This window comes from Prevotella sp. PTAC (assembly GCF_013166535.1).
Classification (GTDB): Bacteria; Bacteroidota; Bacteroidia; order Bacteroidales; family Bacteroidaceae; genus Prevotella.
On the sequence record NZ_JABKKK010000006.1, the window covers coordinates 57,672 to 173,014 of the forward strand.

The 115,343-nt window shown below is 45.3% G+C and carries 95 protein-coding genes and 2 tRNA genes (2 of these 97 cut by a window edge); 44 read left to right on the forward strand and 53 right to left on the reverse strand.

Features of this window, described 5'->3' with window-relative positions; genetic code table 11:
- The 5 genes from ilvC to ilvD all read right to left on the reverse strand — a co-directional run.
- Window positions 1–114, reverse strand: the 5' portion of a protein-coding gene (gene ilvC / locus HPS53_RS05725) for a ketol-acid reductoisomerase (protein WP_104369403.1). It extends 936 nt beyond the left edge of the window; the window shows 114 of its 1,050 coding nt (coding positions 1–114); its start codon is at window positions 112–114; its stop codon lies off the left edge, out of view.
- A gap of 117 nt (window positions 115–231) precedes the next feature.
- Window positions 232–993, reverse strand: a complete 762-nt coding sequence (locus HPS53_RS05730; RefSeq protein ID WP_104369404.1) for an acyl-[acyl-carrier-protein] thioesterase — start codon at window positions 991–993, stop codon at window positions 232–234.
- Between the two features lie 9 nt (window positions 994–1,002).
- Complete coding sequence (ilvN, locus tag HPS53_RS05735) at window positions 1,003–1,545, reverse strand: acetolactate synthase small subunit (RefSeq protein ID WP_104369405.1); 543 nt, start codon at window positions 1,543–1,545, stop codon at window positions 1,003–1,005.
- 5 nt (window positions 1,546–1,550) lie between these two features.
- Window positions 1,551–3,266 (reverse strand): biosynthetic-type acetolactate synthase large subunit, encoded by a 1,716-nt coding sequence (ilvB, locus tag HPS53_RS05740; protein ID WP_104369406.1) that lies wholly within the window; start codon window positions 3,264–3,266, stop codon window positions 1,551–1,553.
- A gap of 280 nt (window positions 3,267–3,546) precedes the next feature.
- Window positions 3,547–5,346, reverse strand: a complete 1,800-nt coding sequence (gene ilvD, locus HPS53_RS05745; protein WP_104369408.1) for a dihydroxy-acid dehydratase — start codon at window positions 5,344–5,346, stop codon at window positions 3,547–3,549.
- 441 nt (window positions 5,347–5,787) lie between these two features.
- Here ilvD and HPS53_RS05750 point away from each other — a divergent pair, with 441 nt between their 5' ends.
- The 4 genes from HPS53_RS05750 to HPS53_RS05765 all read left to right on the forward strand — a co-directional run bounded on the left by HPS53_RS05750 (window position 5,788) and on the right by HPS53_RS05765 (window position 12,099).
- The gene (locus tag HPS53_RS05750) at window positions 5,788–6,285 is read left to right on the forward strand and encodes a sigma-70 family RNA polymerase sigma factor (protein ID WP_172204997.1); all 498 of its coding nucleotides are present in this window, start codon (window positions 5,788–5,790) and stop codon (window positions 6,283–6,285) included.
- Entirely contained in the window at window positions 6,282–7,007 is a 726-nt protein-coding gene (locus tag HPS53_RS05755; RefSeq protein WP_172204999.1) for a hypothetical protein, read from the forward strand. The genes HPS53_RS05750 and HPS53_RS05755 overlap by 4 nt, the downstream gene beginning before the upstream one ends.
- Before the next feature lie 75 nt (window positions 7,008–7,082).
- Window positions 7,083–9,059, forward strand: a complete 1,977-nt coding sequence (locus HPS53_RS05760; RefSeq protein WP_172205001.1) for a peroxiredoxin — start codon at window positions 7,083–7,085, stop codon at window positions 9,057–9,059.
- A gap of 232 nt (window positions 9,060–9,291) precedes the next feature.
- Window positions 9,292–12,099 (forward strand): hypothetical protein, encoded by a 2,808-nt coding sequence (locus HPS53_RS05765; RefSeq protein ID WP_172205003.1) that lies wholly within the window; start codon window positions 9,292–9,294, stop codon window positions 12,097–12,099.
- 166 nt (window positions 12,100–12,265) lie between these two features.
- On the opposite strand, the gene trmD is transcribed toward HPS53_RS05765, so the two are convergent.
- Both trmD and HPS53_RS05775 read right to left on the reverse strand, forming a co-directional pair.
- Window positions 12,266–12,952 carry a tRNA (guanosine(37)-N1)-methyltransferase TrmD gene (trmD, locus tag HPS53_RS05770; protein WP_172205005.1) on the reverse strand — a complete coding sequence of 229 codons (687 nt, stop codon included), beginning with the start codon at window positions 12,950–12,952 and terminating at the stop codon, window positions 12,266–12,268.
- 93 nt (window positions 12,953–13,045) lie between these two features.
- A complete protein-coding gene (locus HPS53_RS05775) occupies window positions 13,046–13,900 on the reverse strand; it encodes a patatin family protein (protein WP_172205201.1) in 855 nt (284 codons plus the stop codon).
- A 216-nt stretch (window positions 13,901–14,116) separates the two neighbouring features.
- Between HPS53_RS05775 and HPS53_RS05780 the strand changes: the two genes are divergently transcribed.
- Window positions 14,117–14,815, forward strand: a complete 699-nt coding sequence (locus HPS53_RS05780; RefSeq protein ID WP_104369416.1) for a DUF2461 domain-containing protein — start codon at window positions 14,117–14,119, stop codon at window positions 14,813–14,815.
- Window positions 14,812–15,861 (forward strand): esterase-like activity of phytase family protein, encoded by a 1,050-nt coding sequence (locus tag HPS53_RS05785; protein ID WP_253942828.1) that lies wholly within the window; start codon window positions 14,812–14,814, stop codon window positions 15,859–15,861. The genes HPS53_RS05780 and HPS53_RS05785 overlap by 4 nt, the downstream gene beginning before the upstream one ends.
- A 258-nt stretch (window positions 15,862–16,119) precedes the next feature.
- Here the strand turns inward: HPS53_RS05785 and rhaM are convergent, their stop codons facing one another.
- The gene (rhaM, locus tag HPS53_RS05790; RefSeq protein WP_104369417.1) at window positions 16,120–16,437 is read right to left on the reverse strand and encodes an L-rhamnose mutarotase; all 318 of its coding nucleotides are present in this window, start codon (window positions 16,435–16,437) and stop codon (window positions 16,120–16,122) included.
- Between the two features lie 132 nt (window positions 16,438–16,569).
- Complete coding sequence (locus HPS53_RS05795) at window positions 16,570–17,481, reverse strand: glycosyltransferase family 2 protein (RefSeq protein ID WP_172205007.1); 912 nt, start codon at window positions 17,479–17,481, stop codon at window positions 16,570–16,572.
- Between the two features lie 205 nt (window positions 17,482–17,686).
- Here HPS53_RS05795 and HPS53_RS05800 point away from each other — a divergent pair, with 205 nt between their 5' ends.
- Window positions 17,687–18,325 (forward strand): lipocalin-like domain-containing protein, encoded by a 639-nt coding sequence (locus HPS53_RS05800; RefSeq protein WP_172205009.1) that lies wholly within the window; start codon window positions 17,687–17,689, stop codon window positions 18,323–18,325.
- A gap of 118 nt (window positions 18,326–18,443) precedes the next feature.
- Complete coding sequence (locus HPS53_RS05805; protein ID WP_172205012.1) at window positions 18,444–19,001, forward strand: 30S ribosomal protein S16; 558 nt, start codon at window positions 18,444–18,446, stop codon at window positions 18,999–19,001.
- A 161-nt stretch (window positions 19,002–19,162) separates the two neighbouring features.
- On the opposite strand, the gene HPS53_RS05810 is transcribed toward HPS53_RS05805, so the two are convergent.
- From HPS53_RS05810 to HPS53_RS05820, 3 genes are all read right to left on the reverse strand, one after another.
- Complete coding sequence (locus tag HPS53_RS05810) at window positions 19,163–20,341, reverse strand: glycosyltransferase (RefSeq protein WP_104369433.1); 1,179 nt, start codon at window positions 20,339–20,341, stop codon at window positions 19,163–19,165.
- Between the two features lie 171 nt (window positions 20,342–20,512).
- Entirely contained in the window at window positions 20,513–21,547 is a 1,035-nt protein-coding gene (locus HPS53_RS05815) for a glycosyltransferase family 2 protein (RefSeq protein ID WP_172205015.1), read from the reverse strand.
- Window positions 21,502–22,428, reverse strand: coding sequence for a glycosyltransferase family 2 protein (locus tag HPS53_RS05820; protein ID WP_104369422.1), 927 nt, complete (start codon window positions 22,426–22,428; stop codon window positions 21,502–21,504). Before HPS53_RS05820 ends, HPS53_RS05815 begins: the two co-directional genes overlap by 46 nt.
- A 115-nt stretch (window positions 22,429–22,543) precedes the next feature.
- Here HPS53_RS05820 and HPS53_RS05825 point away from each other — a divergent pair, with 115 nt between their 5' ends.
- Together HPS53_RS05825 and HPS53_RS05830 are read left to right on the forward strand one after the other, a co-directional pair.
- Window positions 22,544–24,028: an oligosaccharide flippase family protein gene (locus HPS53_RS05825; protein WP_172205018.1), complete on the forward strand. Its 1,485-nt coding sequence runs from the start codon at window positions 22,544–22,546 to the stop codon at window positions 24,026–24,028.
- Window positions 24,025–25,005, forward strand: coding sequence for a glycosyltransferase family A protein (locus HPS53_RS05830; RefSeq protein ID WP_172205021.1), 981 nt, complete (start codon window positions 24,025–24,027; stop codon window positions 25,003–25,005). The genes HPS53_RS05825 and HPS53_RS05830 overlap by 4 nt, the downstream gene beginning before the upstream one ends.
- A gap of 539 nt (window positions 25,006–25,544) precedes the next feature.
- Here HPS53_RS05830 and HPS53_RS05835 read toward each other — a convergent pair.
- Together HPS53_RS05835 and rlmD are read right to left on the reverse strand one after the other, a co-directional pair.
- Entirely contained in the window at window positions 25,545–26,675 is a 1,131-nt protein-coding gene (locus HPS53_RS05835) for a porin (RefSeq protein ID WP_172205024.1), read from the reverse strand.
- On the reverse strand, window positions 26,675–28,270 hold the full coding sequence (gene rlmD / locus HPS53_RS12595) for a 23S rRNA (uracil(1939)-C(5))-methyltransferase RlmD (protein ID WP_253942829.1): 1,596 nt from the start codon (window positions 28,268–28,270) through the stop codon (window positions 26,675–26,677). Before rlmD ends, HPS53_RS05835 begins: the two co-directional genes overlap by 1 nt.
- Window positions 28,271–28,497: 227 nt before the next feature.
- Between rlmD and ppdK the strand changes: the two genes are divergently transcribed.
- Window positions 28,498–31,218 carry a pyruvate, phosphate dikinase gene (ppdK, locus tag HPS53_RS05850; RefSeq protein ID WP_172205025.1) on the forward strand — a complete coding sequence of 907 codons (2,721 nt, stop codon included), beginning with the start codon at window positions 28,498–28,500 and terminating at the stop codon, window positions 31,216–31,218.
- Between the two features lie 389 nt (window positions 31,219–31,607).
- Here ppdK and hisC read toward each other — a convergent pair whose 3' ends face one another.
- From hisC to hisG, 3 genes are all read right to left on the reverse strand, one after another.
- On the reverse strand, window positions 31,608–32,645 hold the full coding sequence (hisC, locus tag HPS53_RS05855; protein ID WP_172205027.1) for a histidinol-phosphate transaminase: 1,038 nt from the start codon (window positions 32,643–32,645) through the stop codon (window positions 31,608–31,610).
- Window positions 32,646–32,717: 72 nt separating this feature from the next.
- On the reverse strand, window positions 32,718–34,001 hold the full coding sequence (gene hisD, locus HPS53_RS05860) for a histidinol dehydrogenase (protein ID WP_172205029.1): 1,284 nt from the start codon (window positions 33,999–34,001) through the stop codon (window positions 32,718–32,720).
- 361 nt (window positions 34,002–34,362) lie between these two features.
- Window positions 34,363–35,214 carry an ATP phosphoribosyltransferase gene (gene hisG / locus HPS53_RS05865; protein ID WP_172205031.1) on the reverse strand — a complete coding sequence of 284 codons (852 nt, stop codon included), beginning with the start codon at window positions 35,212–35,214 and terminating at the stop codon, window positions 34,363–34,365.
- Between the two features lie 59 nt (window positions 35,215–35,273).
- On the opposite strand from hisG, the gene HPS53_RS05870 reads away from it, so the two are divergent.
- On the forward strand, window positions 35,274–36,536 hold the full coding sequence (locus HPS53_RS05870; RefSeq protein ID WP_172205207.1) for a transglycosylase SLT domain-containing protein: 1,263 nt from the start codon (window positions 35,274–35,276) through the stop codon (window positions 36,534–36,536).
- Between the two features lie 730 nt (window positions 36,537–37,266).
- Here HPS53_RS05870 and hisB read toward each other — a convergent pair.
- Together hisB and HPS53_RS05880 are read right to left on the reverse strand one after the other, a co-directional pair.
- Window positions 37,267–38,337, reverse strand: coding sequence for a bifunctional histidinol-phosphatase/imidazoleglycerol-phosphate dehydratase HisB (hisB, locus tag HPS53_RS05875; RefSeq protein WP_172205033.1), 1,071 nt, complete (start codon window positions 38,335–38,337; stop codon window positions 37,267–37,269).
- Window positions 38,334–39,305, reverse strand: a complete 972-nt coding sequence (locus tag HPS53_RS05880; protein ID WP_172205035.1) for a hypothetical protein — start codon at window positions 39,303–39,305, stop codon at window positions 38,334–38,336. The genes hisB and HPS53_RS05880 overlap by 4 nt, the downstream gene beginning before the upstream one ends.
- 80 nt (window positions 39,306–39,385) lie before the next feature.
- On the opposite strand from HPS53_RS05880, the gene HPS53_RS05885 reads away from it, so the two are divergent.
- Genes HPS53_RS05885 through HPS53_RS05900 form a run of 4 tightly spaced genes read left to right on the forward strand, consistent with a single transcriptional unit; the run spans window position 39,386 to window position 42,721 of the window.
- The gene (locus tag HPS53_RS05885; protein WP_172205037.1) at window positions 39,386–40,369 is read left to right on the forward strand and encodes a Gfo/Idh/MocA family protein; all 984 of its coding nucleotides are present in this window, start codon (window positions 39,386–39,388) and stop codon (window positions 40,367–40,369) included.
- Between the two features lie 9 nt (window positions 40,370–40,378).
- Window positions 40,379–41,455 (forward strand): DUF4421 domain-containing protein, encoded by a 1,077-nt coding sequence (locus HPS53_RS05890; protein WP_253942831.1) that lies wholly within the window; start codon window positions 40,379–40,381, stop codon window positions 41,453–41,455.
- Window positions 41,456–41,462: 7 nt separating this feature from the next.
- A complete protein-coding gene (locus HPS53_RS05895; protein ID WP_172205040.1) occupies window positions 41,463–42,326 on the forward strand; it encodes an N-acetylmuramoyl-L-alanine amidase-like domain-containing protein in 864 nt (287 codons plus the stop codon).
- 8 nt (window positions 42,327–42,334) lie between these two features.
- Window positions 42,335–42,721, forward strand: a complete 387-nt coding sequence (locus HPS53_RS05900) for a YkvA family protein (protein WP_104368684.1) — start codon at window positions 42,335–42,337, stop codon at window positions 42,719–42,721.
- A gap of 66 nt (window positions 42,722–42,787) precedes the next feature.
- On the opposite strand, the gene HPS53_RS05905 is transcribed toward HPS53_RS05900, so the two are convergent.
- Both HPS53_RS05905 and HPS53_RS05910 read right to left on the reverse strand, forming a co-directional pair.
- A tRNA-Cys gene (locus tag HPS53_RS05905) sits at window positions 42,788–42,858 on the reverse strand.
- 270 nt (window positions 42,859–43,128) lie between these two features.
- Complete coding sequence (locus HPS53_RS05910) at window positions 43,129–44,166, reverse strand: diacylglycerol kinase family protein (RefSeq protein ID WP_104368686.1); 1,038 nt, start codon at window positions 44,164–44,166, stop codon at window positions 43,129–43,131.
- Window positions 44,167–44,323: 157 nt separating this feature from the next.
- Between HPS53_RS05910 and HPS53_RS05915 the strand changes: the two genes are divergently transcribed.
- Window positions 44,324–45,511: an aminotransferase class I/II-fold pyridoxal phosphate-dependent enzyme gene (locus tag HPS53_RS05915; RefSeq protein WP_172205043.1), complete on the forward strand. Its 1,188-nt coding sequence runs from the start codon at window positions 44,324–44,326 to the stop codon at window positions 45,509–45,511.
- Window positions 45,512–45,594: 83 nt separating this feature from the next.
- Window positions 45,595–45,668, forward strand: a tRNA-Pro gene (locus HPS53_RS05920).
- A 192-nt stretch (window positions 45,669–45,860) separates the two neighbouring features.
- On the opposite strand, the gene HPS53_RS05925 is transcribed toward HPS53_RS05920, so the two are convergent.
- The 4 genes from HPS53_RS05925 to HPS53_RS05940 form a co-directional block, all read right to left on the reverse strand.
- Complete coding sequence (locus tag HPS53_RS05925) at window positions 45,861–47,096, reverse strand: DUF5103 domain-containing protein (protein WP_172205046.1); 1,236 nt, start codon at window positions 47,094–47,096, stop codon at window positions 45,861–45,863.
- Window positions 47,097–47,112: 16 nt separating this feature from the next.
- Entirely contained in the window at window positions 47,113–48,453 is a 1,341-nt protein-coding gene (locus tag HPS53_RS05930) for a retropepsin-like aspartic protease (protein ID WP_172205049.1), read from the reverse strand.
- Window positions 48,454–48,748: 295 nt separating this feature from the next.
- Window positions 48,749–49,762, reverse strand: a complete 1,014-nt coding sequence (locus tag HPS53_RS05935; protein WP_172205052.1) for a GGGtGRT protein — start codon at window positions 49,760–49,762, stop codon at window positions 48,749–48,751.
- Between the two features lie 14 nt (window positions 49,763–49,776).
- The gene (locus HPS53_RS05940; RefSeq protein ID WP_104368691.1) at window positions 49,777–50,478 is read right to left on the reverse strand and encodes an iron-sulfur cluster assembly scaffold protein; all 702 of its coding nucleotides are present in this window, start codon (window positions 50,476–50,478) and stop codon (window positions 49,777–49,779) included.
- A gap of 315 nt (window positions 50,479–50,793) precedes the next feature.
- On the opposite strand from HPS53_RS05940, the gene HPS53_RS05945 reads away from it, so the two are divergent.
- The 6 genes from HPS53_RS05945 (at window position 50,794) to HPS53_RS05970 (ending at window position 59,416) form a co-directional block, all read left to right on the forward strand.
- Window positions 50,794–52,668, forward strand: a complete 1,875-nt coding sequence (locus HPS53_RS05945; RefSeq protein ID WP_172205055.1) for a TonB-dependent receptor — start codon at window positions 50,794–50,796, stop codon at window positions 52,666–52,668.
- A gap of 835 nt (window positions 52,669–53,503) precedes the next feature.
- Entirely contained in the window at window positions 53,504–54,013 is a 510-nt protein-coding gene (locus HPS53_RS05950) for a DMP19 family protein (RefSeq protein ID WP_104368693.1), read from the forward strand.
- Window positions 54,006–54,485, forward strand: a complete 480-nt coding sequence (gene smpB / locus HPS53_RS05955) for an SsrA-binding protein SmpB (RefSeq protein ID WP_172205058.1) — start codon at window positions 54,006–54,008, stop codon at window positions 54,483–54,485. Before HPS53_RS05950 ends, smpB begins: the two co-directional genes overlap by 8 nt.
- A gap of 22 nt (window positions 54,486–54,507) precedes the next feature.
- Entirely contained in the window at window positions 54,508–57,273 is a 2,766-nt protein-coding gene (gene metH, locus HPS53_RS05960; protein WP_172205061.1) for a methionine synthase, read from the forward strand.
- Window positions 57,274–57,302: 29 nt separating this feature from the next.
- A complete protein-coding gene (locus HPS53_RS05965; RefSeq protein ID WP_104368695.1) occupies window positions 57,303–57,932 on the forward strand; it encodes an HAD family phosphatase in 630 nt (209 codons plus the stop codon).
- Window positions 57,929–59,416, forward strand: coding sequence for a glycoside hydrolase family 10 protein (locus HPS53_RS05970; RefSeq protein WP_172205064.1), 1,488 nt, complete (start codon window positions 57,929–57,931; stop codon window positions 59,414–59,416). The genes HPS53_RS05965 and HPS53_RS05970 overlap by 4 nt, the downstream gene beginning before the upstream one ends.
- Here HPS53_RS05970 and HPS53_RS05975 read toward each other — a convergent pair.
- The 3 genes from HPS53_RS05975 to HPS53_RS05985 all read right to left on the reverse strand — a co-directional run bounded on the left by HPS53_RS05975 (window position 59,308) and on the right by HPS53_RS05985 (window position 60,380).
- A complete protein-coding gene (locus HPS53_RS05975) occupies window positions 59,308–59,643 on the reverse strand; it encodes a transposase (RefSeq protein WP_253942832.1) in 336 nt (111 codons plus the stop codon). The genes HPS53_RS05970 and HPS53_RS05975 overlap by 109 nt on opposite strands.
- Before the next feature lie 222 nt (window positions 59,644–59,865).
- Complete coding sequence (locus tag HPS53_RS05980; protein ID WP_172205067.1) at window positions 59,866–60,135, reverse strand: hypothetical protein; 270 nt, start codon at window positions 60,133–60,135, stop codon at window positions 59,866–59,868.
- Window positions 60,132–60,380, reverse strand: a complete 249-nt coding sequence (locus HPS53_RS05985) for a hypothetical protein (RefSeq protein WP_172205070.1) — start codon at window positions 60,378–60,380, stop codon at window positions 60,132–60,134. The genes HPS53_RS05980 and HPS53_RS05985 overlap by 4 nt, the downstream gene beginning before the upstream one ends.
- A 240-nt stretch (window positions 60,381–60,620) precedes the next feature.
- Between HPS53_RS05985 and HPS53_RS12600 the strand changes: the two genes are divergently transcribed.
- The 3 genes from HPS53_RS12600 to HPS53_RS05995 are packed head-to-tail and all read left to right on the forward strand — an operon-like array spanning window position 60,621 to window position 62,828.
- Entirely contained in the window at window positions 60,621–61,139 is a 519-nt protein-coding gene (locus HPS53_RS12600) for a glycosyltransferase (protein WP_253942833.1), read from the forward strand.
- Window positions 61,140–61,149: 10 nt separating this feature from the next.
- On the forward strand, window positions 61,150–61,710 hold the full coding sequence (locus HPS53_RS12605; protein WP_253942834.1) for a glycosyltransferase: 561 nt from the start codon (window positions 61,150–61,152) through the stop codon (window positions 61,708–61,710).
- Window positions 61,711–61,727: 17 nt separating this feature from the next.
- Entirely contained in the window at window positions 61,728–62,828 is a 1,101-nt protein-coding gene (locus tag HPS53_RS05995) for a nucleotidyltransferase family protein (protein WP_172205073.1), read from the forward strand.
- Between the two features lie 112 nt (window positions 62,829–62,940).
- Here HPS53_RS05995 and HPS53_RS06000 read toward each other — a convergent pair whose 3' ends face one another.
- Window positions 62,941–63,384 (reverse strand): hypothetical protein, encoded by a 444-nt coding sequence (locus HPS53_RS06000; RefSeq protein WP_172205076.1) that lies wholly within the window; start codon window positions 63,382–63,384, stop codon window positions 62,941–62,943.
- 193 nt (window positions 63,385–63,577) lie between these two features.
- On the opposite strand from HPS53_RS06000, the gene HPS53_RS06005 reads away from it, so the two are divergent.
- The 10 genes from HPS53_RS06005 to HPS53_RS06050 all read left to right on the forward strand — a co-directional run bounded on the left by HPS53_RS06005 (window position 63,578) and on the right by HPS53_RS06050 (window position 72,187).
- Window positions 63,578–64,000, forward strand: a complete 423-nt coding sequence (locus HPS53_RS06005; RefSeq protein WP_104368710.1) for a SoxR reducing system RseC family protein — start codon at window positions 63,578–63,580, stop codon at window positions 63,998–64,000.
- 35 nt (window positions 64,001–64,035) lie between these two features.
- Window positions 64,036–64,935, forward strand: a complete 900-nt coding sequence (locus HPS53_RS06010; protein WP_104368711.1) for a Fe-S cluster domain-containing protein — start codon at window positions 64,036–64,038, stop codon at window positions 64,933–64,935.
- 4 nt (window positions 64,936–64,939) lie between these two features.
- A complete protein-coding gene (rsxC, locus tag HPS53_RS06015) occupies window positions 64,940–66,292 on the forward strand; it encodes an electron transport complex subunit RsxC (protein ID WP_172205078.1) in 1,353 nt (450 codons plus the stop codon).
- 6 nt (window positions 66,293–66,298) lie between these two features.
- Window positions 66,299–67,300 carry an RnfABCDGE type electron transport complex subunit D gene (locus tag HPS53_RS06020; protein ID WP_172205081.1) on the forward strand — a complete coding sequence of 334 codons (1,002 nt, stop codon included), beginning with the start codon at window positions 66,299–66,301 and terminating at the stop codon, window positions 67,298–67,300.
- The gene (locus HPS53_RS06025) at window positions 67,297–68,013 is read left to right on the forward strand and encodes an RnfABCDGE type electron transport complex subunit G (RefSeq protein WP_172205084.1); all 717 of its coding nucleotides are present in this window, start codon (window positions 67,297–67,299) and stop codon (window positions 68,011–68,013) included. The genes HPS53_RS06020 and HPS53_RS06025 overlap by 4 nt, the downstream gene beginning before the upstream one ends.
- 15 nt (window positions 68,014–68,028) lie before the next feature.
- Window positions 68,029–68,613 carry an electron transport complex subunit RsxE gene (rsxE, locus tag HPS53_RS06030; protein WP_104368715.1) on the forward strand — a complete coding sequence of 195 codons (585 nt, stop codon included), beginning with the start codon at window positions 68,029–68,031 and terminating at the stop codon, window positions 68,611–68,613.
- Between the two features lie 7 nt (window positions 68,614–68,620).
- On the forward strand, window positions 68,621–69,223 hold the full coding sequence (gene rsxA, locus HPS53_RS06035) for an electron transport complex subunit RsxA (protein WP_104368716.1): 603 nt from the start codon (window positions 68,621–68,623) through the stop codon (window positions 69,221–69,223).
- A 124-nt stretch (window positions 69,224–69,347) separates the two neighbouring features.
- Window positions 69,348–70,385, forward strand: a complete 1,038-nt coding sequence (galE, locus tag HPS53_RS06040) for a UDP-glucose 4-epimerase GalE (RefSeq protein ID WP_172205086.1) — start codon at window positions 69,348–69,350, stop codon at window positions 70,383–70,385.
- 179 nt (window positions 70,386–70,564) lie between these two features.
- Entirely contained in the window at window positions 70,565–71,140 is a 576-nt protein-coding gene (locus tag HPS53_RS06045) for a manganese efflux pump MntP family protein (protein WP_172205088.1), read from the forward strand.
- Between the two features lie 15 nt (window positions 71,141–71,155).
- The gene (locus HPS53_RS06050) at window positions 71,156–72,187 is read left to right on the forward strand and encodes a YeiH family protein (RefSeq protein WP_233210147.1); all 1,032 of its coding nucleotides are present in this window, start codon (window positions 71,156–71,158) and stop codon (window positions 72,185–72,187) included.
- Between the two features lie 731 nt (window positions 72,188–72,918).
- On the opposite strand, the gene ispE is transcribed toward HPS53_RS06050, so the two are convergent.
- The gene (gene ispE / locus HPS53_RS06055) at window positions 72,919–73,743 is read right to left on the reverse strand and encodes a 4-(cytidine 5'-diphospho)-2-C-methyl-D-erythritol kinase (RefSeq protein WP_104368720.1); all 825 of its coding nucleotides are present in this window, start codon (window positions 73,741–73,743) and stop codon (window positions 72,919–72,921) included.
- A 94-nt stretch (window positions 73,744–73,837) separates the two neighbouring features.
- On the opposite strand from ispE, the gene dnaB reads away from it, so the two are divergent.
- The gene (gene dnaB, locus HPS53_RS06060) at window positions 73,838–75,397 is read left to right on the forward strand and encodes a replicative DNA helicase (protein WP_104368721.1); all 1,560 of its coding nucleotides are present in this window, start codon (window positions 73,838–73,840) and stop codon (window positions 75,395–75,397) included.
- A gap of 60 nt (window positions 75,398–75,457) precedes the next feature.
- Here the strand turns inward: dnaB and HPS53_RS12765 are convergent, their stop codons facing one another.
- From HPS53_RS12765 to dnaN, 7 genes are all read right to left on the reverse strand, one after another.
- The gene (locus HPS53_RS12765) at window positions 75,458–76,300 is read right to left on the reverse strand and encodes an acyltransferase family protein (RefSeq protein WP_172205090.1); all 843 of its coding nucleotides are present in this window, start codon (window positions 76,298–76,300) and stop codon (window positions 75,458–75,460) included.
- Window positions 76,301–76,456: 156 nt separating this feature from the next.
- Window positions 76,457–78,139: a tetratricopeptide repeat protein gene (locus tag HPS53_RS06070; protein WP_172205092.1), complete on the reverse strand. Its 1,683-nt coding sequence runs from the start codon at window positions 78,137–78,139 to the stop codon at window positions 76,457–76,459.
- Complete coding sequence (recN, locus tag HPS53_RS06075) at window positions 78,136–79,794, reverse strand: DNA repair protein RecN (RefSeq protein ID WP_172205094.1); 1,659 nt, start codon at window positions 79,792–79,794, stop codon at window positions 78,136–78,138. Before recN ends, HPS53_RS06070 begins: the two co-directional genes overlap by 4 nt.
- Before the next feature lie 7 nt (window positions 79,795–79,801).
- Entirely contained in the window at window positions 79,802–80,710 is a 909-nt protein-coding gene (locus HPS53_RS06080) for a DUF4835 family protein (RefSeq protein WP_172205095.1), read from the reverse strand.
- A gap of 38 nt (window positions 80,711–80,748) precedes the next feature.
- Window positions 80,749–81,945, reverse strand: coding sequence for a bifunctional phosphopantothenoylcysteine decarboxylase/phosphopantothenate--cysteine ligase CoaBC (coaBC, locus tag HPS53_RS06085; protein WP_172205097.1), 1,197 nt, complete (start codon window positions 81,943–81,945; stop codon window positions 80,749–80,751).
- Window positions 81,946–81,951: 6 nt separating this feature from the next.
- Complete coding sequence (locus tag HPS53_RS06090) at window positions 81,952–82,806, reverse strand: 3'-5' exonuclease (protein WP_104368727.1); 855 nt, start codon at window positions 82,804–82,806, stop codon at window positions 81,952–81,954.
- 15 nt (window positions 82,807–82,821) lie between these two features.
- Window positions 82,822–83,946, reverse strand: coding sequence for a DNA polymerase III subunit beta (gene dnaN, locus HPS53_RS06095; protein WP_104368728.1), 1,125 nt, complete (start codon window positions 83,944–83,946; stop codon window positions 82,822–82,824).
- Between the two features lie 168 nt (window positions 83,947–84,114).
- On the opposite strand from dnaN, the gene HPS53_RS06100 reads away from it, so the two are divergent.
- Entirely contained in the window at window positions 84,115–84,531 is a 417-nt protein-coding gene (locus HPS53_RS06100; RefSeq protein ID WP_104368730.1) for a DUF3127 domain-containing protein, read from the forward strand.
- Window positions 84,532–84,966: 435 nt separating this feature from the next.
- On the opposite strand, the gene feoB is transcribed toward HPS53_RS06100, so the two are convergent.
- The 4 genes from feoB to HPS53_RS06120 all read right to left on the reverse strand — a co-directional run bounded on the left by feoB (window position 84,967) and on the right by HPS53_RS06120 (window position 93,994).
- Window positions 84,967–87,522, reverse strand: a complete 2,556-nt coding sequence (feoB, locus tag HPS53_RS06105; RefSeq protein WP_172205099.1) for a ferrous iron transport protein B — start codon at window positions 87,520–87,522, stop codon at window positions 84,967–84,969.
- Between the two features lie 242 nt (window positions 87,523–87,764).
- Window positions 87,765–91,109 (reverse strand): preprotein translocase subunit SecA, encoded by a 3,345-nt coding sequence (gene secA, locus HPS53_RS06110; protein WP_172205101.1) that lies wholly within the window; start codon window positions 91,107–91,109, stop codon window positions 87,765–87,767.
- A gap of 64 nt (window positions 91,110–91,173) precedes the next feature.
- The gene (locus HPS53_RS06115; RefSeq protein WP_172205103.1) at window positions 91,174–92,745 is read right to left on the reverse strand and encodes an alkaline phosphatase family protein; all 1,572 of its coding nucleotides are present in this window, start codon (window positions 92,743–92,745) and stop codon (window positions 91,174–91,176) included.
- Between the two features lie 4 nt (window positions 92,746–92,749).
- Window positions 92,750–93,994 carry a DUF4105 domain-containing protein gene (locus HPS53_RS06120; protein ID WP_172205106.1) on the reverse strand — a complete coding sequence of 415 codons (1,245 nt, stop codon included), beginning with the start codon at window positions 93,992–93,994 and terminating at the stop codon, window positions 92,750–92,752.
- Window positions 93,995–94,027: 33 nt separating this feature from the next.
- On the opposite strand from HPS53_RS06120, the gene HPS53_RS06125 reads away from it, so the two are divergent.
- The 5 genes from HPS53_RS06125 (at window position 94,028) to HPS53_RS06145 (ending at window position 100,313) form a co-directional block, all read left to right on the forward strand.
- Window positions 94,028–94,771 carry a type III pantothenate kinase gene (locus HPS53_RS06125; protein ID WP_172205109.1) on the forward strand — a complete coding sequence of 248 codons (744 nt, stop codon included), beginning with the start codon at window positions 94,028–94,030 and terminating at the stop codon, window positions 94,769–94,771.
- Window positions 94,768–96,069, forward strand: a complete 1,302-nt coding sequence (locus tag HPS53_RS06130) for a hypothetical protein (RefSeq protein ID WP_172205112.1) — start codon at window positions 94,768–94,770, stop codon at window positions 96,067–96,069. Before HPS53_RS06125 ends, HPS53_RS06130 begins: the two co-directional genes overlap by 4 nt.
- A 65-nt stretch (window positions 96,070–96,134) precedes the next feature.
- The gene (gene lptC / locus HPS53_RS06135; protein WP_172205115.1) at window positions 96,135–96,785 is read left to right on the forward strand and encodes an LPS export ABC transporter periplasmic protein LptC; all 651 of its coding nucleotides are present in this window, start codon (window positions 96,135–96,137) and stop codon (window positions 96,783–96,785) included.
- The gene (locus HPS53_RS06140; protein WP_233210148.1) at window positions 96,782–98,041 is read left to right on the forward strand and encodes a hemolysin family protein; all 1,260 of its coding nucleotides are present in this window, start codon (window positions 96,782–96,784) and stop codon (window positions 98,039–98,041) included. The genes lptC and HPS53_RS06140 overlap by 4 nt, the downstream gene beginning before the upstream one ends.
- 127 nt (window positions 98,042–98,168) lie before the next feature.
- Window positions 98,169–100,313: a peptidylprolyl isomerase gene (locus HPS53_RS06145; protein WP_172205118.1), complete on the forward strand. Its 2,145-nt coding sequence runs from the start codon at window positions 98,169–98,171 to the stop codon at window positions 100,311–100,313.
- A 794-nt stretch (window positions 100,314–101,107) separates the two neighbouring features.
- Here the strand turns inward: HPS53_RS06145 and HPS53_RS06150 are convergent.
- The 12 genes from HPS53_RS06150 to ubiE all read right to left on the reverse strand — a co-directional run.
- Window positions 101,108–102,829, reverse strand: coding sequence for an AAA family ATPase (locus tag HPS53_RS06150; protein WP_172205121.1), 1,722 nt, complete (start codon window positions 102,827–102,829; stop codon window positions 101,108–101,110).
- Window positions 102,830–102,844: 15 nt separating this feature from the next.
- Entirely contained in the window at window positions 102,845–105,367 is a 2,523-nt protein-coding gene (locus tag HPS53_RS06155) for a transglycosylase domain-containing protein (protein WP_172205213.1), read from the reverse strand.
- Window positions 105,357–106,271, reverse strand: coding sequence for a tRNA (adenosine(37)-N6)-dimethylallyltransferase MiaA (miaA, locus tag HPS53_RS06160; RefSeq protein ID WP_104370007.1), 915 nt, complete (start codon window positions 106,269–106,271; stop codon window positions 105,357–105,359). The genes HPS53_RS06155 and miaA overlap by 11 nt, the downstream gene beginning before the upstream one ends.
- On the reverse strand, window positions 106,271–107,041 hold the full coding sequence (gene lpxA, locus HPS53_RS06165) for an acyl-ACP--UDP-N-acetylglucosamine O-acyltransferase (RefSeq protein WP_104370006.1): 771 nt from the start codon (window positions 107,039–107,041) through the stop codon (window positions 106,271–106,273). The genes miaA and lpxA overlap by 1 nt, the downstream gene beginning before the upstream one ends.
- 11 nt (window positions 107,042–107,052) lie before the next feature.
- Entirely contained in the window at window positions 107,053–108,438 is a 1,386-nt protein-coding gene (locus HPS53_RS06170) for a bifunctional UDP-3-O-[3-hydroxymyristoyl] N-acetylglucosamine deacetylase/3-hydroxyacyl-ACP dehydratase (protein ID WP_104370005.1), read from the reverse strand.
- Window positions 108,439–108,447: 9 nt separating this feature from the next.
- Window positions 108,448–109,479, reverse strand: a complete 1,032-nt coding sequence (gene lpxD / locus HPS53_RS06175; RefSeq protein ID WP_104370004.1) for a UDP-3-O-(3-hydroxymyristoyl)glucosamine N-acyltransferase — start codon at window positions 109,477–109,479, stop codon at window positions 108,448–108,450.
- A gap of 48 nt (window positions 109,480–109,527) precedes the next feature.
- Window positions 109,528–110,748: an HD domain-containing protein gene (locus tag HPS53_RS06180; RefSeq protein WP_104370003.1), complete on the reverse strand. Its 1,221-nt coding sequence runs from the start codon at window positions 110,746–110,748 to the stop codon at window positions 109,528–109,530.
- Window positions 110,741–111,565: an orotidine-5'-phosphate decarboxylase gene (pyrF, locus tag HPS53_RS06185; protein WP_172205124.1), complete on the reverse strand. Its 825-nt coding sequence runs from the start codon at window positions 111,563–111,565 to the stop codon at window positions 110,741–110,743. Before pyrF ends, HPS53_RS06180 begins: the two co-directional genes overlap by 8 nt.
- Before the next feature lie 53 nt (window positions 111,566–111,618).
- Window positions 111,619–112,731, reverse strand: a complete 1,113-nt coding sequence (gene prfA / locus HPS53_RS06190) for a peptide chain release factor 1 (RefSeq protein ID WP_104370001.1) — start codon at window positions 112,729–112,731, stop codon at window positions 111,619–111,621.
- Window positions 112,732–112,821: 90 nt separating this feature from the next.
- Window positions 112,822–113,991 carry an AIR synthase-related protein gene (locus HPS53_RS06195; protein ID WP_172205127.1) on the reverse strand — a complete coding sequence of 390 codons (1,170 nt, stop codon included), beginning with the start codon at window positions 113,989–113,991 and terminating at the stop codon, window positions 112,822–112,824.
- A 38-nt stretch (window positions 113,992–114,029) separates the two neighbouring features.
- Window positions 114,030–114,776: a shikimate dehydrogenase gene (locus HPS53_RS06200; protein WP_104369999.1), complete on the reverse strand. Its 747-nt coding sequence runs from the start codon at window positions 114,774–114,776 to the stop codon at window positions 114,030–114,032.
- Between the two features lie 15 nt (window positions 114,777–114,791).
- Window positions 114,792–115,343, reverse strand: the 3' portion of a protein-coding gene (gene ubiE, locus HPS53_RS06205) for a bifunctional demethylmenaquinone methyltransferase/2-methoxy-6-polyprenyl-1,4-benzoquinol methylase UbiE (RefSeq protein WP_104369998.1). 183 nt of this gene lie beyond the right edge of the window; 552 of the gene's 735 nt are visible here — the last part of the coding sequence; its start codon lies off the right edge, out of view — the gene reads right to left on this strand; the stop codon is at window positions 114,792–114,794.

The following is a 115,343-nucleotide window of genomic DNA, read 5'->3' on the forward strand; positions in this document are numbered from 1 at the left end:
ATAACCAATGACGGCTATTGTCTCGTTTTTCAATACTTCACGCGCTTTTTCCAATGAAAATTCTTTGTTGGTGACAACTGTCTCGATAACGCCACCAAAATTCATCTCTGCCATAATATATAAGTTTTTTGTTATACGACCTTGCGAAAGACCGCCTGTTGTTAAATTGTCTGTTGTTATTAAATAGAGTTGCAAAAGTATAAAATTAAAGCGTAAACTCCAAATTTACTTTCATATTTTTGCAAAAACGACTTTGCTTCTGCACACTTCGATATTTTTGTCGCTTTCTTTTTCAATCTTGACAATGCGTATGTTCCATTCGTTTTCGCCTGCCGTTTCGCGATAGAAAGCCAGCCTGTCGCCTCCGTGGCTCTCTGCGACGTAGGCTATTTCGAACCTCTTTATCCGGTATTCCTTATACCAATCAATGTCAAATAGGTCGAGAACATGTTCTATGTACTTCACCGAATTGATGTGTCCGTTTACGTCCACATCATTGTAATGTGTGTCAATCGTAGCCACATGCTCGGCATTGTCGCTCATTTTCACACGCGAGCTTTTATCGATCGGGCACTCCTTGCCTGGCTCTATCCACCCGTTTATCTCGCCGTCGCGTTCAGCCAGTATGTCTTGCGGTTGCCGTGTGCGTGTGTCTATCATTGCCCACACGCTGCGGCCGTATCCGAATACATGGCCGTTTTCGTCCGCAATGCGGAAGTTTCGGTTGGTGAAATATTTCATTGCGCTTTCCACCCATGTCTCGACATTGAATTTGGTGTATTGTGCCGGCATTTCATTCATCTCGATGGCAAGGCGTGACAATACCCATGTCTTGTGCACTTTGTTCAGATACGCCATGCCGAAGCCACGGTCTGAAGAGTGGAAGTCGGCGGCGTTCAGCAGATGATTACCAAGATGTCCCATAAAGAGCCGGTGCGAAAAGTCGCAGTGAAACGGCTCGGCCATGAACGAATATATTCCTGTTTTTTCCATTTCCAATATTTATCTTCCAGCCTGTTCTCTTTCCTTGAGATATTCGCAAACCTCTTCCTGTATGCTTCTTGTCACGGCAATGCGCCCCGAGCGTGTGTATTGCAGCACGCAACCGAAAGCGTTAAGGGCTTCATACAGGCTTAGAATATCTTCCGTAAGTCCGCTTTTCGTCACTATCACATAAGTCGGATTGACCTCTGTTATGGTGGCCTCGTGTTTTCTTATCGTTCTCGATACTTCCGGATTGTCGAGCACTGTGGCCGTGGCAAGTTTGTATAGAGCCGTCTCACGGATGAAAAGCTCTTCGTCGGTGCAGTATATGGCTTTTACCACATCGATTTTTTTCTCTATCTGTTTTGTTATTTTCGTTATCAGGTTTTCGGTGCTCCACGCTGTGATTGTGTACTTGTGAAGTCCCGTTATGCTGGAAGCCGATACGTTGAGACTCTCTATGTTCACCTGCCTGCGGGTGAATACGGCCGTTATCTGGTTCAGTATTCCGGCTATGTTCTCTGAGTATACCAGCAGTGTATAAAGTTTCTTTTCTTCCATTTCTCTTAGATATTTACGTCCAACATCATCTCGTCGACAGTCTTTCCTGGAGGTGTCATGGGCAATACGTTGTCGTCTTCCTTTATGGCGCATTCGAGCAGGTATGGACCTTTTGCGGATAGCATATCCCTTACAGCGTCAGCAAGTTCATGACGGTCGCTTATCCTTCTGTATCCTATTCCGTAGGCTTCGGCAATCCGTTCATAGCAAGGATTGAGCATTCTGGTGAAAGATTGCCGCCTGTCGAAGAACATATCCTGCCACTGTCGTACGTTACCGAGATAGTTGTTGTTCAGCATAATCATCTTTACGGGTATCTGTTGCTCCATTATCGTGCCCAGTTCCTGTATGCTCATCTGATAGCCTCCGTCACCGGTGAAGACGCATACCGTGCGCCCGGGTGAGCCGAAAGAGGCTCCGATGGCGGCCGGAATTCCAAATCCCATCGTTCCGAGACCGCCGCTTGTCACAATAGAACGTTTGTTATTGTATTTGAAGTATCGACTTGCGAAAAGTTGGTTTTGGCCTACGTCAGTAACGAGTATGGCATTGCCTTCTGTCGCTTCGGCAACGGCATTCACAACCTCGCCCATAAGGAGCGGACCTTCCTCTGGTTGTATCGCCGGTTTTATCACGTTGTTTGTCTCCCGTTCTTTGAGCGGTTCGAAACTGTCGCACCATTCTTTGTGGCTGTTTTCCTGCAACAGCCGTGTGATTGCTGGCAGTGTTTCCTTGCAGTCTCCAACAACGGCCACATCGGTTTTTATGCACTTGTCGATTTCTGATATGTCTATGTCGAGATGTATGATTTTCGCCTGCTTTGCGTATGTGGCCGGATTTCCTGTCACACGGTCGCTGAACCGCATGCCGATGGCTATCAGCACGTCGCATTCCTGCTCTTTGATATTAGGGGCCAGGTTGCCGTGCATGCCGAGCATGCCCATGTTGAGCTTGTGATTTGTAGGTAGTGCCGACAGGCCGAGCAGTGTACGTGCGGCCGGGATGTCGGCTTTTTCAATAAATTCTATAAGCTCGTTGTGCGCATTGCCCAACTCAACGCCTTGTCCTACCAGTGCCAACGGTCGTTCGGCATTGTTTATCAGTGCGGCAGCCTCGGTGATGGCGTTGCTGTCAGGTTTGGGATATGGCATATAACTGCGCACATAATCCACGTGGGCCGGCTGCCATTCCGTTGTCTCTATCTGCGCGTTTTTGGCGAAGTCGAGTACCACAGGGCCGGGACGTCCCGAGCGGGCGATGTAGAATGCCCTGCTCACAGCCCATGCGATATCTTCGGCCCTGCGTATCTGATAGCTCCATTTCGATATGGGTTGAGCCAGACCCACAAGGTCTACTTCCTGAAAAGCGTCTGTGCCGAGCACTCCGACGCCTACTTGTCCGGCTATAACTACAATCGGTGTAGAGTCCATCATGGCATCGGCCACACCCGTGAGGGTGTTGGTTGCCCCTGGACCGCTCGTCACAAGTGTAACTCCCACCTTCCCGCTTACTCTCGCATACCCTTGTGCCGCATGTGCGGCGGCCTGTTCGTGGCGTACCAGAATATGGTCGAACGCCTTCTTTTCGCCTCTCGTATAGTCATAAAGTGCATCGTATACGGGCATGATAGAACCGCCGGGATAACCAAAGATGGTTTTCACTCCCTCGATTTGGAGTGCCCGCATCAGCGCTTCCGCTCCTGTTATAATCTCTTTTGGCATTTGTTTTTACTTATGTTGTTCTATTCGGAAATTAAAGGAGTTATCACTCGCAAGCTCGCTCTGGAGTTAAAGGACAATACTCTTTTATTGGAAGTTAAGGTAGTTATCGTAGGCTACGCCAACTCGGGAGTTAAAGACATTACTTTGTTACGTGTAAATTTCATTGTACGTCCTGTTCTTTTTACGGAAGAGAAAGGAGCGACCAATAGTATTGTCCTTTAACTTCATTAACTTCCTTGACTTCTTTAACTTCTACGTCAATTTCCTTAATTTCTCTTTATTAAATCATTCTCACTCCGCCCTTGTCTGCTGAGCTTACGCTCTTGGCATACGCCCGAAGAGCTTTTGATACCTCACGTTTCCTGGTCAGAGGCTGCTGAGGCCGTGCGTGCAGTTCCTCATCACTCAACTTCACGTTGATAGAACGTGAGGGTATATCTATTTCTATTATATCTCCGTCTTTTATCTTGCCGATGTTTCCTCCTGCAGCCGCTTCGGGCGAGATGTGGCCGATGCTCAGTCCGCTCGTTCCGCCTGAGAAGCGTCCGTCTGTAATAAGGGCGCACTCTTTGCCCAAGTGCATGCTTTTAATATATGAGGTGGGGTATAGCATTTCCTGCATACCGGGGCCTCCTTTTGGTCCTTCGTTTGTGATTACCACGCAGTCTCCGCTCTTTATCCGTCCGCCGAGAATGCCCTCGCATGCGGCTTCCTGAGAGTCGAACACACGTGCCGGTCCGCTGAAATGCCACAGGCTCTTGTCCACTCCCGCAGTTTTTACCACACATCCGTCTTGTGCTATGTTACCGAAAAGCACTGCCAGCCCGCCGTCTTTGGTGTAGGCGTGCTCCAAATCGCGTATGCACCCGTTCTCACGGTCGGTGTCGAGCGTGCCCCACTGTGCGTCCTGGCTGCCCATCTTTGTCGAGAAGTGTCCTCCCGGCGCACTTTGGTATATCCTGTCGGCCTCGGGGTCGGTGCCGCCTGTCGTGATGTCGTACTTTTCCAGTTGCTCGCCGAGCGTCTTTCCGTCTATGCGCATGGTGCTCCCGTCTATCAGTCCGCCCTTGTAAAGCTCGTTCATGATACCGAGAATGCCACCCGCACGGCCGCACTCCTGCACGCTGTACTTCTGCGTGTTAGGGGCCAGTTTGCACAGGCATGGCACACGGCGGCTCAACTCGTCGATGTCTTTCATCGTGAACTCGGTGCCGGCTTCCTGCGCCACTGCCAGCAGGTGCAGCACGGTGTTGGTACTTCCGCCCATCGCTATGTCGAGAGCCATGGCGTTAAGAAAAGCCTGTCGTGTGGCAATCGAGCGCGGCAATACGCTTTCATCTCCGTCCTCATAGTATGCCATCGCATTTTTGACAATCTGCCGTGCGGCATCTTTGAACAGTTGTATGCGGTTTTTATGTGTGGCTAATATCGTGCCGTTGCCCGGCAGCGACAGTCCGATGGCTTCTGTGAGAGAGTTCATAGAGTTTGCGGTGAACATTCCCGAGCAGCTTCCGCAGCCCGGACATGCACAACCCTCGATCTCGGCCATCTCGTCGTCGCTCACCGACGTGTCGGCACCTTTCACCATTGCCGTGATGAGGTCGGCGTTCTCGCCGCGCCATTTGCCTGCTTCCATTGGACCGCCGGAGCAGAATACCGTTGGGATGTTGAGCCGCATGGATGCCATCAGCATTCCCGGTGTCACCTTGTCGCAGTTTGAGATACATATCATTGCGTCCGCCTTGTGTGCGTTCACCATATATTCCACCGAGTCCGCTATTATGTCGCGGCTTGGCAGTGAGTAGAGCATGCCGTCGTGTCCCATCGCTATTCCGTCGTCGATGGCTATCGTATTGAACTCGGCCGCATAGCAACCCATTGCCTCTATCTCTTGTTTTACTATCTGTCCTATTTCATGAAGGTGCGTGTGTCCTGGCACAAACTGCGTGAACGAGTTCACGACGGCTATGATAGGTTTGCCGAATTGCTCCCGTTTCATTCCTGTTGCTACCCATAGCGCACGGGCACCGGCCATTCTTCTTCCTTCCGTGCATACTGCACTTCTCAGTTTATTTTTCATGCGATTAAAATTTATTGCAAAGGTAATCTATTTATTGATAACGGCCAACGAATTAATCTTTAATTTTATTTATTTGTGTCAATCCGTAACTAATATAATGTGTTTTGTGAGTATTTGAAATGAAATGTTGCGCTTTTGCGTCTGAATGTGCGAAACAGACTATGCTCCGTATACTGAAATGTATAGTGGCAAGGTTTTGTTTTTGCATGCTTTTCGGTATGAGGCGTAATAAATATGACACTTGCGTAATGTTAAATTTGGTTTAAAGTCTATGCTGTAGATGTATATTATTAAATAAACATGTTAACTTTATGATAGTTAATTCAGAGAGATGACGATGCTTGTGGTCTTGTTTTCGCATGAGATGTTTACATATCGGTGGAATTTTTTTTCGTTTTTTTTACTTAACATCGTGCTCCTCTTTGCGTATTAAATACGGATATGACAACAATAGAGTTTGAACATATAGCCGAAAAGCTGCGTCTGCGACTGGTGAAAGTGGGACGTGAGTTCTTTGCCGATGACGACAAGGCAGAGGATATTGCTCAGGAGATACTTACACGGTTGTGGATAATGCGGGACAGGGTAAATGTGCAACTCGGGGTTGAGGCGCTTGCCGTGCGCATGGCTAAAAATCTATGTGTGAGCGAGTGGCGCAGGCAGAAAGCCCACAGGACGGTGCCGGTGGACGAGAGGATGTCTGTGGACAACAGGCCGACGGCACCTGTGGAGGCGAAAGACGGCGAGATGGTTTTAAACCGTGCACTTGCCGGTCTCACCAAATCTGAGCTACGCCTTTACAGGATGAGGCATGAGGCGGATATGGACATACAGCAGATATCGGCTGCCACGGGAATAGGAGCGCGCTCCGTGAGCGCCATGCTCAGCACTGCAAGACGCAAACTTTTTGAAACTATAAAGAGAGGAGGCTACTTATGAAAGATATAGAACTACTTACGAACCGTTTTCTGGCGGGTGAGACAACGAGGGAAGAAGAACGCCGGTTGTACGACCTTCTGAAAGGAGACGGTGTCACGGCGGAGCAGAAGATGCTGCGTGACATTATCCGTCCTGCGGTTGACGAGCCTGACACGGACGCTTGGCTCGTGGAAGATATGACCGATGAGTACGACAGGGTGGTAGCCGGTCGCCGCCGCCGCACGCTCTTTGTTCGTCTCGCCGCTGCCGCCGCCGTCATCGCTTTCGTGTTCTTGGCTGGTGTGAAGTTCGGCGGGCGAGAGGACTGCAATATACCCGTTGTGGCAAAGGTGGAGGCAAATCGTAATTCTAAGGCAGGGTTGCCACCTGTCGGGCCTGCCATAATAAAGGAGTGGCCGGGCTTGCAAGAGGTGGTGGAACCCACGGTGGAGAAAGATGTTGAATTGCCAGTGGTGTCGCAACCGGATATTGCCGAGCCGGATTTGCTCGCGTCCTCTGCCGATGAAAAGATTATAAACGCCGACATGACACTCTCCGACAGCCTTACGGACATAATAGAACGGATAGAGCGGGGACTCGAAAACGTGAGTGACAGTGTGTATATCGCACGTGTGGAAGAGCTTATCGAGAGCGACTCGCGGTTGCAAAGGTTGATGAGAAGGGTGCTTGTCGACAAGATAACGAGAGACAATCAAGACTATGAAGCATACGGGCATTGGTGAGCATACGTATGGCGTGAGTGGTATTACAGTATAATATTAATGTATAAATAAAACCGGATTAAGGAGGCAAACTATATGAGAAAGCTGGTAATAATGGCGGTATCGCTGCTGGTTTCGGTCGCAATTCCGGCACGGGACAATGTCGGAGCGAAGAACATGAAGAAGGAACTGGAACACTTCAAGGCCGCTTCCGAGTTTAAATCTGTGCTGTCACATCGTGGAACGGGACTTTACGAGTGGAATTTTAAGTATACGTACCCGAAGGGAAAGGCAGATGACCATAAACTGCCAGCTCCTTTGGTACGGTTGGAAAAAGCCTTTGCCGACAATATACGATATTCCTCTTCTATGTTTGTGCTTCCGCAAAAAGAAGCCGGTAGGCCATTTGGTAAAGTCTCTTTTATGTGGCCTGACGCGGCATATGGGCGGGTATTTTTCAATTTCAGGATAGATGACAGAGACAATTTCCGTTATCTCTGTTTTGAGGAAAGTGATAATCGGCGCACGTCTTACATGCTCACATGGCATGATGTGGAGTATATCGACTCCAAAGGAGTTACATGGCGGATGATAGACGGCAACGTGGTGGAGCTGTCGGGGACGCATTGGCGGATGGTGGAATTTATTGAAGATTCTTATAGGGATAATTTAAATAAAGTCGCTTCGAAAGGCGGTAATCAGTCGGAAGAGTATATAAATCTTCGTGAACAGATGGCTTATCTCAACGGATTGTATTCCGAATACGTTAAAGACAATAGGCAGATGGATTGTGATGCGGTGGCTTACTTCATCAGCAAACTGGCCGCCGATTTCAAGGGAAATCTTACCGAGACGCAGTATAAGGCGATGGATGAGGAATTGTCGGCGTTGCTCGACATCACTCCCTCCGGGGCACGGTACAATATTATAGCTAATGCCAAGACGGTGTTGAACGGCAAAACGTTTCACATACCTGATGGAGATGTGCTTTTCGAGTCAGTTTCCAATAAGGATTTGGCAAACCGCAACTATGTGAAGCTTATGTTTGAGACTTACGATATGTCTGAATTAAAGGAGTACGGGACGTTTAATGTCAGTGGAAGAACAGACAGAGACATCCGTCGGATATTCGTAACCGACAGCAAACAGACGTTTGCCGATACGTATGCGGTACAGGTGAAAGACGGTAAATTCTCTTTTTCTGGCTTGGTAAGCAAAGATAATCCGGTGACTGTTTCAGACGAAATGGGACGGGAATGGCGCCTCATGGCCGACAGTATACCGGTGGTTATTGATATGCGAACGGGAGTTATGAGCGGTTCGGAGACAAATATGAAGTTGGGAGAGTGCCAACTGCGTTTTAAAAATATAATAGCAGACAGGCAAAAATATACAGTAAGTGTGAACGGCAGTCGCAGAATAGTGGATAATGAAGGCTACGAGGCCCTCTGTGACAGCCTTAAAAGAATTGAGATTGAGACCATTGGAAACTGTGATAATGCCATGGTGGCGGCATGTCTTCTCGCCGATTGCTATTCGGCAATGAGCTATGAGGAACTTGACGGGCTTTTTAATGGCTTCTTGGAAAATGATTCAAATGAGATATTACGCCCGGCAAGAGATTATTTCGCAGGATTGGAAAAGCGCCGCCCGGGCATGAAATATGTCGATGCGGAACTGGAAGACACGGCCGGGGGGAAGCGCAGGCTGGGCGAGTTTATAGGCAAAGGATATGTGATACTAAACTTCTGGAAAGAACGGTGGAACCCGTCAAGAACAGATTTCCCTATATATAAGAAATTGATGAATAAGTATGGCGATAAGGGATTGAACATAATAAGCGTCGTTATCGGCACTGATAAAGACCTCTGGAAGCGTTATGTGGATAAAAGAGGGCTTAAATGGACACATCTGTATACGCCGTTCGAATATGACGGAAAGTCGGTTCTCGACCTGTACGGTGTGCGCTGTATCCCGGAGAATGTGTTGATAGGGCCAGACGGACGCATCATCGCCTCGGACATATACGGTTCTGAGCTTGAAAAGAAAATGGATGAAATATTTGATAGATAGCGCATCTGTTTATGCTTGGCCGGCAATGGGTATAAGATAAGCATTCAACATATATGTGTTGATAACCGGTATTGAGACTGACAAGAAGTCAGGCACATAACGAAAAGGACAGACACGGAAACACAGAGAAAATGAAAGATAGAAAGTTTGGGACAAGGAGATGAAACTTGTACTATCTAAGTGCTTCCGTGTCTTTTCTTTATATTAAAAGACAATCAAATTACAATAATTTATGAATACAATCTGCAAGTGGATAATTCTCCTTGCCCCGGTGTTCTGTGCCCTTACGGCAGGCGCCCAGGGTGCTGGAAAGGAGAAGGCGAAGAAGGAAAAGACCGTTGAGATACACGGAGAGGTATATGACTCGTTTACCAAGGCGAGGATGTATGGTAAGTTTTGTATAATGACCGCCGACTCGACGGTAATAACGGAAGACTCGCTCAGTGGTTACAAGACAAACTCTTTTTATATTGTTGATGTTCCGAAGCGGGATGACAAGTATATAATCAGAATAGAAAGTGACGGCTATGAGACATCATATACTGACTATGAACTTAAAATAACAGGGCGTAAGCAACAGTATATAGTTCCGACAATATTGATCAAGCGCAAGGCAGACGACATCTTTAAGGATGTGGAGCTTGGCGGAGTGGTGGTCACAGGTACCAAGGTGCAGGTTGCGTATAAAGGTGATACGATAGTATATGATGCCTCGGCGTTCAATCTTCCCGAAGGATCGATGCTCGATGCGCTTGTACGTCAGTTGCCCGGCGCGGAACTGAAAGACAACGGCGACATATACATCAATGGTGAGAAGATAGATTATCTGACACTTAACGGCAAGGATTTCTTTAAAGGAAAGAACAAGATTATGCTTGAAAATCTGCCTTATTTCACGGTGAAGGACATAAAGGTGTATCATAAGTCGACGGAGATGAGCGATATGTTAGGGCGTGAGGTTGAGGAGAAAGAGTTTGTGATGGACGTCAGACTCAAGCGTGAGTATGCTCGGGGATCCATCGTCAACGCCGAAGGGGGAATGGGAACGGAAGACAGGTATATGTCGAGGGCGTTCGGACTATATTACGATGACCATACCCGGATATCCGCATTTGGCAATATTAACAACGTGAACGAAGACAGAAAACCAGGTAACGACGGTGATTGGACACCGAGTGGCCGGACGCAAGGTTTGCTGGCGACCAAGTATACGGGTGTTCATTTGCAGACGGAAGACAAGGAAAAGCGTGTGGAGGAGACTTTCGATGCTACCGTGAGATGGACCGATGGGGATAATGTCAGCGGGCAACAGTCGGAGACTTTCGCTGCCGATGGCAACATAAACAAGTGGAACCAAAATGTACGCAGATCTAAAGATTTCTCTTTTTACACAGGCAACAAAATCCATTTTCGGAAGATCAACCTGCGTACTTATATGACTATGAACTACTTTTCTAGTAATTATAACAACGAACGTGTGGACTCTACGAAGCGCGGTGCCACGCTTGTGAATAGTCGCCATAATCTGTATCGCAGCGAAAACAAGTATCTTTCGTTTACTTGGGGCGTGTTCTGGTATAAGCCTTTTAATAATGGAGATTCCTTTTTTGCCAATTTTTACGGCAATTATTATCGTAATCAACCGACCGATCGTTTTGATATGGAGGCCACGAAATACGATGCTACTGGTGAAGAACAACTGAAAAACAGATATTTTGACAGCCGTGATAACTATTACAGATATTCATTTGAAATGGGATATATTTATGCGTTGCCCGATAAATGGGATCTGGAAGCAAGCGTGACATTCACACAGGACAGAAAGACTGATAATAATTTGCTGTACCGTCTCGACCGTCTTGACAGCGAAATATACGATCATCTCGGCATCATTCCTGTTTCGGAAGAAGACCGCCTTTTGGCGTTTGACACAGAAAACAGTGTAAAGAACATTCTTCTGACGCGCAATTACTACTTGAATTTGCAGTTACAGAAGTACACGGAGAAATACAATATACGTTTCACTTTACCGCTAAGTCATATCAGTGAGAAGCTCGACTATATGCAATCGACACTTGATACGGTGGCAACAAGAAACAAAATGCTATTCCAGCCGTCGATATTATACAAGCGGTTTGGAAACACTCCCATAACTCTGCGTTACTCACTTAGTGTTAAGCAGCCTGATTTAAAACGCATGATGCCGGTTGTCGACACATCCGATGAGCTGTCGTTGTACATCAGTAATCCCGATTTGAAAAGTACCATCAATCACAAAGGTAGCGGCCTGATAACCTTCAAGAACCTAAAGACGGGAGGAAGCACATTCGCTGGTTTTGATATTGGAGTCAGTCAGCGTTTTATAGGGAGGCGTACCACTTATAATTCGACTACCGGTGCCTATGTGTACAAGGACGGTAATGTGGACGGCAATTGGAACGCCAGCGTGAAAGGAGGTACTGATATGCCGGTAGACAAGGCCAAAAGACTGCGTTTTGGCATAGACGGCAGCGTGAAATACGAGCGCAGTGTGGATTTTGCCGTGTCCTACGATGAAGCCAACAACGTGCTGAGCAAGGTTGATAATGTGTATACTCGTCTCAACACCAAACTGACATATAGGTTCAAGACATTGTCTGCCGGCATCGTGGGAAAACTCACCGTCCGTCACAGCACAGGCAATATTGATAATTTTGAGACTATCGACGTTTTTGACTATCAGTTTGGCGGAAACCTGCAATATACCATTTCTGTGATAAAGCTCAATGTGTCTACGGACATGAACATGTTCAGTCGACGCGGATATGCAAGCAGTACGATGAATACAGACGACCTTATATGGAACGCACAGATAAGCCGCTCGTTCATGAAAGGCCGTATAATGGCAAAACTCTCGGCGTTCGACATACTTCATCAACTGTCTAACGTGCGCTATACAGTGAATGCACAGGGTCGTACAGAGAGGTGGTACAACAGTATTCCGCGCTATGTTATGCTCAGTTTGGCATACAGTTTCAAGCAGAAACCGAACAAGAAGTAAATAAGGCGGTATGCCGGAAAGTGGTAATTAAATGATAAAGCCGGAAGCAAAGTAGATTTGTTTCCGGCTTTATCATTTAAGAAAAAAGGTCCAATCTTTCCGAAAAAAGCAAATATACCCATTGCATGTATCGTGTCATGCGATTAAATAAAATTAAGCCGGTAGGTTATTCCACTTTGCCTTCGAGCAGGTCGGGGCGCAGTCGGGCCGTGCGTGCCATGGCCTGGTCGAGTTCCCATTGCTTAATCTTGGCCTCGTTGCCGCTCAACAGTATTTCCGGCACTTTCCAACCCTTATAGTCAGCCGGGCGGGTATATATCGGAGCCGACAGCATGTCGTCTTGAAAGCAGTCGGAAAGTGCGCTCTGTTCGTCGCCGATCACTCCCGGAACGACGCGTACTATGGCATCGGCCATCACGGCGGCGGCCAGTTCTCCGCCCGTGAGCACATAGTCGCCTATGCTTATCTCCCGTGTGATGAGGTGGTCTCGTACACGCTGGTCTATTCCCTTGTAGTGCCCGCATAGGATTATGATGTTGCCTTTCATCGACAGCTCGTTGGCCACGTGCTGGTCGAACCGCTCCCCGTCGGGCGACGTGAATATCACCTCGTCGTAATCGCGCTCCGCTTTCAGTGCCGAGATAGCCCTGTCTATCGGTTCGCACTGCATCACCATTCCCGCGAATCCCCCGTAAGGATAGTCGTCCACGCGCCGCCACTTGTCGTTCGTGTAGTCCCTCAGGTTGTGCAGATGTATCTCGGCAAGGCCTTTCTTCTGTGCCCTTGCCAGTATCGATTCGTTGACGAAGCCCTCGATCATCTCGGGCAATACTGTGATGATGTCTATTCTCATAATGCGTGCAAAGTTACTAAAAAGCCGAAAAACATCGACTTGAAACAGCGTGATATTGTGGCATACGGATGAAAAAACACTGGCGGCGGATGTTTATTCCGATGCTGATAGAAATTTTTTCATGGCCTCCACATGCCGCAGTCCGGTCTCGCGTCCGATGTCGTAAACCCGTTGCATCTCCTCGGGGTCGTGCGAAATATGGCCTATCGGTAGTTTAGAGTCAGGGCGTATTACGAGGCACCGTCCTTCGTTTTCCGCCATTGCCACGTATGAAGTCTGTTCATTGTACATCACGTGGCGGTGCATCATTGCCTCGACGGCCCCCCTGTGCTTGCGCAGGCTTATCTTAATGAGCGGCATAGCTTTGTTGGGATGTTTCACATAGTCCCTCGGTTGGGTGAGAATTACTATGTTCCGCAAGTAGCCGATGCTCTCGAAAAACTTCAACGGTATGGAGTCGGTGATGCCGCCGTCGAGCAGTTTCATGCCGTCGAGTTCCACGGCGCGCGACACCACGGGCATTGATGCCGAGGCGCGCACCCAGTCGAAGAACTCATGCCCGCCCCGTTCACATTTCTTATATACGGCCTTTCCCGTGTCGATGTCGGTGCATACGAGATAAAACTCCATCGGGTTCCGCTCAAATGTCTCGTTGTCGAATTTGTCATGCTGTGTCGGTACGGTGTGGTAGGCAAACTCGGCGTTGAAGAAATCGCCCGTTTTCAGCAGCGAGCCGATACCGCTGTAACGCTTGTCACGTGCGAAAATTTTGTTGTATCGCAGCGCCCTTCCAGGTTGTCTTGACTTATAGTTGCATCCGAAAGCCGCCCCGGCCGATACTCCGATCACTCCGTCCGGCTCTATGCCATGCTCCATCATCACGTCGGTCACGCCTACGGTGAACATCCCGCGCATGGCTCCGCCTTCGAGTATGAGTCCTTTTTTCATTGTAGCGAGTATTTTGTTGTTTCGTTGTTGCAAAATTACGGAATAAAATCGAGACAGGCAAGCAAAGCCGCGGGCTAAATCACCTGTCGGCATCAGATGCCGGATGAGTGACGATACGGTACGCTCCATGGCGCAATAATATGGCGGTGATTTCATCATGCCGATATTTTTTATTATATTTGCGGCCGTAACAGATTAACATACAAAAGAAACATTATGGACGCTAAACTGATATTGGACTTCCTGCGGGACATTATGGCTAACAACAACAAGCAATGGTTCCAGGAGCACAAGGAAGAGTATATGGCTGCAAAGGCCGAGTTTGAGCGTGGTGTAGGGCTGGCGATAGCACGGATAAGCACTTTCGACCCGTCTATATCCCACATCACCGTGAAAGACGCTACTTACAGGTTTTATCGGGATACGAGGTTCTCGAACGACAAGTCTCCATATAAGAACCACTTTGGTGCATACATAGCGGCTCACGGCAAGAAAGCGCTTCACGGCGGATACTATATCCATCTCGAACCTGGGCACTGCCTGTTGGCATGCGGCAACTACTGGTTGCCTACAAATATACTAACCGCCTGTCGCAACGAAATAATGGGAAATATCGGCGAATGGCTTCGGTGTGTGGAGAACGAGGAATTCCTGAAATACTTCGGAGCGCCAGAAACAGCCGGTTGGGACGACAGGCAAGGTTTCGGCATGGAGCGGCTTAAAGTGCGGCCGGTAGGTTTCCCTGCCGACTATGAGCACATGCGATACCTCAGGATGAAGGATTACAGCTGCTGGCACAGTGTCGGTGAGGACTTTTTCGATGGCGACGGATGGCTTGACGGCATGGAAAAGATATTCAAGGTGGCAAAGCCTATGCTTGATTTCACAAACGCTGTAATAGACGATTACGAATGAATTGTACCTCGATGCGACTTGCGCTGATACCGCTTTGTGTTTTCACCGGTTTGAAAACGCTTGCCGCCGGTTCAGACAGTGTAATTGTTCGTTCGGATACAATTATAGTGAATGATTGCGGGCAGCGGTCGTTTTCCGGCAAAGTACCGCCGGGAAATTACAGCGGCATAGCCAATATTGGAAACAACCGCTATGCTGTTGTAAGCGACAAGTCTGAGACGGACGGATTTTTTGTCTTCAAGATAGACGTAGACACTGTGTCAGGAAAAATCGTTGACGTTGAAAACGAGGGTTTCCGTTCAGCCGGAACTATCAACCGTGATGGTGAAGGCATCGCTTATTTTGTCCCTGCCTCTACTGTTTTCATCTGTGGTGAGGCAGACAACAGGATATATGAATATTCTCTTGACGGCCTTAGGACAGGGCGTGAGATTGCCGTGCCAAAGGTTTTTGCCTTATCTTCTGCAAACTATGGACTCGAGTCTTTGACTTATAATGCCGTCACGCATCGTTTTTGGACGACGACAGAGAGTACTCTGCCCGTAGATGGTGAGCAGGCTACGTCGGTCAACGGTGTACGAAACAGGTTGCGGTTGCAGAGTTTTGATGATGATTTGCAGCCTGCTGAATGGTTCTATTATGAGATGGATGCCCCAGAATCGCATACTGTCGCCGGTGCGTATGCCATGGGAGTGAGTGAGCTTTGTGCTCTCGATGATGGTCGGCTGATAGTCCTTGAACGTGAGTTTTTCGTGTCACGGCGCAAGCTCGGTTCGTATGTTAATGTGAAACTGTATCTCGCAGATCCCTCCGCAGCCGTGCCTGGCGGAATGCTCGATAAGTATTTGCTGCATGGTTTTCGTACCGGTCTCTCGCTTTTCGGACGCAGCATAGCCAACTATGAGGGTATGTGCATTGGACCGCAACTTGCCGACGGTAGCATGACACTCATTTTTGTGAGTGACTCTCAAGACGGATACAAAGGCGTGTTGCGTGACTGGTTTCGCACCGTAAGCATCAGAATACATCCTGCCGATAAGTTATAATTGTAATAAAACGGTCATATACCGGATATACATTACCGACAGTCAGTTTCTTCTTTGTTTTTTTTATATTGTTTACATACAGGTGGTTGTACAAAATGTAATCGGTTGCTTATTTTGAAGTGCGTCCCAAAAGTTAGGCACAAAACTTTTGGGGTGCACTTCATTTTAACCCAACCTGCTCTATTTTTAATAATTGAAAAGCATTAAAATTGGTTTTGTAATAATAGTTTGTAACTCTTATTAATGTGCCGCAGACTGTCAATCCAGGTGGAAAAGTTCGTCGAGCGGAATGCTTACAGGTGAGTTGTCCGGGTTTACTTCCATTATGTCTGCCATCATGTCCCACCAGTGTTGGGTTATTGGGGCTACGTTTTTCGTATCCTGGCTGTTTCCCTCTTTTGAGCATTCCTGATAGGCAAAGAGTATGTTTGTGTCCTTATCCCAGTAGATACTGTAATTGCCGACTCCCTGTTCTTTGAGCATTTGCTTCAGTTCAGGCCAGATGTCTGCGTGCCGCTTGGCGTATTCCTCCTCGCATCCTTTTTTCAGATACATTTTAAATGCAAATCTTTTCATTGTCTTAGGTTTTTTATTCTTATTTTCGGTTAGTATGATATAATTGTTACGTTTGGTTCCCGTTCTTGTTTTTTTAGTCTGTATAACATCTGTTTGAAATGTTTGTGGGCGTTACTTTATCTTTGTGGCTCTTTATTCTTTTATTGACATATAGTAACCTAATCTGTAAAGGTTGAATATCGTCATGTTGGGGCTGCTGCCTGTGAGAATGCGCCGCTCGGCTTTGCCGAATAACATGTGCCATAGTCTTATTGCGGGAGCTATGTGCCGCAGTTTGTTTTCCAAGGTCAACAGCCGTGAGTATCCTTGCAGTTCTATCTTGAAGCGATGCAGTGTGTGCATTGCCTCTTCCGTTTTGGCAACGAATGAACCGTTTGGCTCGTAATCCTTGAAGAGTACCGGGTTGTCGATATGCTTTATTTGCGCTCCGCACAGGTACAGTTCTTTTCCAAGCAGCACGTCTTCGTATCCGTAAAACCTGAACCGTTCGTCAAAAGGGTGGGCGAGCATCGTTTCCCGTCTTATCATGAAGTTTGCCGTGGCAAAACTTTGGTAAGGTGTTTTTTGCCGCATCTCTACTGAGTGCATAGGGGCAGCTGCTCGTTCGGTGATGTATCTGAGGTTTCTGCCCCAAGTCTCATCGTCCGTGTGAATACAGGTATGCCCGTCTATCACATCGGCCTCATCATTTATTTCATTGATGTATCTGGAGATGAAAAGGTTGTCGGGCAATGCCATGTCACAGTCCATGAAAAGCAGCCGGTCGTATCTGGCAGTCTTGGCGAGGAAGTTGCGTATTGCCGCACGGCCACGGTTTTCGTTTCTCATTATGTATGAGCATTGTGGTATATTGTTGATGCGGGCATTTGTCTGTATGGTGTTTTCGTCGGTGGAACCGTCATCAGCCACTATTATCTCGTAGTCTATATCCTCCTCGCATGCTTGTCTGTGCAATTCTTCGACAAGATTATAGCATGCGTCGTTGTACGTTGGGATTAGTATCGACAGTTGTTTTTTATCGTGTTTGTCAGTGTGGAAAAGCATTGTCGTTTGCGTTCGGTAGGTTGATTTTATATTTGTGGATGATGTGAGCGTGGCGCACCGTTATTTTTGTCGGGTTGCCAATAAGCATACTGTCCGTGGGCAAAGATAACGAATAATGCCCGTTTGAGAAAATTTTGAACGTTTTATTTGGATGGGTAAAGCTAAAATCGTAATTTTGTCGCACTTATAACAAATGCTAAATAAAATGAAAAAATTGATTTTTAAGTCGGTTGTCGTTGCGGTGATGCTCATGTGTTCTGTAGGTGCGAGCGCACAAATAGATTTGGGAAGCATTCTCGGCGGGATAACCGGAGCCGGTTCGTCGTCATCGGGAGACAATATCGTTTCAAACATAACATCCGTATTTTCCGGAAAAAAACAGGCCACATCTGATAAACTTGTGGGCACATGGGTATATTCCGAGCCGGCTATAGTATTCCAGTCGGATAATTTTCTTGCCAAGGCAGGAGCAAAGATCGCAGCCGGTAAGATCGAAAAGAGTTTACAGGCACAATTGGGTAAATATGGAATAAAGCCGGGAGCGTTCACGATTACGTTTAACTCGGACGGTACGTTTACCGAGACATTTGGCAAAAAGACACTCAAAGGCAAATGGACGGTGAAAGATTCGAAGCTTAACCTTACATTCTCAGGTAAAAAAGCCATACCGATTACCACGCAGCTTGAAAGTAAAAAGCTGATGCTCGTGAATGATGCCACGAAACTGTTGAATCTTGTGAAGACGGTGGCAAGCAGTTCGAACAACTCAAATCTGCAAACAGTGTCGGCCCTAATGAAAAGTGTAAACGGGATGCAGGCAGGTCTTATGCTTGTTAAAAAATGATAATAATTACTCTTTTAATATACATATATAGTATATGTTGACATTAAAAAGAGTAACTTTGCAGCCGCTGTCACGAGATGGCAGCATAAATTCAAACCTAAAAAACAAATAATTTAAAATGGCAACAAAAATCAGATTGCAGCGCGGCGGTCGTAAGGGATACGCTTTCTACCGTATCGTAATCGCAGACGCAAGAGCACCACGTGATGGTAAATTTACTGAAAAGATTGGTTCTTACAACCCTAATACCAATCCTGCCACAGTAGATTTGAATTTCGAACGTGCCCTGTATTGGGTGGAAGTAGGTGCGCAGCCCACAGACACAGTACGTAATATCCTCAGCAATGAGGGCGTGTACCTCATGAAGCATCTTCGTGGCGGTGTGAAGAAGGGCGCTTTTGACGAGGCAACGGCACAGAAGAAGTTTGACGCTTGGAAAGCCGATAAGACCAAGGGTGCAGACGCTGTTCGTGAGAGCGAGGAAAAAGCAAAGAAGGCTGCTTACGAGAAGGAGCTTGAGGCAGAGAAGAAAATCAACGAGGCGATAGCCAAAAAGGTATCTGAAAAGAAGGCTGCAAAGGCCGAAGAAGAAGCCGCAAAGGCTGCTGAAGCAGCTGCAGAGGCTGCCGCTCCTGCAGAGGAGGCACCTGCAGAGGAGGCACCTGCTGAGGCATAATCCGATTTTTCTTTTCGAGGAAATAAAAAATGCCGGAACTAAATGTTCCGGCATTTTTGTTATATGTATATGTTACGGTTGTCTGTATTTGTTTGTCAGGATTTTGCGAATGCCTTCCCGGCATGTGTATGGCATTCATTGGTTGTATGTGTATATACCGGTCACCTTGTTGGCAAAACAGATAGTGCCAGCTTATAGTACTCTTCATATTTGCGGGCCACTTTCATGTATTCATGATGTCGTCTGACGTATTCCGTGCTCTGTCTTTTCAGGTCAGGTATGCGTTCCGGGTTGAGAACGAGTTTTTCCAACTCTTCATATACGCTCTCGTATGTCGGCTCAACATTTATAATCGGCCGTAGTTCCTTTTCGTTTATAATCTCATAATTCTCCTTTTCACCGCCCCCGATGCATATAATGCCTTTCGACATGGCAAGCAATGGGTTCATGGACGGTGTGTAGCTGTATAGTTGGTCAAGTATGGCGTCGCTGTCGTCCATCATCTTTCCGTATTGAGCGAATGGCACAGATTCCGCTAATGATAGTGTCACTTTGTCAGGATAACGGGCTGCAATGTCCCTGGCAGCTTTCAGCATGATGTCGGTTCCTTTGTATTCGCTGCGTGTCTTGTTTATTCCGATAAACAACCTGACAGGTCTGCGTGTCGCTGTTGAAGGATTGTTTTTTGCCTTTTTCACCGTATGTGGGTTTGTTTCTGCCATATTTTGATTGTCTGTCGCTTGTATTTCATCTGATAATCGGATCGGGAAGGGCATGAAAACGGTTTTTTGTGGGAAAGCCATGTGGTAGCAAATCCAGTATTCATATAGTCCTGTTATTATTCCGTCGCATGTTTCGGCTATGTATTTGTTCAGTCGTTCTTTCTCGGTTCCCAGCCAATCGGCTCTTTCTCTCAGTGCGTCGCTGTTTGTTCGCAGTTCGTTCCCGATGTTGAAGTCGCTGTATCTCAGCGGTTTTTCGGTGCAACAGGTATTCACCCAATACCAGTCCATGCCGAAACCGCCAAGGAACACTTTGCCGTTGTGCTTTTTCAGGTAGTTGTAAATGCTGAATATCCGTTTGGCTTTAAGTTCTACAAACATCGGATTTATGAGCTGAACGACATCATATCCGCGCAGTTTTGGCAGTATGGCATATATCTTTGCCAACAGCATGATACCTCCGAGTTTCCCGGGTCGGCGCACTATGGAAATATCACGGGGATAGTCTTTCCAGAAATCACCGTTTGAAACAACCGTAACTTTGTGTCCAAGATTTCTCAGACCGGCAGCCAGTGTAGCGTGCACATTACTGTATTCGCCTAACAAAAGTATTTTCATTTTTATGGTTTTACTCATTTAAAGCAGTTTGTTTGCTTGTGGAAAGTACATATCATGCTTGTCATTAACAGTATGTTTGTTGACTATAGGCTGTATGTCAGTCAGTTCGATTCTATGTCTGCCTATTGTAAGCGGTATGTTTATTCATTAAAATCAATGAGCCTGGCTTTTTTATCTCTCTCGTTTAAGCAATGGAAGAGTATGTATGAGGATATTCAATCCGATTTTGTTGGCAGTGATTTTGCGGAACCACCGGTACTTTTGTGTGTATTTGCGGTCTGGTAATGGGAAGAGTCCTTCGGAGCGTAATTGTTCAATGCGCTTATTGATTGCATCGCGTGGCATCCCGAGAATGATGATGTTGTATATGTAGTCCATGGTGAGTTGTGCCACGCGACGTTGCATTGCGAGTCTGTCCTTACTCGGCATGGTGTCAGCGAGATTGTTGAGATGCAGTATCACGGTGTGCATATCATTCATCCTGCTTTCTTTCCAGTCACTGTTTTTCCCTGTCATGATAGATCCCTGCCGTTTGCGGTAGTAGTATGCTTTAAGCGGTAGGCAGTATATACGTTCGCACCTGATGATCAACTGTGGCGTGAACTCCTCGTCCTCATGGACAATTCCTGTGGCAAAGCGGAGGTTCATCAGTACGTTTTTACTGAAAACATATCCCCATGCCGTGGCCTTAATGTTGTTTTTCAGCATGAACTCTGTGCCTGTTACCGGACCGTCGGCAGACAAATGCAGGTTTTCTTCTTTCTTATTACATACATACTCCTCCTCACTGTGTGCGATATCCTTTCGGTTGCGTGTAAATTCGAACATGACCATGTCTGGATTTTTACGCTTTACCGTTTCGATACATTGCCGGTAAGCGGATGGTATCAGACAGTCGTCCCCGTCGACAAACTGTATATATTCTCCGGCTGCCATGCGCAATCCCATGTTGCGTGCGTCGCTCAGTCCTCCGTTGGCTTTCCTGATGTATATAATGTCATTGCCGTAATCGCTTAATTCGTTCATGGCACAAACGTCGGAACCGTCGTCGACAACGATGATCTCACGTTCGTCACCGTCCAGCGGCAGGGCAATGACACTCTCGATACACTCTATGAGCATTTCCACCGGAAGGTTGTAGAACGGTATTATGAAACTGATTAGCGGAGTACGCCTGTCTTCTTCATGGCTTTGAATAGTCTGCATAGTGTCTTTATTCCTAATATGTTGATTGCAGCCGCCTTTACCCTCGTATTTGCAGGCATGCCTTTGAAACTTTTTATCCTAATCCGTTTGAGCGCAGGCTCGCATCCGGTGATTTCGCACAGGCTCAGTTGTATGTTCACAACATGCATGTAGTATTTGTCGAAATGAGGCTTGCCGACAAACCTGTCGATGACGTTCATGTGTGCTTCGAGCAACATTTGCAGCTCTTTTCCACCGGCTTTATTTGTTATTCCGTTCTGGTTGTGGCAGTAGAAATACATTCCGCATTCTACCGTTACGGCCACATTCACGTTCTGTAATATTTCCGGCAGGGTGTAAACATCCTCGAACACCTTTCCTTTGGGAAATCTTACGCCGTTGAATACAGTGCGCCGGTAAATCTTGTTCCATGCGTATGAATGTGAGTACGCTTCTCCGTAAAGCCAGTATTCGTCCGTGCTATGGTACGTTCTGCGTTCCGGCATGAATATACTTTGTCTTGGGGAGCCGTAAAACCTGTATACAGGATATTCGAGCAGGTCCGTTTCCGGACATGACTCCATTGTTCTCATCAGTATGGACAGCGTTCCCTCGTCCAGATAGTCGTCTGAATCCACAAATGTGATATATTCTCCCTGTGCGTTGTCGATGCCCGCATTGCGTGCGTCGCTCAGTCCTCCGTTGGATTTATGGATTACCTTTATGCGGCTGTCGACTGCCGCCCACTTGTCGCATATCCGCGGGCACTCATCAGGTGAGCCGTCGTCCACGAGTATCACCTCCATCGGTGTGAAGTCTTGCTTCATTATGCTGTCCACACATCTGTCGAGAGTGTCTTTGACTTTGTATACCGGTATTATGATACTGAGCTTTGCATCCATATCCAATATGCAAAAGTACAATATTAATTTAAATATATCGGGTGGCAAATGGCTTTTTTTATAATGTCTTTATGAATAATGTAATAAAACAGGCAAATGGCCGTTAATTAATTTGATGAACGACACAGAATCAAAAGACAGCTATGGTCATGTGTTGAAATATACCGGAATATTCGGTGGAGTGCAGGGACTGAATATTCTGATGGGGCTTGTCCGTAACAAGCTCGTGGCCGTTATGCTCGGCCCTTCGGGTATGGGGCTTATGGCGTTGTTCAATTCCACGATAACTTTCATATCCCAAGCGACCAATCTCGGCATATCGTTCAGTGCGGTGAAACACCTTTCCGAAGAGTTCGACAGCGGCAATGCCGAGCGCATGGAGCATTTCATACGTGTCATCAGGGCATGGTCTTTGCTCACCGCTCTGTTCGGAATGCTCGTATGCATGGCTGTGGGGCCGCTGCTTAGCGATTACACTTTCTCATGGGGCGACCATACTCTGCACTTCATTCTCCTTGCTCCTGCGGTGGGACTGCTTGCCGTCACCGGTGGAGAGACAGCCATACTGAAGGCCGTCCGACGCCTGCGTCCGCTCGCGATGATACAGATTTGCTCCGTTTTTGCGTCCCTTGTCGTTTCCGTTCCCATATTCCTTTTTTTCGGGCAGGCCGGTATCGTGCCTGTGATTGTGCTCATGGCTTTCATGAACATGCTTTTCACCGTGGCTTATTCATACCGTTTCTATCCGTTGCGTTTGTGCGGTTCGCGTGGCATTTTGGGCGAAGGCATGCAGATGGTGCGTCTCGGTGTGGCTTTTGTACTGGCCGGGATATTAGGCAGCGGGTCGGAGATAGTCATCCGGTCGTATTTGAATGTATGCGGCGATCTTGATGTCGTCGGCTTGTATAATGCCGGTTTCATGCTCACGATCACATACGCAGGTATGGTGTTTTCTGCGATGGAGACCGACTATTTCCCTCGTCTGTCGGCCTTAAATCACGATGTGGAAGCCGTAAACATTACCGTCAACAGGCAGATTGAAGTGTCGGTGCTTCTGCTGTCGCCAATGCTTGCCATGTTCATAATATCCTTGCCGGTGCTTCTGCCGCTTCTTTACAGCGGGCGGTTTATTCCCGTGGTGGAAATGGCGCAGGTTGCGGTGTTCTCGATGTATATTAAGTCTGTGTCTCTTCCGGTGGCATATATCACGCTTGCCAAAGGTGACTCGGTGGCATATCTCATTCTTGAAGGCGTGTTCGACGTGGCATTGGTACTTCTGATAATGTTGGGCTATGAGCATTGGGGGCTTACCGGCACGGGCATAGCCCTGTCGGTGGCCTATCTGCTCGACCTTGTCATGATCATTGTATATGCCCGTGTTCGCTATCAATATGTAATATCGTCACGTGTGTGCCTCTATGTCCTTTTGCAGTTGTTACTCGGCATGGCGGCCTATGCTGTCACTTTTGTCCAGGATGCGTGGCTTTATTGGTCTCTCGGTATTTTTGTCTTCATGGTCAGTGCCGCCGTGTCGCTGTATATCCTTTACAAGAAGACCTCCCTGTGGAACAAACTCAAACAAAAATACTTGCGTAAATGAGCCGTGTGTCAGTCCTTGTGGCCGTATATAACGCCGCCTGTTATCTTCCTGAATGCCTTGACTCGCTTACGGGACAGACTCTACGGGATATAGAGATAATATGCGTTGACGATTGTTCGACGGATAATTCACTTGACATACTGAACGGATATGCCTCCCGTGACAATAGGATAAGGGTGATACGGCTTGCTGAAAACGGCGGTCAGGCGCATGCCCGTAATGTGGGGTTGGGTTTTGCGTCGGGCGATTTTGTGTGCATGCTCGATGCGGACGATCACTTTTCAAGCGATGCGCTGGAATGTGCAGTGAATGTGTTCGACCGTCATCCGTCGACCGGTTGCGTGCTGTTTGACGTGGTGATGGAATATGCGGACAGAGCCGAGAGATACCAGATGCCCGATTTCGAGGTGTTGACCGGCGGCGAGGCTTTGCGGCTTAGCCTCACGTGGCGTATCCACGGTCTTTACATGGTGCGTGCCGATATCCACAGGAGTCATCCGTATGACGAGACGTGCCGGCTTTACAGCGACGACAATACAACCCGGATACATTATATCGCGTCCGGCTCCGTTCGACGTTGCGATGGTATATACTATTACAGACAGCACGAGATGTCGGCCACTCATTCCGTGAGCGTCCGTCGGTTCGACTATCTGCGGGCCAATGAGAGCATGCTCAGGCAAATGAAAGATATGGATGTGGCACAGGACGCTGTGGCTGAATACAATGATCACCGTTGGCTGAATATGATAGACACATATATGTTTTATCACTGCCATGGAGCAGGACTTACGGTTGAGGAAAGGCAATATGGGCTTGAAGAGTTGCATAGGGTGTGGCAGACGATGGCCGATATGATGAGAGGCAGGGGGGTGGCTTTTAAGTTCGGGTATCGCCCGATGCCGTCGTGGCCAATGTTTCGTGTCCAGGAATGGTTGTATTTCTCGTTGCGCGGTTTGCTTGGCAGAAATAAATAATCGCATTGTGTTTTTTCCGCCATGGGTTAACGTAAGGCGGACTTGCCATAATCTCATTGCGGTATGTAATAAAAATATCACGAATTTAACACTTGATTTTCTCACGAAACAGGAAGATAAGTACGATAGCAATCTATATACGCAATGCGATAGACTGTTTGCCTGAACATGAAAAACTCTCCGATTTTTTGCAACGGGATACTCGTTGGGCTGAGAATAGCGGCTGATTGCGTCCCGTTTAGACTCCCGTTACAACGCAACGGGTGTCTAAATGCAGACCAAGTAGTATACCGAATGCGTCCACGCATAGTTTTGATAGGGAGATGCCGATGCCTGAATAAAATATGAAGTTTATATCTGTCTGATATATAGGTAATTGAAAAAAACGCTCAAAACCCGCTTATTTCCGCCTGATGGCTTTTTATTTTGAAACGAGCGAGTTTTGAACGGTCTTTTGTAAGGAATTTTGATAAGAAGCCAATGTCATTTTGAATATATGCTGAGGCCCGGTGGCGTTGTTTATGAAATGCTTCCGTATGTCAGAATTTCACGCACAACTCTATGTCTGCGATGCCGTAGTTATGCCTGTCAAGGCTCCGGTCGTTTATAAAGGCATATTCGGCCTGTATCTCGATGTTCTTGTTTACAAGGAAGTTCAATCCTGCCTCATATTGTGTCCGACTGTCTGTCCAAGAGCCCGAGCGGCGGTAAAGATCATAGCGAGCCTTGACTTTGAGTTTTCCTTTTATTACAGGAGCGATGCAGAGAGCGTAGAAGCCGTCTGCCTTGTTGCCTTGGGCATAGTTTACTGTGGCGTCGTTTTTGTCTTCGTCATTCTGGTATGCCGTCTTGAATCCATAGCCGGTGCTGTGTATATATTCCGAGCGTATCTGCCAGTCGGCTTGCCTGTATTCGGCACTGAGCGCATAGCGGTATTGGCTCAGGCTGACCGTTCCGTGACGCTCAATGGTGTTTCCGTCTTCTGTTTCGAGCCATGTGCCCTTGCGTGCGTGTGAGCCGGCCCATCCGAAGACACCTACGCGCATTCCGGCGATCGGCATCACCCATGCCCCTACGATGAGATCTTTTCGGTTATCAGCGTCTTTCGTATTTATTCCCTGTCCGTTGAACACACCTGCCTGATAGTGTAACAGGCAGCGGCCGGAAGCGTCGGGCAGTAGGTCGCCTTGTATTTGTATGCCTATGTCGCGGCCGTTGCTCGCATGCTCGCCTGTGCGATCGTTTGAGCCGGAAAGCTTGCTTACGGCCTGTGCGTTACCCATGAATCCCTGGTCTATCGGATTCATGGGGTTCTCGAATGTAAACGGGCGCTTGAACTGGCCTGCCTTGACTTTGAAAAATCCGTATTTCTGCCATTCTGCAAAGGCGTCTATCAGCCGAGGACTGCTGCCGAGTGTCTCGGTATTACCGTTTACCTGTCCTTGCACCCGGTATTCGAAATCTCCGAATATGTGTCCCGATAAAGACAGGCGCGCCATCCGTATTTCGAAAGAGTTGCTATTGTCCCCGTCTTTCAGGGAGGCCTGATAACGGCCGATCACATATCCGCTTAACTCAGGGCTGGATATGGTGGCGCCATTCCCGTCCTGTGCCGGTGAGGCTGTGGATGCAAAAAGGAGTATGGCCGACAATATGTTGTTTGCTCTCATTATTGTATGCTGTTGTCTTTTCTTTCGAGCAGCACCACGTTTTCCACATGCGGTGTATGCGGGAACATGTCTACCGGTTGCACTGCGGTCACCTTGTAGTCCGTGTCGAGGTCTGAGATGTCGCGTGCTTGTGTGGCAGGGTTGCAGCTGACGTATATGATGCGTTTGGGCGCGGCGCGGAGGATGGTTTTCACGACATCGGCATGCATTCCCGCACGTGGCGGGTCGGTTATTATTACATCCGGACGTCCGTGTGTGGCGATGAACTCATCGTTGAGGATGTCTTTCATGTCGCCTGCGTAGAAAAGCGTATTGCCGATACCGTTGATTTCAGAGTTCACTTTGGCGTCCTCGATGGCTTCCGGAACATACTCTATGCCGATGACCTTTCGCGCTTTGCCGGCCACAAAGTTGGCGATCGTGCCTGTGCCGGTGTACAGATCATATACGAGTTCGTCTCCGGTAAGGCCGGCAAATTCTCTTGCCACGGAGTAGAGATGGTATGCCTGTTCGGTATTTGTCTGATAGAAACTCTTGGGGCCGACCTTGAATTTAAGGTCTTCCATCGTCTCGTATATATAGTCTTTGCCTTTGAACGTGACAACATCCTGATCTCCGATGGTGTCATTGCATTTCTGGTTGTTAACATACATCAGCGAGGTGATTTGCGGAAACTTTGCCGCCAGGTGCCCGAGTAGGGCTTCCGCACGCTGCTCATCGCCCTCTTCGTCGTAATGGAACTGTACGATCACCATCCATTCTCCTGTGTTTGAGTTGCGTATGATTATGTCTCTGAGAAGTCCGTGCTGTTCTCTGAGGTCGAAGAATGTAAGTCCATTGGCAAGCGCGTAGTCGCGTATCTCGTTTCTTATATTATTATGCAGATTGTCCATCAGCATACATTTCTCTATCGGCAGTATCTTGTCGAACGCACCGGTTATGTGAAATCCGATGGCGTTTCGCTGGGAGATGGGTTTTCTTGTGGCGGTAGGAACGTTCTCCGATGACGGTGTCATGTTCTCCGGGGATTGTTGGTTTGGGATTGTTGATAGGGATGCGGCGTGAGTGTCGTTTTCGTTTATGCCGCATTTATCGTTTTTCATCATTTGTCCTCCGCCCGACGGAAAGTAGCCGTCACTCCCTGAATTGATTTCCTCTTTCGTCAGCCAACGTTTGTTTGAGCATCCGAATTCGAGCTTGTTGCGATACTCTTTTATCTTCACCGACCCGAGGATGGGCCGCATTTCCGGCAGTTCCACTTTGCCGATGCGCGTGAGCTGATTGTATACTTGTTTCTGTTTTGCTTTCAACTGCTCCTCGTATGGAAGGTTCTGCCATTTGCATCCGCCGCAGATGCCGAAATGCTCGCACATGGGCACTTCACGTACTTTACTGTACTCTATGAAGCGAATGACCTCGGCTTCGCAATAACTGTGTTTCTTTTTCCTTACTTGAAGGTCTACTATATCTCCCGGAACGGCGAACGGCACGAAGACGACCATGTCGTTCACACGGGCGATGGATTTGCCCTCGGCTGCCACGTCCGTGATGGTGACGTTCTCCAATATGGGTAACGGCTTTTTCTTTCTACTCATAAATATCAAATAATTTGACTGCAAAATTAATAATTTAACCGCACATACGGAATTAATTGCATGGTTAATGACTAAGGGGCGGATGTAAAAAGCGATTAAAACGGAAAATGTAATATAGGGTTTGCAGTTTTTTTGCGTTTTTCTTGCAAAAGCGTGGGAAAACGATTATATTTGCAGAAATTAAAGAAGAAACATAAACAAGTGTTAATCGTAAATAAAACTAACTTATGAGTGAGAAAAGAGTTTACACCTTTGGCAATGGAAAAGCCGAAGGTAAGGCAGGCATGCGCAATCTTCTCGGTGGCAAAGGTGCCAACCTTGCCGAGATGAACCTTATCGGAGTTCCGGTCCCTCCGGGATTTACAATCACTACAGATGTATGTAATGAGTATTTCGAGAAAGGAAAAGAAGAAGTTGTAGCATTATTGAAAGAAGATGTAGCTAAGGCTGTTGAGCATATTGAAGGCTTGATGAACAGTAAGTTCGGTGATGTGGATAATCCTCTTCTTGTCAGTGTTCGTTCGGGTGCCCGTGCTTCAATGCCAGGCATGATGGATACTATCCTTAACTTGGGTCTTAATGACGAGGTGGTAGCCGGATTGGTGAGAAAGACGGGCAATGAGCGTTTCGCTTACGACAGCTACCGCCGTTTCGTGCAGATGTATGGCGATGTGGTGCTCGGCATGAAACCCGTCAATAAGGAAGACATTGATCCGTTTGAGGCGATTATAGAGGATGTAAAGGCCGTTCGTGGCGTGAAGCTCGACAACGAGATGACCATCGACGAGTTGAAAGAACTCGTGAAGAAGTTCAAGGCTGCTATCAAGGAGCAGACAGGCAAGGACTTCCCTACCGATCCTATGGAGCAGTTGTGGGGTGCAATCTGTGCGGTATTCGACTCATGGATGAACGATCGGGCCATTCTTTACCGCAAGATGGAAGGTATACCCGCAGAGTGGGGTACGGCTGTCAATGTACAGGCAATGGTATTCGGAAACATGGGCGCAACGTCTGCTACCGGCGTATGTTTCAGCCGCGATGCGGCCACTGGCGAAAATCTCTTCAACGGTGAATATCTCGTTAACGCACAGGGTGAGGACGTTGTTGCCGGTATACGTACTCCGCAACAGATTACCAAGGAAGGTTCGTTGCGTTGGGCCGCCCTTCAGGGCATAAGCGAGGAAGAGCGCGCAAGCAAGTATCCTTCTATGGAAGAGGCTATGCCTGAGATATACGCTACACTCGACGCTTTGCAGAACAAGCTCGAGAAGCATTATCACGACATGCAGGACATGGAGTTCACCGTTCAGGAGGGCAAACTGTGGTTCTTGCAGACACGTAACGGAAAACGTACGGGTACGGCTATGGTTAAGATAGCCATGGACTTGCTCCGTGAAGGCGAGATTGACGAGAAGACAGCGCTTATGCGTTGCGAGCCGCAGAAGCTTGACGAGTTGCTTCACCCGGTATTCGATAAGGACGCATTGAAGAAGGCAAAGGTTATCACGCAGGGTCTTCCTGCATCTCCGGGAGCCGCCTGCGGACAGATAGTATTCCATGCCGATGATGCGCAGAAGTGGCGTGAAGACGGCCATCGTGTCATCATGGTTCGTATAGAGACTTCTCCTGAGGATTTGGCGGGAATGTCGGCAGCGGAAGGTATCCTTACTGCCCGTGGCGGTATGACCTCTCATGCGGCTGTGGTTGCCCGCGGAATGGGTAAGTGTTGTGTGTCAGGTGCAGGTGCAATCAATGTCAACTATAAGAACAAGACCGTCGAGGTGGAAGGCGTTGTATATAAAGAAGGTGATTATTTTTCGCTCAACGGCTCGACAGGACAGGTATATGCAGGCGAGATTCCTACGAAAGCGGCAGAGCTTTCCGGAGATTTCAAGGCTTTGATGGACTTGTGCGACAAGTATACCAAGTTGCAGGTTCGCACAAATGCGGATACTCCGCACGACGCACAGGTGGCCCGTTCATTCGGTGCCAAGGGTATCGGTCTTACACGTACTGAGCACATGTTCTTTGAGGATCAGAAGATTGTCGCTATGCGCGAGATGATCCTTGCAGACAGTGTAGAGGGTCGTGAGAAGGCATTGGCAAAGCTATTGCCTTATCAGAAAGCTGATTTCAAGGGCATTTTGGATGCAATGGACGGTTGCCCTGTTAATATCCGTTTGCTCGATCCGCCACTTCATGAGTTTGTTCCCCACGATTTGAAAGGCCAACAGACTATGGCCGATGAGATGGGGGTAAGCGTGGAAGAGATTCAGAAGCGTGTGTCGAGCCTTGCAGAGAACAATCCTATGCTTGGACATCGTGGTTGTCGTCTTGGTATTACATTCCCCGAAATCACAGCAATGCAGACCCGTGCAATCCTCGGTGCCGCATGTGAGTTGAAGAAAGAGGGTAAAGATCCACAGCCGGAAATCATGGTTCCGCTGATTGGTATACTCTACGAGTTCAAGCAGCAGAAGGATATAATCATGAAGACAGCCAAGGAAGTATTCGAGGAAGAAGGCATAGAAGTTGATTTTGAGGTTGGTACAATGATTGAAATACCTCGTGCCGCACTTACGGCAGACCGTATAGCCTCTGAGGCAGAGTACTTCTCATTCGGTACTAACGACCTTACACAGATGACTTTCGGTTATTCTCGCGATGATATTGCCAGCTTCTTGCCGGTATATCTCGATAAGAAAATATTGACGGTAGACCCGTTCCAGGTATTGGATCAGAACGGAGTGGGCCAGCTTATAAAGATGGCAGTGGAGAAAGGACGTGCCGTTCGTCCCGGAATGCGTACCGGAATTTGCGGTGAGCACGGTGGTGAGCCTTCATCGGTGAAGTTCTGTGCAAAGGTCGGAATGGACTACGCATCATGCTCTCCGTTCCGCGTTCCGATCGCAAGACTTGCTGCGGCGCAGGCTGCGGTTGAGGAATAATGATGGAATTAATGTCTCAATGAAATGATAATAGATTATAATCTATGTTATAATAGAGTTCTATTAATGTGAAAAATATGGCGGATGAGAAATCATCCGCCATATTTTTTTATTGAACAAATGCTATCGTTTGATATAAAATTTAGCTGTTATTTGATTCTAACGTACATCTGTCGCAATGAATAGCATACCTGTTATTGCCTGTTACATATATGTCATTAAAAGTCTGGTATGTATGTTATAAGACTTATGTATGGCGGTTATGATATTTAATATGTCTGCCACAAGACTTGAATGTGTGGCGGTTCTGGTATTAAAATGTATCGGCCATGATGATAAATGCAGCCTTTTATCATTGGAAGTCACAGCCGCTCTTATTTAATTGATAATCATTTATATTGTCTTAAAGCCGATAGCAGTTCGTTGTTTTCCGTTTTTGTGCCGATGGTTATGCGCAGGCAGTTTTGGCAGAGGGTGATGCGTGTGCGGTTACGTACTATTATTCCTTTGTCGACGAGATAGCCATATATGGCTTGAGCGTCACTCATCCGTGCGAGAAAGAAATTTGCGTCGGTAGGAAAAACTTTCTCGCAGATAGGCAAGAGCCTGAAAGCGTCAATCATTCGGGTTCGTTCCGTGAGGATGATACGTACCTGACGGTCAGTCTCATAAGGGTCTTTCAGGAATTCGAGAGCTTTTTCTTGTGTCAACAGATTGATATTGTATGGGTATTTAACCTTGTTGAACACTTCTATTATATCTTTTGAAGCGAAAGCCATGCCAAGTCTTATTGCGGCACATCCCCATGCCTTGCTCATGGTGTTCAGTACGATCAGGTTTGGGTGCGCGGACAGTTTGTTGCGGAAAGTCTTGTTGCGTGAGAAGTCGCTGTATGCCTCATCAATTATCACTATGCCCTGAAAAGCGTTCAAGACCTTGTTTATTTCATCATGTTCAAGACTGTTTCCCGTCGGGTTATTGGGGCTGCAAATCCAAATCAACTTGGTTCTTGAGTCACATGCGGAGAGCAGCTTGTCGGCATTCAGCTTGAAATCATCATCCAGCATGACCGGACGATATTCCACGTCATTGATATCCGCACAGACTTTATACATTCCGTATGTAGGCTCGATAGCCACGACATTGTCCGTTCCGGGGCGTGTGAAGCATCGGTAGGCAAGGTCTATAGCTTCGTCGCTCCCGTTTCCAAGGAATATGCAGTCTGCCGGAACACCTTTTATCCGTGCCAGTTCTTTCTTCACTTCCGTCTGAAGTGGGTCGGGATATCTGTTATACGGATTGTTATAAGGGCTTTCGTTGGCATCAAGGAATACCCGTGCTTCATGTCCGTTGTATTCGTTTCTTGCGCTGCTATATGGTGCAAGGCTTTTGATATTTGGCCTTATGAGTTCTTCCAGGTTTTTCATTTTATCCTTTTTCTATGTTTGTTTTCCCGTTGTTTGTATCTTGTCGGGATGGCGATAACTGTTAAATAATCTCTATCGGATACTTTTCAGACGTATTGTCATGGCGTTCTTGTGAGCGTAGAGAGACTCGGCTTCGGCCATTCTCTCTACTGCTGTTCCGATGTTGCGTACACCTTCTTCCGTGATATGTTGGAAAGTTATTTTCCGGCAATAGCTGTCCAGGTTCACACCACTGTATGCCGTGGCATAGCCGTGTGTAGGAAGAGTGTGATTGGTTCCGCTTGCGTAGTCGCCGGCACTTTCGCAAGCATATATGCCGAGGAACACACTTCCGGCGTTTATCACCCGTTCCGCCAGTTCTTCATAATCTTCCGTCTGTATAATCAGATGTTCGGGAGCGTAGGCATTGCTCAGTTTTACAGCCTCTTCACTGTCTTTAACGAGCACAAGCATACTGTTTTTAAGGGCTTCCGCGGCAATCTTCTTGCGTGGTAGCTGTGCGAGCTGAGTTGCAACCTCGGTCTCAACCTCTGTCATGATCTTTTCCGATGTAGTGATAAGTATCGCTTGGGAGTCGATACCATGCTCGGCTTGTGAAAGCAGGTCGGCGGCGATGAAAGCTGCGTTGGCTGTATCATCGGCTATCACGCACACTTCCGAGGGGCCTGCCGGCATGTCTATTGCCGCATTGTGAATGCTTACCTGCTGTTTGGCTGCCATTACATATTGGTTTCCCGGCCCGAAAATCTTGTACACTTTCGGCACGGTTTCCGTTCCGTAGGCCATGGCGCCAATGGCCTGCACTCCTCCGATTTTGAATATCCTGCTTACTCCGGCGGTCTCGGCAGCCATTAGTATGGCTGGATTTACTTTTCCTTGCTTGTCGGGCGGAGTGCAGAGCACTATCTCTTTACAGCCGGCAATCTTTGCCGGGGTGGCGAGCATTAACACTGTGCTGAACAGCGGTGCGGTGCCTCCCGGTATGTATAGTCCGACACGTTCTATGGCAACGCTTTTCTGCCAGCAGGTCACGCCGCTTATGGTTTCTGTCTTCCGGCTTTCAAAGCGCTGCTCTTCGTGAAATTTTTTTATGTTGTTGTATGCCAAAGTGATGGCGTCTTTCAACTCTTGCGATACCGAATCGTGTGCCTCTTTCATTTCTTCCGGTGTCACGGCAAGGGTGTCAAGGCTTGCATGGTCGAACTTTTCCACATACTCTTTAACGGCATTGTCGCCTCGTTGCTTAACATCTGCAAGTATGTCGGCAACGGTAGCATTCAGCTGCGATGTGTCTATTGTGGGGCGTTTGATAATATCTGCCCACATCTCTTTGGCCGGATATCTTATTATTCTCATGTCTGTTATTTAAAGCATAGTTCGTGACGAAAATGAAATTGGAGTTGGGAGAGGGTTTTATTAGGGTAGAAGAGAAACTCGCACGGAGGTAATAATAAAAGATTGCCGGGGCAAATGGAAATAATTGGATAAAGATGAAGTGGTGAATAGGTTGCGTCTGACTCTTTTTCTTACATTGTTATACATAATTATTCGGCAATGTCCCAATATTGCTCTCCAAAGCAATCATTCTCAAACCGTTTCCTTTTTTTTCTTTTTCATCAATTAATTGATACTCCTTTATGGCTCACTCTCAATTTGTTACCTAACTCCTTGTTCTTTATTATCAGCCACTGTAAATATATCTTTATTTCCGTTATAACTAATATATCATTTTCTCAATGGGAGTCACGAGTATTCCTTGTGCCCCGAGATCCTTAAGTTTTCCGATTATTTCCCAAAACCGTTTTTGGTCAAGTACGGTATGTATCGAGCACCAGTCGTTGTCGGCGAGCGGAATTATAGTCGGACTTTTCAGGCCCGGCAACACGCTTACGATTTCTTGCACACGGTCTTTGGGAGCGTTCATGCTTACATATTTCTTGTCTTCCGCGTTTCTTACCGCCTCAAATCTGAAAAGCATTTCACTCAGGATTTCTTTCTTATCGTCGCTCATTTGCTTGTTACCTATGAGCACAGCCTCGCTCCGCGTAACAACCTCCACCTCGCTGAGGTTATTGCTCACCAATGTGGAACCGCTGCTTACTATGTCGAAAATACCGTCGGCCAAACCTATTCCTGGGGCAATCTCCACGCTTCCCGTGATTATGTGTATATCGGCGTTGATGCCTCTCTCGCCGAGAAACCGTCTCAGTATATTAGGATATGACGTGGCGATTTTCTTTCCCTCAAACCATTCGGGACCATTGTAACCGGCGTCTTTGGGCACGGCGAGCGACAATCGGCATCCACTGAATCCCAGACGGGAAATAACCTCAACATCTTCTCCGCTTTCCATCAGTTCATTTTCGCCCACAATACCAATGTCGGCCACTCCTGCGGCCACGCTTTGAGGTATGTCGTCGTCTCGCAGATACAGCACTTCGAGCGGGAAACTTGTCGACTGCACCAATAGTGTGCGTTTGCTCTGACTTATTTTAATGTCTGCCTCGGCGAGCAGATTTATCGTGTCGTCATACAGGCGACCTTTCGATTGAACTGCGATACGTAACATAATCTATGATTCTTTTGACTCTTAAAAATATCTGCAAAAATACGTAAAAAGACATGATTATGCAAGAAAATGTGTATTTTTGCAGACAAATTGTAACTATTTTGATTTTAAAGGGAATATTAACTGCATATAAACATATTCTTTCCGTCATTGCCGTGGTGTTGCTTTTAGCTGCATGCTCGGCCGGACAAGAAGAGCGTGTTGCCGCTCCGTGGGGCGAAACGGTGGATACGGCTGGATTTGGAGACGATTTTGACCTTGACCGAATAATGGCTAATGGCGAGCTTATAATGCTCACGTTGAGCGGTCCTGATACTTATTACAATTATAGAGGTCGCAATCTTGGATTGCAATACATGCTGTGCCAGAAGTTTGCCGATAAGATCGGAGTGCGCCTCCGTGTCGAGGTTTGCCGTGACACGGCCGAAATGCTGCGCCGTCTTGCCGATGGCGATGCCGATATGATAGCATATCCGCTTACAGAGAAATCGCTTCAAGGCACTGTGGCAGATTCTGCCGGTTTCATATATTGTGGCACAAAACCGGTTGGGCAGGCTGTCAATTGGGTGGTCGGCAGGGGGAAGCCGGCTCTTGCCGCTGCCGTTATGGAGTGGTATGTACCGAAAATTCTTTCTACGGTGAGAAATGAGGAGTCACGCCTGCTCAGTTCGAGGAGTGTCCGCCGCCGTGTGTATGCACCTATGCTCAATCACAAAGGAGGCATAATTTCCCGTTACGACCATCTGTTCATGACATACAGCCAACAAATCCGTTGGGACTGGCGGCTTATGGCCGCACAGTGTTATCAGGAGTCTACATTCGACCCGCAAGCCCGTTCGTGGGCCGGGGCATGCGGACTCATGCAGATAATGCCGGGCACGGCTAAACGTCTCGGACTTCCTGAGTCAGGCTTGTTTGACCCGGAGAGTAATATTGCCGCTGCGGCCAAATATATAGGACAGCTTGAAAGGAAGTTCACTGATATCAAAGACCGGAATGAACGCATTAGTTTTGTGCTTGCGAGCTACAACGGAGGCTATCACCATATACGCGATGCGATGGCTCTCGCTGTGCGCGACGGGAAAAATCCTCATCGTTGGAATGATGTATCTGAATATGTCCTTCTTCTGAGTGAGCCTCGTTATTATCGTGATCCGATTGTGAAATACGGTTATATGAGAGGTTCGGAGACGGTCGGTTATGTCAGCCGTATCCGTCAGCGGTGGATGTCTTATCGTGGCGTGCGCACTTCGGTTCAAGGCGCCGGAGGCCTTATTATGCCGCGAAAGGCAGTGCACTCCAAAAAGAAATTCCGGATATGAGCGTCCGTGTATACGGATGTGTATCGCGGTGAAACTTGTTTTTCGTGTATTTTATCATTACCTTTGTTTGCGTTAGGATGATAAACAAACGATAAGGCGATGAAAAATATTTACTTTACGGCAGCAAAACTTATAGTATATGGAAAGCGGATATGTATATTTATGCAAGTCGATAGGCCATTGATATTTGATAATAAGAGCATGATGGCATTCCATACACATCATATGTGGCCCGTTGTCTACGGGCCTTGCATTCCCGTATGTATTTGTAGGAGTGCTTGATGCGTTTTTATTGTAGTGTATGCACGTGATGATAGCATTGTGTGCGGTGTGGGGCGAGGTGCCGGAAAATTGTCTTCCGGCACCTCGCATCTTTTTTATTGAGGTTTTCGGGCTTGCATCGGGCCGTTGGTTGCCTTGCATTCGGTATCCCGTTGGGTCACATTCGGACGCTAAACGGAACCTAACGGGATACTTAATGGAACTCAAGGGGATACCGAACGCGGTGTAAGAACCATAAGGCTGATAAACATGTGAGAAACGTATCATTTCTCAAAGTATTTTCAAGTGAAAATACTTTGATACTGTATAAATATGCAATAAACGGGAATTGGTTGTACGTTGATGTTTTATTTACAGATAATGGGTTGTTCCTTTGCCGGTCGACAGTATGTGATTGAATGAAAAAGAGTATGCCTGCCGGAAGAAATTGCAAGCATACTCTTTTTCATTACAGCACACCTTTTGAACTTGGCAGTTCGTAGTGGTATATGTCACGGCGCACGGCCATGCGCATGCTCCTTGCCAATGCCTTGAAAATACCTTCTATTTTGTGATGCTCGTTGTCGCCATGGGCTTCGACGTAGAGGTTCATCCGAGCGTTGTCGCTAAGGCTCTTGAAGAAATGCACGAACATTTCCGTTGGCATGTCGCCAATGCGCTCCCGCTTGAACTCTGTATTCCATACAAGCCACGGACGCCCGCCGAAATCCAATGCCACGGAGCACATGCAGTCGTCCATGGGCAGGCAGAAGCCGTAGCGTTCTGTGCCGCGCTTGTTGCCCAGTGCCTTTAAGATGCACTCGCCCAGCGCAATAGCCGTATCTTCGATGGTGTGGTGCTCGTCAACGTGCAGATCGCCTTTTGTTTTTATAGTCAGATCCATCATTCCGTGATGGGCTATCTGTTCGAGCATGTGGTCGAAAAATCCCAATCCGGTGTGTATGTCGCACTTTCCGCTGCCGTCGAGGTCCAATTTTACGGATATGTCGGTTTCTTTCGTGGTGCGGTTGACCTCTGCCGTGCGCTCTCCCGCGAATATAATCTCGGCTATACGTTCCCAAGTCATACCGTCGCGTCCGATAATAAAAGCCCTGCATCCGATGTTCTCGGCAAACCGGCGGTCAGTGTCTCGGTCACCGATGACGTAACTTCCGGCCATGTCGTACTCGGGGTTGTCCATATATTTGCGCACAAGACCTGTGGCTGGCTTGCGCGTGCCGGCATTGTCTTCGGGGAAGTGGCGGTCTATCAGTATGTCGTCAAACGTGATTCCTTCTCCTTCAAGAGTTTGAAGAATAAAGTTGTGTACAGGCCAAAAAGTATCTTCCGGAAAAGAGTCTGTGCCCAGGCCGTCCTGATTGCTGACCATTACAAGTTCGAAATCGAGCTTTGAAGCGATGAATCCGAGATTGCGGAACATGCCTTTTGTAAACTTCAGTTTTTCGAACGAGTCTATCTGCTCGTCTGCCGGTTCTTCTATTAGAGTTCCGTCGCGGTCTATGAATAATACTTTCTTCATTCTTCGATGGTGTTTCGCTGTTTTTTACTCTCGGCTTTTTCCTTGAAGAATGTTTCCGTGGAGCCGTAAGCATAGTATAGAGGGAACAGCACAGACATGCGGATATATGTCTGCATGAAACCGGCGATGAAAAAAGTGGCTGCCGTGAGTACCGGCATATAGTCGGGCATACCTAACGGGTCTCCGTATACTGTTCCGTAGATTGATTGCGCGTTTGCGGTTGCCAGTATAATTGTGGGCAATTGTATTATAGTGCCGGCGGCTACGGTGACGCACATCGTGATAAATGCCACGGCAAGAATGAAGTGCAGTCGTCGCAACCCGGTGACATATCCGGATGTCAGTGTGTCTGCGAGTTTTACATTGTCATTGAGTATATATTTCATGAACGGAAATATGAACGGCAACATGAATATATTTACTATGACGGCAAAAAACGACATTATGACAAGCGATTTCCATAACTCAATGGTTTTCAGTCCTATACTGTTTAGCAGGTATATGTATGCCACCCATAGAACGGCAGTGGACACAGCGCATACGATAATGATGGCGAGTGTTATTTTCAGAGTGCGTACAGCCGTACGCAAGTCGAAATAGAACCGCTTTCGTATTTTGTCTATGCTTCCGTTGGCTTTGTGTGAGCGCAGGAGCGACATCCCGCATGAATAGAAAACTATCTCTACAAGGCCTCCGGCAATGATGAGAACGGCCAGCATGGTTTGCGGCAGAAGTGTGGTTTCCGTGCCGGAAACTCCTCCCCGCAGCGTGGTGACAGCCATCTCCGGGATATATATGACGCACAATGCGCCGATGGCGGCGCAAATCAGTGAGTATACAAGTGCCGGAATCCACGAAGATTTCAGTATCGATTTGAAATTGTCGGCATACAATCCGTATCCCGTTCTTATGCAGGAGCCAGCTCCGCGACGTCTCATCAGGCCGTTTTCGGCTGTGTTATTTTCCATTATTTTTTCCTATTTATTCTTTTCCTATATTGCAAAGGTACTTATTTTTTCGTATCTTTGCCACATAATTAATACTTATTATGAAAATAATAAAGTGGGGATTTATAGGCTGTGGCGAGGTCACTGAAAAGAAGAGCGGACCTGCGTTTTCCGAGATAGAAGGCTCGGGGGTGGAAGCCGTGATGAGCCGTAGCAAGGAGAAGGCGCGCGGCTATGCCGAAAGGCATGGCATAAAGAAATGGTATACGGATCCGTTGGCGCTCATAGAAGACCCGGAGGTTAATGCGATATACATAGCTACGCCTCCGTCGAGCCATGCCACATTTGCGATAATGGCGATGAGAGCGGGCAAGCCGGTATATGTGGAAAAACCTCTTGCGGCATGTTATGATGACTGCGCGCGGGTGAACAGGGTGAGCGAGCAGACGGGAGTGCCATGTTTTGTGGCATATTACAGGCGCTATCTGCCGTATTTTAAGAAAGTGAAAGAGATTATCGACAGCGGGACGATTGGCAAGGTGATAAACGTACAGGTACGTTTTGCCGTTCCGCCGCGCGATTTGGACTATACGGGTGGTGACTGTCTTCCGTGGCGCTTGCAGCCCGACATTGCGGGAGGCGGATATTTCTATGACCTGGCATCGCATCAGCTTGATATGTTGCAGCACATATTCGGAGTGATAACAGAGGCATCGGGTATATGCGCCAACCGTGGAGGACTGTATGAGGCGGAAGACTCTGTGAGCGCGTGTTTCCGTTTTGAGAACGGACTTCCGGGTAGCGGTTCATGGTGTTTTGTGGCGCATGAGTCGGCGCGGGAGGACAGGATCGAGGTTATAGGAGATGTGGGACAGGTGAGTTTTTCCGTGTTCAATTATGATCCGATATCGCTGTACACCTCGACAGGATTGCAGAGCATAACCGTCCCCAATCCGCCTTATGTTCAGTTTCCGCTGATAAAGAATGTGGTGGAGCATCTTCAAGGGATGGGTGTATGTACATGTACTGCAGTGTCCGCCACTCCGGTGAATTGGGCGATGGACAGAATTCTGGGTAAGATATAGGGCGGTGTGATGAGGTTCGTATTGTGTCTCGTTGTCTGCTGTTCCATGTTGCTTGTCAATGCTGATGATGCTTTTGCCGGCAGAAGACGTGAGATGAGTAAGCTACGCAAGACGATAAGGGGACTGAGTTCTATCGACACGAACTATATAGAGCCCCAGCATTATAACTATACCATAATGCTGCAATCCACTTACAACTATGACCTCTATCAGATAAGGAGCAACAACGGACATGAAATGACATTCTCGCCGGATATGACCATGAGGTTGGGGCCGTATTTCGGCTGGAGATGGTTCTTTCTCGGTTATACGTTTGACTTGAAAAACATATCATTCGGTGGCGACAAACAGAAGCGTGAACTGGATTTCAGCATATACAGTTCGAAAATAGGCATAGATTTGTTTTACCGGCGCACGGGCAGTGACTATAAGATAAGGAGCGTAAATCTCGGTGAGGATATAGATGAGAGCCGGCTCAACGGTGTGCCTTTCGATGGAATCAGTGTCGGAATTACTGGAGCAAGCCTGTATTACATCTTCAATCATAGGCGTTTCTCGTATCCGGCGGCATTCTCGCAGAGTACGTGCCAGAAGTTGAGTTGCGGGTCATGGATGGCCGGAGTTGGATATACGCGCAATGACATGAAACTCGATAATGATAAGTTGCAGGAGGTGGTGGACAGTCATTGTGAGCCGAGTCCGGTGAAAATAGACAGCGGGCTGATGTTCAACAGTGTCAGATACTACAATGTGAATGTCTCTTGCGGATATGCCTATAACTGGGTTTTCGCAAAAAACTGGCTTTTCTGTGCCAGTGGAGCCGTGGCGGCGGCATACAAGCATTCCGATGGCGACACTAAAGACGGAGTCGGCAGAGGATTTGATTTCGACAATATAAACATTGACGGAATAGGACGTTTCGGAGTCGTGTACAACAACACACGGTTTTATGCCGGGTCAAGCCTTATAGTAAGGACGAATAACTACCATAAATCCAGGTTTTCGTCGAATGAGGTATTCGGTAATTTTAATATATACGTAGGATATAATTTCGGTAAAAAATTACATTACAGAAAGAAGGAATAATTAAGGGATGAGACTTTTATCGACAATATTGGCAATAATGATGAGCGTTGTGGCATCGGCGCAAAGATGCCATTATCTGCCTGAGGACAGCGTCTTCATAACGAGGCTGCTTGACAGTGCGCGTACACTTGACGGTTCGGAATGCAAGGAATTGTTTTTCGCCGGAAAGTTTCTCGGCCGACCTTATGTTGCCCACACGCTTGAAGTCTTTGATGACGAGCGTCTGGTGATAAACACAAGGCAGCTTGACTGCACTACACTTGTGGAGAATGTGGCTGCGCTCACGATGTGCGCTAATGTCGGTAAACTCACGTTCTCAGACTTTAAGAAAGCGTTGATGACGCTAAGGTACAGGGGAGGGGTGATGAATGGTTACACATCGAGACTGCATTATTTCAGCGATTGGATAGAGGATAAAACCAGGATGGGTATTGTGAGGGAGATACAGGAACCGAATCCGCCTTTCACGGCGCTTCAGCGGCTGAGCGTATACTACATGAGCGGTCATCCAAAAGCGTATAAGGCATTGGCGGCAGACGCCAAACTGGTGCCGGTAATAAGGAGGCAGGAGCAGGCTTTGAACGGGAAGACATACAGGTATATTCCCAAGGCAGCGGTAAGGAACGACGAATTGATGCGAAAAGCAGTCAAAGACGGAGACATCATAGCCATTACCTGCAACAAGAAAGGGCTTGATATAGCCCATCTCGGTTATGCGGTGTGGCATCACGACGGGCTGCATCTGCTCAATGCGTCGATGATTCATCGTAAAGTGGTGAAAGAGCCGATGACTCTTCGTGAGTATCTTGGCAAGCATCCGAGTCATACAGGAATCAGAATAATAAGAATAAACAGTAAAACAATAAAATAATAAAGACTATGGAACTACCTGATTTTATGAGTTATGCCGGTAAATTCTCGGCAAATGATTTTGTGGATAAGGTGTCAAGTATAGCCAAACGGGCCGGTGCGAAACTGGTCTATGCGGCATTGATACTGTATTATACATTACAGAGTGACAAGGTGTCTAAAAAGGATAAGGCCATGATAATAGGAGCGCTGGGCTATATGATCAGTCCGCTTGACGTTATTCCCGATGCTATTCCTATCGTGGGTCTTACTGACGACCTTACCGTTCTGATATATGTATTGAAAAAAGTGTGGATGGACGTTGAGCCTGAAATAAAAGAGAAGGCCAAGGACAGATTGTCGAAATGGTTTGACGAAGATGAAATATCGGAGATCAACGACCTTTTTAAGGAATGAAACTTTCGACGATTGGGTGTTTACTAAAAACGGCTGACAGTTAATCTGTCAGCCGTTTTTAGTGTGAGGTACCTAGCAGAGTCGAACTGCTCTACACGGTTTTGCAGACCGTTACCTAACCGATCGGCCAAGGTACCATTTCTTATTTGCGGTTGCAAAGGTAATGTTTTAATTTTATTCCGCCAAATTTTTCTTGCCTTTTTTATTGAAACAGGCGGGTTTCTTGGTTTTTAAAGAACTTTTTTCGCGTTTTACTTTCATCATTTGCTCTTTTATTTCACAACCGGTACACCCATAGCAAGGATTTCCTGCTTTTTTGAAAGCCTTGTAAATGCGTATTGCCGAGTATATCACCGCGATTGCGGTAATTGTCAGTGCTATGGTGATTTGCATGGTGGTGGGTTATGTCACATTTGAGTGAGTTTGCGGAACAGGTTCTTGTTTATGGCTTGTATTCGTCGGCCTTGTTTCTCGATGTCTTCCCTCACATTATTAATATTACTGTAAAGTCCCGAAAAAGCATTCAAGAAGAAATTCGGTTGGCATGTATCTTCCGTTATGTCAGGATTTATAACGATTTTTATTCCTTTTTCTTCTATGTGTACGTCAATGTCGCTTCCTGTCATTATAGGGTCTCCGTCGTAATGTATGGCTCCGGGTTTGCTTCGGTGAATATGTATCCTTTTCGCCCTGAAAGTCTTTATCTTGGAGTTTTTGTTGAGCGTTTTGTTGAGCAGGTCAAGGCTTATTTGCGGTGCGTCGAACACATCGAATGGTTCCATTATTATAACGTCCATCAATCCGTCTGTCATTGTCGCTTTCGGAGCTATATACGCATTGTTGCCGTATTGTGATGCGTTTGCGCATGCGATGAGGAACGCTTTATACTTCTTCGCTCCTGTCTCGTCTTCCACTTCGTATGTCTCAGGCTTGTATTTGAGTCCTTCTTTCAGTACATTCTCAACATAAGTGATAGGCCCTCGTTTGCCGGCCTCGGCAAATTTAAGGCTTATGAAAGCATCAAATCCCATTCCGCATGTACAGAAAAACGGCATGTCATTGATTATTCCGTAGTCGAGCGGCTCTATTTTGCATCTGTTTATGATTCCGATGGCCTTGCGTATATCCATTGGTATGCACAGATGGCGGGCCAATCCGTTGCCGGAACCGCACGGTATGATGCCGAGAGCTGTGTCGGAGTGAGCCAGTGAGCGTGCCACTTCATTGACAGTGCCGTCGCCCCCAACGGCCACGACCACGTCAATGTTTTCCGCTACACATTCACGGGCAATCTCAGCGGCATGTCCGGCATATTCGGTGAGACGTATTTGACAGTCGAATATATCTTTGTCGAGCGTCTCATCGATAATCCCGGGTATATCTTCTTTGCCATGGGAGCCAGATACCGGATTTAATATGAATACAATGCTTTTCTTATCAGTCATACGGATGCAAAAATACAAAAAACGTTTATAACTATAATCAACGTATAACCAAAAAAGGAGAAAAGTTACATTTATTACGAAAAAATTACACAGATTGATAAAAAATGTGTATCTTTGCAGCCTGTAAAAATACAAACGATTACCTGTTAGTTTTAAAATGGGACAATTACAAGAAAGATACAAGAGTTACCGCGAGCCTCAGAAATTTATGGAGGCTGACGTATATCCTTATTTCCGTGCTATCACAAGCAAGCAAGGCACCGAAGTTGAAATGGGAGGACACAATGTGTTGATGTTCGGTTCGAATGCCTATACGGGTCTTACCGGTGACGAGCGTGTGATAAAAGCGGCTAAAGACGCTCTTGATAAATACGGTTCCGGTTGTGCCGGCAGCCGTTTTTTGAACGGAACGCTTGATCTTCATGTACAGTTGGAGAAAGAGTTGGCCGAGTTTGAGGGTAAAGATGATGCCCTTTGTTTTTCCACAGGATTTTCTGTTAATGCAGGAGTGATTGCCATGGTTGTAGGTCGTGGCGACTACATTATTTGCGATGATCGTGACCATGCGAGTATAATTGACGGCCGCAGATTGTCTTTTGCCAAGCAGTTGCATTACAAGCACAATGATATGGAAGACTTGGAGAATCTTCTTAAATCATTGCCTCATGAGGCTGTAAAGCTCATTGTCGTAGACGGGGTGTTCTCAATGGAGGGTGATTTGTGTAAACTGCCGGAAATCGTGGAACTTAAACATAAGTACAATTGTTCCATTATGGTGGATGAGGCTCACGGTCTTGGTGTCTTCGGACGTAACGGTCGTGGCGTTTGCGACCATTTCGGACTTACGGATGAGGTTGATCTCATAATGGGAACATTCTCCAAGTCACTTGCAAGTATCGGAGGATTTATAGCCGGTGACAGTGATACTATTAACTATTTGCGTCATACTTGCCGCACATATATATTCAGTGCCTCAAATGCCCCGGCAGCCACGGCGGCCGCAATGGAAGCACTGCATATCCTTAAGAGTGAGCCTGAGCGTATAGAGGATTTATGGAAAGTAACACGATATGCACTGCGTCGTTTCCGTGAAGAGGGCTTTGAGATCGGTGAGACAGAGAGTCCTATCATACCGTTGTATGTACATGATGTGGAAAAGACATTCCTGATTACCAAACTTGCGTATGACGCAGGAGTGTTCATTAATCCGGTAATACCTCCGGCATGCGCTCCGCAAGACACTCTTGTGCGGTTTGCATTGATGGCAACACATACCGAGGAACAGGTTGAGCGTGGTATACAGATGCTCAAAAAGATATTTGTGGAACAAGGAATAATAAAATAATTATTCAAAAACTTGCATGGCTCGGTGAAAATTGTTAACTTTGCAGCCGCAAAGAGAAGATGTGTTTATCGAGTCATTTGCAGCGGGGTGTAGCGCAGCCCGGTAGCGCTCCTGGTTTGGGACCAGGCGGCCGCAGGTTCGAATCCTGTCGCCCCGACAAAAAAGAGAATCCGATGGGTTCTCTTTTTTTGTTTATTCATTTATCTGTTAGATATGCAATAGTGGCAGATGGGATATTGGGGGTGATGGATTGCGCATAATCTATACTTTATACCCCAATGTAAAGACAGGATGATTTCTTTGTTAAGTCTAAATTTTAGGCTGCCTGAAAAGGAAGATGATCCGGTTTTCATGGTTTGAACTCTACTTGTCTGTATCCCACCAACCGCCATGTCCGACCGCCTGTATCTTTATAATAAATATACGCCTGATATCTGTTTTCCGTTTGATAGAAGCTGCCTTCTGTTGGAGGTATGCTTGTTGTGCCGTTGTCGTTCAGCAGAGTGTAACGGTATGAGTAATATCCTTGTTTCTGCATGATGATGGCGTTGTAGGTATTATCCGTTCCGTCGTATGTCATAGTGTAGTTATCTGTTTGCTCATCTGTCGTCCACTGGCCGTCGATCAGCAGTTTGCCTTGTGGTATAAGCGGTGATTTCAATTTGTAATGCACAAACACATAGTCGCTTGTATAGTCGTTTTCTATATTGTCGCTGTTGCGGATATAGAACGCTCCGTTGGCGTCAACGTCATAAATATAGTTTAACCGCGGCTCTGCGACAAACGGATATGCGTTATAGTAGTGTCCGTCCCACGACATTCTGTCTATACCCATTGTGGGGTGTGATAGTGCGAGTATTTCAAACTTACGGTATTCATTGCCGGCTTCGAATATATAGCTTCGGTTATGGCTCCATTTCAGCCCTTTGTTGCTTATGAAGTTCGGTTTGATGTTTGTCTTGGCGTTGTCTCTTCTGTCGTTTTGTGTCACCACGGTATATATCTGTTCGTTGTGGTTTGTTATGTTTATGCTGCCGTAGTTTAGCGACATCGACACCTGCTGGTGGCTTCTGTTTATGTCGATATCAGTATTGGCAGACACTTCCAACCCTACGTTTACCAGCGGTTCAAGTACCATGAACTCTGCCGTAAGTATCCTTTCTCCCTCTTCGTCATTCACCGTCAGTCTGTAGTTGCCGCTCATTTTCAGTCGGCATCGTTCGTTCGGTATTGTCAGGGTGTAGTGTGTGTACAGCACGGTTGTGTTTATCGAGTTCTGGTAGTCTTCTATCGGGTTGTCGTTAAATCCGCTCAGATAGTCGCTTTCAAAAATCTCTTCCGACAGGCTCCAATCCGCTTCGCAATGGTCTATGTGGTATGTGAACCGTTTGTACTCGTGCGAAAGTTCGTCAAAGCCGATGTTCAGCACGTCTCCGCTGTTCAGTCGCATTACCGGAGGAGATAGCCAGTCCTTGTTGACAACTGTCTGTAATGATTTTACGGTCGGGCTGTATATAATGTTTTTTGCCCCGGCAGTTCCGCAGAGCATAAGTATAATTACAGTGATGATATTCGGATATTTCATTTTAGGAATTCGGATGTTATTGATATGGTATCGCTTCTAAATACATATCTTTAAGATTTATGATAACACGTGAAAACTTTTCAGGTAAGTCCAAACCTATTGTTCCGTCTTCTTCACGGTTCAGATAGGCAGTGTTTTTCAGTTGTCCTGTGTTCAAATCTATACCGGTATTCACATTTACAGAGTCAAGGACAATGAAACCGTTTCCTATGCGGAACTCCATTTGGGGTAAAACGTAACTACGGGTGATAGACACGCCACCCACGCCGGCCATACGTAAGGAGTCGGGCATGCCCGTGTTTTCGACCTCGACTTTGTGGCTGTTATACCATTTGGGCAACAAAGTAGTGTAATAACAGCCTGTGTCGAAATGAAAGCAAAGCGGATTCCCAGCTTTATCGGTGGCGGCCAAACGCAGATTTTCACCGTCTGTCCGTAGCAGATTGCTTTCATGCAGCGGATTTGGTGTAGGTGTGGCGGGTATTATAAACTCTCGGTTAGCGAAGTCCAACTGCACTTCTTTCATACGTAGCATGATTGGAAGTCCGATTACCGGTGGTATGTCTTTGCATATACTGTCAGCATTTGTGTTGCCTGTTTGGATATCTACCACAAAGAAGGGTACGTTAGCCCATGCCATTCCGCCAATGCGTAAGGTGTCACACAAGGCATATCGTCCTTGTTGCATCCCGATACCCATCATAGGCATGCCGGCATCCAAAAGGTGAAAACCGTATTCTTTTGCTTGTTGTGAGGAGATAATATTTACCCCTGCACCCGTATCGAACAGTAGCCGGGTTTCATTTCCGTTAATTCTACTGTCGATATTGAGCGAGTGCTGTTCCGTTTCGTTGTTTATAATCATGGGAATGCGGTATTCACCCGTTGAGTGCAGCGGTTTACAAATTTCTCCGTAAGAAGCGTAAGTCTTATATTGTTGTGCCAATACACGATAGTTTTCTGTCTGAGTGCTGTCCACGTTTTGTGCGGTCAGTTGGTCGTAGAGACTCTGTATCAGTCCGGCGGCCTCGGCGTAATGTTCTGTTCGAGCCAGATTTATACCCATTAGCGTCGCCATGCCCAGGGTGTTGGATCCTAACTCTTGCTGATTGTTGTTCAGCAAGTCTCCTAACACAATACATGCAGAATCCGGGCGGTTGAAATAATGATGCGTCATGGCGACAGCCATTTGGTGCAGCAAAGGCGTAACGGAATCCATAGGTGTTACTTTCAATTCCCGTGCGAGGTCAAACCAGCGATTCTCGCTCATAAATCTGCCGATGCGTTCGTCTGCGTTCTGTGCCCTGATTGTTAGAGGGAGAACAAAACAGAGAAGCAGAAAAAGTATCTTTGCCATTCTTGTATATTATGGTTAATCTAATCCGATATTAAAATGAATTCTTATCGGTTGGTTATAAAATGATTTCGTGTATTTAATCAATAAGCGCAAAGTTATGAAAAATATCAATCAAGTTGTCTTTGTCCGGTAAAAAACTTTGTTTTTACGATAAAAACGATGTAAATGCCGGGTTGTTTGATATCTATTTGGCGGTCATTTACCAATCGTATGCTGTCATGGGAAATAAAAAAATCTCCTGTCATCAATATCAATGACGGGAGATTTTTATTGGATATAAATCTTTTGTTGCGGTTTATTTACCGTTCAACGCAAGTGAAACCTCAACGGCAATAGATACCGTAGCACCTACCATCGGGTTGTTGCCGATGCCGAGGAAGCCCATCATCTCTACGTGTGCGGGTACTGATGATGAACCTGCGAACTGTGCGTCGCTGTGCATGCGGCCCAGTGTGTCTGTCATACCGTAAGATGCGGGACCTGCCGCCATGTTGTCCGGGTGCAGTGTACGGCCGGTACCTCCACCGGAAGCTACCGAGAAGTAGGGTTTGCCGGCGAGCACACGCTCTTTCTTGTATGTACCGGCAACGGGGTGCTGGAAGCGTGTCGGGTTTGTGGAGTTACCTGTGATAGATACATCCACGTTCTCTTTCCAAAGGATAGCCACACCTTCGCGCACATCGTCTGCTCCATAGCATTTAACCTTTGCGCGGGGACCGTCAGAGTAAGGAGTTTCCTTTACCACATTGACTTCGCCTGTGAAGTAGTCAAACTTGGTCTGTACGTATGTGAAACCGTTGATACGGCTGATGATCATGGCTGCGTCCTTGCCAAGACCGTTTAGGATGACGCGAAGCGGCTTCTGGCGTACCTTGTTTGCTTTCTCGGCGATTTTGATGGCGCCTTCGGCAGCAGCGAAACTCTCGTGACCTGCGAGGAAAGCGAAGCACTCGGTCTCGTCGCGGAGCAGGCGGGCTGCGAGGTTACCGTGACCGATACCTACCTTGCGGTCGTCGGCAACAGAACCGGGAATGCAGAAACTCTGCAGGCCGATGCCGATGGCCTCAGCTGCCTCAGCCGCATTCTTGGCACCTTTCTTTATTGCGATGGCCGCGCCACATACGTATGCCCATTTTGCGTTCTCGAAACAGATGCGCTGTGTGTCCTCACACATCTGATAAGGATCCACGCCGGCTTTCTCGCAAATCTCGTTTGCTTCCTCGATGCTCTCGATTCCGTTCTCTTTCAGAGCGGCCAGCACCTGGTCGATGCGACGCTCGTAGCTCTCGAATGATACTTTTCTTATCATATTCTGTGTCCTCCTTATTCTTTACGTGGGTCAATAGTCTTAACGATTCCCTGCTCGGCGGTGGTGCGTCCGTAAGAACCTGTAAATTTCTTCACAGCCTCGTTGGCATCCATGCCGTCTTTGATGGCTTCCATCATCTTGCCGAGGTGTACATACTCGTAGCCGCAAACCTGGTCGTCCTTGTCAAGGAACATCTTTGTGATGTAGCCTTCCGTCAGTTCGAGATAGCGTGTACCTTTTGCCACCGTTCCGTAGAGCGTACCGGTCTGGCTGCGCAGGCCTTTTCCGAGGTCTTCAAGACCGGCACCGATTACGAGACCTCCCTCAGAGAATGCGCTCTGTGAGCGGCCGTATACGATCTGGAGAAACAACTCGCGCATCGCTGTGTTGATTGCGTCGCAAACAAGGTCGGTGTTCAGTGCTTCGAGGATGGTCTTTCCCGGCAGGATTTCGGATGCCATGGCGGCAGAGTGTGTCATACCCGTGCAACCGATAGTCTCTACCAGACACTCCTGGATGATACCCTCCTTGATGTTCAGAGAGAGTTTGCAGGCACCCTGCTGGGGCGCACACCAACCCACACCGTGGGTATAACCCGAGATGTCTTTAATCTCCTTTGCCTGAATCCATTTTCCTTCTTCAGGAATGGGAGCGGGTCCGTGGTTGGGACCTTTTGCAACAACGCACATGTTGTTGACTTCATTAGAATAAGTCATATTCCCTAATGTTTATGTAAAAATGAATAATAAATATTTGCTACTTAGCATTTGCAAAATTAATAAAATCTTTTTGAAAAATACCTATAAGATGCTATTCTTTTTTACTCTATTAACTTCATTGTGTTCCCCTGTGCGGCATGTGGCGCGGTGTCGGTGTGTTTGTTTCATGTCATTCATCAATGTGATTGAATATGGGTTTCTGATATTCCGAAGTGTAATCCATGTAGTATAATCCGTAATCAAGGTAACGGCTTTTAGTGTATTATTTATTAATTTTGCAGCCGTATATTAACGGTTATAAACCATTTCGTAATGAGAAAGACTATTATATCGGTCGTCGTTTTCACATCCTGTTGTGCGGCTTATGCGCATAATGACAGTATAGTGGGGATTGGCAATGTCGTAATAACAGGCACACGTAATGCCGCTGATGTGCGACATCTGCCCATGACAGTGACTGTTGTCGGGCGCGATAAACTTGAAGAGAGCCATCAGTCGTCTGTCTTGCCCGTGGTGATGAGGCAAGTGCCAGGCCTTTTTGTCACGAGTCGTGCCATGATGGGATATGGTGTGAGCGGAGGCGCGGCTGGAGGAATAAGTCTGCGCGGGCTTGGCGGAGGCGCGGGGCAGATGCTTGTGCTTATAGACGGGCATCCGCAGTATCAGGGTATTTACGGGCATACGATCAGCGACAGCTATCATACCATGATGGCGGAGCGTGTTGAGGTCTTGCGCGGCCCGGCATCGGTGCTTTATGGTTCGAATGCCATGGGAGGTGTGATGAATATCGTCACCAGAGGCATGCATGGCGATGGAGTGCGCAGCGAGGTCAACATTGGTGCCGGAAGCTACGGCACGTTTCAGGCCGATGTGTCAAACTGTGTTCGCGGCGGACGGTTTACGAGCACCGTGGCATTACAATACGGACGTTCGGATAATCACCGTCCTGACATGGGATTTGAGCGATATGGAGGATATGTGAGGTTCAGCTATGATTTCAACACCCACTGGAACGCGTATTTCAATACTGATATAACCCATTTCAACGCATCCAATCCGGGGCGTGTCGACACGCCGCTTTATGGCGCCGACCAGTGGATAACGCGCGGATTGGCGACAGTTGCCGTTGAGAACCATTATAACCGCACGAGCGGCGCTATCAGCGTGTTCACGAATTTCGGTCGTCATAAGGTAGACGACGGTTCCGGAAGTGTTGATAATCCCACGTTGCGCCATTTCCGCTCGAAAGACGCTCTCACCGGTGTCTCGTTGTATCAGAGCGTGCGCCTTTTCGCCGGCAACCGCCTGACCGTGGGTGCCGACTATCAGCATATATACGGTTATGCTTATTATACATCGAAAGCAACAGGTGAAGTGCTTGACACTCCCAACAAACAAAGTGGCAAATCGTATCGAAATGAGATAGCGGCCTATGCGGATTTCAGGCAGGACATCACTCCGTGGCTTACAGTAGATGCCGGTATACGTGCCGACCATCACTCTGTGACGGGCACGGAGTGGGTGCCGCAGGGCGGTGTGGTGGTTCGCCCTATGGCTTCGGGAGAGCTTAAAGCTATGGTAAGCAAGGGATTCCGCAATCCGTCGATGAAAGAGATGTATCTCTATCCGCCTTCAAACACCGGTCTTTCGCCCGAGAGACTGACGAACTACGAACTGTCGTGGAAGCACCGTTTGCGGGCTGCGGCTCTCACATACGGGGTAAACCTGTTTTACATTGACGGTGACAACATCATCGAGACAGTATATGAAAACGGCCGGCCGCGAAATAGAAACAGTGGAGTGATAGAGAATTGGGGTGTTGAGGCGGATCTGTCTTACAGGGTTAACGGCCGTTTGTCGGTTGTCACCAACCATAGTGTGCTCGGAATGAAGAATCCGGTGCTTGCCGCTCCCGGATATAAAGGTTTTTTCGGTGCCGACTATCATGACGGCAAGTGGATTGTGAATGCCGGTTTGATGTATGTGGGCAGGCTTTATACCGAGGTTGGAGAGAATGAGGCGAAAGAGGATTTTTGTCTGCTCGATATATCCGTTAGCCGAAAGATAACTTCGGGGCTAAGCATGTGGCTGAGCGGTGAGAACTTACTGGCACGGAAATATGAGGTTAATGTCGGTTTCCCAATGCCGGGAGCCACTTTCATGGGAGGTATAAACTGGAAGTTCTGACGCGGGTAACAGTATCATGGTGGCGGTTTCTTTTAACAGCCTTCTCAGTGTTTTTCTTTAATTGTATATCGGCAACTGTATCGTGATAAGATTTGTTTTTCGCTTGTTTTTGGTATAAATTTGTAGAAAATAAAATGCTTGCCGTTATGAATAATCTGATATTTTTATTACACTTGTCGTTCTCGTTGTTGCATGTTTATGCAAAAGTTGGTAACAGTGAAATTTGACAAAAACAATCTTTTCTCGGTTTGAGATACCGTTTTTACCGGTTTCCAACTATATTCAGGTATATTCTTAATTTTGTGTTTGCGGGACTTCATACAGTTATGAAGTCCCGCAAACCGTTTATATACCGATGAATATTTATGCATTTCCGCTTTTTACACCTCTGTATTTACATATCCGTTGTGTTGCGTTTAGCGTCCCGTTGCTTTCCATTTAGCCGCTAAATGCAATGCAACGGGTATCCTAATGCAAGGTGACGGGCTGCTAACAGCGAAATGACCTGTATTTACGACACATTAACGTTAAGTAAATCGGATGTCAGTTCGTTTTCTGTCATTTTTCAAAGCCAGCTTATACTTACCATGTATGTTTTTGCATAAATATGCATTTGCAATATATTGATATTTGGTGTGAATATTATTTACAAAGCTGTTCAAAATAGACTTTTGTATTTATAGCGGAAACGCATCTTTTTTAATGCGAATGGTCGAATTTGGTTTTAAACCGGAAATACATGTGATAAGCGTCAGTCAAAATCCTTATGCGGGTCTAAAATATTTGGTGTCGTTTTACTATATTTTCGTTATATTTCACTATCTTTGCCGAGATTATGAAAGAAGTAATAGTGAAAGACTCCGACCTGCGCCGTGCGGCGGGAGAGGGTATGGACGCTTTTCTGAAAGTGTTTCATGACGGGATAATGGACGCTATAGGCGGTGAGGTGACGGCAGAGACCATGCGTGAGCTTAACACCGAACAGATAACGCTGCTCGCTTATCACATCCTGAGAGATGAGGTGATGGACGGCGGCTTTGTCCAGTTGATACACAACGGATACGGCGGCTTCATATTCCTAAATCCGTTTGCCAAGGTTCTGAGGATATGGGGAATGAGAGACCTCTCCCGTCTGATATACGATGCACATACGTTGTATAATGCTCACAAGGCAGATATAGAGCGCGAATGTACCGATGAGGAGTTTATGGCAATGTTTGAGGCTCATCCCGAGTTTGATGACATGGATGATAACTTTGTCGAGAACGAGGAACGTTATACAGCCGAGGTGGCTCGATACGTGGATGAGCACATAGAACAATTCGCAACAATCAGCAATGAATAAGGAAGAAGAACTGATAAGGAAGAAAAGTCCTGTAAACATACGTAACAAGAAAGCGGCATTTGAGTATTTCTTCATTGAGACATACACTGCCGGTATCGTGCTTACGGGAACGGAGATAAAATCCATCAGGATGGGTAAGGCCGGACTGGTGGATACGTTTTGTTTCATACACGACGGGGAAATATGGGTGAAAGGCATGAGCGTAAGCCCGTATTTCTATGGTTCGTACAATAATCATGAGATGAAGCGGGACCGAAAGTTGTTGCTAAACCGGAAGGAGATACAGAAGTTGCAGAGCGCGACGAAACAGACCGGATATACGATAATACCGCTTCTTGTGTTCATTGACGAGCATGGGCGTGCCAAGATGGATATTGCCCTATGCAAGGGAAAGAAAGAATTTGACAAGCGCCAGACCCTGAAAGAAAAGGAAGACAGGCGTGACATGGACCGTGCCATGAAGCACTATTGACCTACTACAAGCAGGAATGGCGATGAGCAGGATAGACACAGTGGTAAAAGACAGGATACTTGTGCTGGATGGTGCGATGGGTACCATGATCCAGCAGTATGGCCTTGCGGAGGAAGATTTCCGTGGAAAGCGGTTTGCCGGTGCGGAGATAATGATGAAAGGAAACAACGATGTGCTGAACATCACCCGCCCTGACATTGTGGAAGACATACACCGCAAGTATCTGTCTGCCGGAGCCGACATAATAACCACAAACACTTTCAGCAGTCAGCGAATATCGCAGGCGGATTATCGGCTTGAAAACTGCTGCCGTGAGATGGCTCTTGAGGGAGCGAGAATAGCCCGTAGGGTGGCCGATGAGTATACTACGGCGGACAAACCGCGGTTTGTGGCGGGATCGGTAGGCCCGACGACCAAGACCTGTTCAATGAGTCCTGATGTCGGCAATCCTGCCGCGCGTGAACTTGCTTACGACGAACTGCTTGACGCCTATATCGAGCAAACGGACGCAATGATAGAGGGTGGGGCAGACATAATACTGATAGAGACAATCTTTGACACTCTCAATGCCAAGGCAGCGATAGACGCGGCCATGACGGTGATGGGCGGTCGGGGAGTGGATTTGCCGATAATGCTGTCTGTCACGATTAGCGATTTGGCTGGACGCACACTCAGCGGCCAGACGCTCGATGCTTTTTTGGCGAGTGTAAGTTCATATCCCATATTTTCGGTAGGCCTTAATTGCTCGTTCGGCGCAAGCCAGATGAAACCCTATCTGCGTGAACTTGCCGGCAAAGCTCCTTTTTATGTCAGTGCGCATCCTAATGCGGGACTGCCCGACAGCATGGGACTGTATGACGAGACACCGGAGACGATGGCTGTCCGGATAGGCGAGTTTATAGATGAGGGGCTGGTGAACATTGTTGGCGGATGCTGTGGTACGACGGAAAAATACATAGAACTTTATTCTCCATTGTTGTCCGGCAAGTCACCTCGCATACCGGTGGCTATGTCTGAAACCATGCGGCTAAGCGGTCTTGACGCATTCGAGATAACTCCGGCCGTACGCTTTGTCAATGTTGGCGAACGGTGCAATGTTGCCGGTTCTCGCAAGTTTTTGCGATTGATAAAAGAGAAAAAATATGACGAGGCCATATCCATAGCCCGCAAGCAAGTGACGGACGGTGCCATGGTCATAGATATAAACATGGACGACGGACTGATCGACGCTTGCGGCGAGATGACCGTTTTTCTCAATCTTATAGCTTCGGAACCCGATATAGCCCGTGTGCCGGTGATGATAGATTCATCGGACTGGGATGTCATTATGGCCGGATTGAAGTGCGTACAGGGAAAGTGTATCGTCAATTCCATATCTCTTAAAGAAGGAGAAGAGGTGTTTGTTGGGCATGCGCGCGATGTGCGTCGCTTCGGAGCGGCTGTGGTAGTGATGTGTTTTGATGAGCGCGGACAAGCCACGACCTACGAGCGTCGTGTTGAGATCGCCGCACGTGCATATAAGATACTGACCGAAAGGGTGGGAATGAATCCTCACGATATTATTTTCGACCCCAATGTGCTTGCCGTTGCTACAGGCATGGCAGAGCACGCAGACTATGCGAAAGACTTTATCATAGCCACTGCATGGATAAAAGGCAATCTGCCAGGAGCGCATGTTAGCGGCGGTGTGAGCAATCTTTCTTTCTCGTTTCGCGGCAACAACTATATACGTGAAGCCATGCATGCTGTTTTTCTTTATCACGCCATTGGCGCAGGTATGGATTTCGGTATAGTAAATCCGGCGACAAAAGTTGTTTACGGTGATATTCCTGCCGACCGGCTCGAAATAATAGAGGATGTGATTCTAAACAGAAAGCATGATGCCGCCGAGCGGTTGACGGAACTTGCCGCCACCATAAAAGCAGAGACCGATACCGCAGGAGGCACGGTAAATGAGAAGGATGTCGGTGGGATGGAGCGGAATAGAGAAGAGTGGAGAGCGGAACCTGTGGCAGACCGTCTCTCTACGGCGTTGATAAAAGGTATCGGCGACTATCTTGAAGAAGATTTGAGAGAAGCTCTTTCAATATATCCCCGTGCCGTGAATATTATCGAAGGACCGCTTATGGACGGAATGAACACCGTAGGGGAGTTGTTCGGTTGCGGTAAGATGTTTCTGCCTCAGGTCGTTAAAACGGCACGGACAATGAAGCATGCCGTATCGATATTGCGGCCTTATATAGAAAAGGAAAAGACGGAAGGCTGTGGCAAGGCTGGTAAAGTTTTGCTTGCCACTGTAAAGGGCGATGTGCATGATATCGGTAAGAATATAGTGGGAGTGGTCATGGCATGCAATAACTATGAGGTAATCGACATGGGGGTTATGGTGCCTGCAGAGCAGATAGTGAAGAAAGCAATAGCCGAGCGTGTGGATATCATCGGGCTTAGCGGACTTATAACACCGAGCCTGGAAGAGATGGTGAATGTGGTTCGTGAGTTGGAGCGTGCCGGACTCGATATTCCGGTGATGATAGGCGGCGCCACCACGAGTGAGCTGCATGTTGCCTTGAAAGTGGCTCCGGTGTATGGCGGCCCGGTAGTATGGATGAAAGATGCCTCTCAAAACGCCATCGTGGCCTCTAAACTCGTAAACAAGAAAGAGACCGTGGGGTTCGGACGAGAACTTCAAGACAGGTACGAGAGTCTGAGAGCGGAACACAGTAAGGGGCAGAGTGACATCGTTTCCCTTGAAGAGGCACGTCGAAAAAGACTGAATTTATTTGATTGACAGGTGAAAAAGCATAATAAACGAAATTAATGAGTAAGATAAAAACTATATTGTTCGACCTCGGCGGAGTGATAATCACTCTCGATCAGCCGCAGGCCGTTAAACGCTTCAAGGAAATAGGGTTGACCGATGCTGGGCGACGGCTTGACCAATATACACAGTCGGGACTGTTCGGGGCATTGGAAAGAGGTGAGATAGACGCCGAGCGGTTTCGTGCCGGACTCGGTGAGATAATCGGGCACGAAGTAACGATGGAACAGTGTCTTTACGGTTGGATGGGATATGTGGCAGACCTGCCGCAACGTAATCTTGCCGCACTTCGGCGTTTGCGCGGTGAGGGTTACCGCATCGTGCTGCTGTCGAACACAAACCCTTTTTTAATGAGTTGGGCGCTCAGCGATGCTTTCGATGGCAACGGGCATTCTTTGGCTGACTACATGGACGCGATGTATATGAGTTATAAGTGTGGAGTGATGAAGCCGGATGAGCGTTTGTTCCGCCATGTGCTTGAAACGGAGAACATAATACCGGAAGAAACGCTATTCGTTGACGACGGACCGCGTAATATCGAGGCTGCCGCACGCCTCGGAGTGAAAACGTTTTGCCCGAAAAACGGAGCAGACTGGACATCTGAAATATATAAATATCTGAGCGAATGAAAAAGATCTTAATATCTGTCATATTTGTTTTTGTCGCTGTTGTCATGGCGTTCGGACAACAGAAGCGTGAGTTTCGGGGCGCATGGATACAGTGTGTGAACGGCCAGTTTCTCGGAATGCCCACCGAGGTGATGAAAAAGACATTGGCATATCAGCTTGACGAGCTGCAAAAAGACGGTGCTAATGCAATCATATTTCAGGTTCGTCCGGAATGTGACGCCCTGTATGAAAGTCCTTATGAGCCGTGGAGCAGATTTCTGACAGGCATACAAGGTAAAGCGCCTCAACCGTATTGGGATCCGTTGGCATGGATGGTGGAACAGTGTCACAACCGTGGAATGGAACTGCACGCATGGATAAACCCTTACAGGGCCAAGACTAAAACCACAACAGTGCTTGCTTCCAACCATATTGCGGTGACCGCACCTCAGCGTGTGTTTGCGTATGACGGCCAGTTTATCGTAAATCCCGGCATGGCGGAAAACCGAGATTATATATGCAAGGTTATTGGAGATATCGTGCGTAGGTATGATATAGACGGTCTTCACATGGATGATTATTTCTATCCATATCCGGCGGCAGGAGAGAAAATACCCGATGAACAATTGTTTCGTCAGCACTCTAACGGAATAAGCAATATCGGAGATTGGCGCAGATACAATGTCAATCTGTTCGTAAAGCAACTGCACGACACCATTGCGAGCATAAAGCCTTGGGTGAAATTCGGAATATCTCCGTTCGGAATATACCGTAACAAGGCTAACGATGTGAACGGCAGCGATACGAAAGGACTCCAAAACTACGACGATTTATATGCCGACGTGTTGCTGTGGGTGAACAACGGTTGGGTGGATTATTGCGTTCCGCAGCTTTACTGGCAGATAGGTCATCCGACCGCCGATTACGAGACATTGATAAAATGGTGGAACAAGCATTCTGGAAACCGTCCGTTATATATCGGAGAAGACGTGGAGCGCACGGCAAAATATCCGGATTTGAATGATAAAAACCGTAATCAGATGCCGGCCAAATATGCCTTGCACAAACAGATGCACAACGTGAACGGTACTGTTTTGTGGTATGCCAAGGCAGTGGTGGATAACGTGGGCAATTACGGTACGATGCTTCGCGATGTATATTGGAAATATCCGGCTCTTCAACCGAGGATGCCTTTTATAGACGGTAAGGCGCCCAAGAAAGTCAAAAAGCTGAAACCGGTGTGGACAAAAGACGGATACGTTTTGTTCTGGACTGAGCCTAAGGGCAAGAACTGGAAAGACAAGGCTGTTAAATATGTGGTATACAGATTTGCCCGAAATGAGAAAGTGGTAATTGACGATGTCACGAAGATTGTGGCGATAACGACAGATACATATTATAAATTGCCATACGATGACGGAAAGACGCAATATACATATGTCGTAACGGCGTTAGACCGCATGCAGAATGAAAGTAAGGGAAGTAAGAAAAAGGTGAGATTATAATTTTGAAATAAAATAACGTAAATCGTGCCGGTAGTGACCTTGAACTGTTTACCGCAGTGTGCGCACTTGAAAGTCTTTCCGTTTTTGTAGCGGTAAACCTTTTGTGCGTTGCCGCAATGCGGACAGACGGGAGTATTGCCCCATCTGCGTTTTTCAAGATACTTTCTGCAAGCGTCCTCATCGGGAAACTGCTTGAAAAAGTAGAAAAGATTGTAATTTTCACTCATTTTTTCATCGCTTTATACATAAAGTTACGAAAAAACGGTGAGTTATCCAAATGGCTATGAAACAATTTCTTATGTTATTTTTATAGCAATAATCACTAAAACCAAATCCGTATAAAGGTCTTATGAATGTCTGCGAATATGATTTTGGTGTAAGAACTTCCACTCACAGACCTGAATACGGACTTTGGTCATATAAAAAGAGCCTACTATAAAAGTAAGCCCTCAAATATTTTCTTTCATCCAGTCAAGCATATCTTCATTTATACGATATGTAGCCCATGCGGAGTCTGTTATATTGATAACTACTATTTGCCCTTTGCCGTCAATTGCCTCAATTAGTTCGTCTCTCACTCGTTTCGATGACCTTGTTGTTTTGATAATCCATGCACGGGCAAATAATTTGGCCCAGTTCGGATAGCGTTTTAGTCGCCTACTAAGGGCTGTATAGCTTGATTGGTCATCCAATGTGTATGTAACAAAATATGTATTCATTCTTTTGATGCCTTAAAATAGTAACCAACAATAAAGCCAAGAGGTCCAGATAATACACCCGAAACGGTTACGAGCATATCCTTAAACTCATCCACCTTAAAGCATTTATATACTCCTACTCCAAAAACGATTAAGATAACACCAAAGAACGCACAGACGTATATCATTGCAATTATGCTTCGTGTGTTCTCTTTGGGGTCAGAGCTTCCTTTGGGATTTATTTCTGATTTTTCTGTTTCAGCCATATACTTACAATTTTACTTGCAAATATACGCAGATTTTCTCGAACCTCTGTTATCTTTATTAGAATAACTTTTATTCACCCAAATTGTTTAGGTTAGGATTGTATATAATTACGGAAAACTATTTAATAATTCCATTATGGTATACATATTCCAAAATCTATTCGGGGGGGGTAGATGCGTAACATGTTGTATCACAACTGTATACGATGCCGCACAGCCAGATGTTAGGAGGGCTGCGGCATGAAAGTGCTCCACATAGGCCAGCTCATCGGCGGCCTGGATATCTATATCCGCAACTCCATAACCTTCGCAAGCGGTGACATTGAATACGTCATCATGCACGGACAGGCAGACAACAGCCGGCCTGTCTACAGCAACGGACGGGAAGTGAAAGAATACCTGACAGCATTGCAACGCGACCTTAATCTGCTGAAAGACATGCAAGCCCTGTGGCAGGCAGTAAGGATAGTCCGCAAGGAGCGTCCCAATGTCATCCACTGCCATTCGGCGAAAGGCGGTCTCATCGGCAGGGTGGCGGGATTTGTCACCGGAACGCCCACACTGTATACTCCGCATGGATTCTCATTCCTCTGCTCGCCGTATAAAAAGAAGCAGTGGATTTATAAAATGTTGGAACGAGCTACCAAACTAAAAAGCTTCATGCTTGCGTGTGGCGAGAGTGAACGGAGTTTAGGTATGAAAGAGATTGGTTATTCACAAGAAAAGGCTTTGTGTTGGCATAATTGCATATCAATATAGATAGTATACCATGGGGAAGCAGTATATCGCTACAGTTGGACGACCTTCGTATCAGAAAAATCCTTTTTTCTTTGTTGATGTAATCAGAGGTGTACATGAAAGACATCCTGATATATTATTCTATTTGCTTGGTGTCGGATTTCACAGTCCCGATTTGGATGCAATGAAATTGCGGATAAAATCATACGGTTTGGAAGATGTGGTTGTGTTGAAAGAGTGGATTGATCATGACACAACCATGAAATATGTAGAGAACTCCGTGATGTATCTGACCGTATCAAGATATGAAGGTTTGCCGTTGGCAGTTATTGAGGCTATGGCGCTTGGCAAGTGTATTGTAGCATCCGATGTGGTTGGCAATATAGATTGTGTACGTGATGGTTATAACGGTCGTGTTCTGTCGCTTGACGTTGAAGTTTTTGTCAATGTCATAAGTGATTTGCTTGACAGTCCGGAACAGATTGAAATATATGGCAAGAACTCACGTAAATTGTATGAAGAGGAATTTGATATAAAGAAACGTATCGGTATGCTTGAAGATATATATTATAATGTGTCCGGAAGGTATTAATTATACTGTATTGATTTATGTATAGCCTCCTCTTTTCTCTTCTCCGTTACTCTTTGTTTGGCCACGTTCCATCTCTATCGCTGTATGAGAACTGCGATTGGGAACGATTATTGGCTTTTGCCGAGTGCCAGACTGTGCTTGGCTTGGTTGTCGACGGGATTGAGGGGCTTCCTGCGGATGTACGGCCGGGACGTTCTTTGATGATGTCGGCGATAGGTCGTGTATGCGGCATTGAGCGGTCGAATGTGGTAGCGAAAGACGTGCTCGGCAGTTTGCTGGCAGAGTACAGGCGTGCCGGAGTCGAGCCGGTGTTGATGAAAGGGCTTGGCGTGGGCGACAGGTATCCGTGTCCCGAGCATCGTGCTTGCGGTGACATTGACCTGTTTTTTGCCCGTCCGTCCGATGCGGTCAAGGCGGGAACCGTTGCCAAAAGGCTTGCGTCGTCTGTTGATACTTTCTATGCCAAGCATGCCGTGTTTTCCTATAAGGGTGTCACGGTGGAGAACCACTGCCAGCTTTGCGATTTCAGTAATGCCCGTTTCACGGCCATGTTGGACGAGATTGTTTCCAGGGAGTTATCGGGCGACCTTTCTTCTGTTTGTCCACGGCGCGATATCGACGGTATTACGGTCTGCGAGTTGCCACCAACTCTTTATGCTTTCTTCCTGCTTTGCCACAAGGCCACGCATGTCATTGAGGACGGACTCGGACTGCGTCAGGTGTGCGACTGGGCCGTCTTTTTATCAGCCGAGCACGAGCGGATAGACCGCAATAAGTTTGCCAGCTGGACATCAGGCTTGCGCCTCTGGCCTCTTGCCCACGCTTTCGGCCGTATTTGTGTGGACGATTTGAGACTTCCCGAGTCATGTCTGCCGTTCCGTCTTGTCCGTGAGACCGGCAATTATGAACTTCTCCGCCGTCAGATATTGTCCGGTGGCAATTTCGGCCGTCTGTTTTACCGTTATAAAGGCCATGTAGGCAAGAAAGAAGACATGTTGCGCACGATGTGTGTCAAGATGCCACGCTATGCAAGCCTATACCGCCTTTGGCCTGATGAGGCACGCTGGTGCTATTGGGCGATGCTCAAACGTGGTGTCAGACGGCTGGCTGGCAGATAATGAGAAGTTGTTTGATAGCTTTGGAAAACCAATGTTTTTGTCAAATAATAAAAATACATTGATATTCTCCTATTGAATGTCAATTGCGAATAACCGGCTGTAGAGAAGCCGGTTATTTTGTTTTTAGTATGCTTTCGAGGAAGTCGTTCAGATCCTTGTCGAGGTTGGCCATGAGCTCGGTGTCGATGATTACCGTATCGTCGTCCACGACATACAGTTCGGCTATGTTTTCCTTATCCTCGTTTTCGAGTACGAAAGAGTAAGGTTTGAGTATAGACATCCCTTCAACAATTTCTTTTTTACTTGCAAGGCACTTGCGGATGGCCGATGTCGCTGAGTCGTAGAAATCATCTTCATGGTTGTTTATCCATTGCTCTATCACCGAGCGGGTGATTTCCTTGTCGTCATCGTCGAACGCGACGAGTTCACCCGTCTCTTGGTTTACTCTGAAGTGTATGTCCGTTAGAACCGTCGGTTCTTCCGTTGCCGGAAATTTGTCGGCCACTTTGCCGATAAATCGCTCTGTCTGCTGCAATGTTTGTTCCGTAGCTGTCATATCCGTAAGTGTTTTTAAGACCTGCCTTTCCGGCATAAATTTATCTGTCGGCAAAAGTATAAAAAGATTTGAACAGCCGCAAACGATTACGAATAAAATTGGAAATTATTTTGATTTTTTATTTGTTTATTCAAGAGATAGTATTACCTTTGCATTGTAAAGTCCGGATTGCAATCCGGTGAGTTTCTATGCGATGAATAACAAGGACAGCAGAATAAGACATTCGGGGGTTGTGGATGCCATTGACGGGGAGTGTGTGAGAGTTCGCATACTCCAGACATCGGCATGTGCGGCGTGCAAAATTGCCGGTCATTGCAATGCATCGGAGAGCAAAGAGAAAATCATTGAAGTATTTCGTGTGGCCGACAGTGCCCGTTTTAAAGTAGGAGATACGGTTGTCGTGTCTGCTTCCGTTGGTATGGCTATGCAGGCTTTGTTTTACGGTTTCGGCCTGCCTTTTATCGTTTTGGTCGGTGTTTTATTTGCTGTTTATGCTTTCACGTCTGATGAGTCGCTGTCGGCTATTGCCGGCCTTGCGGCTCTTGTACCTTATTATGCTATCCTTTACGTTCTGAGAGACAGGATGCGTGGCAAGATGTCGTTTGAGATAGAATAAACTTAAATTAATAACTAAAACAAATAAAAAAGATTATGAACTTGATTTTTATCGCGGTTATTGCGCTTGGAGCGATAGGACTGGTTGCGGCTGTCGTGCTGTATGTCTGCTCCAAGAAGTTTGCCGTGAAGGAAGATCCGCGTGTGTCGCAGGTAGCCGAGGTGTTGCCTCAGGCCAATTGCGGCGGATGTGGGTTCCCCGGGTGTGCCGGCTTTGCCGATGCCATTGTCAAAGGAGCCGACAACGGATCTATCGACGGTTTTTTCTGTCCCGTTGGCGGACAGGAGGTTATGGGAAAGGTTGCCGATTTGCTCGGTATGGCTGTTGCCAATACTGAGCCTATGGTTGCCGTGGTACGTTGCAACGGCACATGTGCCAATCGTCCGAAGATAGCAGAGTATTCCGGTCTTCGCACATGCACGGCAATGCATGCGTGCGGTGCCGGTGAGACGGCCTGCGGATTCGGGTGTCTTGGTTGTGGCGATTGTGTGGCTGCATGCCAGTTCGGCGCCATTTACATCAATGAGGAAACCGGAATTCCGGAAGTTGATGAGGATAAATGTACGTCATGCGGTGCGTGTGTGAAAGCCTGTCCGCGACATATCATAGAACTCCGCAAGAAAGGTCCGAAAGGTCGCAGGGTTTATGTAAGTTGTGTTAATAAAGACAAGGGTCCTGTGGCGATGAAAGCATGTAAGGTGGCATGTATCGGTTGCGGAAAGTGCGAGAAAGAGTGTCCGTTCGGTGCGATTACGATAGAGAACAATCTTTCTTATATAGATCCGGATAAGTGCCGCTTGTGCCGTAAGTGTGAGAAGGTATGTCCGACGCATGCAATCGTGGCTGTTAATTTCCCTGCTCCCAAGGTGCAGGTGGAGTCAGGCAAGCCGGATGCCGGTGCGGCTAATGTGGAACAAGTAAAGACGGAGGCTTGATTTTATGAACATAAGAACATTCAGAATAGGTGGTATCCACCCGGAAGAAAACAAGATAACGGCAGAGATGGCTACCAAGGTGGCCGCACTGCCGAAGCAGGCTATTTTCCCGTTGTCGCAACATATCGGCGCACCGACAAAGCCGGTGGTTAAGAAAGGCGACAAGGTGAAGGTCGGAACGCTGATTGCAGAGGCCGGCGGCTTTGTGTCGGCCCCGATATATTCATCGGTGTCGGGTACAGTGTTTAAGGTCGATACGGCCATTGACGCCACGGGATATCGTGTTCCGGCAATTATAATAAATGTGGAAGGTGACGAATGGGAAGAGGCAATCGACCGCTCGGACAAGCTTGAAACACTGGCCGGACATCCAGAGTTGACGCCCGAAGAGATAGTGGAAAGGATAAAGACGGCCGGTGTCACGGGTATGGGCGGTGCCGGATTTCCTACTTTTATCAAACTTTGTCCTCCTCCCGGAGCCAAGGCCGAGTGCGTGATTATCAATGCCGTTGAGTGCGAACCTTATATCACTTCCGATTACAGGCTCATGATGGAGCATGCCGATGAGATACTTGTAGGTTTGGAATTGCTCATGAAAGCGGCAAAGGTGGATAAGGCATATATAGGAATAGAGACTAATAAGCCGCAGGCGATAGACCTGCTGACAGAGAAGACAGCCGGCAATCCCAATATAGAGGTCGTACCTTTGAAGCAGTGTTATCCGCAGGGTGGAGAGAAGCAGTTGGTGGATGCGGTCATCAGGCGTCAGGTCCCGGCACCTCCGGCAATTCCTGTAAACGTTGGAGCCATCGTTCAGAATGTAGGTACTGCATTTGCGGTATATCAGGCAGTTATGAAGAATAAGCCCCTCTTTGAGCGCTATACTACCGTTACGGGAAAGAAGATTGCCAATCCCGGTAATTTCCTTGTTCGTATGGGTACGCCGATGAGAGAACTTATAGATGCTTGCGGTGGTATGCCCGAAGGTAACAATAAGTTATTGGCCGGTGGCCCGATGATGGGTAAGGCATTGACTTCTACTGAAGTACCTGTATGTAAAGGTACCAATAGTGTGACTGTCATCAGCGAGGAAGAGGCAGTGCGTAAGCCTGTACAGCCTTGTATTCGTTGTGCCAAGTGTGTGGGTGTTTGTCCGATGGGGCTCGAACCGTTCCTGCTTGCCACAGCGTCGGCCATGCACAATTGGGAAAAAGTGGAGGCGGAAGGTGTCACTTCATGTATAGAGTGCGGTTCGTGCCAGTTCACTTGTCCTTCTCATCGTCCTATACTCGACAATGTTCGTTTAGGAAAGTCTACTGTAATGGGGCTAATCAGAGCCCGCAATGCTAAAAAGTAATTAATCATGGGAAAATTAATAGTATCATTATCACCGCATGCACACGGTACCGACAGTGTGGAACGCAATATGTATGGAGTGATTGTCGCTCTTGTTCCGGCTTTGTTGGCATCATTCTATTTCTTCGGCCTCGGCTCTGCCGTTGTGTGTGCGACAAGCGTTCTTGCCTGTGTTTTCTTTGAATGGGCTATAACAAAATTCATACTTAACAGAGAACAGAATACCATTATGGACGGTTCTGCCGTGTTGACGGGTCTTTTGCTCGGTTTCAATCTGCCGTCGAACCTTCCTGTATGGATAATAATCATCGGTGCGCTTATCGCTATCGGAGTGGGTAAGATGACATTCGGAGGTCTTGGAGGCAATTTGTTTAACCCTGCGCTTGTTGGGCGTTGCTTTCTTCTTGTGTCGTTTCCGGCCCAGATGACATCATGGCCGGTTGCGGGTCAGCTTGGCGCTTATACAGACGCCACAACCGGAGCGACACCTCTGAGCGTGATGAAATATGCAATAAAGTCGGGAGACGCATCGCTGCTTAATCAGCTTCCGGATTCTTTCTCGTTACTGATTGGCAACGGAACAACCGGTGCCGGAGCCGGATGTATCGGTGAGGTATGTGCCCTTGCGCTGCTCATAGGTCTGGCATATATGCTTTGGAAGAAGATTATAACATGGCACATTCCTGTCAGCATCATTGGTACGGTATTCATTGTAAGCGGCCTGATGCACCTTGTCAATCCTGCTTATGCCGATCCTTTCACAGTGATATTCAGTGGCGGTCTGATGCTCGGTGCCATTTTCATGGCGACAGACTATGTGACTTCGCCAATGAACAGCCGCGGACAGCTTATATATGGTGTGGCAATAGGCTTCCTTACGATTGTGATCCGTAACTGGGGAGCATATCCGGAAGGAATGTCTTTCGCCATTCTGATCATGAATGCGTTCACTCCGCTCATCAATACTTATGTCAAACCAAAACGTTTCGGGGAGGTAGTAAAGAAATGAAGAAGTTAGAATCATCACTCGTAAATATGGTTATCGTACTCGTTGCGGTGGCCGTTGTCTCAGGAGGACTCCTCGGGTGGATAAATAAAATGACCGAAGAGCCGATAAAGAAGCAGGACGAGCTTGCCCTTGCGAACGGTATCAAGAGCGTTATGGGAGTGGAAAATCTCACGGTTACGGCCAATGATGAGATTAAAAAGAACATTGAAGGCAAGGAATATACGTTTATAATCCATAAGGTTAACGATGCTAATGGGGCTTTCCTTGGCGCTGCCATCGAGAGTACTACTATGGGATTTGGCGGTGACTTGAAAGTATTGGTGGGTTTTGATGCCGAAGGCAAGATTCTCGGTTATACCCTTCTTCAACATGCCGAGACCCCCGGTCTCGGCGCAAAGGCCGACAAATGGTTCCAGAAAGGTGAGAAAGGCGACATTATCGGTCGTCAACTTACGGCAGACAACCGCCTCGTTGTCAATAAGGACGGTGGTGATGTGGATGCCATTACAGCTTCTACGATCACTACACGTGCTTTCCTCAAAGCCATTAATCAGGCTTATGCGGCTTATGCCGGACAGGATGTGGACGGTAAAAGCGGTGCGACGGAACAGGTTACGGCTCCTTGCGGTAAAACAAACTGCTGTCAAACGGAGTGCGATCCTGTGTCATGTGATAATTCGGCGGATTGTCCGATGAATACAACAAAGGAATAATCAAAGAAATACGATATGAATTATATAAAGATATTATTCAATGGAATAATCAAGGAGAACCCCATATTTGTGCTTCTTCTCGGTATGTGTCCGACATTGGCGACAACCACTTCGGCCATGAACGGTATGTCGATGGGATTAGCCACGACGTTTGTGCTGATATGTTCGAACATAGCCATATCGCTCATAAAAAGCCTCACTCCGGATAAGGTGCGCATACCTGTGTTCGTCGTTGTCATCGCTTCGTTTGTGACAATACTTCAAATGTGTCTTAAAGCATATCTGCCGTCTGTCAATCAGTCGCTCGGTCTGTTCATACCACTTATCGTTGTGAACTGTATCATCCTTGGACGTGCAGAGGCTTTCGCATGTAAAAACAATCCGGTTTCCAGTCTTTTCGACGGTATCGGTATCGGCCTTGGTTTCACCCTTGCGCTTACTCTGCTCGGCATTGTGCGCGAAGTTCTTGGTGCCGGTTCCGTTTTCGGAGTGACTATCCTGCCTGAGGCTTACAACATATTGCTGTTCATCCTGCCTCCGGGAGCGTTTATCTCGCTCGGATATCTCATTGCGGTGGTTAACAAATTAAAGAAAGATTAGTCATATTATGGAATACATACTTATATTTATATCAGCAATATTTGTGAACAACATCGTGTTGTCGCAATTCCTTGGCATCTGTCCGTTTCTCGGAGTGTCCAAAAAGGTTGATACTGCCCTTGGAATGAGTGCCGCGGTGGCTTTTGTGCTTACATTGGCAACCATCGTCACATATCTGGTTCAGAAGTTTGTGCTTGATGTCTACGGCATACAATATCTCCAGACAATAGCTTTTATTCTTGTCATCGCGTCTTTGGTTCAGATGGTTGAGATTATCTTGAAGAAAGTTTCTCCGGCCCTTTATCAGGCTCTTGGCATATTTTTGCCTCTTATAACGACCAACTGTGCCGTGCTTGGTGTCGCTATTTTGGTGATACAGAAAGACTATAATCTCATTCAGGGAATTGTATATGCGTTCTCTACGGCTATCGGTTTCGGCCTTGCGCTTACTGTTTTTGCAGGAATGCGAGAGCATCTTGAAATGATAAATATCCCTAAAGGTATGCGCGGAGTGGCGATAGTGCTTGTGTCCGCCGGGCTGTTGAGCCTTGCTTTCATGGGCTTCTCGGGTGTAGACGGGGGCCTGAAGCAACTATTCGGATTGGAATAACAATATGGTGAGTGAGGGAAAGGCGTGACAGCGTCTTTCCCTTTTGTTTTAAAACATTGTCATTATAGTGCTGTAGTCATTTAATTATAAATCAATTATTCATAAATAATAAGGAAAGACTAATATGAAAAAGACAATTCTGGTAACCGGAGGTACCGGCTTTATCGGTTCCCATACTACTGTTGAGTTGCAGAACGCAGGTTACAACGTTATCATTGTAGACAATCTTTCCAACTCGCAGGCGGGCGTAGTGGATGGCATAGAGGAGATCACCGGTGTTCGTCCGGCTTTTGAGTATGTGGATTGCTGCGACAAGGAAGCATTGGAAACGGTTTTCTCAAAATATCCGGATATAGACGGTATTATTCATTTTGCGGCAAGTAAGGCTGTTGGTGAGAGCGTGGAGAAACCGTTACTTTATTACCGCAATAACATTGTCAGCCTTGTAAATCTCCTCGAACTGATGCCTGAATACGGTGTGAAAGGAATAATTTTCTCATCGAGTTGCACCGTATACGGTCAACCGGATTCGGATAATCTGCCCGTGACGGAGAATACTCCCGTGAAACCGGCGGAAAGCCCTTACGGTAATACCAAGCAGATAAACGAGGAAATAATCCGCGACTATATAAACAGCGGAGCATCGGTCAAGGCCGTTCTTCTCAGATACTTCAACCCGATAGGCTCGCATCCGTCCTGTATTATTGGCGAGATGCCAAACGGAGTGCCGATGAATCTCATACCCTACGTCACGCAGACAGCCATGGGAATACGTGAGAGACTGAGCATATTTGGAAACGACTATAATACTCCCGATGGAACATGTATCCGCGATTATATTTATGTTGTAGATCTTGCGAAGGCACATGTGAAGGCTATGGAGAGGGTGCTTGAAACCGATAGCGACAAACTTGAAATATTTAATGTAGGCACCGGACACGGAGTGTCGACGAAAGAGCTTGTAGATGCATTCGAGGCGGCAACAGGAGTGAAGCTTAACTGGGCTTATGCCCCGCGCCGTTCGGGTGACATAGAGAAAGTTTGGGCGAATACGGACAAGGCTAACAACGTGCTTGGCTGGAAAGCCGAGACAAGTCTTGAAGATACTCTCAGGTCGGCATGGAACTGGCAGGTGCGACTGCGTGAGAAAGGAATACAATGATATTGAGGATAATGGACCGGCCATCCGGATGGTGGCCGTGTTTTATTTTGTGTTTGTGTTGTTATCCCCCGATGTGAATCGGGGGATAATTTGTTTATCCGTCAAGTCGCTTTTAACAATGTTATCGTGTCGGGCCGCGAGTAGTTTTATGGGATAAAATTATTATCTTTGCAGCGGTTATGAATATATTTGATATAGTATTTCTTGCAATAGCCCTTGCTGTAGACTGTTTCACGGTATCTGTCGTTAGCGGTGTCATAATGCGCCGCTATGCCTGGGGTACAGTTTTTCGTATGAGCCTGTTGTTCGGCCTGTTCCAAGCCTTCATGCCTTTTGTCGGATGGTTGGGCACCAATCATTTCAGCGATTATCTTGTTTCTGTCGACCATTGGATAGCGTTCGGTTTGTTGGCTTTTATAGGGGGGCGAATGATCAGGGAATCTTTTGATACGGAGAAAGAAGAGCGTTTCAGTCCTGAGCGGTTTTCCACTCAGTTGTATTTGGCTATTGCCACGAGCATTGACGCCCTTGCCGTCGGAATATCGTTGTCCTGCATAGGATATGACCGCGTATCCCGACTTGTGATGCCCCTGTCTGTCATCGGGATGGTTTCGCTTATAATGGGGATAGCCGGTTTCCTGTTGGGAGTGAAATACGGTAATGCGGTTTCACGCCGATTTCATCCAGAGTTGTTCGGAGGTATAATTTTGATTATCATAGGTATAAAAGTATTGTTGAGTCATTTATATGAATAAAAAATAATTATCATTATGAAACTATCGGAACATCGGAGCAGCATGCTCCACGGAATACTTTTGATTGCGTTGTTTTCTTGTGCCGCATTTTATATTGGTGAGACAGAGTTTGTAATGAGCCTGTCTCTCAGTCCGATGATTGTCGGTATTGTCTTGGGGATGCTTTATGCAAACAGTTTGCGGAACAACCTGCCCGAGACATGGGTACCGGGAATCACGTTCTGTTCAAAGCGGATACTTCGTTTGGGAATAATACTTTACGGTTTTCGGCTCACTTTTCAGGATGTCACGGCTGTCGGTTTGCCGGCTATATGTGTGGATGCTGTCATTGTGGCTACCACCATTCTCGGTGGAATATTGATTGGCCGGCTTCTCAAAATGGATCGCGGCATAGCCCTGCTCGCTTCTGTAGGCAGCGGAATTTGCGGTGCGGCCGCGATATTGGGTGCCGAGTCGGCCATAAAGGTAAAGCCTTATAAGACAGCCGTTGCTGTTGCCACTGTGGTTATTTTCGGCACATTGGCCATGTTCATTTATCCTGTTCTTTATCGTTCGGGAATTGTCGGCCTCTCGCCTGAGGCTATGGGAGTATTCACCGGCTCTACCGTTCACGAGGTGGCGCATGTGGTAGGAGCGGGTAACGCCATGGGCAAGAGTGTTGCCGATCCGGCTATTATCGTGAAGATGATTAGAGTGATGATGCTTGTTCCCGTGCTTTTCATTATCAGCTATTCGGTGTCTCGTGCGGCGGCTGTCGGCGGTGCCGGCTCTTCACGGTCGAATGTGTCCGTTCCGTGGTTTGCAATTCTCTTTCTCGTTGTCATTGGTTTCAATTCATTTGCTCTTTTGCCGGCCTCGATTGTTGAGTCCATAAATGTTTTTGATACTTTCCTGTTGACAATGGCAATGACTGCCCTAGGAGCGGAAACGAGCATAGAGAAGTTCAAGAAAGCCGGATTCAAGCCATTCCTGCTTGCCGCAATCCTTTTCGTATGGCTGATGGTTGCCGGATATTTGATGGCAAAATATCTTGTGCCATTGTTTTGACAATATGTTGAAAACTGAATATGTCCAGCGTGGTGGAAAACAATCCGTCACGCTGTTTTTTGTACGTCACGGCATTGTGTATCGGCATGTATATCGTGGTGATGTTTGTTTTTCTGGTATTTGGATATTATATTTGTACTCGAAAAAAACACAAGATATATGATAACAATAATAAAAAATTACAAACAAACCGTTGTCAACCACTGCTTCATATACCTGAAGTGCATATTTATGCACATCTTGAAGGCTTTAAAATTTGATAAACAGGGAAAATCGCGATACAGAAAACGATTTTTCCCACATTATTATTTATTATGCTTAAATGCAGACCGTAGTTTGATACGGACTTGCTGATTTTTGCGTAATGTCTGTGACTTGTATGGCCGGGTGTCCGATATTCAATATCTGACACCCGGTTTTTTATTTTTTTTGCCGTTTTTTGCTTTGTATCGGGTATCTTATTGGTTCGCGTTTAGCGTCTCGTTGGCTTGCGTTTAGATACTAAACGCAGAGCGACGGGCTACCCGTTGGAGTGCAACGGCTATCCGTTTGCGAGATAATCTTTTTTTCATTGTCTGTGATGGAAATCATGTCATTTTTCAAGGTAAAACAGATTGCCGAAAGGTGTGTTTGTGTATAAATATTCATGATTGAGGACACAGGCTCAGGTTGTATTTTATTTTACATTTAACACGGCCTCGCTCATGGCGGCAACTTTTGTCCGTGTCTGCTTACAGCAGAGTGGTATATGCGTACATACCTTTGAATGGACTCAGGTCAGGTCGCTCCCTGAACAGACCGAACACGCTGCTTCCGCTTCCGCTCATGGCAGAATATACTGCCCCGAGGTCGTAGAGACGTTCTTTTATTCGACCTATTTCCGGATGTAGCGCAAACACGCTTTTTTCAAAATCGTTCACGAGAGTGTCGCGCCATGTTTCCATCGGCTGTGTTACTATGTCTCGGCATTTTATCACCGTGGCTTGTGGCGAAATTAACGAGAAAGCCTCTTTGGTGGATACGGGAATGTCAGGGCGTACTATCGCTATATGCCATCCGCCGAGATCGAGGGCTATGGGTTCCAGGCGTTCGCCTATTCCTTCAGCGTATGCCGGCTTGCCGAGTATGAAGAAAGGGCAGTCGGCTCCAAGCCGTGTGGCGTATTCTGTCATTTCTCTTTTAGACATGCCGAGAGAGAACGTGTCGTTGAGAAGCATTATCATGTATGCGCAGTCGCTCGAGCCGCCTCCCATGCCGGCTTGTGTAGGTATCTGCTTGTGCAGGTGTGTGTGGATGCGTGGCAGGGTGTACCGTTCGGCAATCATGTTGTATGCTTTTACCACGAGATTGCGCTGCTCGTCTCCGTCAATTGCAATGTTTGTCACTTTCAGGTCGCAGGCATGTTCCGATGGAAAATCATCGTGCATGGGATAAATTTCAAGGGTGTCTTTTATCGGGACAGGATAAAACACGGTTTCAAGATCATGATAGCCGTCTGCCCTCCGGGCCACGACATTAAGACCGAGGTTTATTTTGGCAATGGGGAAACTTATCATTTTAAAACTTTTTTCGTATTGCAATAATTCTTGTTTCACAGGCAAAATTACAAAAAAAATAGTATTTTTGCACTCTCTAATTCATAAATTCAAGATGGCAGGACAAGATAACAACAGGCGAAGGACACAGAGGGCGGTTGCCGTGGACAATACTTACGGGCATTTGCAGCCTCAGGCTCTCGATGTGGAGAAAGTTGTGCTCGGCGCTTTGATGATAGACAAGGATGCTTATGCTGTGGTGTGCGAGATTTTATATCCGGAGAGTTTCTACGAGCCTCGCAATCAGATGGTATATTCGGCCATTAGGGATCTGAGTATGGCGGAGCGTCCGGTGGACATGCTGACGGTGACTGACCAATTGGCAAAAAACGGTACGCTTGAAGAGGTCGGAGGCCCGGTTTATATCTCAGAACTCAGCTCACGTGTGGCATCGTCGGCAAATATAGAATATCATGCCCGCATAATAGCCCAGAAATATCTTGCCCGTCAACTTATATCCTTTTCGAGCGGTATACAGACCAAAGCCCTCGATGAGACGGTAGACGTGGATGAACTGATGCAGGAGGCCGAAGGCTCGCTCTTCGAGTTGTCGCAGCGCAACATGAAGAAGGACTACACTCAGATTGATCCTGTGATTAGAAATGCGGTGGACGTAATCCAGAAAGCGGCTGCCAACAAAGACGGACTTACGGGTGTGCCTACGGGATACCATAAACTTGATGACATCACGAGCGGATGGCAGCCGAGCGACCTTGTGATTATCGCCGGTCGTCCGGCGATGGGTAAGACGTCTTTCGCACTGTCGATGGCAAAGAATATCGCTGCGGATTATAAAGTTCCGATGGCTTTCTTCTCGCTTGAAATGAGCAATGTGCAGCTTGTGAACAGATTGATATCCAACTGCTGTGAAATTCAAGGTAGCAAAATTCTTAACGGACAGTTGCAACCTGACGAGTGGGAGAGGCTTGACAAGCGGATGAACGGACTGCTCGGCGCGCCTCTTTATGTCGATGATACTCCGGGTTTGTCGGTGTTTGAGCTGCGGACTAAGGCTCGAAGACTTGTGCGTGAGCATGGTGTGAAGATAATAATGATCGACTATCTTCAATTGATGAACGCCAACGGTATGCGTTTCAGCAGTCGTCAGGAGGAGGTCTCTACCATATCACGATCGCTCAAAGGACTGGCCAAAGAGCTTGATGTGCCTATATTGGCGTTGAGTCAGCTTAACCGTGGTGTCGAGTCGCGCGAAGGTCTTGAGGGGAAGCGTCCGCAGCTCAGTGATTTGCGAGAGTCGGGAGCGATCGAGCAAGATGCCGATATGGTGCTTTTTGTGCATCGTCCCGAGTATTATCATATATTCCAGGACGATCACGGGCGTGACCTGCATGGCATGGCGCAGATAATAATAGCCAAGCACCGTAAGGGTGCCACCGGTGATGTGCTGCTGACGTTCCGTGGTGAGTTCACCAGGTTTGAAAATCCGGAGGACACAAGACTGCGTGGCGGTGGTGGAACGGGCGGAGAGATTCTCGGCTCTAAGATAAACGGTGATATGGATGGTGGAATGTCTGGTGGCCTTCCTGATGATTACGATCCGTTTGGCGGTGGCATAGTGCCTCCACCCGCCATGGACGGGCCTATGCCGTTTTAGGAATTTATATGTTTTAGAAAATGATATGTTTAAGAAGAGTAGGAGAGTGTAGAGACTTTCCTACTTGATTTTTATGGGATTTATCAGCCTTTGCGCAAGCTTAAATTTACCAATCATTATGCAGAAAATGAATATCAGCAATGATATTGCGACATTTGAAAAAATGTCATTAGGTAAATAGTGGGCATCAATTAATTTACCGATAGATTGAGTGAAGAACGAATGGAATAGGTATACTACAAGTGTGCAGCCTCCATATTTAGCCAGTATTTTATTATCGGGTGTTATTTTGTATATACACAGACTAATGACAAGTGACGATATGAGCCATATCAAACGATTTATTAAGTCAAATGAAGTTGAATAAGATTTATTGCCATTGAATAATGCTTGGATACTTACATCAAAGTAGTTATTCAGTATTATGTAAACGATAAACGGAAATACACCTATAATGCAAAGACTCGTTTTCAATTCGTCAATTTTTTTTAATAACCCATTTGAGCGCAAATAACCTCCGATAACAAAAAATGGAAGAAATGAGCACGCACGTTGGAAACTGAGTATATTCGTGTTTATAAAACCGGAACATAGACTAATGATAATACTTATTGATATTATCAGGCTCAAAGAAATTTTTTTAGATGTAAAATAATAGAATATCCGCCAATAAACCAAGCAAAGTAAGTACCATAGCGTATATTGTGGATACAAAAAAGAGGATAGGTTGCTTATATTACCTGATATGCACAATCTGATAATTTGAAATGCAAGAAAGGTAGCGAAAATCTCAGTTACACGTTTAATCATGTTGCTTGTAGAACATGAAATATTACAGAAATAACCTGAGATTATAACAAATAATGGCATGTGGAATGAAAATATGAAAGTTTTTACTATCATATTTATATCATTTAAAACATTCCCCCCCCCTGTTTTGTAGCAGATGCCCTAATACGACACAAAATATGAGAAGTGTTTTAACCGAGTCTAATTTTGTACTTCTACACATTGGATTTGAAAAGATTTTAATCTGTGATTATTTTAAAAAATCGGTTTTTATTTTGAATATTGGTCTATTAACGATTGTGCTTGCGGGTCACCCAATTCTTTTGCTTTTTGAAGATTGGCCGTTCCCTCTGTCTTATTGCCTTTCAGGCATTGTGCAAGTCCGAGGAAAAGATAACCGTCGCTATATTCAGCATCGAGCCTTATGCATTCTTTTGCACTTGCCATTGCTTCGTCGTACAAGCCCACCCGCACTTCAATGGATGCTTTTTCGGCATGGTAAAGTGTATTGGCTGGGTTCATTGATATTGCTTTTTTGAGGTCGTTTATAGCCTGTTGAAACATTCGTCCCTCTACCTCGGCTTGTGAGCGGATGTAGTAGAAATTATCGTTTACCGATGTTGGCATGAGGGCCTCATACTCGTTGAAGTCCATTACAGCCTGCCGGTATTTGCCAGTAGCTATTAGTGCTTGTGCCCTTACGAGTATGTAAGGTGCGGCGGCTTTCAGATAAGGCTTGTCAAATGTATTCACCGCACTGTCCAACAGAGACAGCATGGTGGCGGTGTCGCCTGCTGCTTCACGGCATTTTGCTGCCTCATAGTATATGTCTGCCGTCTTATTTCCATCGGCGATAAGCTCTTTGTAGGTATTATATGCATTATCGTAATCCTTTTTTGCGTATAGTATCTGTCCTTTGAGTTGCTTGTATACGGGGATTGGATTGATTTTGAAAGCTGTCTCCGCCTCTTCGGCAGCCTTATCAAGACTCCATTTCGGATAACTTACCGAGTTCTTGTTTATTTCTTTTTGAAATATGATACGTGCGTAGTTGTAGTGTGCGTCGTCTTTTTTATCCGCCACTTTGATAGCCTGTTCCATGTCATGGGCGGCATCGTCAAACTTGTTTATGTTGACGTTAAGTTGTGCACGTGCGGTATATCCGTCTGTCGCATTCGGGAATTTCTTTATGAAATCGTCCACAACTTCTTTATATGCCGTTGAGTCTGCGGCGTTGGCAGCCATGAATAGCGTGAGGATTGCTTGGCTGATGTCATCTGGTAAATCTTTTTTTATTTTAATGTTTCTCAAGGCTTTGTCATTGATGCTGAGACCTTTCATCTGCATGTCTGCGGCGAATTTGGCGCTTACGGCATATGATGTGGAAGAGTGGGTCTGGGCGGGTTGCTGTAATATGCCGACAATCTCACCCTTGTCGTTGATGAACGGACAGCCTACTGTATTGTCTGGGACTTCCATGTCTATGGTATAATATGTATATTTTGACAGGAACAGTTCTGCTTTGCTCACCTTTCCTTCTATTTTTTCCGGTGTTTTCTTTGCGCTGTATGGTACAAGCCAAACTGTGCTTCCAGCTTTTGCTCCTCCCGTCAGTGTATCGGTGCTGACAGGCATGGCAGTGCTTCGCTTTGTGGCTACGCGGAATTTGATCACGTCATACATGTCGTTGGCTCCCAATATGCACTCCACAGCGTATTCCTTGCCTTGCGAATCTATTATGATGGCCCTTGATGCGCCGTTGAATGCTTCGAGATTGCTTATCGCTTCGCCGCCCGTTCCAATGAAAACGCCGTTGGTACTGCTTAGCATGTTGCCGTCGGTATCAAATGTTTTCAAGGTAAACACCGATTTTGCCGCTTTCTTCAAATCAGGTTGGGCGTATGTGTTAAGTGCGATGAGTGCCGCACATAATACCAATAATATATGTTTCATATTTTCAGTAGTTCTTTTGCATTATTAATCGCGGCCTCAGTAATATCGCTTCCGCTGAGCATCTGTGCGATTTCCTTTATCCGTTCATCGGCAGATAGTTCGTGCATTATGCTTGTTGTGCCTTCGGAGGTCTCTTCTTTGTATACCTTATAGTGTCTTATGCCGAGAGCGGCAAATTGCGGAAGGTGGGTAATACTGATGACCTGACGGTCTGATTGTCCCATTTGCTGCATGATAACAGCCATTTGCTCGGCTATCTTGCCACTCACTCCCGTGTCTATCTCATCGAAAATAATTGTGGGAAGTTTAACTGCGCCGCTTATCATGGCTTTAAGCGATAGCATAACGCGGGCTATTTCACCGCCCGAAGCTACTTGGGACACCGGTTGTGGCATGGTGCTTTTATTGGCACTGAATAAAAAAGACACTTTATCCGAACCGTTGTTATTCAGTTCTTCATGTTCGATTATTACCTCAAATCTGACATTAGGCATTCCGAGCCCGACGAGTCGGGTGTGCATCTCACCCTCAATCTGTTTTGCCGCTTTGGTACGAACCCGGCTTAAAAGTCCGGCCTTTTGTGTGCATTCATATTTCTTCTGTTCGCATTTCTGTTGCAGTTCGTTGAGTGCTTCATCACTGTTTTCTATGTTGTCGAGTTTTTGTTTGAGGTCACTTTGCTTTCCGATAAGCTCTTCTATCGTGTCACAGTGATATTTCTTTTCAAGTTCATATATTCTGTCGAGTCTATTGTTGACGGCATCCAGTTCGGCGGGATTGAAATCAGTATCTTCCAATAAGCCGCTCACCTCCTGCGATATATCTTTCAATTCGATATGGCACTCTGTCATTCTTTGAGCCAACTCTCCGGCTACCGGCATCACTTTACCTATGTTTTGAAGGCTGTTTATTGCTGTCTTGAGGTTTACCACAACACCGGTCATATCGGCAGATAACGCGCTGTCAGTCTCATATAGTGCGCTTTTTATTTCTTCGGCATGACTCATTGTGTCCGCCCGCTGTTCAAGCTCTTCCTGTTCACCTGATTTCAGATTCACGGCGGAAAGCTCGTCATATTGGAATTGCAGGAAATCAGCGTTTGTTTTATCACGCTCTATGCTTTCTTTAAGTTCTTGGAGTTGACGGAAAAGTCTTTTGTATTCAGAAAAAGATTTTTGATATACAGTCAGTTCCTTGTCATCTTGTGCGATGATATCCACCACATTGAGTTGGAAGTCCTGTTTTCCGACGAGCAAATTCTTATGCTGACTGTGAACATCAACCAACTGCTCGCCGAGTTCTTTGAGTATTGAGAGTGGGGCAGGGGTATCATTTATAAAAGCCCTGCTTTTTCCAGCGGCTGTTAGTTCGCGGCGTATTATACAGTCATTCGGGTCGTATTCGATGTCGTTTTCATTGAAAAATCCTTCCATTCCGTATCGGGACAGGTCGAAGTGGGCTTCGATCACGCATTTGTCAGCTCCGCTTTTTATTGTCTTTGAGTCTGCTCTTTGCCCTAAAAGCAATCCAATTGCTCCGAGAATTATACTCTTTCCTGCTCCGGTCTCTCCTGTTATGACGGAAAAACCGGGGCCAAACTCGATGTCAAGGGTATCTATGAGCGTGAAATTGCGTATATATAATTGCTTTAACATTTTGTTGTCATTCTCTTATTTTATTCCATGCATTGCTTTGCGAAGCGTTTATTCCAAGCAAAATATCGTATACGGATTCTTTTTCCTTTTGTGTGCCTTTTCCTTTGTATATATTTGCCAGTTCGTCACGTTTATAGTCTGTCCATATTTGTGGCAGAAGGCTGAGCGGTTTGTTCTCATGCGCCGTCTTCAAGCCCTCCTGCAGTGCCGTGGTGATATTTGTCCGTCCGCGTTCCGCATTGCTTGCCATCTCATCAAGGCCTTTACGGTAATAATCGTATTGTAACTGCCGGAAAGGTTTCATCGCCTCTTCCATATAGTCGTTGATAATGGCAAAGCGGTTTCTGCTGTTCTCAAAAGCTTTCCATCCTGTGAAGCTAAGGTTCTGCGTGTTGTTGACCATATAGAGGCAACGTCGCAATATCTCAGTGCCACCCATTGGTGAAAAACTGTCCAAATCAAGTCCTATTATCAAGTACGCATAGTATGCGATCAATGCTGTCAGTTGGTTGTCAACGTTCTCGTCGTTATAGTTCAATTGGTCAAACTGTGCGAACTCAAAGTTGAAATCGGCATCCTTGTTATTGTATAAAGTAGTGGTGTATTGAGAATTATATACCGGTCGGTTTGCCTGTATCATGGCTGTGCACTCAAACATGTTGCTTGTCTTGTCATATTTGGTTATCGTGATGTTGAAGTTGCATACTATTCTCTCGTTTTTCTGAAATTGAAGCTCTGTCCATTGCCGTTCGTTTATGAACTGTTCGAGTGTCTGTTGCAGGTTTTCAAACACGCTGACATCAGTAACTCCAACCTGACTGTGGTTGATGTTGACCTTTGCCAACAGTTCCTGGGCTTCGGAACGGCCAGCAATGACAGTCATGACGAGTATAAGCAATGATTTTATTATCTTCATATCGATGTGCTAACAGAGAATATATATAACTAATATGATTACATGATACCAACAAGTTCAGAAACAATATCGGCCGCAACGTGTGTTTTATGCTTTTTGGGGAATTCCTTTATAACGTTTGCCGATATGATGCATATTTGGTTCTCATCTGACTGGAAACAGGTACCGGTGTTTCTGAGTGAGTTTAACACGATGAAATCAAGGTTCTTACGTGACAGTTTCTGTTTTGCGTGTTCAGCCTCGTCATTTGTTTCGAGAGCGAAGCCGACCAGCCGTTGCCCGGATGTTTTCATCTTTCCTATTTCAGCGGCGATATCGTGTGTTGGACTTAATGATATTGTCAGATTGTCTTTTCCGCGTTTGATTTTATTTTCCGCGACTGTCGCCGGTCGGAAATCAGCTACTGCTGCGCATAATATAGCCGCATCGCATCCCTTGAATTCGGTTGTTGCGGCATTGTACATCTGTTCGCAGCTTTCCACGTCAATGCGTCTGATGTTTTTATGATTGGTGTGTAATGCCACGGGCCCGGCCACCAAAACGACATCCGCTCCACGACGGGCACATTCCTCAGCAAGTGCGAATCCCATCTTGCCGCTTGAATAGTTGCCTATAAATCTCACTGGATCTATTTTCTCATAAGTAGGTCCGGCTGTAATCATTATTCGTTTGCCGCGCAGTTCATCACTGTTTCCATTGAAAAAGTCGTCTAATGCACGTACAATGCTCTCAGGTTCTTCCATGCGTCCTTTGCCTTCAAGTCCGCTTGCGAGAAATCCGCTTTGTGGCTCAATGATATGGTTGCCGAACGATCGCAGACGCTCAATATTCTGTTGTGTGGACGGATGGGCGTACATGTCAAGATCCATTGCTGGTGCTATGAAAACCGGAGCTTTCATGGACAGATATGTTGTTATCAGCATATTGTCAGCCACTCCGCCTGCCATTTTTCCTATCGTGGCGGCTGTGCATGGTGCAATCAGCATAGCATCGGCCCATAGCCCTATGTCTACATGACTGTTCCATGTACCATCACGCTGTGAGAAAAATTCGCTTATGACCGGTTTGTGTGTAAGTGCAGACAGTGTAATGGGGGTTATGAATTCCTTTCCGGCCGGTGTTATCACCACTTGCACTTCCGCACCCTGCTTTATCAGTCCGCGGATTATATAGCATGCCTTATATGCCGCTATCGATCCTGTTATACCTAAAACTATCTTTTTGCCTTTGAGCATAATTCTCTATCCTAATTTGCTTTCGCGTAGTCTGATGCGTGTGAGCACTTGTTTTGTGTTATATGTGAAGTCACCGCCAAGTATCCAACTGTAATACCCCGGATCATAGCGCAGTACTGTGGCTACGGGTTCACCTTTATGTTTTCCGAAGTTGAATACCTCAACTTTCTTAGGATTGCCGTCTTTGTCGACGACGGGTTGCCCCTTGGCATCTTTCATATCAGCCCATACAATGCGTCCGGCAAAATCCACGTTGTTATTATGGTGTGAGAAATTTGCCAGAAAGTCCATGTCGTTTTGAAGATGCCGTTCCGGATCAGGTTCGGTTTCAGGATTGTACTTGTCGAGCTGTCCCATTAGCACACGGTATGTGGCCTCTGTGTCCTGGTCGGCACGGTGAGCTTCGAAATCATCTTCCATAGCTCTGCCGCAGTAGAATTTATAGGCAGCGGCGAGATTGCGACGTTCCATTTTATGAAATATGGTTTGTGCGTCTATAAGGCGGCATTTGCTGAAATCAAAATCTATGCCTGCCCGAAGGAACTCTTCGGCAAGCATAGGTATATCGAAATAGTTTGAGTTGAAACCGGCAAAATCGCACCCCTTGAACTCTTCGCTGATTTTTGCTGCAATGGTTTTGAATGCAGGTTTGTCTTTTACATTCTCGTTAGTTATGCCTGTAAGCGCAACTACCTCCTGTGGAATGCTTTTGCCCGGATTTACAATCTCATTGCCTCTCTGCTCCCGTCCGTCGGGATATACCTTAATGTACGACAGCTGTATGATGCGGTCTTTTACCAAATCAAGTCCCGTCGTTTCGAGGTCAAATACAATTAGAGGCTTTTTAAGATTTAACTTCATATATTGTCTTTATCTTTATTCGTTGATGAGCATAGGCATCATGAGCATAAGCACGTCTTGGTTTTCCGGTTGTTCGGACGGCAATACCAGTCCGGCTCTGCTTGGATCGGCCAGTTGGATAATTATTTCGGGACAGTCGAAATTATTCAATATCTCTATGAATGACGCCCCTTTGAAACCGATGCTCATAGGTTGGCCGTTATATTCACACGACATTTTTTCCGTGGCTGTCTTTGAGAAATCGAAGTCTTCTGCATCGAGCTGAAGCATTCCGTTTTCGATGTGAAACCTTATCAGGTTGCTTGAGCCGTTGGCAAACGGCTGTACGCGGCGGAGTGCGCTGAGCAACGATGCTCGGTCGACTGTGATTTGATTTGGGTTACTCTGCGGAATTACCGAGTTGTAGTTGGGATAGCGTCCTTCTATCAGTCGGCATGTGATTATTCCGTCGCCATAATTGATTTCTGCGTTGCGCTCGTCAAATCTTATTGTCACGTCTCCGCCATCTTTGCCGAGCAGGTTTTTAAGCAGTGTCGCCGGTTTCTTGGGCATTATGAACGATGCGGGAGTGTCGCTCTTTATCGTAAGCACGTTATTGCGCACGAGTTTGTGCCCGTCGCTGGCTACGATAGACAGACAGTCGCTTTTAAGGTCGAAGTATATTCCGTTCATAACCGGGCGAAGTTCGTCTTGCGCAGTGGCAAAGAGCGAACGGTTGATATTGTCGGCCAACAAACCGTTGGATATTGTTATCGTGTGTGCTCCATGTCCTATTTCCTGCGCTTTCGGAAACTCGTCCGCGCTTTCCACCGGTAATGAGAACATACCATTCTGATAACTTATTTTTGCTATATTTTCCTGTAGGTTGACATCAAAAGTGATAGGTTGCTCTGAAAATCCTTTTACTGCTTCAAGCAGATCGTGGTTGCCTACGGCAAATGTCCCGTTCCCGTCGCTGTCTATCAGTTCCATTGTTGTCTTCATCATGTTCTCACTGTCGGATGCGGTGAGGTGTAGAATGTTATTCTCTATCTCGAAAACGAAATCGGAGAGTATGGGCAACGAGTTTTTGCTGTTTATAACCCGTGACAGGGCACCGAGTTTACTGCTGAGCGCAGTGCTTGATAATGTAAATCTCATGTGTATATTTTATATTTTGTTTTTACTTCTCATATTGACTACAAAAATACAAAATAACTATGGCAGGAACAAAAATAATTACTTAAAAGTTACCCTAATTAAAACTATTTTTGTAATTTCGCAATCTCAAAAGCATGGATTTTATAATAAAAACATAATATTAGATAAATGGAAATAACAGGAAGAATCATTGCCGTATTGCCGGCAAACAGTGGAACATCGGCACGCACTGGCAATCCTTGGATGTCGCAGGAATATGTGTTGGAAACCCACGATCAGTTTCCCCGTAAGTGCTGTTTCCGCATTTTCGGAGAAGACCGTATAAAGCAGTTCAATATTCAGGCCGGTGAGGAAATTACCGTGTCTTTCGATATAGATGCACGTGAGTATAACGGGCGCTGGTTCAACAGTATCAACGCATGGGCGGTGAACCGTAATATGCAAGGGCAGGCAGCTCCTCAGGACCCTGCTGCCGGACAGGCATTCCTGGCTCAGCAGCCGGCACAGTCGGTGCCTACTGCAACACCTTTCCCACCGGCTCAGGATAATGGTAGTGAGGGAAGTGCGGACGACCTGCCATTCTAATAGATATGTAAAAGTAAATGATATTCATAATCTCACTATTTGCATTTCAGTAAAAAAGAGCTGGTGTTTTTGACATAACAACCTTGCTTATTTGATATAAAGAGTCTGCCGGAAAACGGTTGGCTCTTTTCTTTTTGCCGTATTGACATATCAATATATTGTTTTCTACATCAGATATTGTTGTATTTGACTGGTCTGTGCATTCCAAATAGGAAAAACGTAATGACGGGTATTGCAGTCCATTTGATATATCCATTTGAAGCTACACATAGAAGTATTTTTTTTGATAACCAATGCAAATATTTAAAACGAACTTTTCCGTGCAGAAATATCTGTTGAGTTGGAAAAGTTCGTTTTCTTATGTCAATATAATTCTGAATGAAAATGCTTTTTTATTTGCTTTTAGCGGTTGGCCGAATCTTTTTACCGGGCTTGTCAGGCATCGGTGAACAACAGCCCTATTTGATATGCTGAGGCAGATATTATCCATGCCAGTACTGTTGTATATGCGGCGGCAAAAAGTGCCCACCGCCATGAGCCACTTTCATTTTTGATAGCGGCAATGGTTGCTATGCAGGGGAAATATATCAGCACGAAGAGCAGATAGCAGAATGCGATGAGCGGGGTGATTCCGTTTGCTGTCATCTTGCGGTGAAGTTCGGTATATTTGGTGCGTGTGTCTTTGCCGATATCGTCAATCATATTGTCGTCTCCACTGTAAAGCACTCCGAGCGTGGAGGCAACGATTTCTTTTGCGCCTACGCCTGCAATCAGCCCGACATCAAGCCGCCAGTCAAATCCTTGGGCACGGAAGATGGGTTCGATGGCCTTTCCGATACATCCTATATAGCTTTGTTCCTGTTGCTGTTGTTTATCAAGGTTGTTGTCATGTGGAAAATATCCAAGTGCCCATACTATAATGCTTGCCACGAGAATAATGTCTCCCATCTTTTTTAGATATTGCTTACCTTTTTCCCATGTATGACGGATGATGGCTTTTATTGTGGGAAAACGGTATGGAGGGAGTTCCATTACAAATGGAGTGTCTTCTCCTTTTATAATCTTGCTACTTAGAATACGGCTTACGATAATGGAAAGCAGTATGCCGATGGCATATAGTGAAATCATGATGAGACTCTGGTATTCCACGGCAAAGAAAGTGCCGGTAATCATGATATATATCGGCAGGCGTGCAGAACAGCTCATCATGGGCAGCACGAGCATGGTGATGAGTCGTGAACGGCGGCTTTCAATGGTTCTTGTTGCCATTATGGCAGGTACGTTGCACCCGAAGCCCATTATCAGGGGGATGAACGATTTACCGTGGAGTCCCATTTTGTGCATCAGTTTATCCATGATGAATGCGGCCCGTGCCATGTATCCAGAATCTTCCATGAACGAAATGAAGGCATAGAGTATCAGTATCTGCGGTAAGAATACAATTACGGAGCCTACGCCTCCTATGACTCCTTCAATGAGCATATCCTTGAATGCTCCGTCTGCAAGTGCGCTGCCGAGCCAATCGCTCAGTGCCGATACTCCTGTCTCGATCCAGTCCATGGGGTATTGGCCGATAGAGAATGTAGCTTGAAACATTGTGTAGAGCATGAGGAAAAACAGTGGGAAACCTATATACTTGTTTGTCACGATACTGTCAATCAGGTGGGTCTTCTGGTATGTGTCCTGCTTTTTCCCTTTCTCGTACCCGGATTCTTGAAGCGCACCATGGATAAATCCGTATTTGGCATCCATTATGGCTGTCTCCGTATCTTCTTTCGTGTCTTTTTTTATCTGTGCTGCTTGCCTGTCGCGTATTTCGATTATTTTATTTCCGTTGTGAAGAGATTGTGCGAGTTGTTCCGCTTCAGAGTCCATTTCGAGTAGTTTGATTGACAGATAGCGGGTTGAGTATTTGTGACGTATTTGCTCATCTTCCTGCAATTCGGTTTTGATGGCTTCAATTCCGTCTTCTATCAGTCGTCCGTGATTGAGATGTATGTGCCTGTATACACTGTTGTTAGGGCGGTTCCCGTGTGCGAAATCTTCGCTGTGGTTGCCGGTGGTATCTTTGCCGTATGTTTTGTGCCAATGCTGTATGTCGGCAGCGACCTCAGGATTGATATTCCCCTCTTTGTCGAGGAAGTCAACTCCCTCATACATATTTATTATTATATGGAACAGCAGGTCTATACCTCGGCCGGTTTTAAACACGGTGGGAATCATCGGCACTCCGAAAAGCCGGCTCAGAGTTTGGTAATCGAGTTTGTCGCCGCGCTGTTCAAATTCATCAAACATGTTCAGTGCGCACACCATTCTAAGGTGCATGTCTACAAGTTGTGTTGTCAGATAGAGGTTACGTTCTATATTGCTTGAATCAATTACATTAATGATTATATCGGGAGTTTGTTCTATAATCTGTTTTCTGACATACAGTTCCTCCGGGCTGTATGCCGAGAGTGAATATGTGCCTGGCAGGTCAACTAGATTGAATTCATATCCTTCAAATTTTGCATGCCCTTCCTTGGCGTCAACCGTAACGCCCGAATAGTTCCCTACACGCTCGTGTGCTCCCGAGGCGAAATTGAACAAAGATGTTTTTCCGCAGTTGGGATTTCCCACAAGAGCCACGTTTATGGTGCGTCTCTTTCGCATTGCCGCATCGCGGAGTAGTTTTTCTGTGTGAAGTAGTTTGTCGTCACAACCGTTTATTATAATATTGTTCGGCTTATTTTCGGAATGTTTCTGAGGTCTGGTGCATAATGCGTCTTCTTCTGATATTATCTCTATCATGTCGGCCTCATCGCGTCTGAGCGAGACCTCATATCCCATAATCTTATATTTGACGGGGTCTTCCAACGGAGCGTTGAGCAATACTTCGACGATTTTTCCTTTTATGAAACCCATCTCGACGATGCGTTTGCGAAAACCGCCGTGTCCCAATACTTTTACGATAACTCCCTTTTCGCCTGTTTTCAGTTCGGAAAGTTTCATGTCTTTATTTGTTGTTTTATGCAAATTTACAATAAATAAATTGCAAACCGGTGGCAAACTGTTTTAAAAAGAGTGCAAATACCTAAAAATGATGATACAGGAAAGGGATGTATGGAGTGGTGATGAAAAATAGGTATAAGTCTTATATATAAAAATAATCGACAGGCACACAATAATATAATGATATTTCCGTGCCTGTCGATTATTTTAGTTGGTTATTCTAATATGTATGCGGCTTGTTTTTATACAAGTCCGCGGCCATGGCAGTTCTTGAATTTCTTGCCACTTCCGCATGGGCATGGGTCATTGCGACCAGGCAGTTTGTCTTTGACGATGGGAGCTTGAGGTTGCGGCGAGCGGGTGTCGTGAGCTGCCGCTGCGGCCTGATTAGGGTCTGTAAGTTGTTCGTCAGACAGGTTGTGCTTATTCTCCGTATATTGAGGATGTTGTGCCAGCTGCTCGGGAGCCGCCTCACGCACATCTTCCTGTTGCATCTCCGGAATACCACTGCGCATGAGTATGGCTACAATGCGGTTGTTCATAGAGTTAACCATATTGTCGAAAAGTTTTACACTTTCGAGTTTGAAGATGAGAAGTGGATCTTTTTGTTCGTAAGATGCGTTCTGCACGCTGTGTTTCAGGTCATCAAGCTCGCGCAGGTTTTCTTTCCAGCAATCATCTATGATATGCAATAGTATTGATTTCTCAAACTGTTTAATCACGCTTTTGCATTCCGTTTCATACGCTTCTTTGAGATCGCATGGTATGTTGTACATTTTGCGTCCGTCCGTGATTGGTACCATTATGCGCTCATAGATAGCTCCCTGATTTTCATATACTTGCTTTATGATGGGCCATGCCACAGTCTGTATACGTTCTGTCTTGCGTTTGAATGCGTCCATTGCGGACTGGAATGAACTTTCTGCTAGAATGTCATGTTTTGTGTTTACGAACTCATCATTGGAGAAAGGTACTTCCATTGCGAATACATGCATGAATTCCTCTTTGCAGCCTTCATAGTCATTGTTGGCGATAATGTTGACCACACGATCCCATATTATGTTCGAGATATCCATTCCTATGCGTTCACCCATGAGTGCGTGGCGGCGTTTCTCGTAGATGACGGTACGCTGTTTATTCATCACATCATCATATTCGAGGAGACGTTTACGTATACCGAAGTTATTCTCCTCAACTTTCTTCTGCGCTCTTTCAACCGTGCTTGAAATTATCGGGGCTTCGAGTACATCGCCTTCTTTGAAACCAAGTTTGTCCATTACATTGGCGATTCGTTCAGCAGCGAACAGACGCATCAGCTTGTCTTCAAGAGAAACGAAGAAAATGGATGAACCGGGGTCGCCTTGACGACCGGCACGTCCGCGGAGCTGGCGGTCTACACGTCGACTTTCATGACGTTCTGTTCCTATGATTGCGAGTCCGCCTGCGGCTTTCACATCAGCGGACAACTTGATGTCGGTACCGCGACCGGCCATGTTGGTGGCAATTGTGACTGCTCCAAGGCCGCTTACGCTCTGTCCGGCAAGAGCCACGATGTCGGCTTCTTTCTGATGCAACTTGGCATTAAGAACCTGATGAGGAATTTTGCGCATGGTGAGCATCTTGGACAACAATTCTGATATCTCTACGGAAGTGGTACCCACAAGTGTCGGACGGCCGCTGTTGCGCATCTTCTCTATCTCTTCAATCACTGCATTGTATTTTTCTCTTGCAGTTTTGTAGACACGGTCATTCATGTCTATTCTCTGTACCGGACGGTTTGTTGGAATTTCGACAACATCGAGTTTGTATATATTCCAGAACTCACCAGACTCGGTTGATGCGGTACCGGTCATTCCGGCCAACTTGTGGTACATGCGGAAATAATTCTGCAAAGTGATTGTGGCGAATGTCTGTGTGGCCGCCTCAACTTTTACATGTTCCTTGGCTTCCACAGCCTGATGCAATCCATCGCTCCAGCGGCGACCATCCATGATACGTCCGGTCTGCTCGTCGACGATTTTCACTTCACCGTCGATGACAACATATTCGTCATCTTTATTGAACATTGTATACGCTTTGAGCAACTGTTGCAATGTATGCACACGTTCACTTTGGATTGCATAATGGTTTAACAGTTCGTCTTTTCTGTTGAGACGTTCTTCATCGTTCAGGTTTTTCTCTGCTTCAAGTTCAGATAATTGTGAAGCGATATCGGGTAAAACGAACAATTCTTTATCGTTGACTTTATTTGCCAACCAGTCTGTGCCCTTATCAGTGAGATCACAGGAATTCATTTTCTCATCCACAACGAAATACAATGGCTCGACAGCTTCCGGCATGCGACGGTTATTGTTCTCCATGTATATTTCTTCGGTTTTGAGCATTCCCGATTTTATTCCTTCTTCCGACAAATATTTTATCAATGGCTTGTTTTTCGGTAATGCCTTATGTGAACGATATAGGGATAGGAAGCCTTCATCGATGAGTTTTTGATTGTTTGATTGGCGTCCTTCCGTAATCTTTTGTTTGGCATCAGCCAAATACTGTGTAGCTAATTTACGCTGAACGTCGACAATACTTTCAACGAGCGGCTGATACTCTTCGAACATCTGATCATCTCCTTTGGGTACAGGTCCAGATATGATAAGTGGGGTACGGGCATCATCGATTAATACGGAGTCAACCTCGTCGACAATGGCATAATTGTGGGCACGCTGCACAAGATCAGCGGGCGATGTCGCCATATTGTCGCGAAGGTAGTCGAAACCGAATTCATTGTTTGTACCGAATGTTATGTCGGCCTGATATGCATTGCGGCGTTCCGGTGAGTTTGGGCGATGCTTGTCTATGCAGTCGACAGATAATCCGTGGAACTCATATAACGGTCCCATCCATTCGGAGTCACGCTTTGCCAGATAATCGTTTACAGTGACTACATGTACGCCATTACCGGTAAGGGCGTTGAGGAATACTGGTAATGTGGCCACAAGGGTCTTTCCTTCACCTGTCGCCATTTCGGCGATTTTACCCTGATGAAGAACAACTCCACCGAAGAGCTGTACATCATAATGGACCATTTCCCATTTAAGGTCGTTTCCTCCAGCAGTCCAATGATTATGGTATATGGCTTTGTCGCCGTCTATGGTGATGAAATCGTTTTTAGGGTTTGAGGCCAATTCACGGTCGAAATCATTGGCGGTAACAATTGTCTCCTCGTTGTTTGCAAATCTCTTGGCTGTCTCTTTTACGATAGCGAAAACCTCGGGCATTGCTTCATCAAGCTTCTGCTCATAGATTTCTAGTATCTCTTTTTCCAACTTGTCTATTTGATTGAATATCCCTTCACGTTCATCGATAGGTGTGTCTTCTATATGTGATTTAAGTTCGGCAATCTTTTGTTTTTGCTCTTCTGCCGAATTTTGGATATGTTGCTTTATCTGGATTGTCTTATTTCGCAACTCATCGTTACTGAGTTTTTCTATCTCGGGATAAACAGCCTTTACTTTTTCTACCAAAGGCTGGATTAATTTCATATCTCGGGATGACTTATCACCGAACAGTGATTTTAGGATTTTGTTAAAGTTCATTTTGTATGACGTTTTTTATTTATTTCTTAATTTAGGATGATTGTTAATTGAAAATAGGTTATTCTCAGAATAACGGCTCAGCGGAACATGCGTTCGGTGCTCTTATTCTTATGAATTTTGCAACAGTCGGAGCGATGCGGTCTACTGTTATAGGCAAGGCTATTCTTTCGGCTCTCGTTCCCGCACCGTATATTATGACCGGAAACTGTATGAAAGATGCCCTGGAGAGGGTATTCTCCATGTTATTTTCATTAACCAATCTCCAGCCAGGTGCAACTTCTATGAGAATATCACCGTTTCTCTCATGGTGAAAACCGTTTCGTATCTTGTCTATACGTTGGTTGTTGCAGGAAAGAAGTTGTAATGAAGTATATACGTTTCTTACCCCTGACATTTGGGAGAGAAACTCTTGAGCGCGCTCGGTCGCTTCTGTAAGGCTGATGTGTTTTTGCTCCAATAGCTTGTGGTCAAGAAACATTTGCGGACCGAAACATGTCTCTACATATTTCCCTTGTCCCCAAATAGCACCGAAATACATGTTTAGCAGGTTGGCTGTGCGTGCAATATTGAATGCGCCTGATGGTATTTTGAATTTTGAATAGTCCGCATTCTCTTCATCACAATATCCAGTACTTGTAATGACGAACAATACGTTGTCGTTGCCTATTTTATGTTCTATGTCGGTTATAAGTCGACCAATTGTCCTGTCCAACCGAACGTATGTGTCTTGCAACTCCATTTGACAATCGTTTATTGTCTTGTGGTCGAAATTTCCCGCGTAGTATGTTATATTGAGCAAGTCGGTAAAACCATCGGTTCCCATGGCATTGCTTGTCATACATTGCAAGGCAATGTTTGTGATGCTTTCGTTTACAAGACCGCTTGTTTTATACTCACGGTATCGTCTCGAACTGTTGAATTTATGCTTGAATGGTTTCTGCATTCCGCCATTCATGAAATAACAGAAATTGCCGGATAAATCTGTAACCGGAGTCCATTCCGTATGGCTGATTTGTGAAAGTGATTTTAAACTGTTGTAGCCCCATATCCATCCAGGCATGGACTCATAGTAGTATGTTGATGAGCACCAACTTCCGTTCTCGTCGTCAATCCATACGGCACCATCCCCAGCATGTCCGGCCGATATTACTGCAGCATCTCTGAATGGAGATATTGAATATACAACAGCCTTGCCGTTCGTAGCCACTTTCAACTCGTCTCCAATGGTGGATGAACTGATGTTTTGGGGAGATGATTTGTCTTTTGTTTGTAGTCCCGGATATTTGTCATCGTCAACGCAGTAGGCCGGCCGCAGGGTTTCTTTATTCAACCAGCGTGCACTTATTATACTATTGTAATAAGGTGTAGTACCGCTGAAAAGCGTGGCAATGGCCGATGCCCGGTCTATTGGAGAAAAGGGGTAGGAGGCATTTGTATATAAGATACCTTTCTCAAACAATTTCTTAAATCCGTCATTTCCATATAAAGGAGTGAATGCCTCCAAATAATCGGTTCTCAATTGGTCGATGGAAATATTGACGACCAACTTTGGAGCTGATTTGACTGTGCTGATTTGTGCATGTCCTTGTGCGGCAAATGCAGCTAATATTATTAATGACAGATATCTGTATTTCATTTATTCATGCGCTTTTCGTCATAATTCTAGTATGCATCCAGCTTCTAATCAGCAAAGATAATGCCACAATTGTCATTCCCTCTGCATAATCTTGAAAAACAGATCCTATTAAGAATAAAACAATCGCAGCCTCATATATATGCCAATATGAGTTTTTTTTCTTTTTAATTACCGTGGGAATAAACAGTAGTGATATTGGATTTAAAATCAATATTTGCAGATTAGTGCTTGTAGTAGGGTGTTCAGAAAAAAGAAGTGCCAGGACAACTATGCCTGCCATGCCGGTAATGAGCATGGTAAATACATCAAATACAATGCTTGTTTTGCGTCGTCTGTATTCCTTAAAAGAGATAACAAATGTTATAATAAGGAATATATAGGCGCATAATATTGGGCGAAATATGGTTACAGACGCTTCGTTTGTATTTGATTTTAATATTATTTGATTTGATTTTACGAGTGGTTTTGTCTTTCCGTCATATACAATTTGCGCATTGTCAAAATCTCTCATCAGGTTTTCAGGAAGAAACTGGCTTTCAACAAGTGTCATGGTCTTATCCGCTTTAAAGCCAAGGCACAAATCGTTGCCGAAAGACGCCCATGGATAATTTTCCGTATAATCGTGTATTTCGTCTCTAAATGATTTTTTTTCGTTATTAATTTTCTTATAAACGATGTCTCCCGTGATGCTTTTTGCTATTATATCTCTTGCCTGTGTTGTGCAATTGTTATAAAAAAAGTTGTATCGATATACTTTGTTCTCAGGACGATAATTCTCTTCCAAGGCATTGATGATTTTCATTTTTTCTTCATGTGTGATGTTCAGTACCTGTTCGTTCACTTGGCATCCGAAACGTTCATATTCTTTCTGGAAAATATGAAAAGGAACAACACCCAGTTCATAGTCCGTCTTTCCAAAGACAAATCGCAGTACAAAAAAAGGTTTTCGGAAATTAAAAACCCCATAATTGAAAACCCAGTCTCCTCCTGTTGTCAGGTCTTTGTATCTTATCGCTGTATGTCCGTAGAGACTGTATATGGCATCATGCGGTGAGCATGTTAGCAGACTTATTTCGATTGAGTCGTTGGTTCTTGTGGTACTGGTCTGTGAATAAACAGGCGTAAAACCACTCACAGCCATCAGAAAGATGGTTGAAATGATAATTCTAAAAACACTTTTTAATTGTTTCACGATGCAAAAATACTCTCTTTTTTCTACTTTCGGTGCTATTATTTCGTTTTTTTTCAATAATTTTGCACGCTGTAAGCGAAAACTGCATAAATGAATTTAACGATAGACATCGGTAATACATGTGTAAAACTCGTTGCTTTCAATGACACTACTCCTGTTGAAGAGATGAGGATGGATTGTGATGAGTTGTTTAAATTGAATGATTTCTGTGAGAAATATCATTTTGAGCATGGCATATATTCTTCTGTAATCAATCTGTCGGATGAGTTTAAAAGTGCGATAGGGAATTTGTCTTTTCCTGTTATGCGGTTGATTTCTGGTGTTACTCCAATACCTGTTATTAATAAATATTCAACTCCTGCCACATTGGGAACAGACCGATTGGCGGCGGCTGTAGGTGCTTTCTGCTCGGTGGAAAGACGTGATATATTGATAATAGATGTCGGCACATGCATTACTTATGACTTTATTAATTCCGATGGGGAATATCTTGGAGGAAATATCTCGCCAGGACCGACAGTCAGACTAAAGTCACTCCATACTTTTACTGACGCTCTCCCTCTTGTGGAACGAAAAGGGATGATGTCTGATATAGGTGAGACAACGGAAATGGCTATAAGGAATGGAGTCATGCACGGTGTGGAATATGAGATAGAGGGGTACATAAATGATTTCTCATCCAAATATCCTAACCTTTTGGTTTATTTAACAGGTGGAGTACAGCTAAATTTGCGCATTTCAGAAAAAAAGTGCATCTTTGTAGACAAATTGATAGTTCCAAAAGGACTTAATTATATACTTCTTTATAATATCAACGAATTAATCCACAAATGAAAAGAATAATATTAAATAGTGTTATATTGGGATTTATGGCCATACAAGCAACAGCGCAAAGCGGCACCAACTCCCCATATAGCCAATATGGATTAGGTGTTTTGTCGGATCAGTCACAAGGTTTTAACCGTGGTATGAACGGTTTGGCGTTGGGAATGAGGAATGGCGATCAGGTGAATTTCCTTAATCCGGCATCTTATTCGGCGGTAGATTCTCTCACGATGGTTTTTGACGTGGGACTTTCCGGTCAGTTGACTAATTTTAAGGAAGGCGGAAAGAGATTGAATGCGAGAAACGCTGATTTTGAATATGCAGTGGCAGCATTCAGGGTTTTGCCCAATGTCGGTTTCAGTGCAGGTGTTGTTCCGTTTACAAATATCGGCTACAACTATTCCGCTATGTCGAAAGTCGGCTTGTCTGACATGATTTCCACTGAGACATACAGTGGTTCTGGGGGCATTCATCAGGCTTATGTCGGTGCAGGCTGGAACTTTTTTGACGGTTTTTCAATAGGTGCCAATTTCTCCTATTTATGGGGGGCTTATGAAAAGAATGTATCAATAACGAATAGTGACAGCTATGTCAATACTGTAACAAAGACGTATAGCACTGATGTGAGTAGCTATAAAATAGACTTGGGATTACAGTGGCAAAAAGAGATTCTTAAAGAAAATATACTGACATTAGGTCTTACTTATGGTCTTGGTCATAATTTAGGTGCAGACGCTAAGTCTTTGATTACGAACAAGAACAGTCAGACCAATGTTTCTACTGACGCTGAGTATGTTGTCGCTGATGGTTTAAGCATTCCCGATATGTTCGGTGCAGGTCTTTCATGGGATTATAAAGGTAAATTGATTTTGGGTTTTGATTATTCGCTGCAAAAGTGGGGGAGTCTTGATATACCTGAGACAAGTGCAGAGACGGGGCTGTATCAGTTGAAAAGCGGTTTGCTTAAAGACCGTACCAAGCTTACTTTTGGAGGTGAATGGACACCTGGAGGTAAGTTTACTCCTAATAGTCGGAAAATGAAATTCCTAAGCCGTGTGAATTATCGGTTTGGAGTTTCTTATGCGACGCCTTATGTGACGGTAAACGGTAAAGAGGGACCAAAGGAATACAGTGTCAGTGCGGGTTTTGGAATACCAGTAGTAAATTCAGACAGGCGTTCTGTTCTTAATATCAGTGGACAGTGGGTTCATTCGTCTGCTAAAGAATTGATAACGGAAAATACATTTCGTATAAATGTCGGTCTTACTTTCAATGAGCCTTGGTTCATGAAGATGAAAGTGAGGTAATGCGGATTGTTATACTACTATTGGATGTTTTTATGTCTGATAATGATATAATGGACGCAGTGAGGATGAGAATGTTTCTCATCCTTGGCGCTCTTTTGTTTTTCTTGTCATGTGAGGAGGGTAAGGAACATGTGGCACCGGCTATTCATGAACGTGATTCCGTATCTGTGATGACAAGTTTTGGTGTCAATACGTTGATTTCGGATTCAGGAATTATTAAATATCGCATTGTAACAGAACGATGGGATGTCAATCAAATCAAGCAGCCAACGCGTTGGACTTTCATAAAAGGTATTTTCTTTGAGCAGTTTGATGAGAAATTTCATGTACAGGCTTATATTCAAGCAGATACGGCATGGTATTATGATCAGAAAAAGTTATGGGAACTTCGCGGCAGAGTACGCATCCGCAATGTCAATGGAATGATCTTCAATAGTGAGGAATTGTTTTGGGACGGACTTACTCATGAACTTTACTCTTATAAGTTTTCACGACTTGTGACTCCAGAGAGAACTTTGCAGGGTACATATTTCCGTAGTGATGAGAAAATGACGCATTACACAGTGTCTAATTCGAAAGGTTCTTTTGTGAAATCAGATATGGAAAGCGAGCCTATTGAAAGTGATGCGCAGGAAAAATCAGACACAGCAACGGTAGAACAGTTTGTACGTCTGGCAGCTACGCCACGGGCGGCAACCAATAAAAATATGCAATGACTCAGCAGATCATAGGATTATTGATAACGATGGTATTCTCGGCTTTCTTTTCGGGAATGGAGATAGCTTTTGTTTCAAGCAATAGGTTATTGGCAGAAATGGAGCGTGGTAAAAACGGATTGGCTCAAAAAGCGATAGGATATTTCTATCGGCATCAGAATAATTTTGTGAGTACAATGCTTGTCGGCAATAATATAGCCCTTGTCATCTATGGTATATTGTTTGCGCAGATATTCGATGCTACTTTGTTTTCTGCGCTTAGTGATGGTGAGCGTGTCACCGCAGACACAATTCTTTCAACTGTTGTGGTTTTGTTCACAGGTGAGTTTATGCCAAAGACCATATTCAAAAGCAACCCTAATACTTTGCTCACAATCTTTGCCATACCAGCATACATCTGTTATGTGATATTGTATCCTATATCCCGTTTCTCAACTTTTATTTCCCGTCTGTTGCTTCGTGTGGCAGGGGTGAAAATGCGAAAGGAGAAGGAGGGCGCAGAGTTTACTAAGATAGATCTTGATTATCTTGTTCAGAGCAGTATTGATAATGCCAAAAACGATGAGGAGATAGAAGAAGAGGTTCGTATATTTCATAATGCTCTTGATTTTTCGGATAAGAAAGTTCGCGACTGCATGGTACCTCGGACGGAGATAGAGGCTGTGGATATAGATGAATGTGGTGTCGATGATTTAAAGAATCGTTTTATCGAGAGTGGTTTCTCGAAAATTATTGTTTATAAAGATGACATAGACCATATCATAGGCTATATCCATTCGTCGGAGATGTTCCGTAATCCGCAGACATGGAAAAACCATATTCGCACTATTCCATATGTTCCGGAGATTATGGCAGCAAGAAAACTTATGCACATGCTTCTTCAACAAAAAAAGAGCCTTGGAGTTGTAGTGGATGAGTTCGGCGGTACCAGTGGAATAGTGTCACTCGAAGATATTGTGGAAGAAATATTTGGTGATATAGAAGACGAGCATGATAGTACAAACTATATTGCGACGAGGATGGATAATGATGAATACATGCTCTCTGCACGTCTTGAAATAGAAAAGGTGAATGAGATGTTCGGTCTTGATTTGCCAGCCAGTGACGATTATATGACTCTTGGTGGCTTGATATTGCACGAGTATCAAAGTTTCCCGAAACTTAATGAAATAGTGAAAGTCGGGAACTATGAGTTTAAGATAGTTAAGAATACGATGACAAAAATAGAGGTGGTGAAGCTAAAAGTCCTTCAATAGACTATTTTTTTTACGTTTTATACCGCTGTTTAGTATAAATTTAGTAATTTTGTCCACTAAAGTAAATTAACAATATCTGCTTTTGCAGAGTAGAATGAAAATAAAATAATAAAACAATAAAAAAGTAATGGCAGCATTAGGAACAATCAGAAAAAGAGGCGCAATCCTTGCCGGTATTGTAGGTTTGGGTCTTTTTGCGTTCATCGCCGAGGAGGCGGTACGCTCTTGTGAGGCGACACAAAACGAGAAACGCCAGCAAGTGGGTGAGGTTTTGGGAGAAAAGATCTCGGTGCAAGACTTTCAGGCTCTTGTGGACGAATATCAGGAAGTGATCAAAATGACACAGGGGCGTGACAATTTAACGGAGGAAGAACTTAACAGCATCAAGGATCAGGTATGGGAGACATATGTGAACAACAAGTTGTTGGCAAGTGAGGCCGGTAAGTTGGGACTTACGGTTACAGATACCGAGTTGCAGAATATTCTCAAGGAGGGTAAGAATCCTCTTCTTATGCAGTCTCCTTTTGTTAATCAGCAGACAGGACGTTTTGATGCTTCCATGCTGACAAAGTTCTTGGCAGACTATAAGGGTATGGCAAACGGGCAGAACCCACAGATGGCAGACCAGTATCAGAAGATCTATAACTATTGGAGATTTATAGAGAAAACTCTACGTCAGCAGACTCTCGCCATGAAATATCAGCGTCTACTATTTACCGGTTGTCTGATTTCTAATCCGATATCAGCCAAGATGGCTTTCGAAGCACAGAACGAGGAAAGCAACATACAGTTGGCCTCTATGGCATATTCTACAATCAACGATAATAAAGTAGAGGTAAGTGAGAGCGATATCAAGAGGAAATACGATGAAAAGAAAGACATGTTCAAGCAATATGTCGAGACTCGCGACATCAAATATGTTGATGTGCAGGTATTGCCATCGGCGGCAGACCGCAAGGCTTTGATGAAGAGTATGAAAGATGCCTCTACTGAACTTCAGGGCGGTGCAGAGCCGGCAAATGTCGTTCGTAAGGCACAGTCGCAGATAGCATATACAGGTATGCCCGTTACGTCAAAAGCGTTTCCGAGCGATATTTCCGCCAAACTCGACTCAATGGTTGTAGGACAGACCACGCAGCCGTTTGAGACAACACGCGATAACACACTCAACGTAATTAAGCTCATCGCTAAGACACAGATGCCTGACTCGGTTGAGTATCGTCAGATTCAGGTTGGTGGAGCCACGGTTGAGGCAGCTCGCAAGACAGCAGACAGCGTATACAATGCTCTTCAAGGCGGTGCAGACTTTGAAGTTTTGGCAAAGAAATATAATCAGGACGGTGCTAAGCAATGGCTTACATCTGCAATGTATGAGAACAGCCAGATGATAGATCCAGATTCAAAGGCATATCTTGAGACAATCAATTCACTCGAGGTAAATGAGACAAAGAATCTCGAAATGCCTCAGGGTAATATCATTGTTCAGGTGACGGCTCGAAAGGCGATGGTTGATAAGTATACTGCAGCTGTAATTAAGCGAACTATAGATTTCTCAAAGGAGACATATTCTGCTGCTTATAATAAGTTCAGCCAGTATGTGAGTGAAAGCCGCACACTTGAGGCTCTTGAAAAGAATGCTAAGAAGAACGGTTATCAAGTTCTTGAACGCAGGGATATGGTAAATTCTGAGCACAATGTGGTTGGAGTGCGTAGCACACGTGATGCCATGAAATGGATATTTGATGCAAAAGAAAATGAAATATCTCCTCTTTATGAGTGTGGAAACAACGATCACATGCTTGTTATTGTGATGACAAAGATACATCCTGTCGGTTATCGTGATGTGGAAGATGTGAAGGATATGCTGAAAGCAGAGGTTATTCGCGACAAGAAGTTTGACATGCTTAAAGAGAAATTGGCCGGTGTAAATAATATCGCTGCCGCAAAGACAAAAGGAGCACAGGTTAACGATGTGAATCAGATTACTTTTGGAGCACCGGTGTTTGTACAGGCAACAGGTACAAGTGAACCTGCACTCAGTGGAGCTGTTGCAGCTGTAAAACAGGGACAGTTTAGTCCACGTGTAATCAAGGGTAATGGCGGCGCCTACCTGTTCAACGTGGTTAAAAAATCACAGCGTGCGGGTGCTAAGTTCGATGCGAAGACAATGGAAGCCCAACTCTCGCAGCAGGCGGCTCAGGCAGCATATCGCTTTATGAATGAGCTTTATATCAAGGCTGATGTAGTGGATAACCGCTATCTGTTCTTCTGATAATCTGAAGGAATAGGTCTATTACATGATATGAGCGTCACGGACAGGGTACTACAATCCCTTTCGTGACGCTTTTTTCTTTTTTTGGGGGGGGTATAAGTGTATCGTAATAATATTTTGTTTATAGATTTTTTGTGGTATATTTGCGTGCTGTTAAATGTATTTGAAATATGATTATGCGGATAAATATTTACAAAGTTAACCCGTTGGCGGAATTAATATTGCTGTTTTTGTGAGATTTAATATCATTTTGTCATTAGTTTTTCAGATTTGGAATTATACAGCTGTTATATAGCAACATATTGATAGAACAATCTGAAAAGAAGCACTCCTTTGACAATTATGGCAAACTCATAAAAAGCACCATGCCGCTGATTATCAGTTGTTCCGCTAAAAAATTAACGGGTAAAGTTAATATAAGAGTATTTTTTCAACTAATGAAAATGAGATTTATATAATTCGGGTAAAGTGTAAAAAATGATAAATTAGTGTTTATATTATAATTTGTCGGGTGTTATTATTATGTTCCGATTAATTGTATGGACGGGGACTTCATCAATCAGTGAAGTTCTGTCTACATGTTTTATGATAATGTATATAGTTCTGTTTATATGGTACTATGGCAAATGCCTTGATACTATCTTTGTTGAGTGCGGATGTTGCCAAAGACAATAAAAGTGCTAATGCTGTTAAAAATGAGTTTTCTTGTTTTTATAGGTTTATTATTATTCATTGGACTATTTGTTTGTTCGTTTATTATTTAGAGCGGGTTTCCACGCATTGAAGATTATGTGTTATGTTTTCAGTTTTTTCAGCCTCCGTATAGCGTCAAATGCTTCCGGATATAATTCAATGGCTTTCTCGTAGTTCTTTATAGCCGCTTCTGTCATGTGTTCTCTTTCACACTCTTTGCCAAGCAAGGTATATTCAGCGGCAAGTTTTTTGAGGAATTCATTTTTCCGGATTTGCTCTTCCTTAAGTTTTTTGTTTTCTTCTGCGAGAGTGTGTATAATTCCGAGTTTTTTGCGGATTAGACGTTTTGCGGCAGGTTTCTCGATGTCGTAGCGACTGTGAATTGCTTTGAAGAAGTTGTCGAGGAAAGAGTCGAAGTCTCTATTGTCGAATGCTGTGACGGCATCGTGATATTCTCGGTCGGCCTTGCTTTCGCTCAACGCCCGGTCTATATATCCACGGTTATTGTATTGGCGGGCGAATTGCACGACTTCTGTTCTTACGAATATATCCGACATCTTTATCGGTTCGCGCAGGCTGATTCCGTTGAGTGACGTGCAGCGGCTGAGAGCTACGTATGTCTGTCCTCCGGCAAATACGCCACCAGTGAAGTCTATGTTTACCTTACGGAATGTGAGTCCTTGACTTTTATGCACGGTTATTGCCCAAGCAAGGCGTATAGGGAATTGGGTATATATGCCAAGTTGTTCTTCTTCTATTTTTTTCTCTTTCTCGTTGAACACGTACCTTGTGTTTTCCCATATCTCACGTTCCACGTCATACTCGTTGCCGTCTTCCATAACCACGCAGATAATTTCATTTTCCTCATCTATACCGCTTATTACACCCAGCGAGCCGTTTACCCACCGCTTGTCTTTGTCGTTCTTGATGAATATAACCTGTGCACCAGGTTTCACTTGTAGTTCCATCGGGGTAGGGAGGGACGTCTCGGGAAAGTCACCTTTTATATTGCCATGGAAAACAGATGGACGACCTTTAATGCTAGCCAGTTGGCGGTCGTTAATATAATCTACTGTAGTGCGGCGTGAGGCAAGGGTTATGATAAGGTCAGAGTCTTTTCCGTTAAGTTTGGACCCAAGCCGTGAGTTGAGCGTCTTAAGGTCGTGTACTGTTGTTGAGTTATTTCTGATACGGTCTAGAATACCGATGAAGTCGGCATCAGTCTGTCTGTAAACTTTACGCAGTTCGATACTTATGAGAGGCATCTCATGGAAAATTTTTGCTGCGAAGAAATATGATGACGGGTAGAATGGTTGTAGCAGTCGGCGGTCGTCTTCACGTAATACGGGTTCGAGTTGATATATATCGCCGACGAATAGCATCTGTTTTCCACCAAACGGCTCACGCATGTTTCGACTGTATATCCTTAGCACTTTATCCATGAAGTCGATGATATCCGCTCGCACCATGCTTATTTCATCGATGATGATGAGTTCCACCTCACGAAGCAATTTGCAGTGGGCACCGCTGTATTTCAACGTCTGGCGGATGTTGCGTGGACTGTAACGGCTGTCGTTTGGGAGTAGGGGATGAAACGGAAGACGGAAGAAACTGTGCAGGGTACTCCCTCCGGCGTTGATGGCCGCTATGCCTGTAGGTGCGAGAACTACGTGCTTTTTCTTTGTGTTTTCGGCGACATAGCGAAGAAAAGTTGATTTACCCGTCCCCGCTTTTCCAGTCAGGAAAAGCGAGCGACGGGTATAATTGATTATTTGCATGGCATCATGCCATTCCTTGTTGTCTTGATCGGGTGTTAATGTCATCTCTATTGCATGCAATCAGAAATATACATCGTCATAAGTGACTGTGTTGTTTTTCTTTTTTTCAGTCGCTTCGCCATTAGGCTGAGCATCGGGAGAACCTGAAATGTTATCATTGGTAGTTTCGGATTTCTTTTGTATCGGATTTCCGTTTTCATCAATGAGTATTTCTTCTTCTGCAACTTGAACACTGTCAATATCTGTACTATCCTCTTCTTTTTTGTGATAGTAACTGCTGCATGTATACATGTCATACTTCACCGCTTCATCTTTTGGTTTGGAAAATTTACCGTGATATTCTTTGAAAGCAGGGTCATTAAGTACTGACTCGAAGAAATATCCGCAGATAGGTAAGGCTGTGCGGCTTCCTTGTCCGAGAGCACCGGTACGGAAGTGTATAGAACGGTATTCTCCGCCTACCCATGCGCCGGCAACAAGTTTTGGACTGACGCCGACAAACCATGCGTCGGAGTGGTTGTTTGATGTTCCGGTCTTTCCGCCGAATTCAGTGTCGTTATGCTTACCTACATATCCCCAAAGGCTCATGCTGGTTGCTCCCGGCTCCCGCAGTCCGCTTTGCAGGAGTTGCTGCATGAGGAATGCACTTTTGTATGGTATGGCCTGATGCTGTTCGGTGGGAGCGGTGTATACTTCTTTTCCGTTGCGGTCGAGAATTTTTGTCACGAGCACGGGCTCGTGCATTTTTCCATCATTTATTACTGTGGAGTATGCATTCACAAGTTCAAGCAGATTAACATCACTGGATCCGAGAGACAATGCCGGAGTATTGTCGAGCGGACTTACTATACCCATTGCATGGGCTGTATTCACTATATTGTCTATTCCGACTTCCTGTCCGAGTTTCACGGCTATTGAGTTTATACTCTGTGCAAATGCAGCTTTTAAAGGCATCGAATCATTCGTGAAATATCCGTTTGCGTTTGTCGGTGCCCATGTGACTTCCTTTTTCTTGAACTTATCATATACTTTCATGCTGAAATAAGAATCACGTCGTTTGTCGCATGGGGTAAGACCTTGGTTCATTGCCTCTGTATATACAAATAGTTTGAAAGTCGATCCAGGTTGTCTCATAGCTGTTACTTTATCATATTTCCATGCATCGAAATCTATATCGCCAACCCACGCCTTAACATATCCTGTGGTTGGTTCCATAGCCACAAAACCACAGTGCATGAAGCGGGTCATATAGCGGATAGAGTCCATCGTGCTTATTTCTTTTTCAATTGTTCCGTTCTCATAGTCAAATAGCTTGACTTTATGTGGTTTGTTCAGCCAATAGTTTACAGAATCGGGGTTATTGGGATATTTTTGGACGAGTTGTTTGTATACGGGTAATTTTTGTACTATGCCTTCAATAAAGTTGGGAATTTCAATGTGATGTTCATCCTGCCACGGATTGGTTCTTCCCCAATGATTGTTGAAGTTGCGTTGCACGACCTTCATCTGTTTGCGTGCAGCCTCTTCGGCATACTTCTGCATGCGTGTATCTACTGTGGTATATATTTTCAAACCACTGTTATAAAGGTCATAACCGTTTTCTTTGCACCATTCTTTCAGGTGATTGGCTACAGCCTCGCGAAAATAAGTCGCTTGTCCGTCATAGTTGCTTTCTACACTATAATCAAGTTTTATGGGAATATCTTTCAAAGAGTCGTATTCTTCTTTACTAAGATGTCCGTGGGTGACGAGGTTTTGCAAGACTGTATTACGTCGTTTCAGACTGTTATTCGGGTTTATTTTGGGGTTATAGTATGTTGTGGCTTTCAGCATGCCCACAAGAACAGCTGCCTGTTCGGTGGTTAACTCTGTCGGTGTATTGCCGAAGTATGTCTTGCATGCGGTTTTTATGCCAAAAGCGTTTGAACCGAAATCAACCGTGTTTGCGTACATTGTCAGAATTTCTTTCTTATCGAAAAGCATCTCTATCTTAACTGCCGTAATCCATTCCTTGCTCTTCATTATAAGCATTTTCAAGCCAGGAATGTTTCCTAATAGTCCGGTAGAGTATTGGGTGCGTACTCTGAACATGTTTTTGACAAGTTGCTGAGTGATGGTGGATGCACCACGGGCATCGTGGTGTATGACATAATCTTTTGCCGCAGCGGCCACGCCTTGGAAATCTATCCCGAAGTGTTTATAGTACCTTTCATCTTCCGTGGCGATGAGAGTTTTCCAAAAGACAGGATTTACTTCTTCATATTTTACTGGGGTTCTGTTCTCGCTGAAATACTTGCCTATGAGCACTCCGTCTGCACTATATAGTTCTGATGCCTGGCTTGTAACTGGATTTTTAATCATGTTCATACTCGGAGATTTGCCGAATAACCATAAGAAATTAATGTCTACGGCAACGAGATAAAGTATGAAAACTATAAATAGTGAGATAATTCCCGATATGGTTTTGATATACCAAGGTTTTCCCTTATACAGGCTCTTATACCAGTTGCCGATCAGGGAAATTTTGTTAATGCCGAGTTTACAATAGTAAACAAATGCGTTTTGTTTGTTTTCAGAGTCCATTTTCATATTTTTGAGATATGTAATTCATTATTTCTTCTTTGTCATCTGGGTGCACCCAATATATGTCTTTGTCTTTTTTATACCACGTCAATTGCTTGCGGGCATATCGTCTTGTATTGCTTTTTATGTGTTCAATGGCTTCTTCCAATGTATATATGCCATCTAAAAAATTAAATATCTCTTTGTAACCGACAGAGTTTAACGCATTTAAATTTCTATACTTGTAAAGCTGCCTGACTTCATCAAGTAGTCCTTCCTCCATCATTTTATCCACTCTGTTGTTAATTCTATCATAAAGTTCTTCACGACTCCTGTTAAGAGCAATCTTTATGATATTAAAAGGACGTTTTTGTTTGTTCTTTTTCCGGAAATAAGTATATGGTTTACCTGTTTGATAGCAGATTTCAAGTCCATGTATTACCCTTCGGTGGTTTTTCTTGTCAACCAGATTATAATATTCAGGATCTACGACTCTCAGTTCCTCAAGCATTCTGTCCAGACCTTCATGCTCAAAGCGTTTTTTCAACATTTCGCGAATTTCAGGCTCGATCGTGGGAATATCGTCAATGCCATTGCATACACTGTCAATGTACATCATTGACCCACCGGTCATTAAAGCTATATGGTTATTGTCATTGAACAATTTACTAAGGACTTTCATTACGTCTTGTTCAAACATAGACGCATTATAGTAGTCGTTCAAATTAAGAGCACCCACAAAATAATGGTGAACGTCTTTGAGTTGTTCTTTTGTGGGTGCTGCTGTTCCTATTTTCAGGCCTTTATATATCTGTCTCGAATCAGCATTAATGATAGGTATGCCATATTTTTTAGCAATATCCATACATAATGCGGTTTTTCCTACCGCAGTAGGCCCGGTGATGACAATAAGTGTATCTTTCATTAGCGAATTATACCTCGCTTGGAGTTCTCAATGAAAGAGCATATATATTCAACCTCCTTAACATTGGGATACTTGGCTCTTGCTTCTTGGATACCGTCTTTTATAAGGCCATTGGCATATATTATGCGGTACGTGTCGTGTATTATGTCTATTGTTTCATTGCTAAAACCGCGACGACGCAATCCGACAATATTTATACCACAGTACTTTGTAGGTTCTTTTCCCGCAATAATATATGGAGGAATGTCTTGGCTGAAACGACATCCGCCTTGAATCATTACATAACCGCCGATATGACAGAATTGATGACAAAGTACCGAGGCACTAATTATGGCATTGTCATCCACACAAACTTCTCCGGCGAACTTCGTTGAATTGCCTATGATCAGGCCGTTGCCAATGATGCAATCATGTGCGATGTGCATATTCTCCATAAGTAAATTGCCGGAACCTACGACAGTTTTGCCTTTACTTGCCGTACCGCGACTTATTGTGACATTTTCTCTTACACTGTTGTTATCTCCAATCTCACATAGAGTCTCTTCTCCCTTGAATTTAAGATCTTGGGGTTTTGTACTTATGCTCGCACCGGGAAAAAACTCATTGTCATTCCCTATGCGTGCTCCGGTGTGTACCGTTACACTGTTATAGAACTTATTATTGTTTCCGATGACAGTGTTTTTATCTATATAGCAGAAAGGACCGATTATATTGTTGTCTCCAATTTTTGCTTCCGGACTGATAAAAGCTAATGGACTTATTTGGTTCATACCTTATCGTATTATTTGTTTTTTACTATTTGGGCAGTGAATGTCGCTTCAGAAACAATATGGTCTCCAACGAATACATAACCTTTCATTGAGGATATTCCATGACGAACCGGTGCCAGCAATTCAACTTTAAATAACAAAGTATCGCCGGGTACGACTTTCTGACGGAACTTGACACTATCTATTTTCATGAAATAAGTAGACCATCGCTCCGGCTCCTCAACAGTGTTGAGTACGAGCAGACCGCCACATTGTGCCATCGCTTCCACTTGCAATACCCCTGGCATTACCGGCTCTTGCGGGAAATGTCCTTGGAAGAACGGTTCATTGCTTGTAATGTTTTTTACACCGACAATATTTGTCGCACCCAGGGAAATAACTTTATCTACCAATTGCATCGGGTAGCGGTGGGGAAGAAGTTCGCGTATCCTGTTAACATCCATTACAGGCTCTTCGTTTGGATCGTATATAGGTGCCTGAACTTCATGCTTGCGTATCTCCTTTCTCATTTGGCGGGCAAACTTATTGTTTATGGTATGTCCAGGGCGTGTGGCAATAATGCGTCCTTTTATAGGTTTACCAATAAGAGCCAAATCACCGACAATGTCGAGTAGTTTGTGCCGAGTGCATTCATTTTCCCAAACCAAAGGCTTGTTTTGGATATATCCGAGCTCTTCGGCATCATGGTGTCTTGCTTGAATCATATCGGCCAATTTGTCCAATTGCTCTTGCGATATTTGTTTTTCGTATATTACAATGGCGTTGTCCAAATCGCCTCCCTTTATTAGGTTGGCTTTGAGTAAAGGTTCAATATCACGTACAAAAACAAAAGTGCGTGCAGGTGCAATTTCTGTTGTGAAGTTCTCTATCTTGTCAAGAGAGGCGAATTGGCTGTTAATGAATTTAGAGTTAAACGAGCACATTGTCGTAAGACTAAACTCATCATCAGGCAAAATTGTTATACATGAACCGGTTTCTTCATCTTTTACCTCAATCTTTTTGCGTATTATATACCAATCTTTGGGAGCATTTTGCTCTTCTGTCCCGATCTCATTAATTTTTTCTATATATTTGCTTGCACTTCCATCTAAGATTGGAAATTCAGGGCCGTTTACTTGAATTAGACAGTTGTCAATGCCTAATGCATATAAAGCCGCCAGTCCATGTTCTATGGTTGAGACTTTGGCATCTCCTTTTCCGATAACGGTTCCACGCTGTGTATCAATTACATTTTCTGCAATGGCATCTATTATCGGCATTCCTTCCAGGTCGATTCGTTGTATCTTATAGCCGGTGTTTTCCGGTGCAGGGTTAAATGTGATGGTAAGACTTAATCCTGTATGTAATCCTTTTCCACAAAGTGAAAAACTTCCTTTTAGTGTTTTTTGCTTCATCATAAAATAAAATTATTTATTCTTTAATTCTTCAATTTGTTTTTGTAGTTCGTTAATCTGTTTGTAAAGTTCAGGTAACTTGCGGAATATAGCTTGTGATTTAAAATAAGCTTTAGGCTCCATCGGTGGAGTGCCTATAAGTGTTTGATTACCTTTGATATTTCCAGGAACTCCGGATTGTGCACCAAGGAAAGTCTTGTCTCCGATATTGATATGTCCGGCCAATCCCACTTGTCCACCAAACATGCACCACGAGCCTACTTTTGTACTTCCGGCAATGCCGACTTGAGCGGACATTACGGTATTTTCGCCAATCTCAACATTATGGGCTACTTGGATAAGATTATCCAATTTCACACCTTTATGTATTACGGTACTTCCCATAGTGGAGCGATCAATACATGTATTGGCTCCAATTTCAACATCGTCTTCAATTGTTACAATACCGATTTGCGGTATTTTGTTATATCCGTCAGTGTTGGGGGCAAATCCAAAACCGTCTGCTCCTATTACTGTTCCGGAATGAACGGTAACGTTGTTTCCCAATTTACAATTCTCATAGATTGTTACGTTCGGATATATTTTTGTGTTGTTTCCAATCTTTACATTCTCTCCAATCACTGTGTTGGGATAAATCATGCTGTTATCTCCAATCACAGCGTTATCTCCTATCACGGCAAATGCTCCGATATAGGCATCTTTTCCGATTATTGCGGTAGGGGCGATTGAAGCGAGGGGATTTATCCCCTTTTTTCTTGGTTTGCTTGATTCGTAAAGTTGTAATAATTTAGCAACGCATTCATAAGCATTTTTTACTCTGATGAGAGTTGCCGCTACCGGCTTGTTTAATTCAACATCCTCGTTGATGAGAATTATGCTCGACTCGCTGTCATAAATATATTGTGTATATTTGGGATTCGAAAGAAAAGATATTGCTCCTGCTTTTCCTTCTTCTATTTTCGCAAAGGTGTGAACTGTGGCATTTGCATCTCCTTCAACTTTACCACCGATAAAATCGGCAATTTGTTTTGCTGTAAATTCCATTTGCAGTTAATTTATTTTCTATTAATATGCAAATATAACAAATTTTATTTATATGCGTTGATAACAGAGATAATATTTTCTTATTTTTTTAGAAAGCAGTTGCATATTAAGTATTTCAGAAGCCTTTGAAATATCCTTTGTTGTTCCATCTTTATATAGAATGGTTATCTTGTCATCGTTTGTGTCATACATGTCTTTTTGAATGGTGTTGACGCTTATCATGTAGCTCGTGTCTTTTTCTTCGATGGCAAACTTTTTTGCAATACCGTGTCTTATTTCTGAAATTCGGTTTTCAGATATTGGTTCGTCGTAAACCTCAACCTTGAAAATGTTTCTGTTAATCATGTCACATGATAAAGTCGATAATATCTTGTCGTCATGATTTGCCCATACTTTCAGAGAACTCCAAATATCATTGTCGTCAAGACATTCGTACATCTTTAAGGCTTCATCGTGCTCATAGAACCAAGCACGGTTTACATCATTATTCAGAAAATAGGATAATGCAGGAGTAGCGAATAGTTTGTGGCCTTCATTTACCAGATGTTTAGCTCGTGTTAGTGCGTTGATCAGAACTTTTTCATAAGCTACGGCTGTCTTATGTAGATATACTTGCCAGTACATCAACCGTCGTGATGTGAGATAATTCTCTATGGAATATATTCCTTTTGAGTCGGCAACCAATTGGTCGTCGTGGACATTGAGCATCTTTATTATTCGCGCGCTTCCGATATTACCCTCTGTAACTCCTGTATAGAAAGAATCTCTGCGTAAATAATCAAGTCTATCCATGTCAAGTTGACTGCTTATGAGCTGATGAAGGAACTTCTTGGGGTATTCATCTTTAAAAATTTTCATGGCAAGATTAAGATGACCGCCGAGTTCCTTGTTTATCTGCTCCATCATAAGCAGCGATATTTCTTCATGGGAAATGTCTTTTATGAGTGTGTGTTCAAGTACATGACTGAACGGTCCGTGCCCTATATCATGCATAAGTATGGCCGCTTCGACTGCCTCTGCCTCACTATCAAAAATAAAGTTACCTTTTTGTTGTAGTGAAAGTATAGCTTCACTCATGAGGTGAAAAGCTCCCAATGAATGCAGAAATCGTGTATGTTGTGCGCCTGGATATACAACAGAAGCCAATCCCAACTGGTTTATGCGTGTCAATCGTTGCATAAGCGGATGTTTGACGATGTCAAGCAATAAACCGGTTGGGATTTTTATAAATCCGAAAACCGGATCGTTTATAATTTTAGCTTCATTCATTACATGCTAATTCGGCTTCCATTTCTTTTTGCAGTTCCTTTGCTTTTTGGGCGGCAATTTCTGCAAAATCCTCTCCTGTGGAAGCATATATTATTCCGCGGCTGCTGTTTACAAGAAGCCCGCAATCTTTATTCATACCGTATTTGCAAACTTCTTGCAAACTTCCTCCTTGAGCTCCTACACCTGGGACAAGAAGGAAATGATTGGGGGCAATTTTTCTTATGTCTCTGAACATCTCGCCTTGGGTGGCTCCTACTACGAACATCATATTCTCGTCATTTCCCCAATTTTGGCTTTTTTGAAGTACTTTTTCAAACAGTCTCTGTCCGTTTTTATCTTCCATAAGCTGGAAATCGTGACTGCCTTTGTTGCTTGTAAGTGCTAAAAGTATTACCCACTTGTTTTCATATTTTAAGAAAGGGGTGACACTGTCTTCTCCCATATAAGGGGCGACGGTCAAAGCGTCAATGTCATATTCTTCAAAAAATGTGCGGGCATACATATCCGATGTGTTTCCGATGTCTCCGCGCTTGGCATCTGCGATGATAAAATGTTTGGGATAGTTCTCTTTGAGATATTTTATTGTTTTCTCAAATGAAACCATACCTTTAACGCCGAACGCTTCATAAAAAGCCAAGTTGGGTTTATACGACACACAATATGGTGATGTCGCGTCTATTATTGCTTTATTGAATGCGAATATAGGATCTTCATCTTTTAGCAGATGCGGCGGGATTTTTTTTGTATCGGTATCTAATCCGACACACAGAAAACTTTTCTTTAATCTGATTTGTTCTATTAATTCTTGTCTGTTCATTATTGTCTTTATTTAATAATGGAAAGATTATCGTAACACTTGCCGATTTATTATTACAGCTCGGCTTCTTTCATACGTTCTGCATTTTCTGCTACGGTAAGGGCGTCAATCATAGCTTGTATGTCTCCACCCATGAAGCCTTGCAAGTCGTGGGTGGTAAATCCTATGCGATGATCCGTAACACGTCCTTGCGGGAAATTATATGTTCGAATTTTTGCGCTGCGGTCTCCCGTAGATACAAGTGTTTTGCGTCTGTTGGCAATGTCATCGACATATTTCTGATGTTCCCTGTCGTATATGAATGTTCGCAAACGTGACAAAGCTCTTTCTTTATTCTTTGGTTGGTCTCGTGTTTCTGTACATTCAATAAGTATCTCTTCCGTCTCTCCGGTATTGGGGTTTTTCCAGGGATAACGCAGGCGCACGCCTGATTCTACTTTGTTTACGTTCTGTCCTCCGGCTCCCGAACTTCTGAACGTATCCCATTTGATGTCTCCTTCATTTATGTTTACCTCGAATTTGTCGGCTTCAGGAAGTACGGCCACTGTTGCCGCGCTTGTGTGCATGCGTCCTTGTGTCTCGGTTGCCGGTACACGTTGCACGCGGTGTACTCCTGATTCATATTTCAATACTCCATACACGCAATCTCCGCTTACGGCAAAATCAATTTCCTTAAATCCTCCTACAGCTCCTTCGCTTGCACTGGTTATCGATAGGCTCCAGCCTTTGGAGTCGCAATACTTTTTATACATTTGGAACAGGTCGCCGGCAAACAGGGCGGCTTCGTCTCCGCCGGTTCCGGCTCTTATTTCCATTTGTACATTCTTTGCGTCTTCCGGGTCTTTGGGGATGAGTGCAAACTTAATCTCTTCTTCAATCTTAGGCATCAGTTTTTCGTTAATGGCCAGTTCCTCGCGGGCCATCTCTTTCATTTCAGGATCATTTTCATTCGAAAGAATATCTTTTGCTTCCGTAATACCGTTGATGCAGTTAATATAACGTTTGCGGGCATCCATAATGTCGCCGAGGTCCTTGTATTCGCGGGTTAGTTTTACGTAACGTTCCTGATCTGCGATTACGCTTGGGTCTGTAATCAACGTCCCTACTTCCTCATAACGGCTCACAAGACCGTCAAGTTTTTCGAGTATATTGTTGTTGTCTATCATTAATTGTCTGTTGTTTCTTTTTTCAAGCAATGCCGGATTTTCTCGAAAAAACTTTATTGTTTTCTCAAATTCCTGGGTTTCGTATTTCTTTTAATACTCAAACACTCCGTATTCAGATTTTATTGCCAGGCTTTTCTTTCCTTCTTCTACACGTCCGACTATCTGAGCGTCAATATTGAAACTTTTGCTTATTTCAATTATAGAGTCGGCAAGTTCCGGGTTTACGTATATTTCCATGCGGTGCCCCATGTTGAACACCTTGTACATTTCTTTCCAGTCGGTACCGCTCTCTTCGCTGATGATTTTGAAAAGTGGGGGGACAGGGAACATATTGTCTTTTATCACCTTGCAGTTGTCTCCGACGAAATGTAGCACTTTGGTCTGTGCGCCGCCGGTACAATGCACCATTCCGTGTATGTCTTTTCGGTGAGCATCCAGGATTTTCTTTATCACAGGAGCATAAGTACGGGTGGGGGAGAGTACAAGTTTACCGGCATTGACATCCGTACCATCCACAGCCTGCTCCAAACTGTAGTTTCCGCTATATACAAGTTCATCAGGGACTGCATGGTCATAGCTTTCCGGATATTTCTCGGCAAGGTATTTGGAGAACACATCGTGACGTGCGCTTGTAAGCCCGTTGCTTCCCATTCCTCCGTTGTATTGCTGCTCATAAGACGCCTTGCCTGACGAAGAAAGACCAACGATGATGTCTCCCGGTTTGATGTTGGCATTGTCGATAACATCACTTCTTTTCATTCGGCATGTCACGGTAGAGTCAACGATAATCGTACGCACAAGGTCTCCCACATCGGCTGTCTCGCCGCCGGTGGCGTATATGCCTATTCCCATTTCACGCATTTGCGCAAGAAGTTCGTCGGTACCGTTTATTATAGCCGATATTACTTCGCCCGGAACAAGCATTTTATTACGTCCGATCGTGCTTGAAACAAGGATATTGTCCACCGCTCCTACGCAAAGCAAATCATCTGTGTTCATTATCAATGCGTCTTGCGCTATTCCTTTCCATACGCTTAAATCACCTGTCTCTTTCCAATACATGTATGCCAGAGCCGATTTGGTGCCTGCCCCGTCTGCGTGCATGATATTACAATACTCGGGGTCTCCGCCCAAAATGTCGGGGATTATCTTGCAGAATGCCTGCGGAAAGATTCCTTTGTCAATATTCTTAATGGCATTATGCACATCTTCTTTGGCTGCGCTTACACCGCGCATCATATATCGGTTATTCTTGTCCATAAATATTTTTGATATTAATAGTGTTTATTTCGGTGCTTTCAATCTTTGTTGTTCCAAAACTCCCAACTTGCGAATGCTTGTAACAACAGCATCTCAAGTCCGTTTTTAACATTGGCGCCATATTCTATGCCATTTTTCATGAATAGCGTCTCGTCCGGATTGTATATAAGATCGTAGAGAATCGTGTGATTATCCATTGCCTCGTATGGCAGTTGCGGACACTCGTCGGAGTGTGGATACATCCCGCACGGCGTGCAGTTCACAATCACGTTGTATTCTTTTATCACTTCCGGTGTCACATCTGTATACTGTATAGTTCCGGGACGTTTGTATCTGCTGACGAAGACAGTTTCGAGACCTAAAGATTTGAGGCCGTAATCGATGGCTTTCGATGCGCCTCCTGTGCCGAGAATCAATGCTTTCTTGTGATATTTTTCTAACATAGGCTCAATGCTTTGTGTAAATCCTATCACATCGGAATTATATCCTTTCAGCGTTACCTTATTGTTTTCATGTATCACCCTAATCACATTTACGGCTCCGATGGCTCTTGCTTCGGGACTCAGTGCGTCAAGATACGATATTACTTTTTCCTTATATGGAATAGTGACATTAAGTCCCCGCAGGTTTGGGGTTGAATCGATAATTTCCATCAGCGATTCTATTGACTGAATTTCAAAGTTCTCGTATCGGGCGTTTATTCCCTCGTCTTCAAATTTTTGGTTGAAGTAGCTTATCGAGAACGAATGTAGAAGCGGGTAGCCGATTAAACCGTATATGTCCATAGGGGTGTGTTTGTTTTATTTTGTTGCGAAATATAAGGTGCAGATGCCGAATGTGAGACGTTTGAAACCTGGGGCTCTGAAGCCGGCATTCTTCAATATTTCAATCATTTTCTCCCCTTGCGGGAAAGCCTCTATCGTTTTTATCAGATAGTTGTAAGCGGCCGGATCTTTTGAAATCATGTGTCCGTATGCCGGTAGAAATGTGTGAGAATAAATTCTGAACAACTGTTTCATCGGGAATCTGACAGGTGATGTCAGTTCTATGATGGACAGATGACCGCCCTTTTTCATTACTCTGTGCATCTCTTTTAATCCAAGGTCAAGGTTTTCAAAGTTCCGGATGCCGAAAGCCGCTGTCACCGCATCGAATGAATTGTCACCGAATGAAAGGCTCATGCAGTCTTCTTTCGAGAAAGAGATAATATCCGACAGGTTTTTACGAGCTGCTTTCCTGCGTCCGATTTCCATCATGCCGTTGCTTATGTCGACTCCCGTTATCTTGCATTGGGGAAGGCTTTCTGCTTGCATTATTGCAAAATCACCGGTCCCTGTGGCTATGTCGAGTAT

Coding starts and splice junctions, on each gene's coding strand:
- prfA (WP_104370001.1), bottom strand. CDS start 112,731: ATGATAGACAACAACAATATACTCGAAAAACTTGACGGTCTTGTGAGC.
- HPS53_RS05800 (WP_172205009.1), top strand. CDS start 17,687: ATGAAAAAATTGATTTTTAAGTCGGTTGTCGTTGCGGTGATGCTCATG.
- HPS53_RS05950 (WP_104368693.1), top strand. CDS start 53,504: ATGAAAGAAGTAATAGTGAAAGACTCCGACCTGCGCCGTGCGGCGGGA.
- HPS53_RS05775 (WP_172205201.1), bottom strand. CDS start 13,900: ATGAAAAAAGGACTCATACTCGAAGGCGGAGCCATGCGCGGGATGTTC.
- recN (WP_172205094.1), bottom strand. CDS start 79,794: ATGTTAAAGCAATTATATATACGCAATTTCACGCTCATAGATACCCTT.
- HPS53_RS05965 (WP_104368695.1), top strand. CDS start 57,303: ATGAGTAAGATAAAAACTATATTGTTCGACCTCGGCGGAGTGATAATC.
- HPS53_RS12605 (WP_253942834.1), top strand. CDS start 61,150: ATGGGGAAGCAGTATATCGCTACAGTTGGACGACCTTCGTATCAGAAA.
- HPS53_RS05820 (WP_104369422.1), bottom strand. CDS start 22,428: ATGGATGCAAAGCTCAGTATCATAATACCGGTATACAAAGTCAAAGAC.
- HPS53_RS05835 (WP_172205024.1), bottom strand. CDS start 26,675: ATGAGAGCAAACAACATATTGTCGGCCATACTCCTTTTTGCATCCACA.
- HPS53_RS05765 (WP_172205003.1), top strand. CDS start 9,292: ATGAATACAATCTGCAAGTGGATAATTCTCCTTGCCCCGGTGTTCTGT.
- HPS53_RS06155 (WP_172205213.1), bottom strand. CDS start 105,367: ATGGACTCTGAAAACAAACAAAACGCATTTGTTTACTATTGTAAACTC.
- HPS53_RS05730 (WP_104369404.1), bottom strand. CDS start 993: ATGGAAAAAACAGGAATATATTCGTTCATGGCCGAGCCGTTTCACTGC.
- HPS53_RS05805 (WP_172205012.1), top strand. CDS start 18,444: ATGGCAACAAAAATCAGATTGCAGCGCGGCGGTCGTAAGGGATACGCT.
- hisB (WP_172205033.1), bottom strand. CDS start 38,337: ATGAAGAAAGTATTATTCATAGACCGCGACGGAACTCTAATAGAAGAA.
- rhaM (WP_104369417.1), bottom strand. CDS start 16,437: ATGAAAAGATTTGCATTTAAAATGTATCTGAAAAAAGGATGCGAGGAG.
- HPS53_RS06170 (WP_104370005.1), bottom strand. CDS start 108,438: ATGATGAAGCAAAAAACACTAAAAGGAAGTTTTTCACTTTGTGGAAAA.
- HPS53_RS06200 (WP_104369999.1), bottom strand. CDS start 114,776: ATGGACATATACGGTTTAATCGGCTACCCGCTTCTACATTCGTTCTCG.
- HPS53_RS05945 (WP_172205055.1), top strand. CDS start 50,794: ATGAGAAAGACTATTATATCGGTCGTCGTTTTCACATCCTGTTGTGCG.
- feoB (WP_172205099.1), bottom strand. CDS start 87,522: ATGAAACTTTCCGAACTGAAAACAGGCGAAAAGGGAGTTATCGTAAAA.
- HPS53_RS06180 (WP_104370003.1), bottom strand. CDS start 110,748: ATGAATGAAGCTAAAATTATAAACGATCCGGTTTTCGGATTTATAAAA.
- HPS53_RS06025 (WP_172205084.1), top strand. CDS start 67,297: ATGAAGAAGTTAGAATCATCACTCGTAAATATGGTTATCGTACTCGTT.
- HPS53_RS06050 (WP_233210147.1), top strand. CDS start 71,156: ATGAAACTATCGGAACATCGGAGCAGCATGCTCCACGGAATACTTTTG.
- rlmD (WP_253942829.1), bottom strand. CDS start 28,270: ATGAGTAGAAAGAAAAAGCCGTTACCCATATTGGAGAACGTCACCATC.
- HPS53_RS05935 (WP_172205052.1), bottom strand. CDS start 49,762: ATGATAAGAAAAGTATCATTCGAGAGCTACGAGCGTCGCATCGACCAG.
- HPS53_RS05885 (WP_172205037.1), top strand. CDS start 39,386: ATGAAAATAATAAAGTGGGGATTTATAGGCTGTGGCGAGGTCACTGAA.
- HPS53_RS06145 (WP_172205118.1), top strand. CDS start 98,169: ATGGCAGCATTAGGAACAATCAGAAAAAGAGGCGCAATCCTTGCCGGT.
- HPS53_RS05810 (WP_104369433.1), bottom strand. CDS start 20,341: ATGAAAATACTTTTGTTAGGCGAATACAGTAATGTGCACGCTACACTG.
- hisC (WP_172205027.1), bottom strand. CDS start 32,645: ATGAAAAACCTGGAAGAACTCATAAGGCCAAATATCAAAAGCCTTGCA.
- HPS53_RS05900 (WP_104368684.1), top strand. CDS start 42,335: ATGGAACTACCTGATTTTATGAGTTATGCCGGTAAATTCTCGGCAAAT.
- HPS53_RS05940 (WP_104368691.1), bottom strand. CDS start 50,478: ATGACTTATTCTAATGAAGTCAACAACATGTGCGTTGTTGCAAAAGGT.
- ppdK (WP_172205025.1), top strand. CDS start 28,498: ATGAGTGAGAAAAGAGTTTACACCTTTGGCAATGGAAAAGCCGAAGGT.
- HPS53_RS12765 (WP_172205090.1), bottom strand. CDS start 76,300: ATGATAGTAAAAACTTTCATATTTTCATTCCACATGCCATTATTTGTT.
- lpxD (WP_104370004.1), bottom strand. CDS start 109,479: ATGGAATTTACAGCAAAACAAATTGCCGATTTTATCGGTGGTAAAGTT.
- HPS53_RS05780 (WP_104369416.1), top strand. CDS start 14,117: ATGGACGCTAAACTGATATTGGACTTCCTGCGGGACATTATGGCTAAC.
- HPS53_RS05870 (WP_172205207.1), top strand. CDS start 35,274: ATGCAAGAAAATGTGTATTTTTGCAGACAAATTGTAACTATTTTGATT.
- HPS53_RS05895 (WP_172205040.1), top strand. CDS start 41,463: ATGAGACTTTTATCGACAATATTGGCAATAATGATGAGCGTTGTGGCA.
- HPS53_RS06140 (WP_233210148.1), top strand. CDS start 96,782: ATGACTCAGCAGATCATAGGATTATTGATAACGATGGTATTCTCGGCT.
- ilvB (WP_104369406.1), bottom strand. CDS start 3,266: ATGCCAAAAGAGATTATAACAGGAGCGGAAGCGCTGATGCGGGCACTC.
- HPS53_RS06150 (WP_172205121.1), bottom strand. CDS start 102,829: ATGACATTAACACCCGATCAAGACAACAAGGAATGGCATGATGCCATG.
- HPS53_RS05825 (WP_172205018.1), top strand. CDS start 22,544: ATGAACGACACAGAATCAAAAGACAGCTATGGTCATGTGTTGAAATAT.
- galE (WP_172205086.1), top strand. CDS start 69,348: ATGAAAAAGACAATTCTGGTAACCGGAGGTACCGGCTTTATCGGTTCC.
- HPS53_RS05930 (WP_172205049.1), bottom strand. CDS start 48,453: ATGGCAAAGATACTTTTTCTGCTTCTCTGTTTTGTTCTCCCTCTAACA.
- rsxA (WP_104368716.1), top strand. CDS start 68,621: ATGGAATACATACTTATATTTATATCAGCAATATTTGTGAACAACATC.
- HPS53_RS05785 (WP_253942828.1), top strand. CDS start 14,812: ATGAATTGTACCTCGATGCGACTTGCGCTGATACCGCTTTGTGTTTTC.
- hisG (WP_172205031.1), bottom strand. CDS start 35,214: ATGTTACGTATCGCAGTTCAATCGAAAGGTCGCCTGTATGACGACACG.
- dnaB (WP_104368721.1), top strand. CDS start 73,838: ATGGCAGGACAAGATAACAACAGGCGAAGGACACAGAGGGCGGTTGCC.
- HPS53_RS06010 (WP_104368711.1), top strand. CDS start 64,036: ATGAACTTGATTTTTATCGCGGTTATTGCGCTTGGAGCGATAGGACTG.
- rsxE (WP_104368715.1), top strand. CDS start 68,029: ATGAATTATATAAAGATATTATTCAATGGAATAATCAAGGAGAACCCC.
- HPS53_RS06195 (WP_172205127.1), bottom strand. CDS start 113,991: ATGGACAAGAATAACCGATATATGATGCGCGGTGTAAGCGCAGCCAAA.
- HPS53_RS05925 (WP_172205046.1), bottom strand. CDS start 47,096: ATGAAATATCCGAATATCATCACTGTAATTATACTTATGCTCTGCGGA.
- HPS53_RS06100 (WP_104368730.1), top strand. CDS start 84,115: ATGGAAATAACAGGAAGAATCATTGCCGTATTGCCGGCAAACAGTGGA.
- ilvN (WP_104369405.1), bottom strand. CDS start 1,545: ATGGAAGAAAAGAAACTTTATACACTGCTGGTATACTCAGAGAACATA.
- HPS53_RS05890 (WP_253942831.1), top strand. CDS start 40,379: ATGAGGTTCGTATTGTGTCTCGTTGTCTGCTGTTCCATGTTGCTTGTC.
- HPS53_RS05750 (WP_172204997.1), top strand. CDS start 5,788: ATGACAACAATAGAGTTTGAACATATAGCCGAAAAGCTGCGTCTGCGA.
- HPS53_RS12600 (WP_253942833.1), top strand. CDS start 60,621: ATGAAAGTGCTCCACATAGGCCAGCTCATCGGCGGCCTGGATATCTAT.
- HPS53_RS06000 (WP_172205076.1), bottom strand. CDS start 63,384: ATGACAGCTACGGAACAAACATTGCAGCAGACAGAGCGATTTATCGGC.
- HPS53_RS05915 (WP_172205043.1), top strand. CDS start 44,324: ATGGGACAATTACAAGAAAGATACAAGAGTTACCGCGAGCCTCAGAAA.
- HPS53_RS06130 (WP_172205112.1), top strand. CDS start 94,768: ATGAAAAGAATAATATTAAATAGTGTTATATTGGGATTTATGGCCATA.
- HPS53_RS05970 (WP_172205064.1), top strand. CDS start 57,929: ATGAAAAAGATCTTAATATCTGTCATATTTGTTTTTGTCGCTGTTGTC.
- HPS53_RS05755 (WP_172204999.1), top strand. CDS start 6,282: ATGAAAGATATAGAACTACTTACGAACCGTTTTCTGGCGGGTGAGACA.
- HPS53_RS05815 (WP_172205015.1), bottom strand. CDS start 21,547: ATGCAGACTATTCAAAGCCATGAAGAAGACAGGCGTACTCCGCTAATC.
- HPS53_RS05975 (WP_253942832.1), bottom strand. CDS start 59,643: ATGAGTGAAAATTACAATCTTTTCTACTTTTTCAAGCAGTTTCCCGAT.
- trmD (WP_172205005.1), bottom strand. CDS start 12,952: ATGAGAATAGACATCATCACAGTATTGCCCGAGATGATCGAGGGCTTC.
- secA (WP_172205101.1), bottom strand. CDS start 91,109: ATGAACTTTAACAAAATCCTAAAATCACTGTTCGGTGATAAGTCATCC.
- HPS53_RS05980 (WP_172205067.1), bottom strand. CDS start 60,135: ATGAATACATATTTTGTTACATACACATTGGATGACCAATCAAGCTAT.
- HPS53_RS05995 (WP_172205073.1), top strand. CDS start 61,728: ATGTATAGCCTCCTCTTTTCTCTTCTCCGTTACTCTTTGTTTGGCCAC.
- lptC (WP_172205115.1), top strand. CDS start 96,135: ATGAGAATGTTTCTCATCCTTGGCGCTCTTTTGTTTTTCTTGTCATGT.
- pyrF (WP_172205124.1), bottom strand. CDS start 111,565: ATGAACAGACAAGAATTAATAGAACAAATCAGATTAAAGAAAAGTTTT.
- dnaN (WP_104368728.1), bottom strand. CDS start 83,946: ATGAGATTTACATTATCAAGCACTGCGCTCAGCAGTAAACTCGGTGCC.
- HPS53_RS06115 (WP_172205103.1), bottom strand. CDS start 92,745: ATGAAATACAGATATCTGTCATTAATAATATTAGCTGCATTTGCCGCA.
- HPS53_RS06070 (WP_172205092.1), bottom strand. CDS start 78,139: ATGAAACATATATTATTGGTATTATGTGCGGCACTCATCGCACTTAAC.
- HPS53_RS06125 (WP_172205109.1), top strand. CDS start 94,028: ATGAATTTAACGATAGACATCGGTAATACATGTGTAAAACTCGTTGCT.
- ilvD (WP_104369408.1), bottom strand. CDS start 5,346: ATGAAAAATAAACTGAGAAGTGCAGTATGCACGGAAGGAAGAAGAATG.
- ispE (WP_104368720.1), bottom strand. CDS start 73,743: ATGATAAGTTTCCCCATTGCCAAAATAAACCTCGGTCTTAATGTCGTG.
- HPS53_RS06090 (WP_104368727.1), bottom strand. CDS start 82,806: ATGAAGTTAAATCTTAAAAAGCCTCTAATTGTATTTGACCTCGAAACG.
- HPS53_RS05910 (WP_104368686.1), bottom strand. CDS start 44,166: ATGACTGATAAGAAAAGCATTGTATTCATATTAAATCCGGTATCTGGC.
- coaBC (WP_172205097.1), bottom strand. CDS start 81,945: ATGCTCAAAGGCAAAAAGATAGTTTTAGGTATAACAGGATCGATAGCG.
- smpB (WP_172205058.1), top strand. CDS start 54,006: ATGAATAAGGAAGAAGAACTGATAAGGAAGAAAAGTCCTGTAAACATA.
- HPS53_RS05985 (WP_172205070.1), bottom strand. CDS start 60,380: ATGGCTGAAACAGAAAAATCAGAAATAAATCCCAAAGGAAGCTCTGAC.
- HPS53_RS06045 (WP_172205088.1), top strand. CDS start 70,565: ATGAATATATTTGATATAGTATTTCTTGCAATAGCCCTTGCTGTAGAC.
- miaA (WP_104370007.1), bottom strand. CDS start 106,271: ATGAAAGATACACTTATTGTCATCACCGGGCCTACTGCGGTAGGAAAA.
- metH (WP_172205061.1), top strand. CDS start 54,508: ATGAGCAGGATAGACACAGTGGTAAAAGACAGGATACTTGTGCTGGAT.
- hisD (WP_172205029.1), bottom strand. CDS start 34,001: ATGAGAATAATAAGATATCCGGCCAAAGAGATGTGGGCAGATATTATC.
- HPS53_RS05880 (WP_172205035.1), bottom strand. CDS start 39,305: ATGGAAAATAACACAGCCGAAAACGGCCTGATGAGACGTCGCGGAGCT.
- rsxC (WP_172205078.1), top strand. CDS start 64,940: ATGAACATAAGAACATTCAGAATAGGTGGTATCCACCCGGAAGAAAAC.
- HPS53_RS06005 (WP_104368710.1), top strand. CDS start 63,578: ATGAATAACAAGGACAGCAGAATAAGACATTCGGGGGTTGTGGATGCC.
- HPS53_RS06020 (WP_172205081.1), top strand. CDS start 66,299: ATGGGAAAATTAATAGTATCATTATCACCGCATGCACACGGTACCGAC.
- HPS53_RS05795 (WP_172205007.1), bottom strand. CDS start 17,481: ATGCTTTTCCACACTGACAAACACGATAAAAAACAACTGTCGATACTA.
- HPS53_RS06080 (WP_172205095.1), bottom strand. CDS start 80,710: ATGAAGATAATAAAATCATTGCTTATACTCGTCATGACTGTCATTGCT.
- HPS53_RS05830 (WP_172205021.1), top strand. CDS start 24,025: ATGAGCCGTGTGTCAGTCCTTGTGGCCGTATATAACGCCGCCTGTTAT.
- HPS53_RS05760 (WP_172205001.1), top strand. CDS start 7,083: ATGAGAAAGCTGGTAATAATGGCGGTATCGCTGCTGGTTTCGGTCGCA.
- lpxA (WP_104370006.1), bottom strand. CDS start 107,041: ATGAACCAAATAAGTCCATTAGCTTTTATCAGTCCGGAAGCAAAAATT.